Origin of the sequence: Chryseobacterium sp. KBW03 (assembly GCF_003852415.1) — a bacterium.
GTDB classification, from domain to species: domain Bacteria; phylum Bacteroidota; class Bacteroidia; order Flavobacteriales; family Weeksellaceae; genus Chryseobacterium; species Chryseobacterium viscerum.
On sequence record NZ_QAJO01000014.1, the window covers coordinates 56,264 to 171,606 of the forward strand.

Annotated in this window: 94 protein-coding genes, 1 tRNA gene and 1 CRISPR repeat array (1 of these 96 cut by a window edge); of the genes, 45 read left to right on the forward strand and 50 right to left on the reverse strand. The window is 36.0% G+C overall.

Going from position 1 to position 115,343, the window contains the following annotated elements:
- Positions 1 to 17: 17 nt before the first annotated feature.
- A complete protein-coding gene (locus tag DBR39_RS24500) occupies positions 18 to 632 on the reverse strand; it encodes a DUF4377 domain-containing protein (RefSeq protein ID WP_228447898.1) in 615 nt (204 codons plus the stop codon).
- Positions 633 to 779: 147 nt separating this feature from the next.
- Between DBR39_RS24500 and DBR39_RS22240 the strand changes: the two genes are divergently transcribed.
- On the forward strand, positions 780 to 2,801 hold the full coding sequence (locus DBR39_RS22240; RefSeq protein WP_124536793.1) for a hypothetical protein: 2,022 nt from the start codon (positions 780 to 782) through the stop codon (positions 2,799 to 2,801).
- 290 nt (positions 2,802 to 3,091) lie between these two features.
- Here the strand turns inward: DBR39_RS22240 and DBR39_RS22245 are convergent, their stop codons facing one another.
- From DBR39_RS22245 to DBR39_RS22255, 3 genes are all read right to left on the reverse strand, one after another.
- The gene (locus tag DBR39_RS22245) at positions 3,092 to 3,430 is read right to left on the reverse strand and encodes a DUF962 domain-containing protein (RefSeq protein WP_124536795.1); all 339 of its coding nucleotides are present in this window, start codon (positions 3,428 to 3,430) and stop codon (positions 3,092 to 3,094) included.
- Positions 3,431 to 3,586: 156 nt separating this feature from the next.
- Positions 3,587 to 5,269, reverse strand: a complete 1,683-nt coding sequence (locus tag DBR39_RS22250; RefSeq protein WP_124536797.1) for an APC family permease — start codon at positions 5,267 to 5,269, stop codon at positions 3,587 to 3,589.
- Positions 5,270 to 5,373: 104 nt separating this feature from the next.
- Positions 5,374 to 7,614 (reverse strand): CocE/NonD family hydrolase, encoded by a 2,241-nt coding sequence (locus DBR39_RS22255; RefSeq protein ID WP_124536799.1) that lies wholly within the window; start codon positions 7,612 to 7,614, stop codon positions 5,374 to 5,376.
- Positions 7,615 to 7,872: 258 nt separating this feature from the next.
- Here DBR39_RS22255 and DBR39_RS22260 point away from each other — a divergent pair, with 258 nt between their 5' ends.
- The 7 genes from DBR39_RS22260 to DBR39_RS22290 all read left to right on the forward strand — a co-directional run bounded on the left by DBR39_RS22260 (position 7,873) and on the right by DBR39_RS22290 (position 17,088).
- Positions 7,873 to 10,836 (forward strand): tetratricopeptide repeat protein, encoded by a 2,964-nt coding sequence (locus DBR39_RS22260; RefSeq protein WP_124536801.1) that lies wholly within the window; start codon positions 7,873 to 7,875, stop codon positions 10,834 to 10,836.
- Positions 10,837 to 10,839: 3 nt separating this feature from the next.
- Positions 10,840 to 11,331 carry a hypothetical protein gene (locus tag DBR39_RS22265; RefSeq protein ID WP_124536803.1) on the forward strand — a complete coding sequence of 164 codons (492 nt, stop codon included), beginning with the start codon at positions 10,840 to 10,842 and terminating at the stop codon, positions 11,329 to 11,331.
- A gap of 35 nt (positions 11,332 to 11,366) precedes the next feature.
- Positions 11,367 to 13,130, forward strand: a complete 1,764-nt coding sequence (locus tag DBR39_RS22270; RefSeq protein ID WP_124536805.1) for a TonB-dependent receptor — start codon at positions 11,367 to 11,369, stop codon at positions 13,128 to 13,130.
- Between the two features lie 73 nt (positions 13,131 to 13,203).
- A tRNA-Arg gene (locus DBR39_RS22275) sits at positions 13,204 to 13,275 on the forward strand.
- A 263-nt stretch (positions 13,276 to 13,538) separates the two neighbouring features.
- Positions 13,539 to 14,258, forward strand: coding sequence for a hypothetical protein (locus DBR39_RS22280; RefSeq protein WP_124536807.1), 720 nt, complete (start codon positions 13,539 to 13,541; stop codon positions 14,256 to 14,258).
- Positions 14,259 to 14,830: 572 nt separating this feature from the next.
- On the forward strand, positions 14,831 to 15,859 hold the full coding sequence (locus DBR39_RS22285; RefSeq protein WP_124536809.1) for a helix-turn-helix domain-containing protein: 1,029 nt from the start codon (positions 14,831 to 14,833) through the stop codon (positions 15,857 to 15,859).
- A gap of 113 nt (positions 15,860 to 15,972) precedes the next feature.
- On the forward strand, positions 15,973 to 17,088 hold the full coding sequence (locus DBR39_RS22290; RefSeq protein ID WP_124536811.1) for a nuclear transport factor 2 family protein: 1,116 nt from the start codon (positions 15,973 to 15,975) through the stop codon (positions 17,086 to 17,088).
- Positions 17,089 to 17,421: 333 nt separating this feature from the next.
- On the opposite strand, the gene DBR39_RS22295 is transcribed toward DBR39_RS22290, so the two are convergent.
- Positions 17,422 to 18,738: a sensor histidine kinase gene (locus tag DBR39_RS22295; protein WP_124536813.1), complete on the reverse strand. Its 1,317-nt coding sequence runs from the start codon at positions 18,736 to 18,738 to the stop codon at positions 17,422 to 17,424.
- Positions 18,739 to 20,082: a sigma-54-dependent transcriptional regulator gene (locus DBR39_RS22300; protein ID WP_124536815.1), complete on the reverse strand. Its 1,344-nt coding sequence runs from the start codon at positions 20,080 to 20,082 to the stop codon at positions 18,739 to 18,741.
- A 249-nt stretch (positions 20,083 to 20,331) separates the two neighbouring features.
- Between DBR39_RS22300 and DBR39_RS22305 the strand changes: the two genes are divergently transcribed.
- The 5 genes from DBR39_RS22305 to DBR39_RS22325 all read left to right on the forward strand — a co-directional run bounded on the left by DBR39_RS22305 (position 20,332) and on the right by DBR39_RS22325 (position 27,602).
- The gene (locus DBR39_RS22305) at positions 20,332 to 21,573 is read left to right on the forward strand and encodes an efflux RND transporter periplasmic adaptor subunit (protein ID WP_124536817.1); all 1,242 of its coding nucleotides are present in this window, start codon (positions 20,332 to 20,334) and stop codon (positions 21,571 to 21,573) included.
- Positions 21,574 to 21,662: 89 nt separating this feature from the next.
- Positions 21,663 to 22,385, forward strand: coding sequence for an ABC transporter ATP-binding protein (locus tag DBR39_RS22310; protein WP_124536819.1), 723 nt, complete (start codon positions 21,663 to 21,665; stop codon positions 22,383 to 22,385).
- 105 nt (positions 22,386 to 22,490) lie between these two features.
- A complete protein-coding gene (locus DBR39_RS22315; protein WP_124536821.1) occupies positions 22,491 to 24,905 on the forward strand; it encodes an ABC transporter permease in 2,415 nt (804 codons plus the stop codon).
- A 58-nt stretch (positions 24,906 to 24,963) separates the two neighbouring features.
- Entirely contained in the window at positions 24,964 to 26,250 is a 1,287-nt protein-coding gene (locus tag DBR39_RS22320; RefSeq protein WP_124536823.1) for a TolC family protein, read from the forward strand.
- A 221-nt stretch (positions 26,251 to 26,471) separates the two neighbouring features.
- The gene (locus tag DBR39_RS22325) at positions 26,472 to 27,602 is read left to right on the forward strand and encodes an alpha/beta hydrolase-fold protein (RefSeq protein WP_124536825.1); all 1,131 of its coding nucleotides are present in this window, start codon (positions 26,472 to 26,474) and stop codon (positions 27,600 to 27,602) included.
- A gap of 226 nt (positions 27,603 to 27,828) precedes the next feature.
- On the opposite strand, the gene DBR39_RS22330 is transcribed toward DBR39_RS22325, so the two are convergent.
- Positions 27,829 to 28,383, reverse strand: coding sequence for a ferritin-like domain-containing protein (locus DBR39_RS22330; protein WP_124536827.1), 555 nt, complete (start codon positions 28,381 to 28,383; stop codon positions 27,829 to 27,831).
- Positions 28,384 to 28,595: 212 nt separating this feature from the next.
- On the opposite strand from DBR39_RS22330, the gene DBR39_RS22335 reads away from it, so the two are divergent.
- The 4 genes from DBR39_RS22335 to DBR39_RS22350 all read left to right on the forward strand — a co-directional run bounded on the left by DBR39_RS22335 (position 28,596) and on the right by DBR39_RS22350 (position 32,571).
- Positions 28,596 to 29,015 (forward strand): low affinity iron permease family protein, encoded by a 420-nt coding sequence (locus DBR39_RS22335; protein ID WP_124536829.1) that lies wholly within the window; start codon positions 28,596 to 28,598, stop codon positions 29,013 to 29,015.
- A 117-nt stretch (positions 29,016 to 29,132) separates the two neighbouring features.
- The gene (locus tag DBR39_RS22340; RefSeq protein WP_124536831.1) at positions 29,133 to 31,268 is read left to right on the forward strand and encodes a catalase; all 2,136 of its coding nucleotides are present in this window, start codon (positions 29,133 to 29,135) and stop codon (positions 31,266 to 31,268) included.
- A 481-nt stretch (positions 31,269 to 31,749) separates the two neighbouring features.
- Positions 31,750 to 32,019 carry a heme oxygenase gene (locus DBR39_RS22345; protein ID WP_124536833.1) on the forward strand — a complete coding sequence of 90 codons (270 nt, stop codon included), beginning with the start codon at positions 31,750 to 31,752 and terminating at the stop codon, positions 32,017 to 32,019.
- A gap of 57 nt (positions 32,020 to 32,076) precedes the next feature.
- A complete protein-coding gene (locus tag DBR39_RS22350; RefSeq protein WP_124536835.1) occupies positions 32,077 to 32,571 on the forward strand; it encodes a CinA family protein in 495 nt (164 codons plus the stop codon).
- 155 nt (positions 32,572 to 32,726) lie between these two features.
- Here DBR39_RS22350 and DBR39_RS22355 read toward each other — a convergent pair whose 3' ends face one another.
- The 5 genes from DBR39_RS22355 to DBR39_RS22375 all read right to left on the reverse strand — a co-directional run bounded on the left by DBR39_RS22355 (position 32,727) and on the right by DBR39_RS22375 (position 35,473).
- Positions 32,727 to 33,419, reverse strand: coding sequence for a DUF1003 domain-containing protein (locus DBR39_RS22355; RefSeq protein WP_124536837.1), 693 nt, complete (start codon positions 33,417 to 33,419; stop codon positions 32,727 to 32,729).
- Between the two features lie 27 nt (positions 33,420 to 33,446).
- Positions 33,447 to 33,731 carry a heme oxygenase gene (locus tag DBR39_RS22360; RefSeq protein WP_124536839.1) on the reverse strand — a complete coding sequence of 95 codons (285 nt, stop codon included), beginning with the start codon at positions 33,729 to 33,731 and terminating at the stop codon, positions 33,447 to 33,449.
- Positions 33,732 to 33,769: 38 nt separating this feature from the next.
- Positions 33,770 to 34,576 (reverse strand): hypothetical protein, encoded by an 807-nt coding sequence (locus DBR39_RS22365; protein ID WP_124536841.1) that lies wholly within the window; start codon positions 34,574 to 34,576, stop codon positions 33,770 to 33,772.
- A gap of 216 nt (positions 34,577 to 34,792) precedes the next feature.
- Positions 34,793 to 35,131 (reverse strand): cupin domain-containing protein, encoded by a 339-nt coding sequence (locus DBR39_RS22370; protein ID WP_124536843.1) that lies wholly within the window; start codon positions 35,129 to 35,131, stop codon positions 34,793 to 34,795.
- 123 nt (positions 35,132 to 35,254) lie between these two features.
- Positions 35,255 to 35,473, reverse strand: coding sequence for a hypothetical protein (locus tag DBR39_RS22375; RefSeq protein WP_124536845.1), 219 nt, complete (start codon positions 35,471 to 35,473; stop codon positions 35,255 to 35,257).
- Between the two features lie 408 nt (positions 35,474 to 35,881).
- Here DBR39_RS22375 and DBR39_RS22380 point away from each other — a divergent pair, with 408 nt between their 5' ends.
- Positions 35,882 to 36,979, forward strand: coding sequence for a calcium:proton antiporter (locus tag DBR39_RS22380; protein WP_124536847.1), 1,098 nt, complete (start codon positions 35,882 to 35,884; stop codon positions 36,977 to 36,979).
- Between the two features lie 12 nt (positions 36,980 to 36,991).
- Here the strand turns inward: DBR39_RS22380 and DBR39_RS22385 are convergent, their stop codons facing one another.
- Genes DBR39_RS22385 through DBR39_RS24535 form a run of 3 tightly spaced genes read right to left on the reverse strand, consistent with a single transcriptional unit; the run spans position 36,992 to position 40,460 of the window.
- Positions 36,992 to 39,259 (reverse strand): glycosyltransferase, encoded by a 2,268-nt coding sequence (locus DBR39_RS22385; protein ID WP_228447899.1) that lies wholly within the window; start codon positions 39,257 to 39,259, stop codon positions 36,992 to 36,994.
- Positions 39,260 to 39,296: 37 nt separating this feature from the next.
- A complete protein-coding gene (locus DBR39_RS22390; RefSeq protein WP_124536849.1) occupies positions 39,297 to 40,328 on the reverse strand; it encodes a pesticidal protein Cry7Aa in 1,032 nt (343 codons plus the stop codon).
- Positions 40,329 to 40,460, reverse strand: a complete 132-nt coding sequence (locus tag DBR39_RS24535) for a hypothetical protein (protein ID WP_262509918.1) — start codon at positions 40,458 to 40,460, stop codon at positions 40,329 to 40,331.
- A 151-nt stretch (positions 40,461 to 40,611) separates the two neighbouring features.
- Between DBR39_RS24535 and DBR39_RS22395 the strand changes: the two genes are divergently transcribed.
- Together DBR39_RS22395 and DBR39_RS22400 are read left to right on the forward strand one after the other, a co-directional pair.
- A complete protein-coding gene (locus DBR39_RS22395; RefSeq protein ID WP_228447900.1) occupies positions 40,612 to 41,172 on the forward strand; it encodes a helix-turn-helix domain-containing protein in 561 nt (186 codons plus the stop codon).
- A 124-nt stretch (positions 41,173 to 41,296) separates the two neighbouring features.
- Complete coding sequence (locus tag DBR39_RS22400; protein WP_124536851.1) at positions 41,297 to 42,007, forward strand: hypothetical protein; 711 nt, start codon at positions 41,297 to 41,299, stop codon at positions 42,005 to 42,007.
- Positions 42,008 to 42,037: 30 nt separating this feature from the next.
- On the opposite strand, the gene DBR39_RS22405 is transcribed toward DBR39_RS22400, so the two are convergent.
- From DBR39_RS22405 to DBR39_RS22430, 6 genes are all read right to left on the reverse strand, one after another.
- Positions 42,038 to 42,301, reverse strand: a complete 264-nt coding sequence (locus DBR39_RS22405) for a histidine kinase (protein ID WP_124536853.1) — start codon at positions 42,299 to 42,301, stop codon at positions 42,038 to 42,040.
- Positions 42,302 to 42,637: 336 nt separating this feature from the next.
- Positions 42,638 to 43,300 carry a hypothetical protein gene (locus tag DBR39_RS22410; RefSeq protein WP_124536855.1) on the reverse strand — a complete coding sequence of 221 codons (663 nt, stop codon included), beginning with the start codon at positions 43,298 to 43,300 and terminating at the stop codon, positions 42,638 to 42,640.
- A gap of 6 nt (positions 43,301 to 43,306) precedes the next feature.
- A complete protein-coding gene (locus DBR39_RS22415; RefSeq protein WP_124536857.1) occupies positions 43,307 to 43,942 on the reverse strand; it encodes a hypothetical protein in 636 nt (211 codons plus the stop codon).
- Positions 43,943 to 43,952: 10 nt separating this feature from the next.
- The gene (locus tag DBR39_RS22420; protein ID WP_124536859.1) at positions 43,953 to 44,585 is read right to left on the reverse strand and encodes a hypothetical protein; all 633 of its coding nucleotides are present in this window, start codon (positions 44,583 to 44,585) and stop codon (positions 43,953 to 43,955) included.
- Between the two features lie 53 nt (positions 44,586 to 44,638).
- A complete protein-coding gene (locus DBR39_RS22425) occupies positions 44,639 to 44,974 on the reverse strand; it encodes a helix-turn-helix domain-containing protein (protein WP_124536861.1) in 336 nt (111 codons plus the stop codon).
- Positions 44,950 to 45,258 (reverse strand): helix-turn-helix domain-containing protein, encoded by a 309-nt coding sequence (locus DBR39_RS22430; protein ID WP_317127297.1) that lies wholly within the window; start codon positions 45,256 to 45,258, stop codon positions 44,950 to 44,952. Before DBR39_RS22430 ends, DBR39_RS22425 begins: the two co-directional genes overlap by 25 nt.
- Positions 45,259 to 45,928: 670 nt before the next feature.
- Between DBR39_RS22430 and DBR39_RS22435 the strand changes: the two genes are divergently transcribed.
- Complete coding sequence (locus DBR39_RS22435; protein ID WP_124536865.1) at positions 45,929 to 47,002, forward strand: helix-turn-helix domain-containing protein; 1,074 nt, start codon at positions 45,929 to 45,931, stop codon at positions 47,000 to 47,002.
- Between the two features lie 109 nt (positions 47,003 to 47,111).
- Here DBR39_RS22435 and DBR39_RS22440 read toward each other — a convergent pair whose 3' ends face one another.
- The 5 genes from DBR39_RS22440 to DBR39_RS22460 form a co-directional block, all read right to left on the reverse strand.
- Positions 47,112 to 47,612 (reverse strand): hypothetical protein, encoded by a 501-nt coding sequence (locus tag DBR39_RS22440; protein WP_124536867.1) that lies wholly within the window; start codon positions 47,610 to 47,612, stop codon positions 47,112 to 47,114.
- A 19-nt stretch (positions 47,613 to 47,631) separates the two neighbouring features.
- Entirely contained in the window at positions 47,632 to 51,924 is a 4,293-nt protein-coding gene (locus DBR39_RS22445; protein WP_124536869.1) for a DUF11 domain-containing protein, read from the reverse strand.
- Positions 51,925 to 51,986: 62 nt separating this feature from the next.
- Complete coding sequence (locus tag DBR39_RS22450; protein ID WP_124536871.1) at positions 51,987 to 52,586, reverse strand: hypothetical protein; 600 nt, start codon at positions 52,584 to 52,586, stop codon at positions 51,987 to 51,989.
- A gap of 929 nt (positions 52,587 to 53,515) precedes the next feature.
- Positions 53,516 to 53,974 carry an organic hydroperoxide resistance protein gene (locus tag DBR39_RS22455; RefSeq protein ID WP_124536873.1) on the reverse strand — a complete coding sequence of 153 codons (459 nt, stop codon included), beginning with the start codon at positions 53,972 to 53,974 and terminating at the stop codon, positions 53,516 to 53,518.
- Between the two features lie 36 nt (positions 53,975 to 54,010).
- Positions 54,011 to 55,309, reverse strand: a complete 1,299-nt coding sequence (locus DBR39_RS22460) for an epoxide hydrolase family protein (protein WP_124536875.1) — start codon at positions 55,307 to 55,309, stop codon at positions 54,011 to 54,013.
- A 257-nt stretch (positions 55,310 to 55,566) separates the two neighbouring features.
- Between DBR39_RS22460 and DBR39_RS22465 the strand changes: the two genes are divergently transcribed.
- On the forward strand, positions 55,567 to 56,424 hold the full coding sequence (locus DBR39_RS22465; RefSeq protein WP_124536877.1) for a DUF4240 domain-containing protein: 858 nt from the start codon (positions 55,567 to 55,569) through the stop codon (positions 56,422 to 56,424).
- Between the two features lie 82 nt (positions 56,425 to 56,506).
- Here DBR39_RS22465 and DBR39_RS22470 read toward each other — a convergent pair whose 3' ends face one another.
- Both DBR39_RS22470 and DBR39_RS22475 read right to left on the reverse strand, forming a co-directional pair.
- Positions 56,507 to 57,313 (reverse strand): SDR family NAD(P)-dependent oxidoreductase, encoded by an 807-nt coding sequence (locus tag DBR39_RS22470; protein WP_124536879.1) that lies wholly within the window; start codon positions 57,311 to 57,313, stop codon positions 56,507 to 56,509.
- Between the two features lie 96 nt (positions 57,314 to 57,409).
- The gene (locus tag DBR39_RS22475) at positions 57,410 to 57,997 is read right to left on the reverse strand and encodes a TetR/AcrR family transcriptional regulator (RefSeq protein WP_124536881.1); all 588 of its coding nucleotides are present in this window, start codon (positions 57,995 to 57,997) and stop codon (positions 57,410 to 57,412) included.
- A 374-nt stretch (positions 57,998 to 58,371) separates the two neighbouring features.
- Between DBR39_RS22475 and DBR39_RS22480 the strand changes: the two genes are divergently transcribed.
- The 6 genes from DBR39_RS22480 to DBR39_RS22505 all read left to right on the forward strand — a co-directional run bounded on the left by DBR39_RS22480 (position 58,372) and on the right by DBR39_RS22505 (position 62,635).
- A complete protein-coding gene (locus DBR39_RS22480; protein WP_124536883.1) occupies positions 58,372 to 59,304 on the forward strand; it encodes a helix-turn-helix domain-containing protein in 933 nt (310 codons plus the stop codon).
- Between the two features lie 96 nt (positions 59,305 to 59,400).
- Positions 59,401 to 60,141: an SDR family oxidoreductase gene (locus tag DBR39_RS22485; RefSeq protein WP_124536885.1), complete on the forward strand. Its 741-nt coding sequence runs from the start codon at positions 59,401 to 59,403 to the stop codon at positions 60,139 to 60,141.
- A 22-nt stretch (positions 60,142 to 60,163) separates the two neighbouring features.
- Positions 60,164 to 60,649, forward strand: coding sequence for a DUF1097 domain-containing protein (locus tag DBR39_RS22490; protein WP_124536887.1), 486 nt, complete (start codon positions 60,164 to 60,166; stop codon positions 60,647 to 60,649).
- Positions 60,650 to 60,692: 43 nt separating this feature from the next.
- Positions 60,693 to 61,445 carry an SDR family oxidoreductase gene (locus tag DBR39_RS22495; protein ID WP_124536889.1) on the forward strand — a complete coding sequence of 251 codons (753 nt, stop codon included), beginning with the start codon at positions 60,693 to 60,695 and terminating at the stop codon, positions 61,443 to 61,445.
- Between the two features lie 18 nt (positions 61,446 to 61,463).
- On the forward strand, positions 61,464 to 61,877 hold the full coding sequence (locus DBR39_RS22500) for a hypothetical protein (protein WP_228447901.1): 414 nt from the start codon (positions 61,464 to 61,466) through the stop codon (positions 61,875 to 61,877).
- Positions 61,878 to 62,095: 218 nt separating this feature from the next.
- On the forward strand, positions 62,096 to 62,635 hold the full coding sequence (locus DBR39_RS22505; RefSeq protein WP_124536891.1) for a carboxymuconolactone decarboxylase family protein: 540 nt from the start codon (positions 62,096 to 62,098) through the stop codon (positions 62,633 to 62,635).
- Positions 62,636 to 62,831: 196 nt separating this feature from the next.
- Here the strand turns inward: DBR39_RS22505 and DBR39_RS22510 are convergent, their stop codons facing one another.
- From DBR39_RS22510 to DBR39_RS22520, 3 genes are read right to left on the reverse strand one after another with little or no spacing between them, the layout of a single operon-like run.
- Positions 62,832 to 63,269: a hypothetical protein gene (locus DBR39_RS22510; protein ID WP_124536893.1), complete on the reverse strand. Its 438-nt coding sequence runs from the start codon at positions 63,267 to 63,269 to the stop codon at positions 62,832 to 62,834.
- 48 nt (positions 63,270 to 63,317) lie between these two features.
- On the reverse strand, positions 63,318 to 66,140 hold the full coding sequence (locus DBR39_RS22515) for a T9SS type B sorting domain-containing protein (RefSeq protein ID WP_124536895.1): 2,823 nt from the start codon (positions 66,138 to 66,140) through the stop codon (positions 63,318 to 63,320).
- 49 nt (positions 66,141 to 66,189) lie between these two features.
- Positions 66,190 to 70,701 (reverse strand): fibronectin type III domain-containing protein, encoded by a 4,512-nt coding sequence (locus DBR39_RS22520; RefSeq protein ID WP_124536897.1) that lies wholly within the window; start codon positions 70,699 to 70,701, stop codon positions 66,190 to 66,192.
- A gap of 791 nt (positions 70,702 to 71,492) precedes the next feature.
- On the opposite strand from DBR39_RS22520, the gene DBR39_RS22525 reads away from it, so the two are divergent.
- The gene (locus tag DBR39_RS22525) at positions 71,493 to 72,251 is read left to right on the forward strand and encodes a response regulator transcription factor (RefSeq protein WP_124536899.1); all 759 of its coding nucleotides are present in this window, start codon (positions 71,493 to 71,495) and stop codon (positions 72,249 to 72,251) included.
- A gap of 168 nt (positions 72,252 to 72,419) precedes the next feature.
- On the opposite strand, the gene DBR39_RS22530 is transcribed toward DBR39_RS22525, so the two are convergent.
- A complete protein-coding gene (locus tag DBR39_RS22530) occupies positions 72,420 to 72,779 on the reverse strand; it encodes a prevent-host-death protein (protein ID WP_124536901.1) in 360 nt (119 codons plus the stop codon).
- 250 nt (positions 72,780 to 73,029) lie between these two features.
- Between DBR39_RS22530 and gndA the strand changes: the two genes are divergently transcribed.
- Genes gndA through pgl form a run of 3 tightly spaced genes read left to right on the forward strand, consistent with a single transcriptional unit; the run spans position 73,030 to position 76,676 of the window.
- The gene (gndA, locus tag DBR39_RS22535; RefSeq protein WP_124536903.1) at positions 73,030 to 74,448 is read left to right on the forward strand and encodes an NADP-dependent phosphogluconate dehydrogenase; all 1,419 of its coding nucleotides are present in this window, start codon (positions 73,030 to 73,032) and stop codon (positions 74,446 to 74,448) included.
- 12 nt (positions 74,449 to 74,460) lie between these two features.
- Positions 74,461 to 75,942, forward strand: coding sequence for a glucose-6-phosphate dehydrogenase (gene zwf, locus DBR39_RS22540; RefSeq protein WP_124536905.1), 1,482 nt, complete (start codon positions 74,461 to 74,463; stop codon positions 75,940 to 75,942).
- Between the two features lie 23 nt (positions 75,943 to 75,965).
- Positions 75,966 to 76,676, forward strand: a complete 711-nt coding sequence (gene pgl, locus DBR39_RS22545) for a 6-phosphogluconolactonase (protein ID WP_124536907.1) — start codon at positions 75,966 to 75,968, stop codon at positions 76,674 to 76,676.
- 64 nt (positions 76,677 to 76,740) lie between these two features.
- Here pgl and DBR39_RS22550 read toward each other — a convergent pair whose 3' ends face one another.
- The gene (locus DBR39_RS22550; RefSeq protein WP_124536909.1) at positions 76,741 to 77,718 is read right to left on the reverse strand and encodes a S41 family peptidase; all 978 of its coding nucleotides are present in this window, start codon (positions 77,716 to 77,718) and stop codon (positions 76,741 to 76,743) included.
- A gap of 191 nt (positions 77,719 to 77,909) precedes the next feature.
- A complete protein-coding gene (locus DBR39_RS22555; RefSeq protein ID WP_124536911.1) occupies positions 77,910 to 78,578 on the reverse strand; it encodes a hypothetical protein in 669 nt (222 codons plus the stop codon).
- Between the two features lie 635 nt (positions 78,579 to 79,213).
- Between DBR39_RS22555 and DBR39_RS22560 the strand changes: the two genes are divergently transcribed.
- Entirely contained in the window at positions 79,214 to 79,852 is a 639-nt protein-coding gene (locus tag DBR39_RS22560; protein ID WP_124536913.1) for a TetR/AcrR family transcriptional regulator, read from the forward strand.
- A 729-nt stretch (positions 79,853 to 80,581) separates the two neighbouring features.
- Positions 80,582 to 81,220: a TetR/AcrR family transcriptional regulator gene (locus tag DBR39_RS22565; protein ID WP_124536915.1), complete on the forward strand. Its 639-nt coding sequence runs from the start codon at positions 80,582 to 80,584 to the stop codon at positions 81,218 to 81,220.
- Positions 81,221 to 81,339: 119 nt separating this feature from the next.
- Here DBR39_RS22565 and DBR39_RS22570 read toward each other — a convergent pair whose 3' ends face one another.
- From DBR39_RS22570 to DBR39_RS22595, 6 genes are all read right to left on the reverse strand, one after another.
- Positions 81,340 to 82,395: a serine hydrolase domain-containing protein gene (locus DBR39_RS22570; protein WP_124536917.1), complete on the reverse strand. Its 1,056-nt coding sequence runs from the start codon at positions 82,393 to 82,395 to the stop codon at positions 81,340 to 81,342.
- Between the two features lie 138 nt (positions 82,396 to 82,533).
- Positions 82,534 to 83,688, reverse strand: coding sequence for a helix-turn-helix domain-containing protein (locus DBR39_RS22575; RefSeq protein WP_124536919.1), 1,155 nt, complete (start codon positions 83,686 to 83,688; stop codon positions 82,534 to 82,536).
- A gap of 353 nt (positions 83,689 to 84,041) precedes the next feature.
- Complete coding sequence (locus DBR39_RS22580; protein ID WP_124536921.1) at positions 84,042 to 85,571, reverse strand: peroxidase, FMP-type; 1,530 nt, start codon at positions 85,569 to 85,571, stop codon at positions 84,042 to 84,044.
- 21 nt (positions 85,572 to 85,592) lie between these two features.
- A complete protein-coding gene (locus DBR39_RS22585) occupies positions 85,593 to 87,047 on the reverse strand; it encodes a ferritin-like domain-containing protein (protein WP_124536923.1) in 1,455 nt (484 codons plus the stop codon).
- A 4-nt stretch (positions 87,048 to 87,051) separates the two neighbouring features.
- Positions 87,052 to 89,127: a GMC oxidoreductase gene (locus DBR39_RS22590; protein WP_124536925.1), complete on the reverse strand. Its 2,076-nt coding sequence runs from the start codon at positions 89,125 to 89,127 to the stop codon at positions 87,052 to 87,054.
- Entirely contained in the window at positions 89,124 to 89,570 is a 447-nt protein-coding gene (locus tag DBR39_RS22595; protein WP_124536926.1) for a hypothetical protein, read from the reverse strand. The genes DBR39_RS22590 and DBR39_RS22595 overlap by 4 nt, the downstream gene beginning before the upstream one ends.
- 494 nt (positions 89,571 to 90,064) lie before the next feature.
- Between DBR39_RS22595 and DBR39_RS22600 the strand changes: the two genes are divergently transcribed.
- On the forward strand, positions 90,065 to 91,381 hold the full coding sequence (locus DBR39_RS22600) for a M20 family metallopeptidase (RefSeq protein ID WP_124536928.1): 1,317 nt from the start codon (positions 90,065 to 90,067) through the stop codon (positions 91,379 to 91,381).
- A 102-nt stretch (positions 91,382 to 91,483) separates the two neighbouring features.
- On the opposite strand, the gene DBR39_RS22605 is transcribed toward DBR39_RS22600, so the two are convergent.
- Positions 91,484 to 92,086, reverse strand: coding sequence for an FMN-dependent NADH-azoreductase (locus DBR39_RS22605; RefSeq protein ID WP_124536930.1), 603 nt, complete (start codon positions 92,084 to 92,086; stop codon positions 91,484 to 91,486).
- 133 nt (positions 92,087 to 92,219) lie between these two features.
- On the opposite strand from DBR39_RS22605, the gene DBR39_RS22610 reads away from it, so the two are divergent.
- Together DBR39_RS22610 and DBR39_RS22615 are read left to right on the forward strand one after the other, a co-directional pair.
- Positions 92,220 to 92,558 carry a winged helix-turn-helix transcriptional regulator gene (locus tag DBR39_RS22610; RefSeq protein ID WP_228447902.1) on the forward strand — a complete coding sequence of 113 codons (339 nt, stop codon included), beginning with the start codon at positions 92,220 to 92,222 and terminating at the stop codon, positions 92,556 to 92,558.
- Positions 92,559 to 92,669: 111 nt separating this feature from the next.
- Entirely contained in the window at positions 92,670 to 93,266 is a 597-nt protein-coding gene (locus DBR39_RS22615; RefSeq protein ID WP_124536933.1) for a Crp/Fnr family transcriptional regulator, read from the forward strand.
- Positions 93,267 to 93,277: 11 nt separating this feature from the next.
- Here the strand turns inward: DBR39_RS22615 and DBR39_RS22620 are convergent, their stop codons facing one another.
- From DBR39_RS22620 to DBR39_RS22645, 5 genes are all read right to left on the reverse strand, one after another.
- Positions 93,278 to 94,120 carry a universal stress protein gene (locus DBR39_RS22620; protein WP_124536935.1) on the reverse strand — a complete coding sequence of 281 codons (843 nt, stop codon included), beginning with the start codon at positions 94,118 to 94,120 and terminating at the stop codon, positions 93,278 to 93,280.
- Complete coding sequence (locus tag DBR39_RS22625; RefSeq protein WP_124536937.1) at positions 94,117 to 94,593, reverse strand: MarR family winged helix-turn-helix transcriptional regulator; 477 nt, start codon at positions 94,591 to 94,593, stop codon at positions 94,117 to 94,119. The genes DBR39_RS22620 and DBR39_RS22625 overlap by 4 nt, the downstream gene beginning before the upstream one ends.
- 293 nt (positions 94,594 to 94,886) lie before the next feature.
- Positions 94,887 to 96,092, reverse strand: a complete 1,206-nt coding sequence (locus DBR39_RS22635) for an MFS transporter (RefSeq protein WP_124536939.1) — start codon at positions 96,090 to 96,092, stop codon at positions 94,887 to 94,889.
- An 88-nt stretch (positions 96,093 to 96,180) separates the two neighbouring features.
- A complete protein-coding gene (locus DBR39_RS22640; protein ID WP_124536941.1) occupies positions 96,181 to 97,095 on the reverse strand; it encodes a helix-turn-helix domain-containing protein in 915 nt (304 codons plus the stop codon).
- 180 nt (positions 97,096 to 97,275) lie between these two features.
- Positions 97,276 to 97,791 (reverse strand): hypothetical protein, encoded by a 516-nt coding sequence (locus DBR39_RS22645; protein ID WP_124536943.1) that lies wholly within the window; start codon positions 97,789 to 97,791, stop codon positions 97,276 to 97,278.
- Between the two features lie 118 nt (positions 97,792 to 97,909).
- On the opposite strand from DBR39_RS22645, the gene DBR39_RS22650 reads away from it, so the two are divergent.
- The 3 genes from DBR39_RS22650 (at position 97,910) to DBR39_RS22660 (ending at position 101,742) form a co-directional block, all read left to right on the forward strand.
- The gene (locus tag DBR39_RS22650; RefSeq protein ID WP_124536945.1) at positions 97,910 to 99,325 is read left to right on the forward strand and encodes a PLP-dependent aminotransferase family protein; all 1,416 of its coding nucleotides are present in this window, start codon (positions 97,910 to 97,912) and stop codon (positions 99,323 to 99,325) included.
- A 301-nt stretch (positions 99,326 to 99,626) separates the two neighbouring features.
- Positions 99,627 to 99,803 (forward strand): histone H1, encoded by a 177-nt coding sequence (locus DBR39_RS22655; protein WP_047377485.1) that lies wholly within the window; start codon positions 99,627 to 99,629, stop codon positions 99,801 to 99,803.
- 367 nt (positions 99,804 to 100,170) lie between these two features.
- On the forward strand, positions 100,171 to 101,742 hold the full coding sequence (locus tag DBR39_RS22660) for a M20/M25/M40 family metallo-hydrolase (protein ID WP_124536947.1): 1,572 nt from the start codon (positions 100,171 to 100,173) through the stop codon (positions 101,740 to 101,742).
- 42 nt (positions 101,743 to 101,784) lie between these two features.
- Here the strand turns inward: DBR39_RS22660 and DBR39_RS22665 are convergent, their stop codons facing one another.
- From DBR39_RS22665 to DBR39_RS22675, 3 genes are read right to left on the reverse strand one after another with little or no spacing between them, the layout of a single operon-like run.
- Positions 101,785 to 102,351, reverse strand: a complete 567-nt coding sequence (locus tag DBR39_RS22665; RefSeq protein WP_124536949.1) for an RDD family protein — start codon at positions 102,349 to 102,351, stop codon at positions 101,785 to 101,787.
- A 2-nt stretch (positions 102,352 to 102,353) separates the two neighbouring features.
- Entirely contained in the window at positions 102,354 to 103,001 is a 648-nt protein-coding gene (locus DBR39_RS22670) for an HAD family hydrolase (RefSeq protein ID WP_185147244.1), read from the reverse strand.
- A gap of 43 nt (positions 103,002 to 103,044) precedes the next feature.
- Positions 103,045 to 105,168: a Tex family protein gene (locus DBR39_RS22675; protein WP_124536953.1), complete on the reverse strand. Its 2,124-nt coding sequence runs from the start codon at positions 105,166 to 105,168 to the stop codon at positions 103,045 to 103,047.
- Positions 105,169 to 105,386: 218 nt separating this feature from the next.
- Between DBR39_RS22675 and cas9 the strand changes: the two genes are divergently transcribed.
- Genes cas9 through cas2 form a run of 3 tightly spaced genes read left to right on the forward strand, consistent with a single transcriptional unit; the run spans position 105,387 to position 110,427 of the window.
- Positions 105,387 to 109,193 carry a type II CRISPR RNA-guided endonuclease Cas9 gene (gene cas9, locus DBR39_RS22680; RefSeq protein WP_185147245.1) on the forward strand — a complete coding sequence of 1,269 codons (3,807 nt, stop codon included), beginning with the start codon at positions 105,387 to 105,389 and terminating at the stop codon, positions 109,191 to 109,193.
- 5 nt (positions 109,194 to 109,198) lie between these two features.
- On the forward strand, positions 109,199 to 110,092 hold the full coding sequence (gene cas1, locus DBR39_RS22685; RefSeq protein ID WP_124536957.1) for a type II CRISPR-associated endonuclease Cas1: 894 nt from the start codon (positions 109,199 to 109,201) through the stop codon (positions 110,090 to 110,092).
- Positions 110,089 to 110,427 carry a CRISPR-associated endonuclease Cas2 gene (gene cas2, locus DBR39_RS22690; RefSeq protein WP_034678328.1) on the forward strand — a complete coding sequence of 113 codons (339 nt, stop codon included), beginning with the start codon at positions 110,089 to 110,091 and terminating at the stop codon, positions 110,425 to 110,427. The genes cas1 and cas2 overlap by 4 nt, the downstream gene beginning before the upstream one ends.
- A 57-nt stretch (positions 110,428 to 110,484) precedes the next feature.
- Positions 110,485 to 111,608: a CRISPR direct-repeat array (repeat unit 47 nt; unit sequence GCTGTGACTAATCACGAAGATAATAATTTTTGAAAGCAATTCACAAC).
- 162 nt (positions 111,609 to 111,770) lie between these two features.
- Here cas2 and DBR39_RS22695 read toward each other — a convergent pair.
- Positions 111,771 to 114,161, reverse strand: coding sequence for a hypothetical protein (locus DBR39_RS22695; protein WP_124536959.1), 2,391 nt, complete (start codon positions 114,159 to 114,161; stop codon positions 111,771 to 111,773).
- 288 nt (positions 114,162 to 114,449) lie between these two features.
- Between DBR39_RS22695 and DBR39_RS22700 the strand changes: the two genes are divergently transcribed.
- Positions 114,450 to 114,761 carry a hypothetical protein gene (locus tag DBR39_RS22700; protein ID WP_124536960.1) on the forward strand — a complete coding sequence of 104 codons (312 nt, stop codon included), beginning with the start codon at positions 114,450 to 114,452 and terminating at the stop codon, positions 114,759 to 114,761.
- A gap of 109 nt (positions 114,762 to 114,870) precedes the next feature.
- Positions 114,871 to 115,343: the 5' portion of a YceI family protein gene (locus DBR39_RS22705; RefSeq protein WP_124536961.1), read on the forward strand. It continues 205 nt past the right edge of the window; the window shows 473 of its 678 coding nt (coding positions 1–473); it begins with the start codon at positions 114,871 to 114,873; its stop codon lies off the right edge, out of view.

Genomic DNA, 115,343 nt, shown 5'->3' on the forward strand with positions numbered 1-115,343 from the left:
TTCGGGAGATTTTTTTATTATTTCTTCGTTTTAGAAACCTGTTCTATCAATGTATATTTGATGGAAGAAGCATCTGCCGGAGGATTATCGATTTTTTCTGTTTTTACTTTTAAAACATATTCGTAACCCGGCTCATACGTGAATCCTTCGATATTGCTGTAGAAATTAGTCCAGCTTTCAGAAGCATTTTCCTTTACCTGCATACATTTCATACGTCCTGCTCCTGCGGAACAATCTACTGTCTGTGGTCCTACAATAAGTGTTTTTTCGTTGGCTGCCATTGCTGCTTTTTTCGTTTTAGAAACCTGCTTTACCAAGGTGTATTTTATAGAAGATCCGTCAGCTGGAGGATTGGCAATTTTTTCTGTTTTTACTTTTAAAACATATTCATAACCCGGCTCATACGTAAATCCTTCAATATTGCTGTAAAAATTGGTCCAGTTTCCAGCAGCATTTTCCTTTACCTGCAGACATTTCATAGGAGCTACTCCTGTACAATTTGCTGTTTGTGGTCCTACGATGAACGTTTTTTCATCGCCAGCGGATGCACCGGCAGTTGTTGTACATTGCGTCATTGCAAATAATGCTAATGCGGGTGCTGCCCCTTTTAGAATTGTTGCTATACTTTTCATAAACTTGATTTTCCCCATACCTCGCAATTACTATGCCGAAATTGGCTTTCCTGAATTTGTAGTACTTCTGCTATTGCTTTTTATTTTTTTAATCATTTAATTTGAATTTATTAACACGCTAGCCAAAAAACAAATACTAAAATACATATGAATAATCAAATGCAAGTTGAAAATTACAGGATTCAAAAACCTGAAATGTGGGCAGGAAATATCGGAGATCAGGAAATAATAGACCTGATCAAAGAATCCGAGTTCGCCAAAAGACAAATTGATGAAGGCCGCGATTACTGCTACTTTTTAGATAAAAAATACTATACAAGCAATACGGAAAACAGTGAGTATGTCTGCATGGCATATACCCTGAATGAACCGGGGAATCTGGAGAGAGCTTCTGCTTCCGATGTGATTGTAGAAGAAAATGAAGTCTATCAGATTCATAGGATCAGTGTTTTGAGAGAGGGTGTACTGATCGACAAAATCCCGGATACAAATATTAAAGTTCTTGACAGCGAAAATCAGAGCAGCGGAGGGGTTCTGAGCAGTAATAAAAAGATCAATATTACCATTAAGGATCTCAGACTGTATGATGTATTGATTTTAGAAGATTCAAGGATTAAAGAATTTACGGATCGCGATTTTCTCAGAAAAGAATTCTCAAAATATGTATGGGTAAGTCCCGATAATTACTGGGCATATGGCAGTTTTAAGTTTACTTTTATCAATGACCGTGAGCAGAATATTGCATACAAAAAAACATTTTTCAGAGATGAGCAGGGCAATGTTCTGGAACCGGAAACTAATCTTTTGAAAAAAGGGGAGAGGTTTGTGATTGAAGAGCAGAATTATATCAATCCTGTAGATTCCGGACGTGAGATTTTCCCTTATATAGATTTTGCTACAGATAGCAACTGGAAAGATCTGTCTAATTATATTGTTCCTATTTATGACGAGATTTTTAATGCATCTTCTTTAAAGGATTTTGCTCCGAACCTGATTGAAAAATTAGATGCTATTGCTGATCAGGATGAGAAACTTCAGTTTGCAATAGAATATGTTCAGAATCATATTTATTATACCTTCAATGCTGATGAAATGAATGGGCATAAGCCGCAGGAACCTTCAGTAACCTATGAAAACAAGCAGGGAGATTGTAAAGCGAAATCAGTTTTGTTAAAAGTAATTCTTGATTATATAGGAGTAGAGGCGTCTGTAGTACTGGTGAATTTCAATACAGATTATTATATCAAATATTATCTGCCTTCTCTTTTAAACTTCAATCATGTTGTTGTAAAAGTAAATTACAAAGGACAGGAATATTTTATTGATGCAACGATTCGTGATGAATTCGGATTGATAGAAAACAGAGGGTTCATGTTTTTTATGCATTATCTTGAAGTGAAAAAAGATCAGGAGCTACAGGTGAGAAAACCTTATAAATTTCCCTACTTCTGTATTAATGAAAAAATAGATTTCAATGTACAGGGGACTGCAGGAAAATTTATGCTGTCAACTACTTATAAAGGAAACAGGGCCAATGCGATGAGAAGGTATTTTAAAAGTACCAATAAAAGAGAGATTATAGACAGCTGGAACAGCTTTCTTTTCTATGCACTTAATTATTCAAGTGACAGAAACGGAACAGATGTACGAAACGTATTCAAAGATGCAGCCATTGACGTGGTAAGGGATGACAAAAGGCTGAACGAGGTTAAGATTCAATATACCGCTATCGTTGATAACCCTTATTATGTAGACCCACAGAAAAACCGTTTCCTGATGTATTTTGACCGGAATGTAGTGAAGTCTAGTGCAAGGGATTTTATGCACGAAGATTTACCGTTCTGGCATAATTTCGACAGTGAGAGATATGAAATTAACCTGCATACGGATCAGAAAATTGATACAGAAGAAAAATATACTGTTCAGGAAAGTACTATTGCAAATCCGTATTTTGACTATAAAAGCCGTAAAAAGGTGAGCAGGAACGGAGCAAGCGTATCTATTGAACACCATCCTCTGATCAATACTGAAATTCCGAAAAGTGAGTTTGAGAAGTTCAGAACCGACCATCATACCGTTGCAGACAGTAATTTCGGACTGGGAATTGACATTATAGAACCCGGTTTGATGAATAGGCTTAAATTCAGTTTTAAGAAAAAATTTAAATAAAATTCAACTTAATGTTTAATGTTTAGTGATTCAGCGGGCGGCGAAGCCGCCCGCTGAAACTCTTTATTCTAATTATTATATTCGATTAATCCCCAAAAGACCCGAAATCATTTTCCCTCCTTTCATCAATGCACAGAAATTAACCAAAGAAAATAATAACGTATCATTTGCTGAAAATCTTAGATTTTCTTACACCTCAAAATATACTCAAAGGATGAAGTTCCTGCGCCTTTGCGTTTCCCAACACCCAATATTTTTTATATAAAAGACACAAGAAAAAAACTTTAAGGCTATTCCTGATTTTGAGGTTGATTATTGGATGTAAAGAATTTCTGTTTACCGATTAATAATTCGAAAAACAATCTGAAATCTGAAATTAAAGACCATAAAGGATATTTAAAAGTAGCCGGTTTGTTTCTTTCAATCACAGCATGACTGAACCAGGCAAAGCCGTAGCCTACAATCGGAATATACCATAGAAACCTTTCCTTTCCGGAGCTGATGACATACCATATAACGAAAAATACGAGAAAAGTTCCGATAAAATGGAATATACGGGTTCCTGTTTTACTGTGTTCTGTAAGATAAAACTGATAAAACTCTCTGTAGGTTTTGATTCTTTCAGCCATGGTAGTCTAGTTTATTGATTATATTGTAGTTAAAGCAATAATTCTGCCGGTTTTGTAATAAGAGATAAAAAAGAAAAAGGCAAAATAGCAAATCAGTCTCTCCATTGGGTTTGATCTTTTTGCCATTTTGCCTTTCGCAGTTGTGCTAATTATTCCTTAGCTATTCCTTAATTCTTTTCCAAGTTTACTGTTTTTGTACCCATAGCAGAAGTAAATGACCATACCAATGAGGAACCACATTCCGAACCAGAACCAGTTTTCATGGCTCATTCCGGTAAGAAGATACAGACATGAGCTTAATCCAACCAATGGAATTAATGATAAGTTCTTGATAAAAGCAACGACACATAAGACCAGGTTGATGATGATAAAGAAGAAAATAGAAGCCCTGAATTCTCCTTCTTTAGGATCTGACCAGTTCATCAGATTGTCAAAAAATTCTGGCTGCCATTTATAAAATGCAAGTAGTCCACCAATGAAAACAATAGGGAAAATGATTTTACCGTTCACATAAGGAAGGTGAAATCTGCCCTTTATTTTTTCTTTAGCAGGAAGAAGAAGTACCCCTGCACATACCAATACGAATGCGAAAATAGTTCCGATACTCGTAAAATCAAGGATAAATGTTTTATCGGTAAATAAGATCGGGATTCCTACTACAATTCCTGTAACAACAGTTGCATACGACGGTGTTTTATATTTAGGGTGTACCTTTTGAAATCTTGCAGGCATCAATCCGTCACGGCTCATTGCGTACCAGATTCTAGGCTGTCCCATCTGGAAAACCAATAATACGGTAGTAATAGCAACAATGGCAACGAAGGAAACTACAAGCTCCATCCAGGCTACATTAGCATTTGTTTTCTCAAATATGAATGAAAGCGGATCTCCTACACCATCAAATTTCTTATAATCTACCATTCCCGTTAATACAAGCGTCAATGCAATGTAAATCACAGTACACAGTACAAGAGAGATAATCATTCCCTTTGGAAGGGTTTTCTGCGGATCTTTGGTCTCTTCAGAAAGTACACTTAAGGCATCAAATCCGATATAAGCGAAGAACACTCCGGATACTGCGCTCATTACTCCGGCAAAGCCATTTGGCATGAAGGAAGGCGTTCCGGTTGTAGGGCTTACTGGTGTCCAGTTTTCAGTGTTGACATAAGCACAACCTACAAGAATTACCAGTATGATCACCGCCAGCTTTAAAATAACCAGAGAGTTATTGAAGTTTTTACTTTCTTTTACTCCTACATAACAAAGCCATGTAATCAAACCGTTGATAACCAATGCCGGAACGTCTACGATAAATTTCAGACTTCCGATCAATGGAGCGGTATTCCATGCACTTAATAATTCTTTATTTTCTGAGCCATATTGAAAAGCTTTTCTAGCTTCCGTATAGCTGCAGGTCAGGTAATCAGGAATATGCATTCCGATACGTCCCAGGAAACTGGTGAAATAATCTGACCAGGAAAAGGCTACATAAATATTTCCGAAAGAATATTCCATAATCAGGGCCCAGCCGATTATCCAGGCGATCAGCTCTCCAAAACTGGCATAAGCATAGGTATAGGCAGAACCTGCGGTTGGAATTCTGCTGGCAAATTCAGCATAGCATAAAGCTGTAAATCCACAGGCAAAACCACAAATCAAATATAGAAGGATAACACCCGGGCCACCTCTGAAAACGGCTTCTCCCAAACTGCTGAAACTCCCAGCTCCAATAATAGCCGCAATACCAAAAAATACGATGTCCCATACGCCCAAGACTCTTAAAAGTCCCGTTGAAGTATCTGTATCTGAATAGATTTTTCTTCTAAAAAGTTGACTCATTCAATAACTATATTTGATTTGAAAAAAAGCAAATGTAATGATTTTTTATTTTGATGTTAACAGTCGTTAAGAACATTTAGTTAAAAATGCTTAAACAAAGGTCTTTAGTCATTATAAACAGGGATTTCTACATAGCTGTCATTGTACCATTTTATTTCCAGAGGTTCCCCGGAATCCTTTATGGTTTCATCACTTACATCTTTACCGGAACCATAATTGATCTGCCAGTTAGGACTTTTATTAACACCTACCAATAAGAGAAGCTTACTTCCTTTTTCTATCTTTTTACTCATGAAATAGGAATTATTGATGGGGATCTGCTCCATTTTATTAGGTTCAAGGAGCTGGCGTTTTTCATTATTCTTCGCATAGCTGGCTCTTACAATATGGGTAGATAATAAAAATGATTTCCCATCCGGCTGAATTTGGTACAGATAAGTATCCGTATCAAAATCTTTTTTGTTGATGGAAATATTAAAGATTCCGGACAGATTTCCACTGATGATCATATCTTTATCAAGAGCTTCACTTTCAAAAGCAACAGAATTGGTCGTTTTTATACTGTCTTTTTTGCTGACTTTGTAGTACGTGTCTTTCTGGTCTCTGTTTTTAAAATCAACAATTTGAGTTGTGAAGCTTTTAGTCTCAGGTTTATTAAACACTGATGATGTATTTTTTTTGTCCTGAAGGTAGAACTTCACGGAAGAAGTATGCATTTTGTCAAGATTGGAAACATGCTTCCAGGTATTGGTATTCATCACCTGAAAATTGATTTTGTCTTTTAAAATTTCCGGTTTTTTACCTCCTTTAAGAATATAATCAAACCATGAAAAAGCAAGATCATCGATACTTATTCTGGCTGCCGGATCAATAGTATTGCCATTCACATAAGTAAATCCGAAACTTTGTGCCCCTCCATGATTGTAAGGACCTATGACCAGATAATGATTTGCATTTTTGTTGTATTGGTGATGTTGCTTAAAATAATACAGTGCACCAATCTGATCATCATCATAATATCCTGTCGTGGTCAGGATCGGAATATTGATTTTGGAAAAATCCTCTTTGTAAGGAACCATTTTCTGCCAGTACTGATCATATCCCGGATGATCCAGCCATCGTTGGAATATTTTGCTGGGTTTTCCGCTTATCGTATCTAAAGATCTAAATGCTTTCCCGCTTTTGTACCATTTTGTATAAATAGAATCCCATTTTACAGCATTGGCGAAATCAGCTTCATCCGTAAATTTATTATTGGTCACATATTGTATCCACTGCAGCATATAGCTCATGAAGATATTATTCTGAGCAGGATAATCAATTCCGATTCCTACTGCAACCTGCGGCACGATAGTTTTTAATGCCGGATGCAGTTTTTTTACTGCCGCCCACTGGCTGAAACCCAGATAACTTCCGCCGATCATTCCCACCTTTCCGTCACACCATGGCTGTTTGCTTACCCAGTCTATCACCTCATAGATGTCTTCTGACTCATGCTCAAAAGGATTGTTCACATTATTACTGTTCCTTTTGCCGCGGGTATTCACAATTGCTCCTACATAATTATAAATAGCAGCTCTTTTTCCAAAGAGTTCATCAAACGAACCTGCATAGATATTATTGGTAAGAATAACGGGAAGGGGGGAAGTATTTCCCTTTTTTCTAACAATGGTAATCGTTAAGGTATTTCCGTTTTTTATCTTAAGATCTTTGGTTTCAATGATGAATCTCTCTTTGTCTTTTGATTCCAGTAATTGTAAAACCTGAGGTTTGATGCTGGTATACGTCTTATAATTAATATAAGATTTGCATAATGCAAGGGCCGTTTTGTAATCAATACTGTCTTTGTCTTTTTGCTTATCCAGTACTTTTCTCAGCTGTTTTCTGAATTCTGCCACGTCCCCATCAAGAACAAGTTTAAGTCTGGGAGTCAGCTTTTCCGGAAGGCTTTCATACTTTTGAGTAAAGACTTTCTGAAGAGCATTGGAAAAGGAAATATTGTTTTCTTTTTGTGCTATTTTAGCCATACTGTACAATTCAAGTCCCACCAATCTGTAGCCAGCCATATTGTGATCGGCAAACAGATTTCGGTTTTCGGAAAGAGAGACAATTGATTTTTTATAATCTTGCGTGGCCATCTGCAAACGGAAAAGGTTGTCCGTAAGGTCAATATTATTTTCCGGTTTGTACTTTGCAGATTGAAGGAGCGGAATCACTTGCTGAGCGAGTCCCGGAATCTGTTTTTCCAATGTAACAGAGTCTGTTACAGCGGTCTTTGGAAAGTAAAACTTTTGTGCCTGTATCAGGTTTACAAAAATTAATGCTAAAAGTATCTTAAATTTCATGGAATGGTGTGTTTATGGTATGTTTTTAGCTGTTGTTGAGAAAGTATCAAATTTAAATATGTTTTTGATAACTATTTATTAAAATTGTTTACATTTTATCAGACGAAAGTAGTAAATTTTATCATTTAACAGTGAGAAAATTTTTCATTGTTGTAGAATCACTATTTATAACCATTAAGTTTGCTAAAACTTGCTTAAACAATAAGTTTTTAATATTTTCGTTAACTTATTTAGACTAATATTCTTATATCAAGAAGAATGAAATCAAAAAAAATACTCTTAGCGGCTGCAGTAATTTATTTCGGAATCTCCGATGCTCAACAGTCCCAATATTTTACCCAGAAAGAAAACTACAGGTTCAATCTAGCCGAAAATCTTTATCAGACCAAAATATACAATGCTTCTCAATACGAATATGCAAGACAATACTTCTACAATCAGAATTTGTCCCGTTCGAAAAAGGAAGCTGCGCAGTTTTTTGATAATGTGATTGGTGTGATTCTTCAGAAAAATCATGCTGAAGAAGGGTTAACAGCTTTCATGAAAGAATACCCGAATTCTGCTTATTTTGCACAGGCTAATCTTCCTTTGGCAGATTACTACTTAGCGAAAAAAGATTTTGAAAAAGCGCTGGAGACTTTGAAAAAAGTAAACCAGTACCAACTTTCGAAAGAGGAAAATACACAGTATATTCTGAAGCTTGGATATGCAAAATTCATGATGGGTGACTCTAAAGGAGCAACAGATGCACTGGAAGAAGCCTATAAAACAGCAGATCAGTCCCAAAAGGGAGATATCGCTTATATGCTGGGGCATTTATATTACAGTAACAGACAAAATGATAAAGCTTTCCAGTATTTTGATTCTATAAAGGATCAGGATAAGTTCTCTAAGCTTGTACGTCCTTATTATGTACAGATGTACTATAATGATAAGAACTACGATCAGGCGATTACGGAAGGAACAGCTTTATTGAAAGAAAATATTTCTGACTCTTATAAAGCGGAAGTTCACAAGATTATCGGAGAGAGTTATTTTATGAAAAATGACTATACTTCTGCTTATCCACATTTGAAAGATTATCTGAGCGTACAGCAAAATCCATCTGAAAACGATTTGTATGAGATGGGATTTGTGGCTGCCCAGTTAAAAAAATATGACGAAGCGGTTTCTTATTACAACCAGCTTCTTAACAGTAGTTCAGCTTTGGCACAGAACGCTTATTATCAGTTAGGAAATGCATACCTGGCAGTAGATAAAAAGCAGGAGGCGCTTTCCGCATTCCGTTCCTCTTACCAGATGGATTATGATGCGAAAGTGAAAAAACTGGCTCATGAGCAGTATGCTAAGTTAAGTTACGATATCGGTAACCCGTTTGAAAGTCCTTCTGCGGTGATCCAAAGTTATATCAACGATAACCAGAACGGAGCCAATGCTTCAGAAATGAGATCGCTACTGGTGAAATCATATCTGTACTCCGGAAATTATAAAGAAACTCTGAACGCAATTGATAAATTGCAGAGTTCTACTCCTGACATCAATAAGGTGGACCAGGAGGTTTCTTATTTATTAGGGACTGAAGAATTCAACAAAGGAAATTATGATGAGGCTGAGAAATATTTCTTAAGAAGCCTTGGTTTCAATATCAATAAAGAATTCAACAGCAGGGCTTTATATTGGCTGGCTCAGGTATATTACCAGAAAGGAAATTATCCGTCTGCCATTGTTCGATATGAAAAACTTCTTACTGAAAGCTTCCCTGAAAAACAACAGCTGCCTTATGATTTAGGGTATGCTTACTTTAAATCTAAGAAATTTGATCAGGCAGCCACCTACTTCAAACAGTATCTTACCAATCCGAAACCTGAATTTAAAAATGATGCAGAGCTTCGTTTGGCAGATATCCATTATGCAAATAATGACCTGAATGAAGCTATTGCTATCTATGATAAAAATGAAGATGCAACGGATTATACTGTCTATCAAAAAGCAATGGCTTTAGGATTTAAAGGAGATACACAGGCGAAGATCACTAACCTTAAAAACCTTTTATCGAAATATCCGGATTCCGAATATTACGATGATGCTCAATATGAAATAGGAACAGCGTATGCTGCTCAGGATGATTTTGCCAATTCGAATGATTATTTCGGAAAAGTGATTAAATCATCATCAGACAAAGATCTGATCGCTAATGCTTCTATTTACAGAGCACAAAACTATATCGATCAGAACCAGAATGACAAAGCGCTTTCTGAACTGAAATCTCTGGGTGAGCAGTATAAAAATACAGCGTATGCTCAGAAGATCGTTCAGGCAGCAAAACCTATCTTCACGAAAAACGGAGATGTTTCCGGATATGAAGCTTTTGCTAGAAATATCGGTGTGAATGTGGATGCTGCTGAAATTGATGAGATCAACTTATCTACCGGAAAACAATACTTCTCGAAGAAAGATTATAAGAACGCTATTTCTTACTACGAAAAGTACCTGACCCAAAACCCAACAGGGGAAGGATTGTACCAGGCGAAGTATGAATTGGGAGAAAGTTATTATCAGACTAATAATTCAACTAAAGCTTTACTTGTGCTTCAGGAAGTGGCTGGAATTCAGAATGATTACCAGGATGATGCACAAACTCGTTTAGCTCAAATATTTATTGCACAAGGGAATACTGCGGAAGCGAAAAAGTATCTTGAAGGTATTAAAAACTCTTCCGATATCAGCATTAAAAACTATGCGAATGTGGAGCTGATGAAACTGTATGCTGAAGAAAAGAACTTCTCTGAAGCTGAAAAACTAGCCAATGCAGTGATCGCTAATTCTAAAAATTCAGCAGCAGTAATTGAAACGGCGAAAGTCATCAAAGCAAGAAGTTTGATGAACTCTGGAAAAGATAAAGACGCACAGTCTGCTTATGTTTCTCTTGAAAAATCGTCCAACACTTCAGTAGCTGCAGAAGCTTTGTATGCGAAAGCATATTATCAGAATAAAGGAAAAGCGTTCAAATCTTCTAATGAGACGATCTTTAAGCTTGCCAATAACTATGCTTCGGAAGAATTCTGGGGAGCAAAAGCCTTGGTATTGATGGCGAAAAACTATATTGGCCTGAAGGATAACTACCAGGCAAGTTATACATGCGACCAGATCATTGCCAACTATAAGGATTTCCCTGAAATCGTTGCAGAAGCAAAAGAAGTTAAAAAACAAATTAAGAAATAATACATGAAGGTTTTTAAAATTGCTATCTATTCTTTTTTAATTTCTGCTTCTCTTTGGAGCTGCATTCCTTCGTACAGTGCATATCCTAAAGAGTATAATCATGTGAAAGCTGAGTTTCCAAAACAAAAGGCTTTTGTAGTGAATAAAGAGCTTAAGAAAGAATTTGAGATTTTAAAACATTCTGATATTTATGAAATCGTAGATGACAGTACCCATGCAGCTAAAATAACCCTGCATCCGATGTTGACGCGTACTCCTCCATGCGGAAATCCTATGATTGGAAGTATGCTTACAGTCGGATTACTGCCTTCGGGATTTCCGTACGACATTGCTTACAGTTATGATGTAGCTGAGAACAGTACAACGAAAAATTATCAATACAAATTACAAGTTTATCAAAGCCTTTGGCTGTTTAATATATTCAGACTAGGGAGAACTTTTTCAAAACAGTCAGGGAAAGCTTTATTAGGCAGTTATATTGCTTCCAATAAATAAAAACCCGGTATATATTTTTTTCAAATAAAGAAAATATGAACAAGAAAATTCAAATATTATCCATATTATTTTTAGGGGTTTCGTCGGTGGCGTTTTCCCAGATCAAGGAGGAAAAACTGGTTCTTAACAAAAAAAGAGAGCCGGAAGTGAAGAAGATCGAGAAGAAGAAGACTTCTGTGGAAACCATTAAAAATTATCCACCGGAAGAGAAATCGCAGACTCCCGTGAAATATACGATCACGGATGTGCCTGCCGTTTCTGACTTCAAAACTTCAACGATTCAGGGAGAGGATGTTGCTCCGAAATTTGACGGAACCGCTCAAAACAATTACTTCCAGATTGGAATGGGTAATTATGGGAAAGTCTTAGTAGATGGAAACATATCCAAGACCCTTGAAAATAAATTTGAAGTAGGAGCGGATGTTCATGTACTTTCTACGAATGGTCTTAAAAAAGAGTATGACTGGAAATCCGGGCAGACTTCGGCGACTATCGGAGCTTTCTTAAACTCTTACGGAGAAAAAGGAAAATTCAATATCAATACTGAATATGGTTTAGACAACTATAATTATTATGGGATTTATGCCATGCAGCCTACCGGTGAACTTGATCTTAAGCAAAAGGTGAATCAGTTTAAAGTAAATGGGTACTATGATTTTTATTCCAATGAAATCTTAAATGATGTAAGGGTAAAATCATCATTCCTGAAAGATCATTTTGATGCTTCGGAAAATCAGGTTTCCATTTTGGCTAACTTCTCCAAACATGCTGTTGAATTAGGAAAATCAGGAATCAACCTGAATGCGGACCTTGGAGTAGGATTGGACGCTGTGAAGACTGATTTTGCGATCAGAGATAAAAACTCTTCCAATTTCTTCAATACGAACCTGACTCCAAAAGTGACGTTCAGAAAAGGAGACTCTTATTTGATGTTAGGTTCTTCATTCTCTTTCCTGAATGCTAAAAATTCTAACGATCAGCTGGAACAGCAAAAAAATAATAAAGCGTATTGGTTTCCTCAGGCAGAATTCCAGTTTGCGGCTGCTAAAGAATTCAAATTCTATGGTGGGGTAGACGGAGGTCTGAAACTGAATACGTATGGAGATATGCTGCAGGCGAATCCATTCATCCTTTCTGACCAGTTTTTAAAGCCTACAGAGACGAAATATCATTTTTATGTAGGATTGAGAGGAGACATCGATGAAACGCTGAAATATGACTTCTCTGCAGGGTATGGAAAGATGAGAGATATTATGTTCTTTAAGGCTAACGGTCTTTTCGATAATAATTCTGTTAGCCGTTCTGCATACAACTTTGCCAATACATTCTCTGCTGTATATGATGACGGAAATGTAAGCGATATCAAAGGAAGTGTACAGTATTTCCCATTAGAAAACCTGATTTTAGACGGAGAATTAAGATTTACAAAATACGATCTTAAGAATTACGACAATATTTATAACGTTCCGTTGTTCAATGCAAGCATCGGGGCAAAATATACAATGCTTGACAAGAAGCTATTGTTAGGGTTCAAAGGAATCTTTGCAAGTGACAGAACGACAAACTCTTATGCAATCGAAGGAATGGGAGCTCCGAATGTGATCTTCCAGTCTACGGAGAATACAAACGATAAAGTTGGTGGTTACGCTGATTTAAATCTTTCCGCAGAGTATAAAATTCACAAAAATTTCAGTATTTTCGCACTCGGAAATAATCTTCTGAGCTCAAAATACCAGACGTACAAAGGATATAAAGTCCTGGGTGCACAGATTCTGGGAGGTGTGAAAATTACTTTCTAAAGGTAGAAATAGGATAGAAGTAAAAAGGCTCAGCGCCCTGCTACCTAAGCCCTATGATCTGCTACCTGGAATAGGCTGCATAGTTTAATGGATAGAACTTTGGATTTCGGCTCCAACAGTGAGGGTTCGAATCCTTCTGCGGTCACAAATTGCCCCTTTTTAGGGGCTTTTTTTATGGATTATCATAAACAACGATGGTGCATTCTATCGTGTTTTTACAGAAATAGGTGGAAATCAGCCGTTATTCAGCCAGAAAGCAACTATGGAGAAAGCAGAATAAAGGACGTGAATAAGATGCAAGCAGAAATTAAAAAAGAAATGCCGGTTCCAGCAAACCTGCACTTCCCCAATAATACACAAGCCTTCTTTTTAAGAGGGCTTTTTGTTATATTTGTGGAAAACTAAAACATGGAATCCATTATAAACTTTGATACAATATTATTAGCGAGAAAGCATTTTATAAAAGAAGCGGCTGAACATTATAAAAGAGTACTTGAAAGCAAAAATATTGATACTGAAACATTATCCAAATTATCTATTGGAGAATTAAGAATAAAAATAGATGAAATAAATAGTCTTATTAATGATGAACAATTTAATGCAAAGGAAACGTTAAATTATAACAATAAGGTTCATTTCACAGTTACTGAATTTCCTGATAGTTTTTCCGGATTTAGATTTTATATTAGACAGCACCTTTATTCATTATTAGAATATGCTAAAAACCGATTAAATCAACTAGAAGAAATTGAAAAAGTAGAATCGGTAAAAAATACAGCACTTACTCTTCCAGAGAATGAGAATAGAGAAAAATTATTAGGACAGCTTGAAGAATTAAGGGAGAAATTACAAGTAAATATTAATGAAAAAGAAGGTAATCCCCCAAATTTGTTAGACGAAATCATAATCAAGGAACGTAATTTGAAGCTTCTAGAAATGAAATCAGAAATCATTCTAAAGTTTATCAAAAGAGAATCAATTGCATCAATATTTGGAGCTTTCTTATTATTGATAATAGGTATTTGCTTGTTAGGTATGATGTTTATTGGACGTGAACCGTTAAAAATTGTTGAGAGTGCATTTCTTCTAATTCTAGGATACTTCTTTGGTCATAGTAAAAGCGAATAATAAAAATAGCCCTTTAATTGGGGCTTTATTTATGTCTTTATTTCAAAGTTAACTCTTTTCCTTTAAGTGCGAAGAAAAGGTTTTGGAATTCGTGAACGTATCTTATTTTTAGTTCGTCATCATAATCTCCCAGCTTTATGATCCAGCCATTGGATGGTCGGCAAGTAAAATCCCGGTGAGAAATTCCAATGTCTAAAATGTATACAAATTGGTTCGCAAATTCATCATTTGGATCATATGTTTGACCTTCAAAGCCAATGCTAGACTCAAAGCCAAACTCAAGCAACCATTTCTCAGTTAAAGGAATAGGTATACAAGCATCTGGACGAAGGTCATTAATGAGTACTATGTCCCCGCGCTACGCAAAGTCTCCAGATTTTGAGTTTATAGAAACTCTCCTGTTGTAAGAACAAAGATTTTATCTCAAGAGTGTTAAAGTGTTTCGTAAAAAAGTTTTTGCTACATTTGGCATATCGGCTTTGTAAAGAAATTTTGTGGTAAGAATCTAACCATATCATGAAGCCCGAAACGATAACAGCTAATAACTCCAAAATGAAACAGATTTTAAAATAATGGAAATCGACAATCAAGTATTATTTTTTTTAAGTGCTATAGGCGTCTTTAATAGTATTGTTTTGGGGTTTTATTTCTTATTATTCAAGAAAAACAAAGCAATATCCGATGTATTTTTAGGGCTTTTATTATTATCTTTAAGTACAAGAATCGGAAAATCTGTATTTTATAATTTTAATCCGCAGTTGTCTAAAACGTATTTGCAAATAGGTTTGTCGGCTTGTTTTTTTATTGGTCCTCTATTGTATTTTTTCGTTAAATCAATACTTCAAAATCTTAATGATTCTTTTGCAAAATATAGTCTCATTTTTATAATGATTGCTATAAGTATTTTGGGTTTTCTTTTTCCATACAAGGAAAATCCTGAGATTTGGAGGGGAATCATTTATTATTCTATAAATATTCAATGGTTTGTTTTTATAGTATTATCCATTTATGAGGCAAGACCTATTTTTAGGAAGTTGGTCAAGAATCGCAAGCAGATTAGCTATCAGGAAACCTGGATATTGTCAGTTATCTGTGGTGTTTTTGCCATCTGGCTTTCCTATTCTTTATCCAGATATACTTCATATATTTCCGGGGCTTTGACTTTTTCTTTCAGCTTTTACATTTCTTTCCTTCTGATTTATTATGCAAAAAACAAAACGTTAATTTCTGTTTCTAATAAAGAAAAATACATCAACAAAATAGATGAAAAGCTCGTAAAAGAAATTCAGGAAAAAATTAATATACTTTTTGAAACAAAGAAAATCTATACTAATCCTGATCTCACTTTATCTATTTTAGCAAAGGAATTAAATGTTCGCCCTCAATTACTATCCCAATTTATTAATGATAATTTGAATAAAAGCTTTACACAATTCATCAATGAATATAGAATAGATGAAGCAAAGCGACTGTTAAAAGAAAGTACTCAGTTGAAAATAGATGCGGTGGGTTTTGAATCTGGGTTTAATTCGAGCAGTACATTTTATAGTTCATTTAAAAAAATAACAGGAACTACGCCTTCAAATTACCAAAAAACATGATTTTTCACTCCTAAAATATACATTCGGACTTCGTTATGATAAACTTGGAATGATTTAAAAACTAAGCAATATACTTTTGCGGAACATTTTTAAATCATTAAAATCCAACGTTTATGAGAGAAATCTTTTTCGCAATTTTATTTGTACTCCTGTCAAATAATTGTTTTGCACAATCTGAACAGTCTCACATTGAGAATTGTATTCAAAACTATATCAACGGGACATCTTATAATAAGCCCGACAGTATTAGCGAGGCTTTTTATGCTGAAGCCAATCTTTTTCTAAGCCACAAAGAAAAACCTTTATGGATTGTTCCGGTTTCTGAATATGTCAGCTGGTTTCAAAAAGGAAATAGAGGAGAATTTAACGGTCGTATAGGGAGAATCATCTCTATAGAATATTTTAATGATATTGCTATTGCAAAAGCCGAAATTCTTATTCCAGAAAGAAAACAAGAATTTATGGATATGTTTTTGTTGAAAAAAATTCAGGGTCAATGGAAAATAATCAGCAAATCGGCAAGTAGCAAATCCAGCAATAAAACTGGGAAAAAAGTATTATTCATTGTTTCCAATGCTCATTATTACGGAAAATCAACTATTTCAACGGGAAATAGCTTTGCCGAAATCGTAAACGCTTATGATACTTTTGTCAATTCCGGGTATACGGTTGATTTTGTGAGTCCGAAAGGCGGTGATATTCCTTTAGCCTATATCAATACCTCTGACAGCCTGCAAAAGCAATATTTATATACTCCAGACTTTATGTATGCCATAGGACATACTTTGAACCCTAAACAAATTGATTATAAAAATTACAAAGCAGTTCATTATATTGGCGGTGGAAGTGCTATGTATGAGGTTCCTGAGAACTCAGACATTCAACGCATTGCGATGCAGGTATATGAAGATAACAACGGCATTATTTCTTCGGTGTGTCACGGAACAGCGGGTATTGTTAACTTAAGAACTAAAAATGGTAAATTCCTAGTTCAGGGAAAGACGATAAGTGGATATCCCGACTCTTTTGAAAAACAGGACGGTGAATATTTTAAACACTTTCCATTCTTAATCCAGAAGACCATTGAAGAAAGAGGAGGAACTTTTAAATTTTCAAAGGGAAATGTATCTCACGTTGAACAAGACGGCCGAATTATTACAGGACAAAATTTTCAATCGTCCAATGGTGTTGCTCTGAAAATTATTGAATTGATTGAGAAAAATAATTAGGATAAAGTTCGCATTTTAAAATTGTTATACTCTATTAAGACCGGCAAGTTTACTCGAATCATCTTCAAAAATGTTCGGAAAATGTACCACTGAGGTCACTGCAAAATAAGCAACCTGCTGTTTTATAGTGGGTTGTTTTGCTTTTTATTGTTTTGTAAGTGCTCAAGTTTTTGGTCAAGGTAAATGTTGAATTGAAATAATTTTAGAGACTTCAATTGATTTTTATAATAGCAAGCGATAAATAATTTACCAATTCATTCTGTAATCACTATCACGATATAAATAAGTACCAAACATTACACAGCTTTCATTTTTATGTTTAATGGCAAGTTATTATTCCAGAAACCACATTTCAAATAAGCTTCCTTTTTCCAGGGGTCTGTAATTTAAATATCCTTTGTGTGCTTCGATAATGCTTTTGCTGAGCGTTAAACCTATTCCGGAGCCGCTGACCCTGGTTGTAAAAAACGGAAGGAAAATTTTATCTTTTATTTCGTTTGAAACTCCGATTCCATTGTCTTCAACGCTTAAAACGATTCTTTTATTAAGAATTTTAATCTCTGTTTTGATGATCTTTTCAGAATTGTCTGCAACGGCATAGATGGCGTTTATATAAAGATTTATTAAGCACCTTTCGATCATTTTTTGATCTGCCGAAATCATTTGATCTTCTAATGAATTGATGAGCTTAATATTGTTTTTTTCAAATTCAGGTTTTAGAAAATTAAGCGCAGATTTTACAATTTGAGTTAAAGAAATGGTTTTAAAAACGGGTTTTGGTAATTCGGCAACTTGTCGGTAATCGTCTACAAAATTCAGTAATTGTTTTGATTTTGAACTAATGATCGTTAAGCTTTCCTTCATTTCCTGTTGATCTTCTTTTTCAACAACATCTTGATTGGCAATGTATTCCAGATTCTGAATTAAACTGTTGACTGGCGTCAGCGTATTCAGAAGTTCATGAGAAATTACCTTCATCAGATTGTTCCATGCGTGCTTTTCTTTATGTTCAATAATTTTTTGAACAGATTCCAGACTGATGATACAGAAACGATTTTTAACATTCTGTACTTTTTTTGTTCTCAGAGAATACGACTGCTTCACATTTTCATTGATTGAAATATCAAAGAACTCCTGAGAGTTTTCATAATTCGCGTGTTCAATGATCTTATAAAAATTGGGCGTTTTAGATTCATATAATTCCCATGAATTGTATTTCGGAATTTGTAGGATTTCCAAAAAAACGGGATTTACATAAAACACTTCCCATTTATTATTTTTTTCGGAAAGAATCATCAGTCCAATTTCCAATTGACTCAAAATTTCTTCATACAGAAGTTTATAGGAAGAGTGTGAAAGGTGTTCTTCTTTGCTTTGGTAATAAAGTTTTACAGCATTGTCAAACAAACTGTTTTCCTCTGTTTTTGGGAAAAGAGAAAAGTCTTTTTTCTGAATTGCCAGCAATATTTTTTCAGTTTTCTGAATAAATGATAAGGCTGAAAGTTGGGCTAAAATAATACACGCAATAGCAATGATCGTAAATAAACCGAAATTAATCCACTTATTTTGTGAATAAAAATCAAATGCAAAAATCCCGCTAACGACTGCCAGCAAGATGAAAACTAACCAGATAAGTTGCTGTTTTTTCATTTACAGTTCAAATTTTTCCATTCTTCGGTAAAGTGCAGCTCTGGACAATCCGAGATCTTCGGCGGCGAGAGAAATATTTCCTCTGTGCTTTTGCAACGCTTTTTTGATGAGAATTTCTTCCATTTTCTCGATATTCAGGTCGATTATTGGATTGTCAGTTTCTTCGTCCTGTGGCATTAGTAATTTAAGGTTTTTATCGTTAGAAAGAATTAAGCTTCTTTCAATGCAATGATCCAATTCACGGATATTTCCCGGCCAGGAATAACTGACCAATTCCTCAAGTAATGTTTCGTTAAGGGAAAGCTCTGTTTTATGATATTTCTGCTTGTATTTTTCCAAGAAATAGTTTCCCAGGGTTGGAATATCTTCCAATCTATCTCTAAGATTTGGGATCTGCAATTCTACAGTGTTGATTCTGTAATAAAGATCTTTCCTAAAACGGTTTTCGGACACCGCTTTTTTGAGATTCTCGTTAGTCGCAAAAATAAATCTTATGTCTAATAATCGTTCTTTATTTTCACCAAGTCTTGATAATTTTCGATTTTGGATAAGACTTAATAACTTGGTCTGAAGGTGGGACGGAAGATTTCCTATTTCATCCAGAAATACGGTTCCGTTTTGGGCATTTTCGATCTTTCCGGAGTAATCTTGATTGGCATCGGTAAAAGCTCCTTTTTTGTAACCGAATAATTCCGCTTCAAAAAGATTTTCCGAAAGACTTCCCAAATCAATGTGTACAAAAGGTTGATTTTTTCTTTCTGACAATTCGTGAATATGTTCCGCCAAAACATACTTTCCGGTTCCATTTTCTCCTAAAAGCAGAACATTAGCATCAGTGGCAGCAACTTTTGTAATTTGATCCATCACGGCCTGCATTGCAGCAGATTTTGTATCCAACTGATATTGATTGGTTTTGATGCTTACATTTTCCCACTGATTCAGTTTTTTATTCTTTCGTGAAATATCAACTGCCAGATTGACGGAGGCGTATAATTTTTCATTATTCCAGGGTTTCAAAATAAAATCTGATGCACCATTTTTAAGAGCTTCAACAGCCAATTCTACTTCACCATATGCTGTCATGAGAATGATAGGGAGTTGAGGTTCTAAAGTTCTGATTTCCTGCATCCAATACAGTCCATCTCGTCCGTTTTCAAATCCTTTTCGGAAATTCATATCCAAAAGAACGGCATCGATTTGCTGTTCGGCCAAAAACTTCAGAATATTCTTCGGCTGGCTGAGACAGCTGACTTCCGTGAAAAATTTCTTGAGCCAGACTCTTGCCGAAAATAAAATATCCTCGTCATCATCAACAATTAAAATATGAGCTTCTTTTTTTCGCATTTTTGAATGTAAATTAAGGCTTTGATTAGGATCACTCTGACAATTTTATCAGTTAACTAATAACTATTTATCAATTATAATTTATTATTTATAATTATCGTGTCCGTTTTCGCACAAAAAGTGTCCGATAATGAACAGTTCTGAAATGAATAAAATTATTTTTGTTCACGTTTTCAGACTCTTACGAGATTATAAATCTCTGGTATTTGATTTGTCTAATATATTGTAAGTAAATTAGTTATCTCAAATATGGATACGAAAATAGTAAAAAAGAAGTCTAAATTAAAATTAATATTAATCATCGTTGCTTCTGCGCTGGCAGTTTCAGTTTTTGGTTGGTATTTTCTGAATCAGAAAAAAACGTATAATGTGAAGTCAGAAGATATTCAAGTGGACGAAGTTACAGTAGGAAGATTTGAAGATATGTTGATGGTAACTGCACAGACCCAATCTTTAAATTCATCATTAGTCAACGTTTTGGAAGGCGGTGCCGTGAAAGAAATCTTTGCAGAAGACGGACAGATGGTAACCAAAGGCCAGCCGCTCGCACGAGTTTACAATCCGAATACAGAATTCAATTATCTGAATCAGGAGACGGGAATTATGCAACAGATCAGCCAGATGAGAAGTACGCTTTTGGAACTTAAAAACCAGGAATTCAATCAGGATAAGGAGTTGCTTCAATCTCAGAACGATTACAATACGGCATTGCAAGCTTTCAATCTTCAGAAAAGACTGTATGACGCGGAAATCGGAAAGAAAACAGATTATGATATTAGTCTTCAGAATTTAAACTATCAGAAACAGAGAAAAGGAATTGTGGAAAAAGGGGCTTCCAGTGAAAAAGCTTCCAGAAATTCTCAATTCTCAGCGATCAATAATTCTATTAATCAAATGGAGAAAAGTTTAAATATTCTTCGTTCCAACAAAAACAATTTCCTTATTATGTCGCCTGTTTCAGGAAGATTGTCATCGTTCAATATTACGCTTGGGCAGAATCTGACAAGTGGCGAAAGCATAGGAAAAGTAGATTTAATGGGTGGGTACAAACTCATTGCAAAAGTGGATGAATATTACATCAATAAACTCCAAAACGGAATTAAAGGAAGTCTGGAAAGCAATGCAAAACAGTTTGAAGTTATTATTACAAAAATTCTTCCGGAAGTGAAAGAAGGACAGTTTTCTGTAGAACTAACTTTCATTGATGTAAAACCTGAAAACCTGAAAATAGGAATGACCTTCGGAGTAAAATTAAAATTATCTGCTGATACCCAAAGTATGATGATCCCGAAAGGAAATTTTCACAAAGACACCAACGGAAAATGGATTTTTGTTCTGAAAGGTAACAAAGCTGAAAAACGAAACATCAGTCTGGGAAGAGAAAATCCTCTTTATTATGAAGTTGTTTCCGGATTGAAACAAGGCGAAAAAGTGATAAGCTCTGATTATGCTGAGATTAAAAAATATGAAATACTTGACATTCAAAAATAAAATGGAAGGTTTCATTGAAAAAATCCTGACGAATAAAAAAATACCAGACACGAGAAATCAAAAAAACAACATTTAAAAAAATTAATAAAATGATAAATATTCAAAACATTTCTAAAGTTTATAAAACCGAAGATGTTCAAACCAATGCATTAAACAATGTAAGTTTGAGCATAAAAGAAGGTGAATTTGTAGCAATAATGGGACCTTCAGGCTGTGGGAAATCAACTTTTCTTAATATTTTGGGATTGCTGGACAGTGCTTCATCAGGTTCTTATAAGTTTGGTGAAACTGAAACTATTAATTTAAATGAAAGAAAAAAATCTGACATCAGAAAGAAAAATATTGGTTTCATTTTTCAGAATTTTAATTTGATCGATGAACTTACAGTCTACGAAAATATTGAACTTCCATTAATATACAACGGGGTTTCGGCTTCTGAAAGAAAAAGACAAGTGGAGGAGATTATGGACAAGATCAACATCGCTCACAGAGCAAAACATTATCCACAGCAGCTTTCAGGAGGTCAGCAACAAAGAGCTGCCGTTGCAAGAGCACTGGTAACGAAGCCAAAACTGATTCTCGCCGATGAACCCACAGGAAATCTTGACAGCTCTAACGGAAACGAAGTCATGAATCTGTTGGCAGAACTGCATAGAGAGGGCTCTACCATCGCAATGGTAACGCACTCTTCTTACGATGCCGGTTATGCTTCGAAAATTGTGAATATGAAAGATGGCGAGATTTTTTCAGAAGAGCATTCTTCCCAGAGAAAAGATGTTTTCGAAAAAGCAGATGCTAAGAATTTTGCATAATAAAATTCTGTAAAAAATACATTCATTCATCCTTATTTTTCAAAAATTACAGAGAGCAGTTTAGCGCTGTTTCTCTGTAATTTATCACCATTTATTACCTCAATTATGATAAACAATTGGCTCAAAATTGCCTTCGTCAATTATAAAAAGAATTGGCTCTCAACTCTCATCAATTTGTTTGGATTGACGATCGGGCTAACCGGATTTATGCTCATCCTGATGCATTGGAATGACGAAGAATCCTTCGAAAAATGGAATCCTAAGAAAGACCAGATCTACTATTTCCAAACGTATCATAAGTCGGAAAATTCTTATGGAAATAATATTTCTATTCCGATGGCCAGACGTGCGAAAGAAGTAATTCCGGGTGTTGAAGATTACGTTCTATTCAATGGTTCCGGAATTGGTGTGAAGATGACCACAAAGGTTAAAACCGTTTTCCAGAAAGATGGAATGACGAGTACAGAAAGTTTTTTCAAATTCTTTCCTTTCAAATTGGTTGCCGGAAGTTATAAAGATGCCTTGAAAGGCGAAAGTGTAATTGCGCTTTCCACAGATGCTGCCAAAAACCTATTTGGAAAAATAAATGCTGCAGGAGAAAGTGTAAAATTTGATAATAAAAATTATGTAGTGACTGCAGTTTATGAGTTACCGAAAGATAATAGCCAGATTAAGCCCGAATTTATCATTAATCCTGTAGAACAGATCAAAAGTGATGAAAAGAATTGGGGAAACTTCAATTACGGATCGTTTTTTATGCTAAAAAAAGGAACAGATCCTAAAGTTGTACAGCAAAAATTTATAAAAGATATTTTTGAATATCGTGCGAGCCTGGATAAAGATGCTGCAGGAATGACCATTCAGCAATATCTTGATTTGTACGGACCTACGGATAGCCTATTGACTCGATTGGATGAAATAAAACTTCATACAAAGACATCTTGGTTCGGAAATCCGGATTTTAAAACCTTAATGATTCTTTTCACACTTTCCGTTTTGATTGTTGTGTTATCAGCTATTAATTTCATCAATCTAAAAACGGCGCAAGCTTCTCAAAGAGCAAAAGAAATCGGGGTTAGAAAAGCAATTGGAAGTACAAGATCAAACCTTGTTCTGCAGTTTTTGATGGAGACATTTGTGATCTGCATCGCGTCATATTTGCTTTCGTTGGCTTTAACGGAGCTTCTTTTACCAAGCTTCAACAAGTTTTACGACAAAGAAATGAAGATGAACGATTGGCATATTTACTTTTATTCATTTGTAATGGTCATTATGGTGACGCTGATCTCAGGATTGATACCGGCAACCTACCTGGCCAACTTCAAAGCCATAGAAACCTTAAAAGGAAATTTTGCAAGAAGCAAGCATGGTGTTTGGCTGAGAAATGGAATCCTGACCTTACAATTGGTCATCTCTTCATTTTTTATTATTGGCGGATTGATCGTTAATCAACAGGTGAAATACATGATGAATAAAGATTTGGGTTACAGCGGAAAACAGATCGTCATGATCAACTTTAATGAAAGCAATCCAAAACCCTGGCTGAAATATGAAAGACTTAAAACAGAGATGAGAAAAATCCAGGGCGTGACCGATGTTTCTTATGGAGAAGCAATTCCGGGAAGTGGCAGATCAAGCAGTTCCAATGTGGATTTTATGGATAAAAGTATTCAGGGACAGCATGGATCTATGGATTATAATTATCTGAAATTTCTTAATGTTAAACTAAAAAAAGGCCGCTGGCTGGATCCTAATCTTTCATCGGATACGTTAAATAATGTGTTGGTTAATGAAGCTTTTGTAAGAAAATTCGGCTGGAAAGATGAAGATGCTTTAAAGAATAAAATTAAACCGGGATTTGATAACAAAAAGTATAAGATCGTAGGTGTTGTAAAGGATTTCAACATCAGAAGTTTAAGAACGGAAGTAGAACCGATCATATTTTTCCATTACAGAGAAACGGAATGGAAGCGGTTTAATGTCTATAATATTCAGTTGAAAATAGATCAAAATGATATTGATGGTACTGTAAAAAGATTGAAGACCTATTGGCAGAGTAATGTGGAGCCGGGCTATCCTTTCGATTACTATTTTCTGGATAAGAAATTTGCTGAAACATTCGAAAAGTATCAAAAACAGCAGACGCTTTTCACCATCTTGAATGCAATGGTTTTAATAGTTGCATTGTTAGGTTTATTCGCTTTGTCATCATTAATGATTGAGCAGAAACTGAAGGATGTTGCCATCAGAAAAACACTTGGAGCATCAGACGGAACATTGATTCTTGGGTTAACGAAACAGTTCCTTTGGATCACATTTACTGCCGTTGTTATCAGTATCCCGATCAGTTATTATTTGATTAATGAATGGCTGAAAGACTTCGCTTACAGAATAGATATGCCGGTTTGGCCATTTATTTTCAGCCTTGTTATTTTGCTTTTACTTACGTTTTCTGTGGTAAGCATCAAAGCTTACCAGGCTACAAAAGTGAATCTTGTAAAATATCTGAAATACGAGTAAGCTGTAAATCACAAGCTTTTCTATCAACTATTAATTATCAACTGTCAGTCAATTTATTATGAGAAAATTATTCTTCATATTCATCATCAATCTTTTTCCGGCTCAGCAGGTTTGGACGCTCGACCAATGTCTGGATTATGCAGCCACAAATCATCCGTTGATAAAGCAGGCTACCGTTACAATTCAGAAAAATGAGCATCAGATTTCTGCTGCAAAAGGAATGTTGCTGCCGTCAGCTGAAGCGGGAGTTAATCATAATTACAATTTCGGATTAGGGATCAATCAGAATAACAACCAAAGAGAAGCGATAAATACGCAATACGACAAAGTGTACGTACAAGCCAATTGGGAACTGATGAACTGGCGAAATTATCTCAATATTTCTTTATCAAAAATTAATAAAGAGAGTTCAACTTACAAAATGAAACAGGCTCAAAATGAAGTAAAACTGAATGTTATCCAAATGTTTTTCAAATATCAGAACAGCAAAAGCTGGCTGGATGTTCTGGAAACCCAAATCTCAGGAATCGAAGATCAGATCAAGCGTACCGAGAAAGAAGTTGAAATTGGAAACCGACCAAAAAGCGATGTGTACGACATTAAAGCAAACCTCGGAACTTTGCAGGAACAGTGGGTTTCTGCAAAAAATGCCCGGGATCTTTCTAAAATAAATTTATTGAATGCACTGGCTATCACAAACGATTCTTTAGATTTTAAAATGACTGAAGAAAACCTGTCCGATTTTAACTTTAATGATCCCGAATTTCTGAAAACTCTTTTGGAGAAAAACCCTGCTTATAAAACGGTGATCACAGAAATAAATGCTGCCGAAAAGAATATCAGCATTGCAAGATCTGCCTATCTGCCGACGCTTAACGGTTCTTATAACTGGTCGAGTTTTTACAGTAAGGTTTTGGGGGAATCTGCTGAACCTTTTTCAGAACAATTCAAACGAAATAAAAGTCAGGAGGTTTCATTTGGACTTTCGATTCCGATATTTAATAAACTGCAAGTGAAAAACAGTGTTGAAATAGCAAAACTGAATGTTATTCATTATAATTACGAGAAAGAAATTGTCGTTAATAATCTTACACAAAGTATCAATTCCATCAAAACACAATTCCAGAATTCTGAGGAAAAATACACTTTGCTGAAATCGAATTTTGAAAATCAGAAATTATCTTTCCAAAAATCAGAAGAAAAATACAAAGAAGGATTGATGGATGCGTATACGTTTTTTGTGGTGAGAAATAACTGGCTTCAGGCAAATTATAATCTGATCAACAGTAAAAACGAAGTTATGCAGCAAACGGAATTATTAAAAGTACTTCAGTTTGATTATTGATTGGTCAAAATTTATTTTCTAATTTAGTAATAATTGAAAATTGAGACATTAGGAAATAATCATTTCATTTATTGAATATTAAAAAGGATATTAATCACTGCCTCAGAAAGCCAGATGCTTTTTGGGGCAGTTTATTTTTAAGATGAATGGCTCTATTTATTCTCTTTTTTAAGTATAAATCCATAAATTACACAACTTTCTACGATTCTAAAACGAAATAAATGCAAAATTTAAAGTTAATAACTTTCATTCTTGGACTATGTTCAGCCATGATGTTTTCCCAGAATTATAAAACTTCCTCAACAGCATTGGAAGGGAAAGAATTTCCGAAAGTTAACGCAGAAAGGCAAGCTCAGTTTAAAGTTTATTTTCCGGATGCAAAATCTGTTGTTTTAGAGGGGGGAGATGGGATGCAAAATTTAAAATCAGTTACCGCTAAAGATGAAGAGGGCTTTTGGAATATCTCTACTCCTCCAATGGAAATTGGATTTCATTATTATTGGTTCAATGTGGATGGCAAGCGCACAAATGATCCCAATACAGAACTTTATTTCGGTTATGGCCAGCCTACAAGCGGAATTGAAATTCCTTCAGGTGAAGATTTTTTCTTCAGAAAAAATGTAAAGCACGGAAAAATTGTTGATGACAGTTTATATTCAGAAATAACCAAAGGAAAAAGAAATTTCAAAGTATATCTTCCTCCCAGTTACGGAACTGAAAAATTTCCGGTTTTATACCTTTATCACGGAACTGGTGAAGATATTACAGGTTGGGAAAAACAAGGATATATCAAAAACATTCTTGACAATCTTTTTGCTGAAAAAAAGGCGAAAGAAATGATTGTGCTGATGGATTACGGGGTTGCCTTGAACCCTGAAGAAGAAAAAACACTGGATAATTATCCAAGAACTGTTCTTTCAACTAAAAATCTTGAAAAGATCGTCATTAAGGAATTGATTCCCTACATCGAAAAAAAATATAAAACTAATGGCAAAAGGGCAATTGCAGGCCTTTCTCGCGGGAGTTATCAGGCAATGTTGATCGGCGCAAACAATCCGGAGCTATTTTCAGCAATCGGATCTTTCAGTCCTGTTATTTATGAAGGAACAGACATTGAGCCTTTTAAAGAACTTCCTATCAGTAATTTATTAAAATCACAACAAAAACCTTTTTTCTTCATCGGAATTGGTGAAAAAGAGGACGCTAGATTTCTTGAGTATAATCAAGTGATTATCAATTATTTTAATCAAAATGGATACCTGTATTCTCAATACAAATCTCCCCAAACATACCATGAATGGCTGACTTGGAGAAGGTGCCTTTATCAGTTTGTGCAAAAGATCTTTAGATAATTTGAGCGGAGTTGTAAGAATACTTTAAGGATATCATTGCCAAATCTATATGACCTATTGTCATTCTATATTTAGGATCTATAAGATAATGCGGATTAGAAAAGATAATTTTTGACCTTCACTAAACATCTATTTTCAATTATATTTTTAGCTAATAAGATAAAATAATACTAAAAATCTCACATAAAACAGATCGTTTATTGATCTTTTTTATGTGAGATTTTATTTATACAGCCTTCATATTAAGTCTTGTATCAGCAACTTTTGTTAAAAGAGCATCACATTTTTTTTCTTCATCCAGTGTGGCCAGGAAATTTTTAAGACAGAAATTTTCTTTTAAAACTTTGGCATATGCTGCTAATGTCCCATAAGTGGCGATTTCATAATGTTCTACTTTCTGAGCTGCTGCTATAATACCTGCATCCCTTACAGGCCCTGCTTCTGTTTCTTCCATGATACTCTTGCCTTCATCCAGCAGTCCTTGCATAGCATCACATTTCTTGGCTTGCGGTTTTCTTTTGAGGGATTTAAAACATTCCTCCAGTCTTTTTACATGAATTTCAGTTTCCATTAAATGACCTTCTATCGCAGTTTTAAGCTTTTTATCTGTAGCATTTTTTTGCATTTTAGGTAATGCTTTCACAAGAGCTTTTTCAGCCCAGTAAATGTCTTTTAGTGAATCCTCAAACAAGTCTTTCAGTTCCTTAGCTGCATTTTTTTTAGCTGGTGTTTTCGTTGATTTTCCCGCGCTTGTTTTTTTTGTGGTGGTTCTGGTTGCCATAATAATAGATTTAGTGGTTAAAGCTAAGATGTACAATTTTAAGGCCGTTTTGATGTGTACATTATCTTAGAGCTTTTTCATTATTATGATCTGGCTCATAAAGAAATAGCCTTGTTTTGCATACATTAGAGAAATCATTACCAGACAACATTGCATTTCTTTTTACAGTTTCAGTTTTGAAATATTGTTTTGTACAAAATCCCCCTTTAATTATGAAAAAGAACCTTTTTGACCAGTTTTCGGACTGGGCTGTATGTTTTACAGGAAGTGCAGGTGCATTTGTTGGAGCAAGTTTGATGGTGGCTGTCTGGGCAGCTACTGGTCCTATATTTAGATTTTCAGAAGTTTGGCAGATGGTCATTAATACTGGAACTACTATTATTACCTTTCTTATGGTATTTCTAATTCAGAAAGCACAGAATAAAGACTCAAAGGCTATTCAGATCAAGCTCAATGAGCTTATTGCAAGCCATGAGAGCGCAAGTAATCAGCTAGTTGATATAGAAGATCTGACCGAAGATGAACTTGACCAGCTTCATAAGTTTTACGAAAAATTAGGAAAATTTCCTGGCGGTAAAAAAAAATCAGATCGGAAAAGTGATGATCAACCCAGAACAAATCGTTATAAATAATGGGATTCATAGAAATGAATCTCATAATAAAAGAGGCAAATCTAGAATATCAAGGATAATAGTATTCAGATCATTCCTAATTATCCATTAATTTCTACCACAACAAAAAGTATTGATATGAAAAGTAAAAAAAATCAAAATGAAAAGCTTAATCAGTTGGAGTCATTAAGTACATCCAATGATGATGAGAAGCTGACCACCAATCAGGGCCTGAAAATTAACAATAATCAGGATTCTCTGAAATCAGAAGAAAGGGGGCCCACATTACTGGAAGACTTTATTCTCAGAGAAAAGATTACCCATTTTGACCATGAAAGAATTCCTGAGAGAATTGTTCATGCACGGGGATCAGGAGCTCATGGTATTTTCAAGCTTCATAAAAGCATAGAAAAATATACAAAGGCTGGATTTTTAACAGAAATTGGAAAAGAAACCCCCGTTTTTGTAAGATTCTCAACCGTTGCGGGAAGTAAGGGAAGTACAGATCTTGCAAGAGATGTCAGAGGATTTGCCGTTAAATTCTATACCGATGAAGGAAATTATGATCTGGTAGGTAATAATATTCCAGTATTTTTTATTCAGGATGCCATGAAGTTTCCGGATTTGGTTCATGCTGTAAAACCTGAGCCCGATAACGAGATTCCACAGGCAGCTTCTGCCCACGATACATTCTGGGATTTTATATCATTAATGCCCGAAAGTATGCATATGATTATGTGGACAATGAGTGATCGTGCTATTCCACGGAGTCTTAGGATGATGGAAGGTTTTGGCGTTCACTCATTCAAATTTATTAATAATGAAGGAGCCGTTCATTTTGTAAAATTCCATTTTAAGCCTAAGCTTGGAATTCATTCCGTAGCATGGGAGGAAGCACAGAAAATATCGGGTATTGATCCTGATTTTCACAAAAGAGACCTTTGGGAAGCCATTGAAAACGGGAACTTTCCTGAGTGGGATTTCGGAGTACAGATTATTCCTGAGGAAGATGAAAATAATTTTGACTTTGATCTGCTGGACCCTACCAAGCTTGTTCCGGAGGAATTGGTTCCTGTAGAAATCATAGGAACGATGACCCTGACTAAAAACCCTGAGAATTTCTTTGCAGAAACGGAACAGGTTGCCTTTCATCCGGGACATCTTGTTCCGGGTATTGATTTCAGTAATGACCCTTTACTTCAAGGGAGGTTGTTTTCCTACACAGACACGCAATTGTCCAGATTGGGATCACCTAATTTTCATGAGATTCCTATTAATCGCTCTGTCAATACCATTCATAACAATCAGCGCGACGGTCATATGAGACAGCAGATTGTCAAGGGAAAGGTAAGCTATGAACCCAATTCTATTGGCGGAGGCTGTCCTTACCAAGCCATGATGAAAGAGGGTGGTTTTGCGTCACACCAGGAAAGGATTTCCGGAACTAAAGTAAGAGCCAGGAGTAAAAGTTTTGTAGATCATTATTCACAGGCCAAATTATTTTACAACAGCCAGTCAGAGCCTGAAAAGAAGCATATTCAGAAAGCTTTGATTTTTGAACTCTCCAAGGTCACTATTCCTGAAATTAGAGAAAGGGTAGTAGAACAGCTGGGATATATCAATATGGATCTTGCTGGAAAAGTTGCTGATAAACTGGGGGTGAAAGTGAAAAAATTGGATCAGCCTAATCAAAGTATTCCGGCAGATGTAAACCCTGACACCTTACAGAGTAAAGTCCATGAGCCCAAACCAGATGTATCGGAAGCTCTCAGCATGCAAAACACCGTTAAAGACACCATAAAAAGTAGGGTAATTGGATTTATTGTAGCCAATGGATTTGATGCAGCCCCTGTAGATGCTTTAAAAAATAAATTGGAAAGTCTTAATGCGAGGGTGGACTTTATTGCGCCAAGTCTGGCCCCTGTGAAGCCTAAAAACGGAAATCCGATCAGTCCTAAACATACATTGACAAATACGGGAAGTGTATGTTTTGACGCATTGTACATTTGTCCTGGAGAGAATTCTGTGGAAGAACTTTTAAACTCTGAAAATAAGCAATTGGTGTTAAATTTTATCAATGAAGCTTACAGACACTGTAAAGCCATCTATTTTGGAGATGAAACTGATGAAGTTTATAAAGCCAGCAATATCATTAATAAGAAGCACGATGACCCTGCAGTGATTGCCAATGCTGATGAGAACGGGGATGAAAAATTTATAAAAGCAGTAGCTGGGCACAGGGTATGGGAATTTGAAAAAGAACGAAACAGGTAAAGTATTTTCAAATGTATTTCGCTTATCAACAGAAGGAAGGTGTGATATATGTAAAAACATTATAGATAGATGTAGCATATTGTATTCTAAAGCACCCATCTTTGTATACTGGTATTCAGTCAATCAGGGATATTAAGAGAAAGTTTTTACGACAATTATTGCATAACCTGACTGTACAGCTATACTTCATAGAATAAGTACAAACCGTGAAAAATACGTGAAATTCGTAGTCATATTCAATTAAATAATGAGCTTATTAAAATCAAGAACAGTAGAACTGTTTTCCAGTATTTTAATTAATAAGGGGATAAGAGGCTACGGCCTCTGTTCCTTTATCTATAAGCCATTCACAGGGATGTAATCGATATGCCATAGCTACCCGATAAAAACCGAATGTCACCTTATAAAAGGAAATAACAGGCAGTTAAACTGTCCCCAGAGGTACAAGGACTTGTGCCCACTAATAATATATAATCAAGGCATGAAAACAATCCATCTTTTTCAGTTTAAAAATTCCATTTCCCGTAAAATTCCGTTTTTTAAGGATGAATGCAGGTTGGATAATCTGAATGATTTAATGACTTATGATTTAATGAATACTGAAAAGGTCACCGAATTTATTATCGATGTTCCAGAAGATTTCATTTTTGAAGATACTCCAAGGAAAGATATTATAATGATGTGCAAAAATGCCAATGAAATGATTGAGCATTATTTTGCTACAACAGTGGATGATTACGATGTTATTTAATAGCAATGGCAGCGTAAAATGATTTGTAAAGCGGATAAATAGTAAATAATTTATATCATGAAATTCCAGCAAAACTTACTCGACTATATCAGTACTTCACTGGTTACGATAGGAGAGACCGTATCTATAGCAGAAAGTGTAACTTCAGGATTATTGCAGTTGGCTTTTTCGCAGATGCCTAATTCAAGCTTGTTTTATAAAGGGGGCATAACCACCTTTACATTACCTGAAAAGCGCAGATTTCTGGACAGCAACTGTATTGAGGAACAGGAAAATGATTTTGAGACCCAGCGTATGGCCGATATCATGGCTGTAAAGGTGGCTTCGTCATTTGGAACAGACTGGGGAATTTCATCTACAGGCTATGCAAAGTCTGCAAGGAATTCGGGATTTCATGTTTTTTCGTTCTGTTCGTTCAGCTATAAAGGCGATATCATTCTTTCCAAACGAATAGATCTTCATGATAAATATAAGGCTCTGGATGCTCAGCTGTATTACACCGAGTTCATTCTGGGATGTTTTAAAGGTGCTTTGAATCAAATACTGATCTAAGAAAATTAAATGAAGAAAGCCGATCATTAATTAAAATATTATAACATAAAGACTTCAATGGCGCAGCTCTACAAGATGATCTTGATGCCTTACCTATCTTAGAAAAGTAGGATAGTATTGAAATGCCGATAAAGTTTTCATGAATGAGAAACGGTTCATTTCGTCTTAAGAATATTGGTCAGATCTTCCAGATAATCAGTTTGTACTTCCTGTATTTCAAGCAGTTTTTTGTTTTGACTCACAAGAAGATGGTCTATTTTTTCACTCAAAAGCTGTATTTCCAGTTCGGCTTTTAGATTAATCTTATAATCGTGTTCAGCTCTTATCCTGTCTTTTTGTTCCAGCCGGTTTTGGCTCATCATTATAATGGGAGCCTGAATAGCTGCCAGACAGGAAAGAATCAGATTAAGCAGTATAAATGGATAGGGATCAAATGATTTTACTGTTAAAAGCCAGATGTTTGCTGCGATCCAGACGAGTATAAATGAAAAAAAAGCAAGGATAAATGTCCAGCTTCCTCCAAAAGAAGCTACATTATCGGCTAGTTTTTGAGAAAAACTAATCTTGGCTTCTATTTCATCTTGTATATTTTCCGAGAGGATAGAGTTGTTTTTGATTGCATTGATGACATCAAGATCTATACTTTCAAGTTCTCCTTTTTCTTCAACAATTAAGGAGGTGAGATACAGCCTTCTGTAATGGTTAAGCTCTGTAATGGATATATAGTCATCTTGGCTTAAATCCGGGAAATTCTGCTGTATAAGCATAAATATTCCTTCTCTAATGTCTTCACCTTTTATTTGTTCTCCCTCCGGAATCTTTTGCTGGCTAATATGACTCGTTTTCATTGTTAAATGTGTTAACTGGATGACTATTTAATCTCTGAATACATGATTTCTAATATTGCCATAATCATTTAATCCGGTGACGAAATAATGTTCTATTATTTTTTGAGCTTTTTTGCATGCCTGTAAAAGATCATCTTTGGATGTTTTTTCAAAAATAAAATCATCATGAATCTTAACAACATACTCCGTTACTATTTCAATATTGATCAGTCCAAATTCTGTCAGATCATTTTTCAACCTATGCTCTTCCTTAAAAAACGGAATTTTATGGAAGATGGAATTTTTAAACTGAAAAAGGTGTATTATTTTCATCGTACAAATATTTAATAGCTATAGAGGTAAGCGAAGGTTTATTTAGAAAATTTTTCTTTCATTTTTCCGTTAATCCATCTTTTAAGCATAACACGCTCTGACGGTAACTGGTACATACCTCCTGAAAGTATATGTAATAAACTTTCCCAAAGGTTACTCTTTTTACTGAATTCATGACTATAATCTGTCAATATTTTCAAATATTCCTGTTCGTACTCCCTTGCTTCTTTTAAAGTGTAATCTTTCGGGATATCTTTAATAATATCCACTGTAATTTTGTTGAATATTTTAGGGTTATATTTTTCAATAAAGTCGAATTCAAGTTTGCATATGCTTGTAAGCGGAGCGAGTAAAGATAAAATTTCATCGTAAAAATTACATATAGCCCCTTTCCAGGATAACCTTTCTTCTTCTGGCAGAAGCTGATTAGCCATCTGAATAAGTTTTTCATGATTACCTTCCAGGCCGTTCATATAGATTTTGTTTTGCTGCCAGAATAGAGGAGAATTGATTTTATTTTTTTGTATAATATTCGCCAGTATATATTCAAACTGGAATCTGATATATTGTATATTATCATGGAGATCAACGAGTACAGACTGCCACAGATTATGCTTGCTGAGACCGCAATGCGTACTGAATACCAATCTGGATTTGTTATTAAGGTTCTGTAATTCTCTTAACATTCTGAGAATTTCCTTTGCATCTCTTTCCAAAGTGATATTGGTATTTCTGATATAGAATAAGGAGACAAACTGAGAATAATAGGCCTTTCGCGAAGTATTCTTTTTACTTCTAAGTCCAAATCTGTTTTTGGGTTTAGGATGTTTATTTAATTTTTTCATTAGAAAATCATTTTTTATATCCTTTTTTCGAAAGATTTTTGTTGCATACTAAGTGAAATAAGATATTGTCTTAAGTCCTTGATCGTGATATCTTTCTCTGTAAAAGAAAAGAATAGTGGTGTTTCATCTAGCAGCTCATACAGTTCAGGAAATTTTTTCTGAATTTCAAGCGTTTTTTTAAATATCCTTTTTGTTAAAATGGATACAGTGTGTACTTTATTCATAGCCGCTTTTTATTATGGTTAATATCATTTTAAAGCGTTTATTTCCTTTTATGGAATGAGGTTGATGGGCCGGAATGACAATGCATTCACCTTCTTCCATAAAATAAGAGGCTCCATCTATGATAATCTCAGCCTTACCTTCAATAATCTGTATAGCAGTATCAAAAGGAGATATTTTCTCTGGAAACCCTTGCTCATCATCAAAAGACAGGATATTGATAGCACCTGTTAATTTTCCCAGTATCGTTCTGCTGACCACAGAATTTGAAATATATTCTACAATCTGGCGGATAACATATACTTTGGATTTCTCAATTTCTTTATGATTCATCACAGTTGGTTTAAGAGTAAAATGTCATTGTATGGTAAATAAAAAGGATGGAACTGCCTGACTTTCCATCCCTTTTTCAGTTAGAACCTTTTTTAATCGATTTTCACTGCATTCGCAAAAAGTTTATGAAAGATTAATTTCTTTTAAGATAATAAGAACCTCTTCACGGTTTTTTCTTAGTCTGTTTCCAATTCTTTCAAGCATTTCCTTTTCTTTACCCTCTTCAAGCTTCAGATCGTAATCTGTCAATGTTGAAAATTTTTCTTTTAGATGTTTTGACTGCACATTCCAGTCTCCCGGAATTTTGAAAAATTTATCACCTTTGTTGTGGTTTGTGTCCATAATGTGAAGTTTAGTGTAACTTAATTGCTACTATACAAAGTTGGTTGTTTTATAATCTATTGTATTACAGATTGCTTTTTTAATGTTGTACATATCACACCTTTGTCAATTTTTCAGATTTGTATTGCTGCTGAAACAAAGTGGCTCTATAAAAAGAGAAAAATGTTCCTATTATAAGGATAATAAATGATTGATAATTTGTATCTTAGTGCATTATTACGTTGAACTTTCAATTTGGAGGATTTAAGTTCCTGCCTATTACTTTTTTTTCAGTAGTTAAAATTTCTGATATAGTATCTCTGAAGCACTTCTGACCGTTCATATATCCTGTTTTTAAAATAGAAATATAAACCTGTTGATTTTCTCAAAAGCTACGGTTCATCCTTATAAAAAATAATTACTGTTTATATGAATACAAAAAAATATTTATGGATGTGGACATTCTTAGTGCCCATTCTGGCATGGGTTTTTTATTTCGGGAACCCTGTTTTTGCTTCCGTTTATTATTCTGTACTTCTTACTTTATTTCTAATGGGAAGTGTTCTTGCAGCAGTGTATCACTCTGAAGTTATTGCCCATCGTCTTGGTGAGCCTTTCGGAACTTTACTTCTGGCATTTGCCATTACGGTAATAGAAGTTGGGTTAATTATTTCCATCATGCTGGGAGCTAAAGGTGTAGAAACGATCACCCTTGCCAGAGATACGGTCTTTGCAGCAGTGATGATCATCCTTACAGGAATCATCGGAGGTTGTATTGTGATAGGCTCTCTAAGATATAGAGAACAGAGCTTTACATTGCAGGGAGTAAGTACTGCACTGATTACTCTTACCTCTGTTATTATTTTTGTGCTAATCCTGCCCAATTATACGATAAGTCATCAGGGAGGCGAATATACCTGGTTTCAGCTTCTTTTTATAGCCTTGATTTCTTTAGGGCTTTACCTTGGCTTTACCATGATCCAGACGCTTAGGCACCGAAGCTTTTTCATTTCTCCGCAAAACAAGCTATCCGGAAACCAATCGGTACAGAATAGTCACGAAATGATTTCCCGAAAACAATTGTATATCAGTTGTATATTGTTAATCTTATGCCTGGGAATAGTGGTTTTATTGGCAAAGCTCCTTTCGAAAGATGTTGAACATATTGTGATTTCAGCGGGTGCTCCAAAGTCTCTGGTGGGTATCATTATTGCCGGTATTGTTCTTCTTCCGGAAGGGATGGCAGCATTCAGAGCGGCAAAAAGTGATGAGATCCAAACCTCATTAAACCTTGCTTTTGGTTCTGCTTTGGCAAGTATCGGACTCAGCATTCCTGCCATTGCCATTATATCCGTAATGACTGGAATACGGATGACATTAGGAATAGATATTAAATCAACGATACTTTTGGGGCTGACGCTTTTTATTATTACCGTTTCGCTGGCAACAGGCAGAACCAATATCATGCAGGGAATTGTACTGATCGCTATATTTTTAATCTACCTTTTCATTACGATTGTGCCATAAATTATTAAGTTCTTATTTATGAAAACAAAGCCTTGCCATGAGATAACTAACTGTTGATTCTGCTCCCTGATTGAGATTAACATTCTTCTCTTCAAGACCGTCATAACATCCACCCGTTACAGGATTGTAAATGATCTGATGTAAATGATTCTTTCCTAAAAACCAATTAAAAGCACTCCTCATCATCTGTAAGTATTTTTCATCTTTAAAAACCCTATAAAATGTAGATAAGGCCAGTATGGTATAGGCAACATCAATGGGCTGCTCACCGCCAACTGATTCAGGATCTTTAACGATCTCTTTCTGCAGCCATCCTTTGTTGGAAATTACTTTGATCTCTCCCTTAATAAATATTTTAGAAAGAAGAAATTGGAAAGATTCATGGGCAATCTGCTTATACACTTCGTCTTTGGTCGTAATCCATGCACACAATAAAGCCTCAGGGAGTAAACTGTTTCCATAGGTCAGATAGCTTTCAAACCAATGCCAGTCTCTGTGTTTTTCATGCTGATACATTTTTACCAATCGATTGGCCAGCTTTTTCAATAATGGAATATTGTTTTCAGAGTTTTGATAATGTAGTCCCTTGATGATAAAGCCCATCGCTCGGGTAGAATGGATTTTCTCAAGCACCGGAAGACTTTTTTCAATCACAGATTCTGCTTCATCAGAAAACTGTTGAGGTAAGATTTCCTTTATTGAAAGAAGATATCCCAGTGCCCAGATGGCTCTTCCGTTGGAGTCTTCGAGATTGGTCTCCTCATTCTGAGGTGTAAATTCCTTGTGTTGATTTATATAATTGAGGAAATTTCCGTCAGTCTGCTGGCAAAACTTGATGACATTCAGATAAGTTGAAATCAGTTCAAGGTCAGATTCATCTCTGCTCATTTTATAATGTCTGCAGGCTGCAATCATAGCACGGGCATTATCGTCCAAAGTATACCCGGAATCTATATCAGGCTTGTTGATCTTAGAAAACTGGATCATTCCAAAATCTGTTGTCATATTTTTGATATGGCTAAGATTGATGATGGGGAATGTATAATGTAAGGCCATTTTATCTTTGCTATATTGCTGAAATAACAGGGCGTGTGAAATAGAAGAATTTTCCCAGGCTGTCGGAGCCATTTTTTCTAAGCTTTTTGATCGTAATCTTTCCTGTACAGCTTCGTTTTTCAATAAAGTATTCACGGCAGCAGCGAGTTGTTGCGGAGCTTCAAAATCAATAATAATTCCCAGGTCTTCATTCAATACTTCTAAAGCATGTGGAATTGGGGTGGAAACAATGGGACATCCACAGCTGATGGCATAGGAAAAAGTGCCGCTTACTGCCTGATTTCTGTCTTTTGAAGTGAAAAGATAGATATTGGTAAGCTGAAGATAATCTAACAGCTCTTCCAGAGGAAGATATTGGTTGATAAAGTGTGTATGTTTTTCTAAATGGAGTCTCTTGATCGTTTTCTGCAAAGAATCACGATATTCTTCGCCTTCATGCTTAATGATGCTTGGATGCGTTTTTCCGATAATCAGAAACATTACATCCGGGTTTTGGGTGATGATTTCAGGCAGTGCTTCTAAAGAGGTTTCAATATTTTTCCCGGAACCCAATAAACCAAATGTTGAAAGTATCTTTTTATCTTTAAATCCATATTTCGCTTTCAGTGAAGCTTTGTCGATAAATGGTAATAAATGGGTACCATGCGGTATCACTTTAATTTTATCAGATGGAATATCATAATCATTAGAAAGGATATTTGCAGAAATACCGGTCATCACAATAATATATTTAGAAAAACGACTTATGTCTTGTACCTTTTCTTTTAACTTGTAATCTGGTTTTGGCAGAATGGTATGAAAAGTAACGATGATGTCCTTTTCTAAATTTTGGAGAAAAAGCAGTAATCCGTTTTGCGTTTCGTTGAAAAATCCAAATTCATGCTGCAGCATGACCAGTTGGATATTGTCATTTTTATTGATTTTATCAGCCAGCTCCAAATAAGAAATGGCATCGGATGTATTCAGGCGATATTCAGTATTTTCGTCATAATGATAGTTTTCATCCTCCGTTTCCATTGGGCAGATGATTATTTTGAACGATTCTCTGAATTTTATCTGAAGAGATTTTATCAAATCCTGACAATACGTTGCAATACCGCACACCTTAGGAGGAAAAGTACTTATGAAGATAATTTCAGGTTTATAATTAATTGTGTTTTTTTTACTTTGGACTGATCTTCTTTTTGTCTTTTCCTCCACGTTTGGGTTTATATTTTTATTCATGTTGATGTCTATTTTAAAGTCTGATATTCCGTACAATCTATTGTATTCTGTACTGTAGTAATTCTTTCAATAATTCCGTGATATTTAAAGAAACAACAGCAATTCTTTCATCCGCAGCTCCGTAATAAATACGGAGTGTATCTCCTTCTACGATAGCTCCGGTCGGAAAGCAGACATTATTGACTTCTCCTTTCTTTTCCCATTGCTGTTCGGGTTTGAATAGAGGGTAGGGAAGTCTTGAGATTTCTTTCTCGGGGTTATCAAGATCCAATAAAGCAGCACAAGCGTTGTAAACATATCCGTCAATGGTATTATGTACCCCATGATAGATCAAAAGCCATCCATGCTCAGTTTCTATGGGAGGACATCCTCCTCCGATATAGCTTATCTCATGCTCATGCTGAGGTGATAATAGGATATGATCTTCAAAGTGAAGAAAATAATCTTTCCAGAAATTAGGATTTAAATCTTCAATATTCTCTATACCTGCAATTTGAATATCAGGTCTTATGCGATGAAGAAAATAAAGCTTGCCTTTGATTCTTCTTGGGAAAAATATCACGTTTTTATCCCATATGAAGAGATCCTTATTCTTTTCCTGGATAGGAGAGAATGTATTGGCGTTTTCGTATTTTCCTGCTATTGCCCCTTGGGATTCTGTTAAAAGTTTAAACTTTTTGTAGGGAATCTTTGGAACAATAATTCCCAGTTTCTGCCAAGATGTAAAATCCTTGGATATTGCAAGTGCTCCCAATGCATTGATTCCGTCATAACCGGTATAGGTAAGATAAAATAAATGATCTATTTTTACAATTCTTGGATCTTCAACACCATGTTTCTCGTATTCAAACTCAGGAATGATAACCGGATTGCTCAAACGAGTTTCTATAGTCTTATAATCTGACAATATACAGTATCCGATACTGGAGAAATTATTCTTTGCAACAGCCCTGTAAAATAAATGTATTTTTCCGTTTTCCTGAATAACTGCGGGATTTAAAACACCTTCACTTTCAAAAGCTAATTCGGTTTTTCTAAGTATAATACCTTCTTTTTTCAGAGCTACCATTTAGTTACCGGTATTTCGGGCTTCATTTTCCCTGTCTTTTCGTTTGTTCATCTTATCTTCTCGTTTCTCTTTCAGGGATTTTACAGCTGGAGTTTTGTCTGATTTCTTTTTTCCGTCTTTTTCTTTTGACATTATGAAATATTTTTGTTATCTGTAAATTTCAACCATTAAAAAAGGAAAGCGTTGTAATAGTCTTTGAATTTGTTATATAAATCATAGATATTCCCGATTTAATAGACTAACTTTGAGTAAATTACTGTTAATGAAGTAATTGGTGAGGATAATGAAGTTGTACATAAAATATATGGTAAGCTTACGCTGCAAAATGGTTGTCCATCAGGAACTGGAAAGACTGGGCATTAAAAATGCTGTTGTCGATTTGGGAACTGTAGTCCTATTGGAGGATATTAGCCCCAAACAAAGACAAATACTGAAAGAAAACCTGCTTAAAACAGGACTTGAGGTATTAGACGATAAAAAAAGTATCCTGATAGAAAAGATAAAAAATGTTGTCATAGAAATGATACATTACTCAGATGCACTTCCAAAAGAAAATTTCTCAGATTACATAAGTGAAAAACTAGGATACGATTATACCTATCTGGCAAATACCTTTTCCGAAGTGAAAGGAATGACGCTGCAGCATTTTATCATTATTAATAAAGTAGAAAAGGTAAAAGAATTGCTGCTATATGATGAGCTCAATCTTACAGAAATCTCTTATAAACTAAACTACAGCAGTGTTGCCCACCTCTCCAATCAGTTTAAAAAAATTACGGGCCTTTCACCCTCATTTTATAAGCAATTGAAACAGAAACGCTTGGGGAATCTGGAAGACTTGTAGAGAGGTGGAGAAGATGTAGGAGGAGATTAAGAAAGAAATACCAGTACAATCAAAGCTTGCAGATCAGTAAAAAGTTTGTGGGATATATTTGGTTGTACTATTTTTGGAGGAAAAGATATAAAATATGAGTAAGAAAAATTTACCACTTTCAGTTTTAAAAGCTTTAGAGCCTTTCGTTGGCTTACAAGGAAAATTATTTACTATAGAGGATCCAGGCAATAATTTAGTGAATGCAAAAGACAAAGATCCTTCATCAAAATTCTATTATGTAATTGAGAAATATGAAATCGCAAGTGATGGTAGGGAGATTTATTCTGTAAACTACTCTCCAAAGGATGAAAAAGAAGTAAAGGCAACTTATATAAGGATTTTACGAGATGATTTAACGACGAATTTTAACAATTGGGTTCTTTCGCTGGAGAATTATGGGAAAGTAAAGTCTTTCTATGATGATCCGATACTTGAATCATATGAAGAAGAATTCTTTTCAAACTTTGAATTTGTAGATGAAGATGCTGATATACGCCCTTTTAAAACAACTCAAATTTTACAGCTAGATTACCTTTTAGAACAAGTGAGTTCAAGGCTAATTGAGATGGTTGATGATAATAATAGGCAAGAGATTCAATCTATTATTACAGAAATTTCCGAAGTTAGGGAAAATTTACCAACTCGATCACAAAAATGGATTGTTGAACATGTTTCAAAGATTTATGCGAAAATTGCAAAACAAGGTATGAAATTTATGAAAGAATTTTGGGCTGAGGGAAAGAAAGAAATAATTAAAAATATTGTAAAGGGTATAATAGAACATGGCCCCGATATTTTAAACTAATAAATAGCCCCTTAATTGGGGCTTTGATTTTTACTTTTGTTCAATTGTATTAATTAGATCTTTTACAGAGTCTGTAATTGTTATACTTGAAGGAGACGTATAACCTAATGCAATTGATACGGCCTCTAAAGCAGAGGGTTTGCTATTATCTGTAGTTACAACAAGACCATTCTCTAAAATTTGATTTCTCTGTATTTGTATAGCAAGAGATAACCTTTCGTATTCTGTCATCTTTGGAAAGTCTAATTGCAGGTTTTTTTCAATTTGAAAATAGGTTTGGATTTCTGTCCTCATTTTATCTGTTTTATGGTTAATCCTTCAAAGTTAACTCTTTTCCCTTTAAGTACGAAGAAAGCATTCTGAAATTAGTATACATATTTTATTTTTAATTCATCATAATCTCCTAATTTGATTATCCATCCTTTAGAAGATTTGCAAGTAAAATCCCGATGAGAAATCCTACTATCTAAGATATATCATCATTTGAATCAACTTTATGCTATTTTTGACTGAAGTTATGCATCACTCAAAAAACCTTCTGCAGCCCTTATTTCACCTAAATATAGGGCTGGCAGTCAGTTTTTTAGGAATGATAAATTCCTGGGATGAAATTAAAAAAGGGAAATTATGTTAAAAACCAGAAGGTTTATTTAATGTTTGTGCATTACCAGTGGTACCCCCCAGATCTTTAGTATCATCATTAATATTTTGTTTTGTAATCAGGTATTTATAAGCCATTAAATACAAACTCACTTTAAAATTATTATAAGTGCCATCCGGGTTTGAATACTTCTGTAATGTACTGTTTATAAAGTTGGCTTTGATATGCCAGGTTCCGTTGCTTCTAAAAGTATTGACATTAGGGGAGCCCTGCTTATTATCATTGATACCGTTGGCACCGTAATCAAGAGCAACTTGTGTAGAGCCATTATTAAGCTGGAATGAATAGTTATGAACCACAACCAAAAATTTGGAAGCATCTATTTTGGTATCATAATCTATGACTCCTGTTGAAGGAACTCCTGAAAGGGTAAGCTTGATATAATTGAACAAGCCGCTGCTTTCAAGAGTTGGATCATAGAGGTCCAGTGTGTTTTGGGAAGTGGCAAGAAAATGCCCTCCTGTTTTGTCCGGTTCACCGGGATTCCTTAGGTATAAAGAATGGGTATAGCTTGAACCGTTTACATCCAGTGTTTCCGTAGGGGTGGATGTATTAATTCCTATTTTTGTATTTTGAGCATTGATGAATAATCCTAAAAAGAAGATGATCATGCTGTAAATTTTTCTTTTCATAATCGGTTATTGAAGTCCTATTGGGGTATTTGTTGAAACTCCTGTAAATGAGCTATTTACAGTTCCGGTATACGTTCCCCAGTCTTTAACTAATGCTTTTTCATACACACAAAGAGTAAGTGACCAGCTTCCGTTCTGGGCTGAGGTTGTACCTGCGCCCTTAAAACTCAGATTAATGGCATTATACACTTTTCCCGCGCTTGTTACAGAAGTTACTTCTGTAGAATAGGCACCAAATGATTTGATACTGGTTGTTGTATTGACTGCCGGTACAGCATCTGTAAAGACCGCACCCGTGACCGCAACGATATATTTATCCTTTTCCAGTCCAGTGTTCAAATTGACAACATCAGTCTGGCTGACATTTTTGAGAATAATATTATAGGTGTTAACAGGGGCTACATTTCGAAGCGCTATATCAAGAAGTTTTACCTTTCCTATTGGTGTGGTGTCCTTTGAACGCGTAAGAAGATAATAGTTACCTGCTGCATATGAATTCACAGTATCAATTACATAGGATTCTATCAGCGTTCCTCCCGTAACATCAAGAGTCCCTTGCGGGTTTTTTGTGTTTATTCCAACCTGTGCGTTGAGGCTGAAATAAGTAGATACTGCAAATAAAAGGGTGGTTATTTTTTTCATATGATTTTAATTATTGGATTAAAGGGGCAGAGGCAGCACCCGTTCCGGAAGTGTTCACGGTTTGTGCAGAAGTGATTTCCTTAGTGTATGCTCTGTCAAAAACCAGTAAATTGAGTGTCCAGATGCCATTGGGAAGAGCATCATCCGTTGAGAAACCTACATAATCTGCCCTAAGTTTCCATGTACCATTGGAGTTGTAAGCAAAAATTTCAGGGATAGGAGTAATCCAGTTTGAATAATAGGTAAATACGGGCTGTGTAAACCCATGAGAGGCAATGACAACCAAAAACTTATTTGAATTAATTTTGGTATCATATTCATCTACCCAATCCTTGTCTTCGCTGTTACAGGTAATTTTATACTGAATTAGGTTAATCGGCGCAGGAGTAGTGGGTACAAAAGAATCGTTATAAGAAGTAATTTTATTCTGTGGAGCCGGAGATTTGATTAAAAAAGAATAATTTTCATCTGCTCCCAGTTTTTCAATAGGATCTTTTAATGTCATCCCTGACGTTTTCATGGTTCCGTTTACTGTCAATTCCTTTTCAGGAGTAGCTGTATTGATCCCAACATTTCCAGTGCTTTGCGCACACATAGAAATACTAGCACTGATGAACAGTACTGTTGAAATAATTTTAGTCATTAATTTTGTGTTTAAATATTTTTTATCCTTAGTGTGAAATGAGGTTTCAGAATTTAAACCTCATAATTGTTTTTCCATTTTGTGATGGTATTTCTGCTCAGCTTAAAATGCAGAGACAGCTGGGTATTGTTGAGGTTATGCTTTTTCTGATATTCTAATATCTTTACAATAGAGTAGTCGTCATAGGAACGAAGCTTTTGATTGTATGAAGAGATCTCATGACACCCAAAAATCTTTTGATTAAGCTGAATAATATCCAAAACATTAAGCTCTCCTTTAGATAATATTGATTGGCAGTCATCGATCTTCTCTGGAAATTTTCTGAGAAGAATATCCGAATAGATCTTTTTATAATAGGGCTGACTTATTTTTTGTTTTTCTCTATCCATTTGTACAAAGTGGTTTTGGGAATATTATATTCAGTAATGATCTGGCTTTTCGTTTTTTCTCCTTTTTCAAGTAATTCCAGCATAAAGTTGATCACCTCTTTAGTGTAAATGTTTTTACGGAATTGAGGCATTTGAGAGCTTTCGTTATCTTTTTTGATTTTCGTTTCTGCTGATACAGGAGAGTATAAAATCAAATACTGAGAATAAAACCGGAAAAAATCATATTCCAGAATTTTGCTCCATTTTAAAAGAATTCCAGAATCAAGACTTTTGGAATTATACATCTTTAAGATATCATTTTCATGACAATTGAAAAACTTACAGAGTCGAGCCGTTTCTATTTTACATTCCAAAGCCCGCTTGTGGACCATAAAGCCTATGTTTATATCTTTAAAATTCATGGGTTTACATTATATTAGGAATTGAAAGGGCTATACAGAGTCATACTAATGTATCATCAATACATTCATAAGCGTTTTGTAGAAAATCAAATCGGGAAATAGAAAAACATTCTGTATAGCCGCTATGCTAAAAAATCATCATTCGTGTTTAGCAGATTACTTATTCTGTTCTATTTTGAATAGAATGTCATGTGCTCTTATATTTTTATCAAAATTTGTGTTTTTAAGTATATTTGAAAATCAATTTCATTTTTTTTCTTTTTCATTAAATGTTTTTTTTCGGTTATAGTTATGTTTTTATTGTATTAGTAGTAGATTTTGTACTGTTTTTCCTTATATAAAGTATTATATATTGAAAAATTGTAAATTAATTAAAAGTTCCCATTGCTTTGAATGTAATCATATATTGTTAAATTTGTAACTTACTTTAGCAAAATTAAAGAATATAAACAATCAAAAATTTTGAACTTCAATGTAATTTTGAATTTCATTGGTGTAATTTAAATTTTTGATATTCAGTATTTTGCATAAGCTTTTTTTGAAAAACATTAAGATGATAACTGATAGAGAATTTATTGATGGATCTGTAGATGCACTAAAAAGGAAATTAATCTCCCAATATGTGTATTTGATGTCTGGAATACTGCTGGGATATTCTTTGGTATTTTATTTTGTTATTAAAGATTCATTTTTCGGAATATGTACATTTATATATGCCATTTTTCTGTTTTATACTTTTATGATTATTCGTAAGGCGTATAACATAAAACTTATCGTTCATCTTTACATGACTTACGCTCCTATTTTTGCCGGTTTTGTCATGCTGGATTTTTGGAAATATTCTGCTGCTACGGCAATGTGGCTCTTACCCGTCCCTCTTGGAGCGCATATTTTTCTTGGAAAAAAATACATCTACATCTATTCAATATACACCTTTCTCATCATCATTGCAGTGAGTATTTTGACCAAGCTATATGATTTTAATTACTTTAAGCTCGCCAATGTTAAAATAATTGTGATCTCGGATACGTTTGTAGGATTGGTGAATCTTGCTGTGATCAGTATTTTAATTTATTATAATGAGAAAATAAGAAAAGCCGAAATAGAAGAACATATTTTCAATCAGGTAAAGATTTCCCGGGAAAATAAATTGAATGATGAAAGAGATAATCCACTTGAAGATACAGGCTTTATTTCATCTGTAGAACCTATTGAAAAAGACAGAACCATTTTGTCTGAAAATGAAAATATAGAAAAATATTTGGCCCTTTTTAATGATGTAAAAATGATTGTAGAAGAAAAAGGGTATTTTAAAAATGTGGATTTTACGATTTCGGAATTATCTAATATATTGAAGTCTAATAATTTATATATTTCTAGATCGATTAAGGTAAACGGCTTTTCAAACTTTAATCACTACCTGAATATCTGCAGAATTGATAATGTAAAGAAGCTGCTTTATGAAAATGATATCAGTAAAGTTACCTTGATGTATATTTATACAGAATCCGGGTTTTCAAATCAATCGACTTTTAACAGGGTTTTTAAACAAATTGAGGGGATCACTCCTTCTGAATATATCACGACTATCAAAAACGAGAGAAACAATAATCTGGCCCATCAATAATTGTGTTCCAGCATTCAATTCATTCATTTAATAATTTGATATTTAAAATATAAAAAGGCCGGCACCTAAGCGCCGACCTTACTGTTAAATATTAAATGTTAATATGTCTTTATTTCCAGAAACTCCATTTTAAGCCATCAAATACAGCCATGGTTTTACTTACCGTATCATAGCATAGAGTACCTGCTACAGGACTTTTTGTATTAGCTACGGGATTATTTACTTTTGGTAATACCAAAGCTTTATTCGTTGATTCCAGGACAAGAACTCCTTGTGCAGGAGAACTGGCTGCCCCTATAATGACTCCGCCTCCGGCTTCTGCAGAAGCATTGGGCATTGTTCCTGTAAGGGTTCCTGCATCAGACAGAGGAACCCAAAGATCATTTTCACGCATTTTCACTGTAATATCAGTTTTATCCAGAAGAAATGTTCCGTTGGAAGCTGCCGAACCAGTTGGAAGAACTTCCACGATAGGAAGGATAATTCCAGTGTTGGATAAAGGAAAATCAAGTATAGCATCTCCATCTACAGAAGCTTTGCCCATACCAACCTGTGCCTTTATGACAGAGAAACTGAAAAGAGCGGCTGTTGTTATGATTATTTTTTTCATTTTGATTGGTTTTGTATTATTATTCATTACAGCTTCTTACCACACAATGCCAGGAAGTTCCGTTGTAAAGCTTCATACACTTGTCTGCTGTATCATAAATCAGCATACCTTCTACCGGATTTACAATAGCTGAGCTTTGAGTACGAGTGATCACAAATCCTTTGGTTTTTGATTCCAGTGCAACTGCGCCATTAGGAATATTTTCCGGCCATCCGTTCTGTTTGGTCTGGATCGTAATCCCAATTTTTGTAATTGTATCGGCAGGAGAGGTATTAGGGTCTTTCGTACAAGAAGTACATGCAAGGATTTTTAACAGGTTGGAGCCTACAGAATTGGCTGCCCCGCACTGAGACTGAGGATCTACAGAAACAGTAGCCTGATTGTTGAGGTATTTGCTTCCGTTGGTATCTGTATAAGCCATTGCAGCAGAGTTATTGGTGTTGACCTTAAATTTAACCACCGCGGTTTGTCCCGGTGCTATATTCATTCCTGAAATATAAAGGAGTCCCCCTGTGAAGCTCGCTGTTCCATTAGCTGTAAAATTATTCTGAACCAAAGATCCGGCTACATAAGATTGAGCAGCATCAAGGTTATCCATGAATTCAACACTGGTAATCGGGTTTGCATCATTATTAGTGATATTAACAGTGTATTCCAGCTCCGTTGAAGATGTTCCGAAACATCTGTTGACAGATTTTGTTACCGTTGGTTTTGTAATGACAGTGCTTGCTGTAAAAGTAATGCTGGTATCCTGATATCCTGAAGCACCACTGTCATCATCACTTCTGTAAGGAGTAGGACTGTTGATTCCTCCGTTTACCGTATAATTGAAATAAGTAGCATACGTTCCCGCACCGGAAGGTTTTACTTTGATATAAATGTAGGAGTTTCCTGAAGGTACTGTAAGATTATTCAATGAGAAATTCTGTCCTGAATAAGCAGGTGTTTCCGTTCCAAGTCCTACATAGCTGTCTGCAACATACTGTAATCCTGATGGTAAAACATTGCTGATGTTAATAGCTTTGGAGATACAATTGTTATTTTTAATATTGAGCTTTAACGTTGCCTCCTCACAGGTTGGCAACTGGCTTTCAATATAAGATGCAATAACATTTACATTATCAGGATTGGGCTCAATAGGGTTGACACATACAAATGACATATCACTGATATAAAGGAAGTCTACCTTACTGAATACCTGATCTCTGTTGATCGTCCATTCTATCACAATTTTTTCAACCGGTTTTTCAAAATCCACATTCACCGTTGCATAATCGAGAAAATCTAAAAATGGTTCCGTTCCGATCGCTGTACCCGTTGAATTGTCAATGGTATATCTTCTCAGTAAAGCGTTAAGCTCAGGGGTAGAATTATAGGCATAATTAAGTTTTGGAGTCACCTGAGTGGCTCCGCAGTAACCAATTATTTTTACCATAGCAGCTTGTCCGGCAAGTTTAGTGATACCAGCAACCTGGAAGCTTGTTTTAGCAGCTTTACTACCGTTGATATCTTTTAGATTGACAGTATAAGATACCTTACCTGCAGCCCCATTCAGATCATCATATCTTGACAGCTGAGTCCATGTACCAAACATTCTAGGGAAAAAAGTAGGGATCCATTCCACACCTGACGGATAAGTAACGCTGATGTCCGCAGATAATGCACCGCTGGCTGGCGCTGTTCCAGTCAGGGGAACGTTGCTTAACGTATTATTATTCATTCCCGTTGTACCCCCGTTAAACCACGCCTGAGCATTCTGCAACGTCTGCTTTCCTCCATTACAGGTCTGGCAGGCGATAGGACCTACTTTACCCACGACAGTAAAATACTGTCCGTTTTTGAAATTGTAATAAAATACTGCTTTCCCTCCGCTTACACTTACAGCAGGCATAAAAGCGGTGTTGGTTGTAAATCCGCTGTCATCAGCAACATATAAAGCGATTTCACTGTTGATATTGTAAGAAGATAAATCAACCTGAAAATAAGCAGCATCTACAGTGCCGGTTTCCTGTACCAGCCAGGTTTTGTTGATTCTTTCAGTGCCGCTTTCCAAAGCCGGGCAGCTTACCGCGGAAGTTCCCGTATTAATATTGTTATCACCAAACATCATGTATCCTTTGTCAGCCAATGAAGTTCTGGTGACTGTAGAGTTGGGTGAGGTGAAATCATTCACCGTTGATACAGTAAGGATGCTGTTATCATTAATACTGTGGGAAATTTTCTGATCCAGAGTACCGTTAACATCCCTTGCAATACCAAAAATATTGTTATTAAATACTGTATTGGCTGAAGAATTCCAGACAATGTTACCATCAGAATTAAGATAATTCAAAGGCTGTACTAAGGTAATACCGTATTTTATCGCAAAATAGGAATCTACCTTATCTCTGTTTAGTGTTGACAAACTAGCGTTATAATAGGCAACTTCTGGTATTCTTCCTGCAAAGCCAAAAATACTTCCACCAATTTGAAGATTGGGATAAAGGCTGCCATCACTGATTGCATCTGAAAATGTTGAAAATTTACCATTATAACCCACTTGTTTATTATTACCACTAACCACTGAGCTTGCCTGTGCCCCTAGTAAAACCATTTTATTTAAGACTGGAGAGGTGGTGGTATTTTGTGCATTAATTAATGTTCCGCTGTCAATATAATGGAGCGTTGTATAATCCCCGAATGGTGCTCCGGTATTATCGATACCCAATCCAAAACTATGTGCAGCTCCGCTTGATGCAGTATTGGCAAATCTGAAAATATGATTATAAGTAGGATGGGTATTTCCTGATTTAGCCCCTACAGCAAAAGTGGTCTGCAGCCTGCCTAGAACCGTCTGATCTACTATTCCTGTAAAATGCGCGTAATCTGTTGCTGAGAATGTGTAAAATGGGTTATAATTACTATTGGCATCTCCATTGGATAATAGAATAGCTCCTGTCCCGTTTTTACTGATGGTAAATCCGCTTGTTTTGTCTGTCCAATTGGTTAAAGTTGCTGTAATACCCGCATCATACCAATATTTCAACCCTGAAATAACTCCTCCTGGAGCTTGTACAAAAGCTGCCAAAGTAAAAAACTGTCCGTTGGCGAGTGAAACATCAGCATAATTATATACAACTCCGTTGATGGTTTGTGTGTTGGCTGACATATCAGTCACGGTATTCCCGGTTGCAAAAGTAGGATCTAAGTTATTCTGAACCAATTTTAAATTACTTAATCCTTGTGGCCACATCACTCGTACTGTTCCTACAGAACCTGTGTTCTGAACCTTCCAGACAGAGCTAAAAAGATAATTAACTCCTGAAATGCTTGAGATTGGAATTGTTGGCGCTTTTGCTAATCCGTTATCTCCAATGACAAGAGATTGCAGGTTGGTTAATGTACCGGTGTTGCTGGTATTGGTATTGGCCATACCCGTTAATCCAATTAAAATCTGCTGTCCCGCATTGCTGTTCATGGATTGTTTTTGATACAATACAGAACTATCATCTCTTGCAATACCAGTTATATTGTTGTTATACCCGCTATTGGTAGATACATTCCAATACACTGTTCCGTTAGAAGCAACATAATCACCGAATTTTGTAATTCCGTATTTCAATGCAAGATAACTTTCTATTTGAGGACGTTCCGTTGCTTTGGTTGTATTATAAACTACAATTTCCGCAATATCAGCGTTGGCAAAATTGTTAGTTCCCTGAGCACCTACCCAGAAATTTTGTGTGCTGGGACTAGCAACAGCCGTACTATTGTTATTTCCAAATATAGAATTCTTAGGTTGTCCGTTAAGATATACAATCGCTGCATTGGAGGTTCCGTCCATTGATTGTAGACGGACTTCATTTGTAGTTGGAGCGGATGTTATCATGCTTCGGTTAGTGATAAGCATACCTCCGTCAGAATTTCCTCCAACATTCCACGTTCCACCAAAACCGTTAGAGTGGGAATACAGGGGTAGGAAAGTAGTCCCTAATTTTCTATACACAATGTATTGTGATGTCTCATAAGGGGCAGCTGCAGTAGTTGTTGCTGTTAATGGAACATTAGGAGCTGCCAGGCGGTCATTTGTACCATCAAATCTTACTGATGGATTGAAATTAATCTGGCTTGTGTTGTAGGCTGGCGTAGTACCTGCTGCTCCCTGCTGGGCAAGATTATAGGTTGTTGAAGGAACGCTATTGTTCCATTGAGTTACAGTTCCTGCGGAAGAAGTTATTCCTGCATCGGCTTTATACCATAGCTGAGGTATAATTCCGCCGGGACTTTGGGCTTTTGTGAGCATGAATACATTCGCTATCAGAAATATACTCATTAATATATTATGTTTTTTCACCTTGATTTTTTTTAAAATTTAAATAATAATACATTCTTCTTTTAAATGCATTCAAAAGGTGGGGGACGGGTTGTATATTGGAATAAATAATAGTCTTTAAAAAAGATAAAACTATTGTTGATGATCTTATCATCAGTATGTAGATATTCGTGAGGAAGTTTAAGTGTTCTATTTTCAATTGAATATTTCAGATAGCTATGAACGGTAACAGATGCTGAAATGGCATTTCCTTTTTGATAGGTAGAAAAGAAATTGTCGGGGGTAGAGGTTACAAATTGGGAGGTTACAACTTTACGCTCAATTTGTATATTTTCTTTGCAATGCTTTATTATTGCTTCCCTTTTTATTTTTTTGGAAAGGAATTTGTTTTTTTTGCTATTAAATGAAAGGCCCTTCACCCCATTCAAAACTTGTTTTTTAACTACAGGATTCCCTTCAAAATTCCTTAATCTGTTCTGATGCACTACTCCTGAATCGGTAATATATAATGTTGCATTTTCAAGTACTGTAATTTGGGTACCTTCTTTATAATAAAAACTTTGGGCGTTGAGCTTGGGAATCATTAAAAAAACAAACAACAGCATCCAAGCCCCTTTATAAAAGGGTAAAATGGATTTAAGCTGTTGTTGTAGGGATTTCATTAATGTGCGTGTTTGTTTAAAAGACAAAATTTGTCTCCATAATTTCTGATTCAAAATAGTTTTGAGTCAGAGTTAAAAATGAGGGATTAAGGTTTTTCTTACCTATAGATGTATAATCATACACCTTATTTTATAATAATAGTAGGTTTTGCTATTCAAGGCTCAGTTTAAAAAAGCTTAATGGAATATTAGTTTTAAAGAAAATAGAAAATAAGAATAAAGTATTTTAAAGTTTTTAGTTAATAAAATAATTTTCTAAATTTTATTTAATATGTGTCATACATGTGTTGGGAATTTATTCTAAAATATGTTCAATATTGTGTTTTATTTTCTTTTGTAAAATTAACATATTCTCTATTGACAAAATAGATTTTACCAATAGCTTTAAGTCATTTTATTAATTTCATTTATAATATGTATCATGCTTATTATTAATTATTTATATAAGTTAAAATGAAAAATTTGTATAATGATTGATATAGTTTGTGGGTTTTGAAAAAATGTAAGCGTTAAATGTTGAAATTATGCTTTATAATATTTCAGTTTTATCTTTTTTATCGATAATCGGCTTAGAAGGTTTAGGTTAAAAATATTTAGAGAAATGCGGGAAACTCATTAATAAGTTTTACATTGCAAAAGAGAGAGTATTCATTAAAAAAGGTGACTGTATACAATTTTATATTATTGTCATTGACTACGTCGAATCTTCGATTTCTGACGAAGGAAGAATCTCATATATGGCATAGATTCTTCATTTCACTTCGTTGCATTCAGAATGACAGAGTCATAATAATTAAATATCATGATTAGTGTAAAGTCGTATATAATTACCAAAAAAAATACTGTTCTATCATAAAATAAAAGTCTTCCTTGTCGAAACAAGAAAGACTTATTAACCAGAAAATCATCTAAGACTATTTCCGGTACTACTACAACACAACATCTATCTTTATATTGATATTACCACGGGTAGCTTTTGAATAGGGGCATGTTGCATGGGCTGTTTCCACAACCTTTCTGGCTTCATCCATTGGCAGTCCCGGTAGATGAATCTGTAAATGGGCCTGCAGGAAAAATCCTTCGTCATTGGTAGCCAGATCTATGGAAGTGTTGACCGCCAGATCTGGAGGAAGAATAACGCCGGTTTTGGATGCTCCTAAATGCATCGCTCCAATAAAACATGCCGACCATCCCGCTGCCAATAACTGCTCCGGATTGGTGCCGTTTCCTTTTGTGCCGGGGGATGTCAGTTCTATGTTGAGTTTACCATCATTGCTTTTTGCTTCCCCATTTCGTCCTCCGGTTACGACAACATTCCCAGAATATACTACTTTGCTAATGTTTATTAAGGTTGTATTTTCTACTTCCTGAATTCTGTTTGATTCCATATTTTTATTATTAAGTTAGATTGAACAAGATGACTGTTAAAGCTTTTTTCTTAGATCTTTGAATGCTGCTCTAAGCTCTTCTGTAAAGATCTGTGGCTGTTCCCATGCAGCAAAGTGTCCTCCTTTTGATGCCTTATGATAATAGTATAATGTAGGGTAGGCACTTTTTGACCAGCTTTCCGGAGCTTGGTAGATCTCATGGGGAAATACTGAAATGGCTACAGGAACCTTTATATCTTTTGTTTTTTGTGCTTCAGAGCTGAAGTTATTCTTATTATTTTCCCAATAGAAACGTGAAGAGGATGCACCGGTATTGGTAAGCCAATACAGCGTAATATCATCCAGAATCTTATCACGGCCTATTACATTCTCAGGGTGAAGGTTGCTTTCACTCCATTCGGCGATCTTTTCGTAAAGAAATGCTGCTAAAGCACCTGGTGAATCAGAAAGTAAATAGCCCGTAGTCTGTGGGCGTGTTACCATCATTCCTCCATACGCTGCATTTCGTCCAAAGAAAACACTCATTGCGTTATAAGCCTGCAGTTCCGAAGCAGAAAGTCCGGCTGGCGCTGGATCACCGGCATTGATAGGTTTTACCAGATCGGAGGGAATAGTGGCCGGCATAGTAAGATGGATGCCGAGGAGACCTGAAGGAGCCTGTTTTGCCAATGCATCAGATATTACAGAGCCGTGGTCACCACCTTCGGAAACGTATTTTTTGTAGCCAAGTCTTTTCATCAGCACATCCCAGGCTTTGGCAACGCGATCAGGATTCCAGCCCAATTCTGTAGGGATTTCTGAAAAACCATACCCCGGAATAGCAGGTATGATGACATCAAACGCATCACTTGCTTTACCTCCATACTTTACGGGATCAGTCAGCGGACCGATAGCATCGATGAACTCTAGCGGAGAACCTGGCCAGCCATGGGTAAGGATGACAGGCATTGCGTTGGATTCTTTTGAACGCACGTGGATAAACTGAATATCAATACCGTCAATCTTTGTTACAAATTGTGGAAGAGCATTGAGTTTATTTTCCACTTTTCGCCAATCATATCCATTGCCCCAATAAGTAATCAGTTCTTTTAACTGTGCGAGTTGAATTCCCTGGGAAGCATCTTTCACGGTTTCTTTATCCGGGAATCTGGTTTCAGAGATCCGTTTTTTCAGTTCGTCCAGCTGAGATTGCGGGATGTTGATGTGAAAAGTCCGGATACTGGAATCTGATTTTGATGATAAGGAAGTCTCCTTATTATTTTGCGCTTTGGAAATGGCAGGAGTACTTAGAGTAAAAGTAGCTGCTAACAGGATGGTAGAAATTGTTGTTTTCATTGTTTTTGTTGTATTAGATTTAGATTTGTTTTTCTTTTTTGATGAGACAAAATTATGCTCCGAGAAGCGCCTGGGAAACGGGTAATTTGTTCAAGTAGTCATATTTTGTATCGAAATAGACATTCCAGATGGTGAACAGGAAAATGATAGGGGATATCAAAGATGAATCTGGTGAAAAAGAAATACTAAGGAAGGCCGTTCATTTCTCATTTTTTTTGTAGTTTCGTTGTTCTGCCTATCACATTATATAAGCCTTTATGAAACGAAATTTTATCAATCAGGAAGAACTTTCTGATAAATTCTGGAATATTGAATATTCAGGAACTACACAAAAAATAGCATTCGGGAAAACCGGAACCAAAGGACGTGAAACTGTTAAGGAATTTGCCGACGAAAAAGAATGCATTCGGGAATCTGAAAAACTCATCAGCCAAAAGATAAAAAAAGGATACACCGAGATTCAGGAGAACGAAGAAGTCCCACAGAAAAAAGAGCTTTCAGAAAATGAAAAAGCAGATATTTATTTCTGGGAAGCGATCGAAAAATCCAATACCTATAAAAAAGCCCATTGGAGTGAATATGATTTGGATGAACACCTGGAAAATCTAACGGCCTATCTTGCTAAATTTGGAAAAGAAAGACTCATTCTTTTTGAAAAGACGCTTCAGGAAAAATTGAACGAACTGTATACTGCCGAAATTGCTGAGCTTTCCTTTATCCTTGAAGGGGATTTCAGGTCAGAAAACGGAACGTATGTCTTTGATGGCTTCCTTTCTGATGACGGATTTATTTATTTCCGCTGCTGGCTGCTCCTTAAAGGAAAAGAATTTTTTGAAGATATTACAAAAGATATCCAGTCATTTGTAAGTGGAAAATACAGCTTTAATATCGGTGATTGCTGGGGGGAAGGACTTCTGTATGTCTCCGATGAAGCTTACTCCGAAAATCATGACAACGATGATGAGTCAGAAATAAGAGATGCGGTGCATGAGCGGTATCCGGATAATCATTATGACAGTATGGACCGCCAGATGAACAGAGAGCCAAAAGAGGGGGCTGATCTCCAGAAGATGTATCCGAAATTGGTAAAAGAGATCTGTGAATTGAGAAAATAAAAGACTTCTTAAAAAAAGATAAAATAAGCTCCGTTTTACACAAAAAACGGAGCTTATTTTATGATCGTATTTCTTTGAAAGACTATCCGTGAGCTTCTACAGATACATCATTCCATTCTTCCCAAAGTTTTAATCGCTGTTCATAATTGTGCTTTACAAATGGAAGAGCTACTTTTCCAAGCAATAAACGCAATGGAGGATTTTCTGTTTCTACCAATTTTATAAGGGCCGGTGCTGTAGCATCTACACTTCCAAAAGAGGTTTCAGATTCTGCAAAGGCTTTTTTAACGCCGTCATATGCCGGATTGCTTTGGGTGTTAATTCCTGTATGCCAGATATTGGAGGCATAGCCGTTAGGTTCTACCAAAGTCACATGAATTCCAAATTCTTTCACTTCCGTAGCTAAAGTTTCACTTAATCCTTCAAGAGCAAACTTAGAAGCATTATAAAGTCCCATAGTGGGTAATGTTGCCAATCCTAAAATGGAAGAAACCTGAATGATATGGCCACTTTTCTGATCTCTCATGATAGGAAGAACAGCCTGTGTAAGCCATAGTGTTCCAAAGAAATTGGTTTCAAACTGAGCTCTGGCTTCCTGCTCATTCGTTTCCTCCACAGCTCCCGTTAATGCATATCCTGCATTGTTGATTAAGATATCAATGCTGCCAAAGTGCTGAAGTACTTTCTGAACCACAGTTAAAGATTCTTCCCGTTTGTCTACATCTAATGTTAAAGCCAATACAGAATCTCCATATTTATCTTTTAAATCATTAATGGTTTCTACATTTCTGGCAGTTGCTGCTACGTTGTATCCTTTTGCTAAAAAGGCTTCTGCCCAGGCTTTTCCAAAACCTTTTGATGCTCCTGTAATTAAAACTGTTTTTGACATTGTTTTGTTTTTTTATTAATTGTTATGAGTATACTTTTTTATAAAGTTTAATTTTGTTATTATATGACCGATCGGTCATTTTTGAGGTAAAAAAAATTACCTGCTATTTTCTTCAATCATTTTTTTTAGACTGTTGCCAACAACCTCCATTCGCTCATTATTGCCAGACACTCTGGACATTAAATGACCTCCTTCAAGCATCGCAAAAAGAATGGTAGCAAAATCTGCCGGATTCCAGTCTGCTTTGAACTCTTTATTGGCAATTCCCTTTTCAATAATACCGGAAAGCAGGTCCTGGCCCTGTTTAATGGCACGATTCACTTTTTCCTTAACGATAGGATTGGTATCGTCAGCCTCTGTTCCAAAATTTAATAAAGGACAACCTCCAACAACCGGTGGATGATTGGGATCACTGAAGAAATCGATATAAGCCAATAATTGGCCTTTGGAGGTTTTATGTCCGCTCAAAGTCCTTTGAAGTTTATCGCTTAAGATTTTCATATTATGCTCAACGGCTGCGCAGGCAAGAACTTCCTTATTTTCAAAATGAACATACATGCTGCCTTTAGACAATTTGGTTGCCTCCATAATATCACTCATAGAAGTAGCTGCAATCCCTTTTGTATTAAAAATTGGAGCGGCTTGTTCTATAATGAACTGTCTGGTTTCTTCCCCTTTTGCCATGATGAATCTTAATTAGGGTACAAATATATGACCGATTGGTCATAAAAACAAAATATTTTTTACTTTTTTTAATGTTAACATTGTAAATGATGCATGATCAATAAGTTAAGTTTGTCTGAGCGATTTGATTAAACCTAATGGAATATCACTCCGTAGGAAGACATTTAGGAATTTCACCTACGCTATCTATTGTAAACCCTTCTTCAAAAAGCTTTCTTTTATGATTGATTCCCCAATCTTTAAGGGCAAATATAATAGGATTTAAAGTTGCGGATTCGGCTTCAGGCCGATAAATAGTTTTAACAGGATAACAATAGGTACCGAAAAGATAGGAGGCCTCAATTAAATTTTTAAATTTACCTAAAATTAATGCAATGGCAAACGATAAACTGAATGTTCGGACACTCCGCGAGCTCTATCAGCAGCTGGATCTTCCTATTGATTATCTGGAGAAGGAATCTGGCTTTACCATTCATTATTTGGAAGAAACGTTTAAAGATTTACCCTTCCGTTCAGAACCTTTCCGTCCGAATTACTTCAGCTTTTTGTTTATAAAAAACGCATTTGGACATTATACGATTGATGACCAGCGGTTTGAGGTGACCTCAGATACCGTATATTTTACTAACCCCGGAAATTACCGGATTTTCGAATGGGAAAAACTGGAGCATACGTGCCTTATAACTTTTGGAGAAGGTTTTTTGAAAGAATATGTACATGATGATGTCTATCGGGATTTCTCTTTCCTTCTGTCCGAAGTTGTATCTCCACGTGTTTTGACGCAGCAGCAATTCAGCCAGATTGAAGAATTATATACATTGATACACAAAGAGTATAAAGGACATTCTTTATATAAAAATAAGATTATAGGAGCTCTTGTGATTGCCCTGCTGTTAAAGATTAAAGAATACTTTTTCCAGGATTATGATCCTATTTATGAAGGGAATCGCAGTTCACAGATCGTTAAAACTTTCAAACTGAATGTTGAAAAACATTTCAGAGATCTGATCAGTGGAAAAACCAATGTTCAGTTAAGAGTTCAGGACTATGCTGATCTGCAGACCTTGCATGTCAATTATCTGTCAAGTGTTATCAGCAGTAAAACAGGGAAAACAATCAGTTCATGGATTGCTGGCAAAGCGACTACTGAAGCCAAAGTAATGCTTCAGGATGAAAAGCTTAGCATCAAAGAGATTGCAGCCCGTTTAGGCTTTCTCGAAACCCCTCATTTCAGCAATTACTTCAAAAAGCACGCTTCAATAAGCCCAGCTGAATACAGAAAACAGTATTTTGGCAACCGATCTTAGATATTTGCAACACCTGCTATCATTCTTGTACGTTCTCAGGGGGCGTAATGTACCAACTTTGTCCTATCAAAATTAACATTGATACAACAAAGTAATATGAGCACATTAAACAACAAAGTGATCCTTGTGACCGGAGCGTCAAGAGGAATCGGAGCTGAAATAGCACAGCAACTTGCTTCAGCGGGAGCAAAAATCATCGTCAACTATGCAGGCGGAAAAGACTCTGCAGAAAACGTTGTAGCTTCAATAAAAGCCAATGGAGGAGAGGCCATTGCCTTACAGGCGGATGTAAGCAATCCGGAGGCTGTACAACAATTATTTGATCAGGCGATCAGCCATTATGGGAAACTGGATGTTCTCGTAAACAATGCCGGTATTATGATTACCAAGCTGATCAAAGATACTACTGATGAAGACTTTTCACGTCAATTCGACATTAATGTAAAAGGAACATTCAACACCTTAAGAGAGGCGGCTACCAAGCTGGCCGACAATGGAAGTATCATTAATTTTTCATCTTCTACGACAAGACTGATGATGCCTTCTTATGGCACTTATGTCGCAACCAAAGCAGCTGTAGAACAATTGACCCGCGTATTTGCAAAAGAAGTGGGGGGAAGAGGAATCAACGTTAATGCGATCCTTCCCGGACCTACCAATACAGAACTTTTTACAACCGGTAAATCACAGGAGGTGATTGACAGGCTGGCTTCCTTAAATGCGTTTAACCGTTTGGGAGAGCCTGCTGATATTGCTAAAATCGTAGTTTTCCTTGCCGGAGATGATGCGAAATGGATCAGCGGACAAGCTATTGGAGTAAACGGTGCTATGGCGTAATACATCATTAATAGTATATATTATGAAAACTTTACCAATTGCCGCAGCGTTCGGTCTTTTCGGAGCCATTGCTGTCACCGTTTCTTTTTCACAGCAGTGGCCCACCTGGGTGATGTTCATAGCCTGGGTAAGTTTCTATATTTTCGGTAAAAAGTGGCAAAGTTCTCTTTGGGCCTTCTTACAGATTGTACTGGGAATGGGGATGGCCGTACTGATACAAGTGACCGCCGGATTTTTGGAACAATTTATCGGAGCATTGGGATTTCCGGTGTCTGTATTCTTTTACATAGGATCATTAGCTTACTTCGCAGAAACTAAAAAGCTGAATAACATACCCGCATGGTTTTTAGGGTTAATTATTTTATTCGGAGTTCATCCGCCACTGGAGCCGCTCCCTATAGTAAAATTATTGATCCCCATCATTTCAGGGTTTTTATTTGCCTGGCTGAATAACAAGGCCGTTGAAAAGATCCATGAAAGACAACTATCGGAATCATCCGCTCAGTAACATCTATTTATATCATTATTATTTAATTTAAAAATCAAAAACAATGAATTCATTACAAAATAAAGTAGCCATTATTACAGGCTCAGGAAGAGGTTTAGGAAAAGCTATTGCAGAACGTTATGCCGCTTTGGGCGCAGATATCGTGTTAAATTATTCACGGGATAAAGCTTCTGCCGATGAGGTGGAAAGTAACATCAAAGCGATGGGAGGTAATGTGATTTCGGTTCAGGCAGATGTAAGCAAAGTAGCTGAGATAAGATATCTTTTTGATGAAGCCAGAAAAGCATTCGGGAAAATAGACATCGTCGTTGCCAATGCCGGTATTGAAATGGTAGAAACTCCTGTAACAGAGTTCACGGAAGAACAGTTTGACAGGTTGTTTTCAATCAATACCAAAGGTGCTTATTTCACGATGCAGCAGGCCGCTCTTAATGTAGAAGATAACGGACGTATTATCTATGTGGCATCAAGTACTACGGCTTTTCCCGTTCAGGGTATGGCGGTATATGGCGGAAGTAAAACGACACCGAGATATCTGGTGGATGTGCTGTCAAAAGAAATAGGACACCGTGGAGTAACTGTGAATACTATTATCCCTTTCGCTGTAGATCATTCAGGAATCTTTGCAGAAGAAGGAGGCTATCCCGAATTAAGAAAATCATTGATTGATAGCTGTCCGATGGGCAGGCTGGCAGAAGTAGAAGATGTTGCCAATATTGCGGAATTTTTTGCGAGTGATCTTTCTTCGTTTGTGAACGGACAGCATTTACTGGTGAACGGAGGCGCTAATCAATAAAGTATAATGATGAATACGATGAAACTATTCAGTATGGTACTGATTATGTTCTGCAGCCTGCATGCCTGCGGACAGCAAAACCAGCATCATCACAGAAAAATAAAGAATATGGACACTTCAAAAATTAAAAATACCACGGTAAAAGAAGCTGTTGAAGCTTTTCAAGCAAGTGATATAGAAAAATGGACTTCTCTTTTTGCTAAAGATGCCCTATTACTGGACGATGGGAATCCACGAAATCTGAAAGAATTTTCTACCCATGCCATTACTATTGAAAACTTTGTAAGCATAGATAAGGTAGAGGATAATGGAAATTCTGTATATGGAGCATTCCACAGTGATGAATATGGAGATTTTAAAGCATATTTTAAATTTCATTTTAATAAAGAAGGAAAAATAAGCAAGCTTGAAATTGGACAGACAGAGTATTAAAAGCTTAATGATAAGCAGAAACTCTCAATGGTTGGGAGTTTCTGTTGTTTTTACGGGTTCCAGATTGTACAGTCCAAGAGTACACGATGATCAATTTGTCCATGTAATATCCCTTTCTGTGCATGTTTTGGCGGTCTCTCACGCGATAACTTTGCAGTAGTAAAATAATTAAAAGGAGGTTTATCATATACCACCCATCACCATTAAATCATCATACTATGAACATTATTAACGTTCCATCGAGAGAAGAAGTAGGTCAGGATTCACAGGCAATTTTTGATCAGATAAAAAAAGCAATAGGTAAAGTTCCTAATCTTTATGCAGCCATCGGCTATTCATCACATGCATTAAAAGGATTGTTGGGATTGGAAGAAGAACTGAACAAAGGAGTATTTACAGCAAAAGAGAAAGAGGCTGTCAATCTGGTGGTATCTGAAGTCAATCATTGTGACTATTGTCTGGCTGCCCATACCATGATGGCCGGAATGAAAGGGATTTCAAAAGAAGATATCCTGAGTTTCAGAAAAGGGTCAATAGATGATCCGAGATTAAATGCAATTCTTGAACTGGCAAAATCAATTTCGGAACAAAAAGGAGATGTAGATCCTGCCAAACTGGAGAATTTCTTAGCCGTAGGATTTGACAATTCAGCGGTGATGGAACTGATTGGGCTAGTGATTCTAAGAACATTCACAAATTATGTATTTGCCGTCACAAAAATACCTGTTGATTTTCCTTTAGCAGACAAACTTGATTAATTATTAAAATATTGATAAATAATATATTAATAAGTGTTTAAAGCCTCTGATACAGAGGCTTTTTTATTTAAGAGAATCAAAATATCCACCTCAAAAAATCAATGTAAAGACTAAGGATATTCATCAAAAACAAAAGAGCCTATTTCAATTTGAAATAGGCTCTGCTTTTAAATTAATTACCAGTGAAAACCGATCATTAATTGCTTATGGTAGAAATATGGATGGATTTTTGACCATTAAGATCTATAATTTCAATGTTGCCAATCATTTCATTATAAATTCGGGTAGCTGTATCATTACACTGATACCCTTCAATGAAAACAGGTCTGTCTTTGGGAAGATTGTTCTGTTCATTGAGCATTTCAAGCGATAGACTATCAGGATAACCTGCATTCTTTTTAAACTTGATTTCTATCAAACCGTTGTCAGCCAGATAATCAAACTTCTTTAAGTTGGAAGGGAGATGGGCTTTAGGTTTAAAAACATTTACCTTTTCAATACTGCTTTTGTAAAGGTTAAACATGCTGGCAGTTCCAATCGCGTCATTATAAACGGCAAATTTTACAGAGGTGCTTTTTTGTGCTGACAGCATTGCTGAAGATAAAATAAGGAATATATATAATAGCTTTTTCATAGTAAACATAGATCGTTAAATGTTAAATAAAAGATTAATGGCAGCAGGTTAATTCCTGTTTTTTACCATAATCCAGCCTGTATATTGTATAGGAGTCTGTTTTTTGTTGGTTTCATTCCAGCCCATATCAAACCAGTAGTTTCCTGTAGATACTTTTTTGCCGCCAATGGTACCATCCCATTTGTATCCGTTTAATTTACTTCCCTCGTGGATTTTACTTCCATACCTGTCATAGATGCTGAATGTGAAATTGGGTTTCCCGGATAAAGCAGAATAATCCAGGACATCATTGATTCCGTCACCATTAGGAGTGATAATGTTGATCAGATTGGGAACTGTAATTTCTACTTCCAGAGGGGTACAATTGTAAGCATCTTTTACATAGAAAGCAGTAGTTCCGCGGGGTACATTGGTAAATACATTTTCATTCTGCCAGTTGATGTTATCCATCGAATATTGATAAGGTGCGGTTCCTGCAATGACGGTTAAGGTAACCGTATTATTACTGATATTAATATCCGAAATGACAGGATGCTCGGAAGGATACACCTTTACAGTCTGTCTGGTCGTACATTCTCTTGTTTTGAGATCTACCCAATAAGTTCCCACTCCCACATTGCTGATAGACTGTGTTGTAGCTCCGGTACTCCATTGATAAGAGGTAAACCCGGGCCCTGCATCTAAAGTGGTGGTGTTTTCCATACAGATAATTTTATCCTTTAATACATCTGAGTAAGTAGGAGGGATCACAGTGAGCGTCACTTCTGCAATTCTGTAACATCCGTTGGCGTTGCTTACCTTAACGTAGACCACTCCGTCAGGAGCAATATAATTGGCTGGTGTCAGAATTTCGTTTGTTCCGTTCTCGGCATCAGTAGGAGAAGGATAATATTGTTTAATAATTCCTGGTTGTATACTGACTCCTGCATTTGTTAAATTAAATAACCCAAGCACCGGATTAGAAGGATCAAAGCATGATCTTAAGGCAGCGTCTTTGACGATTGGGCTTTCAGAAACCGTTAAAGTTAATGATACCTGCTCACAATCTGTAAAGTCCGGATTGTTTCCACAAAACTTATAAACAATAGTATCTGTTCCCATATACCCGAAATTTGGGACATAAGTAATCACTCCCGCTGGATCAATGGTTGCTGTACCATTTGCCGGAGGGGTTAGAATTGTTACCGTACTCGGAACATAGCTTTGAGTAGAATTGGTAAACTGAGGAACTATCGACTGATATCCTTCGCAAACGGTCATTGTTTTGGTAGACTCCTCAAGACACGTATACACCTTATAAACAGGGGTGACGGCCGGAGTACATGTGCCTACTGCAATTTTCACCGTATAATTCCCAGAAACCAATGGAGTATAAGAATTGCCATTGGCTCCTGTAATAGGGTTTCCGTTCAGGTACCATTGATAGGTATCATAGCTGTCATCCACTTCCAGTACAATACCGGGAATACATTCTCCGGTCTGTTTGGCGATCAGCGGAATAGAAGAAAACCCCGCAAAATATCCTCCATATCCGGATGTACTGTATCCTCCGTTAATACCTGCAGTTACAGCTTTATCAGAGATAACCGTTACATTTCCGGTAATAGATGGGATGGCATAAGTTACCCAGTTGGAATTTCCTGTTAATGCAAAAGGACCTTCCGCTGGAGCGGGAGGGAAACCATTTACGGTTACGTTAGCTCCAGCTTCCGTTAAAATATTCAATTTTACGATAGTTCCGCTTGGGACAGTACTTGTTGTTCCCACTCCCGTTGGCATTTCATTGATTTTCCCGATTTCGTCAATCTTTCGGGGTAAAAAACAGTTTAATGGCGGAATATAGTTGAAACCACACGTTGCACTGCTGTTATTCACTGAAACCAATTGATATAAATAAATATTTTTTGAAGTCGTAATAAACATATTAAAATGCCCGGAAGTTCCCTGCTGAACATAATTGCTCCCGGAGATCCTGTAAAAATCACCACTGTTGATAGTCGCAATAGGAGTGTTCGAACCGTTGATGAATATTTGGGTATGGTCTTCCGTTGCAACGACGATGCCGCCTTCCAGATCAGCATCAGTAGATCTGGTTCTTACCATGGCGAAAGTACTTCCAAGCCTTTCGGTAGGTACAGATTGATCAAGAATAGCATCAGATCCTGAACTGGTAATATTTCCAAAATTTCCGTTGACATTTCCGTTGGTAAGGGTAATCGGTTTATCAGAAACAATTTTGGCCCCGATAAAAGCCGATTGATTCTGACCGCCTGTTCCCGGACCTCCTGCAAAAATAAAAGACTGTCCTTTATTCAGAGTAACAGTTTGCGTGTTGGTGGCTGGTGCTGCTCCAAAGAAAGTTATATTTCCACTCCATGTAGTGGTTACAACTGTATTATTTTCTGTTGCCAATATTCCTGCCGTAAAGTTATAGCCGGTAAGCGATGAGGTTGTAGGCGTTCCGGCTACATAAAATTCTTTACCAATTCCTGCTTTTCCTTTGCTTGTTATAATTTCAGCATGCGTAGTACCGCTTACGATTCTTAATGAACAGTAGAATGGCTTTGTCCCCTGCACGTGCAGCCCTTTATTGATAACACTGTAAGCATCTGATGTAACATTAGCTGCTATATTAGCGATAGGAACAACAAAAATCTGAGGCGCTCCTTTACTGATGGTTACGTTACCAATCGGAGTGTTATTACTGTTAACAGTAACAACAAAAGGCGTTGTTGAATCGGTAGAAAGATATAACGCCTGCGTATAACTTGTTGAGGCATAATAGGGGGCAAACCAATGGTCCGTGTCCCGCTGGGCAGAAATAGGAATGCTTAATATGATGAATAATAAACTGAATATAATATTTTTCATGAATTACAGAATTTTGATTCTAAAAATTGATTTTTATTGATAAAAGAGACTATGGTTCTTTTATCAATTTCTTCTGAACGGTTATACTTCCATCTTCTATCTCTATCATGTACATTCCGCTGATTAGATTGCTTACATCGATGGCATTGTTCAGGATTACCCCGGTTGATATGAGTCTTCCAATGGCACTGTAAATTTTATACTGCGCTTTTAAGCTAATATTTTTCACATACAACACAGAGCTTACCGGATTAGGGTAAATATGAATATCCGCTTGGTTAAGAGAATTAGGAACTGCTTTTTTAGAGATTCTGACTGTATAATCTTCCACCTCACCATTTTTGAAGTGGGTACAGTTCACAGGAATACCATCTTTCTGTAAAGCAACTCTCATGACTACATACTTGTAATCTGTTAAGCTGATAAAGGCGTTGTCTGGAACAGAGAATGTAGAACTTACAGTTGTATTTCCATTAGGTCCATCTGCCAGAATTCTTTCATTAATATCAAACTCTCCGTTTCTGTTGAAGTCAATCCAGACTGCAATTCCCACATTGGTCCCTGAGCTTAAAGTCTTATCAATGGTAATTTGGTTACCCTTTGATCCCTGAATCAATTCTATAAACTTTAAAGGATTTCCTGTAAAATCTGAATAGGTAGACGCAAGAGATTCATTGATCATTTCTTTATTGCCATTAGGTTTTACAGTGACTTTTGAAATAAATTCTGTGGTAGAATTAGCCGCTGACATCGGACAGTAGATTACTGTAGGAGTGGTGAAATAATACAGTTTGGTGAAATTTCCAGGTACTCCGTTACAGATATTGGCAATCTGCATTTCATATTTGGTAAGCTCCAGTAGACCGGTGATGGTATAAGTATTCGTTGTAGCCGTAACATCTGTCCAGCTCGGAATACCTACTTTCCTGTATTTTAATAGATACGTTGCTCCCGGAAACGGATCCCATGTAACCTCTGCGGTTGTTGGTGTAATTTGGCTAATAGTTAGTCCTGGCGGAGGTATTTCACAAACCCTTTCCGTTGTAAATATTTTTGGATTAGACCAAGGATTGGCAGCTGTTTCTCCGTTACAGATATTCGCGACCTGTACTTCATAAGTTTTAAATGAATCAAGATTTTGAATCATATATGAATTTGCCGGTGGCTGAGGAACCGTTGGAACATTCCACGGAATACTGCCTACTTCTCTCCATCTTAAAATATAGGAAGCACTTGGAACAATCGGGTTCCAGGTGATAACCGCTGAATTAGATGTTACATTGCTTATGGTCACAAAAGGTGGAGTAGGATCGCATCTCGTTGTAAACACTGTAACAGGGGTATACACTCCAATTCCTGTTCCTCCACACACTGCTGCAAGTCTTACTTCATAAGTCGTAGCAGGAGTTAAAGTACTGATTGTTACTGGTGGATTTCCTCCTAAAAGAGACAGGTTTAAAGTTGTCCATGCAGAAGCAGGGGTTGTAACAGGTTTGTATTCTAAGATAAAAGCATTAGTGCTGGCTGCGGAAGTCCAGTTGATATTGACAGAATTGTGTGTGATATTGGTGAATACCGGATTTCCTGGTGTAGCATTACTGCAGGGTCTTAATTGTATGGCATAATCTTCTACTTCACCATTTGCTGCATCAGCACACATGACTGGAGCACTGGTTCGTTTCAGGACAACTCTCATGGTCGTTGTTAATGGACCTGTATAAATTCCTGTTGAAGGAACATCAAAATTTATTGTTACAGGAGTTGTTGTGCTTGCAGCAGAAGACATTATTTTTTCAGAATCAGTAAAAATTCCGTCCCTGTCCCAGTCAATCCATGCATTCACAGCATCCGCATATTGAGTTCCTGCCCAGGCTTTAGAAACCGATAGCTGATTTCCCTGAGAACCTATTTCCAGGTTAATAAGAGTGGCTGGTGCTGTATAGCTAATGTAGTTTGTTTGAACAGAAGTATTATCCATTACCGGGAAATTAACAGGCGTAACTTTCACATTAGAAATATAATCGTTCGTACCTGTTCCGGTCATGCTGCAGTAGGTTAACGGCGGGGTTGTAAAGCTTATACTTGGTGAGAATGCACCCTGGTTCCCGCCACAGATTGTTGCGATCTGTACCTGATACACTGTTTGTTCAGCAAGACCTGTAATCGTATGAAAGCTTTGCCCTGCAGGGAGTGTAAGACCTGCAGCATTTGGAAGCCACGCTCCTGTAGTTCCCTGTCTCCATCTGATAATATAAGTGGCATTAGCAGTAGGCAGCCATGACACATAAGCAGAGTTGTGGGTAAGGTTATTAACAGCGATATTGGTCGGTGAAGCAGTAGTACAAGGTTGAAGATCAATAAATTTCACATAATAATCCTCAACTTCCCCGTTTCCGGGTAAAGGTCCACAGGCATTAGCCGGTGTTGAAGAATACACAATAACGCGCATCTTTACCTTACTTGTTCCTAAGTAAGCATTAGCTGGAACTGCAAAAGCCGCCGTAACAGGAGTGGTGCTGGTATAACCAAGATTCATAATCCTTTCACCACCAGGAGTCGTGGATGGATTATTGTCAAAAATACCATCTCCGTTAAAATCTATCCACGCATTGGTAGAATAAGTTCCTGATATAATAGATCTTCCAACAGATAATGTATTATTCGTTGAATTTCTCAGGAGCGTAATTGTTTTTGTAGGATCTAAAGAATAATCCGTATAAGTTGTTGGTCCAGAGTTGTTGTTCGTCAAAGGAACATTGGATCCAATCATAGTCACATTGTTGATATAACCATTCGTAACCGTTGCTGTCACCGAATTACAATACGTTAATGCAGGGGTTGTGAAACCAATAGGGGGAGAAAATGTACCTTGTATTCCGCAGATGGTTGCAATCTCTACTTCATACTGAGTCTGCTCAGTTAAGGAGGTAAGCGTTACACTATTGGTAAAAGGAGTTGTTACATTGATGGTTTGCCACGTAAGAGAAGGAGGTATCCTATATCTTACCACATAAGTGGCGTTGGCTGTTGCAGTCCATGTAATATTTGCTGAGGTTGCAGTAACGTTATTCACGGCAATATTGGCAGGGGGTGTATTGGTGCAGCTTGGCAATACTGTACCTGTTAGCTGTACTCTTGGAAGGACGGCATACCGGCTTATGGCAGCAGGAGGATTCGCCGGGTCCGGATTTGTTGTTGCATTATAATAAATCATACCACGGTTATTCCCTGCAGAATAGCTGCCCCAGTTGGCTGTACATGAAGTCCCTGTAGAATTTTCATCGACACCGATCACTACGTTGCTCACACCATCCCATAAAAAAGGGGTATTTAAAGGAATTTCAACCCATGTACCGGCTGTCATTGTTGGTAAAGTACCGGAATACACTTGTGTTAAAGAAGAAGAAGGGATCCAGCTTGTAGTGGTTGCAAAATCTGTTTGTACAGTATTTCCCATATAGATCACCCACTGATTATAATTGGCCTGGGCCACTGCAGTGGTGGAAACAAAAAATCGTATTGCTGTTATATAATTATTCGTTCCGACTGCAGCTCCGATTTCTGAAGCTAAATAAATCTGCTGAGAATAATTAAAGGCTGAGCAGGAATAAACGGGTAAAAAAGCATGCGTAGCGGTACCGCCTCCAATCTGTCCCGGCGTAAAAGCATTACCTCCCACCCACGGTGATTTGTCTGCCGCTGAACACACAGACCTTACCCACCAGTAATATGTCGCTCCGGAAGTAAGTGAACTGATGTTGGCGCTTGTTCCCGGATTTGCAGTCCCTGCTGTTGCTGCGGTGGGCGGTGTGCTGCTGGTACTGTAATAATATTCATATCCATTGGCTGGTGCCGGTGCCGGAGCAAGTGGAACAGTCCAGTTAAGTGTAGCTGAAGTAGGTGCAATATTGGTTGCAGGTAAAGTAGCAGGCTCAAAACACGTAGGAGCCTGAATGACCTGAACTTCATCCAATAACACGTCATCATAAAAATTTCCATTTCCTGCCACATCTTTATCTACGGTAAATCTTAATTGGATGGTAGCTCCCACATAGCTTGCTGCCAGAGCTATACCGGCAGTTCTCCATTCAGGAGAATTAGTATCATTGGACCAGATCTCTACCCATCCGGAACCATTATTTACGGCAAGTTTTAGTTGATTGTGATCGGCTGAAGGTACAGTGCCGTTAAGTGCGGTCAAATGATCTTTAAACCACTCAAATTTGATATAAGGATTCGATAATCCTGCCAAATTGATCTGCGGACTTATCAGTTCCACAGTGTGTTCGCCGGTGTAAGGCGTAGAGGCATCAACCCATGCAAAAGTTCCGGCAGGTTTTCCACCGTTTCCGGTAGCTCCGTACCCGGCTGATCCTGTGAATTTCCACTTGACGTTAGCATTCGTAGACGTTGAGGTGGGGTTCTGGCTGGTCCAGCATAGAGGAAGTGCACCGGTACTGAATGACTGTAAAAAAGGAGCCGGAACAGGCGCGCAGGTCTGCCCGGGGGCATGTGATGTAAAAATCAATAAAAATAAGATAATGGGTAAAATTTTTCTCATGTAGTTTCATTTTTTAGTTAGAATCTATTCTTCAATTAGCTTCTAGTCTCTTTTAGAAGATATGCAGAGTTTTTCTATAGATTTTTTGGAAATCCATAGAGAGATTGTTCTGTTTTAAATCACAGAGTCGATAAGCTGTTAAACTGTATCACTGTATTTCCATCACATCTTAATAAAGATTGATGAATGAATAAACAGCGACAATACTAGAAGTAGTAGGGGGTAGGTGATTGGTAATAGATTTACCTGCAGGTTGGTGACATTTTGATGTTTTTTAGATAAAAATCATTCACGTTACTGCTTTTAAGTTGCGGATAGCTTTTTGCTCTTTAGGTTTCTTTCATTAGGTATAGATTTTTTAGATTAATTTTTGCTATTATGATTTGGGTAAAAATAATTTAATAAAAATTTAATAATACTATACTTTCGTATAGTTTTAAATCAAAAGGTGATGAATTAAGTTAAAGTCAACCTCGCAGAAATGCTTTTAGGAAGGAGAATAGCTGAGTTTTATTCTAAGAATACAGATTTTTTCCAATATCTGTTTTTAATTTTACACCTGTTTATTGCGCTTATGGGCCTGTATAGCCCGGAAAAATGTTTTTGTGGATATGGGAAATTCAATAAAATAACAAATTGTAGATTTTTTTGTTATTAAAACAAATACTTTGTAGTTTTAAATTTAATTATAATTAAGTTTTAATAGATTTTTTATTTAGCTTAATTATGAATATGTTTGCAAAAAGTAGTCTAATAAAATAGTTTTGTACCCCTATTATCATGTCAAAAATATGAGTGATAAAATAAATTCGTTGTATCGTAGGAATACGTTGGAATTACCCATTTCTGAAGAAAAAAATGCGTTGAAAAAGTACTTTAATGTGCTTAAAGCAGTATCGGAAACAAGTTTGGGCTGTGTTTATATTGCTGATCTTAAAACAAGAAAATTGGAGTTCATTTCGGAAAATCCCTTTCTTTTTTCAGGCCTTAGTTCTGCTGAGGTGGAAAAAATGGGATATAATTTTTTTCGGAAATACGCCAAAAGAGAAGATCTGGAAATCTTAAAAAAAGTAGGCACTTATGGGTTAAAGTTTTTCGAATGCCTCTCGCCGGAAGAAAAGAAAGTACATAGCATTACCTATGATTTTCACCTTAAATATACCAACAGTGTAGATGTTCTTGTCAATCATAAGATTACACCTGTAGAACTTTGTGATGAGGGTGAGATTTCTAAAATCGTCTGTGTAGTATCCTATTCCCTTAACCGGACCGCAGGAAACATCCGGATTTTATCCAATACATCGGAAACTTTCTGGAAATATAATCTCTTTACGGGAAAATGGTCTGAAGAATGTAAAATTACCTTAAAAATAAGAGAAATTGAAATTATAAGACTCTATCTTCAGGGATTAAAAATAGAAGAAATTGCAGAACAATTGTTTGTGTCACCTAGTACAGTGAAGTTTCACAGGAGTAAATTGTTTGAAAGAATTGGGGTGAAAAATATAATAGAAGCAATATCCTACGTAATTACAAATAATTTGATTTAAACTTTACTTTGTAAACATTTTTCAGTCGGCAAATGCTGAAAAATAAAATATTCTTCCCCGGTTTACTCTCAGTTTTTAAGATATTGAAAACTGTATGTTTTTAACGCAATACCATTTTTGAGAATTGCCCCTCTACAAAATTATAGAGGGATAATAATTCAGAACAGCTTAATTAAGCTGATAATTGGCGATCACTAAACTCAGGATAAAGTGAACATAGTTTTCTTCTACGTCTTTTCTGTTGATCAATCTGTTTTTGTACTCGTAAGAGTTCAGGTCTCTGGATAATCTCTGATACGTTTCAAAATCATCACCTTTTATCTTTACTCTTACATTACCATCTCTTCTGTTGACAATTACGTTATCTAAAGTTCTGACTTTAAATAAAACTTCACATAATGTTGGACGAGCCCTCATTGACCCGATATATCTTTCAACTATATTAATCTTGAACGAATCAAATATGATGGTATTAAAAACAATTTTAGAATTTGGCTCCTGAGTGTTGAGTTCAAGTTTATAGTGCATTACTTTTAAATTTTCGCAAATATAAGTTTAATTATGCCAAAAAACAGACAGTTTTAATAGATCATTCCCATAATAATGATTGAATTTTATTCTTCTGAAGGAAAAGTATATGAAAATGTGAATATTAGTAGCTTATAAATGAGGGTGAAACAGAGTTAGAATAAATTTTTTCTTTTCTTTTATTTTTTTCCTTATTCGCATTTACGTAATTTTATTGTCTGTATAACAAAATACATATAATACCAATATAATGGATAGATATAGTTATGGAATGGTTGGCCTTGGAGTAATGGGGCGGAATCTTCTTTATAATATCGCTGATAACGGGTTCTCAATCGCAGGATTCGACCTAGATCAGGAGAAAGTTAAAGAATTAGAAGAGGGAGCTGCTTCTGAAATGAAAGTAAAAGGTACAGGCTCTTTAGAAGATTTTGTATCAGCATTAGAGACCCCAAGGAAAATTATTCTTATGGTTCCTGCAGGAAAGCCTGTAGATGCAGTCCTGGAAAATATTACCCCGCTTTTGGATGAAGGTGATATCGTGATTGACGCAGGAAATTCTTATTTCGAAGATACCAACAGACGTGTTGCCGATCTGGCATCAAAAAAGCTGCACTTTATGGGAATGGGAGTATCCGGAGGTGAAAAAGGAGCCAGAACAGGTCCCAGTATCATGCCTGGAGGAGATCTGGAAGCTTTCAAACTACTGAAACCAATGCTTGAAGCTATTGCCGCAAAAGTAGACAACGAAGCATGTACAGCCTATATGGGCAAAGGATCTGCAGGGAACTATGTGAAAATGGTACACAACGGGATTGAATATGCCATCATGCAGCTTATCAGTGAAGCTTATGATCTTCTTAAAAGAGGAGCGGGCTTAAATAACGATCAGCTCTATCAGGTTTTCAAAGAATGGAATAACGGTGAAATGAACTCTTTCCTGATTGAGATCACCAGAGATATTTTTACACAGAAAGATACATTTACAGATCAATATCTTGTTGACCAGATTTTAGATAAAGCAGGAGCAAAAGGAACCGGAAAATGGACTTCTGAGCAGGCTATGGAAATCGGAGTTTCTATTCCTACGATTGATATTGCGGTAACTTCAAGAATTTTATCAGCATATAAAGAAGAGAGAGTTCAGGCTTCCAAAATATACGCTGAAAAAGAAATAACAAAACCGGAAGATATACAATTGTTTATTAAGGAAGTGGGCGATGCTCTTTTCCTTTCTACATTGATCAGCTATGCACAAGGATTATCTTTATTGGTAAAAGCATCTGATGAATACGGTTTTGAAATTCCATTGAAAGATGTTGTGAAAATCTGGAGAGGAGGATGTATTATCCGTTCGGTATTATTGGAAAAATTCTATTCCGCCTATACACAAAACCCTAATCTATCTAATATTCTTCTTGATCACGATATTTCTGAACTTGTAAAATCAAAAATTAAAGCCCTGAGAAAAACAGCAGGTTATGCTGCAGCCAACGGAATTTCAAGCTTAGGAATTCAAACGACTTTGGGATATTTTGATGCTTATACTACAGAATCTTTGCCGGTGAATCTGATCCAGGCTCAGCGTGATTATTTCGGAGCTCATACTTATCAGCGTATTGATAGAGAAGGAGTTTTCCATACATCTTGGCAAACTGCAAACCAATAAAATTCGGAGAAAATGAATCAAAATAGAGTCTTGCAGCCAACAAATATTGTTATTTTTGGTGCTACAGGAGATCTGGCAAAAAGAAAACTTTTTCCGGCATTTTATAACTTATATATCGACGGGAGAATGCCCAAAGGCTTCAATATTGTTGCATTGGGAAGGGCAGAAAATACCGATGAGAATTTTAGAAATTACGTCAAAGAAAATCTTGAGAGTTTCTCCAGAAAGAAAGTGACTTCTGAAGATTGGGCTGGTTTTCAGGCTCACATTACTTACTTTCAGCATCAATTGGATGAGGAAAATTCTTATAAAAGTCTTCAGCAGAAGTTACAGGATTTTGATGCCGTTTACGGAACAAGAGCCAATAGATTGTTTTACCTATCAATCGGGCCTAATTTCATTTCAACGATTTCCAACCATATCAAAAGTACATCATTAGCTTCTGATCCGAAAAGAGACCGTATTATTATCGAGAAACCTTTTGGTCATAATAAACAGTCGGCGATTGAGCTTAACAGTCTTCTGGCAAAAACATTTGAAGAAGAACAGATCTATCGTATCGATCATTATTTAGGAAAAGAAACGGTACAGAATATCTTGGCTTTTAGATTCGGGAACTCTATTTTTGAACCATTATGGGATCATAAATACATAGAATCTGTACAGATTACTGTGGCGGAAGAAGTAGGGGTTGAGACAAGAGGAGCTTTCTACGAACAGACGGGAGCTTTGAGGGATATGATTCAGAATCACCTGTTGCAGATCCTGTGTATGGTGGCTATGGAACCACCGGCATCATTGCAGTCGGGTGAGATCAGGGATCGTAAAGTTGATGTTCTGAAATGTATTCGCAGAATCTCTTCCGATCAGGTTGATCATTATGCGGTACGAGGCCAGTATGCGAAAAGTATCGTAAACGGAGCGGAAGTAAAAGGATACCGCCAGGAAACCGGAATTGCAGAAGATTCCAATACAGAAACTTTTGCGGCTATAAAATTCTATCTGGATAATGAAAGATGGCAGGATGTTCCTTTCTATGTTCGTACCGGAAAGAAAATGAAAGAAAAGCACTCTTATATTACCATTCAGTTTAAACCACTTCCTCATTCAACATTTTCGGATAGCCCGCACCATTTGTCAGCTAACAGGTTGATTATTAATATTCAGCCGGCAATGGATATCAGATTGCAGTTCATGACAAAAAAACCGGGCTTGACATTAGATCTGAAGCCTGCAGAAATGATTTTTGATAATTTTGCCTGCCAGGAAGATACTCCGGAAGCTTATGAAACCCTTTTACAGGACGCTCTTTTAGGAGATCTTACTCTATTTATGCGTTCTGATCAGGTAGAAGAGGCGTGGGATGTTGTCACAACAATACAGGAAGCCTGGGAAAACAATAAAGATTTATCCTTTCCCAATTATAAAGCGGGAAGCTGGGGCCCTGAAGACAGTAATGCTTTGGTGGAAAGACAAGGACACAGCTGGGTATAATATAAAACTTAAACAGAAAAAAAATGAATATTACAGTATTTGACGATTTGGAAAAACTGTACACAAAGGCAGCAGATACTTTTGTTGACCTTTCAAAAAAATCTATTCAGAAAAATGACCGTTTTGTGGTGGCACTAAGTGGAGGTTCTTCTCCCAAAGCCATTTTCAAGCTATTGGCGACCCAAAAATATGCCGAACAGATTGAATGGAATAAAGTCTACTTCTTTTGGGTTGATGAGCGATGGGTTCCTTTAAATGATGATAAAAGCAACTTCCGTATGACGGATGAGGCGCTTCTCAGTCTGGTTCCTGTTGATAAAGCTCATGTTTTTCCTATGTATGCTGAAGGAATAACTCCTGAGGATTATGCAAATTCATATGAACAGCAGATAAGAAATGTTCTTGGTGATGAAGGCGTTTTTGACTTTATCCTTTTAGGAATGGGGGATGATGGTCATACAGCATCTTTATTCCCTGGTGAAGCCGTTTTGGAGGAAAAAGAAAAATGGGTATCTGCCTATTATCTGAAACCTCAGGAAATGTTCAGAATCACTTTGACTGCACCGTTGATCAATAAAGCGGAAAATATTCTGGTTATTGCATTTGGTGAATCCAAAAAACATGCATTGAATGAAGTGTTAAACGGTGAATACAATCCCGCATTATATCCACTGCAGCTTATTGAGAGAAAGCAAGGATTTGAGTTTTTCACAGACGAAAAAGCAAAAGGGTAATAGCCTTTACTCTTTAAAAATAGAACCCTTACAGATTTGTAAGGGTTTTTTATATAAGATGATATTACTTTTTAGATACTATTTTGTCGGCCATTTCCATATATCCGGTATCTGAGGTATCCTCAAGAATGATCTGGGGTTTCAGGCCTTCTCCTACTTTATCATATTCTTTTTTATCCCGGTCAATCGTATTGCCTATAGTCAGTGCGATAAAAGCCCCGTCCGAAAGTTTGTATTCCTGATTTCCAGATGTCAATCCCTGGGTTTTCTCTCCAATGATTGTTGTATTTTTCTGTCCTACAAAAGCAATTGCACAGAATTCTCCGGAGCTTGCCGTTTTTTTATTGACCATTATAACAATAGGCTGGGTGATTGGCTTAGGTGTTTTTTTGACAGTAAACTGGTGGGTAACTGTTTTTCCTTCCGAAAATTTTCCATCTTTATAATTGAAAAAAAAGCGGCTTCCTGTAGCATCTACAGTTCCTATTACATTGCTCTGATTCAGCATAGGAGCTATGGATGCGAGCATAGGGTAAAGCATTCCGCCATAGTTGTCTCTGAGATCCAGGATCCAGCCTTTAGGATTTTGAAGGGCCAGCTCTTCAATTTTCGTATAAAATGTATTTACAAATTCGTCCCATTCTTTGAAATTATAACAGGCGATAGGGGGAACTTTAATGTAGGCAATCTTTCCGCTCGTCATTTTTGATTCAATAACAGGGAACTCCTGACCGGTGGCTCTGTATCCAAGAACATAAGCCTTGACCAATTCCGGAGGATAGAAATTGGAATGAGCGTCTTTCAGGGCACTTAGTGCATCTTTGATGATGGGATAGGTAGACTTGATATCCTTCAGATCCTTTGCTTTACGGCGGCTGTCGGTATATAAAGAATCCCATTTAACACGGTTTTTATTCACAGATTTAGCCTTCATAATATCAAGAGCTTTCACTACATAGTTCTGGATACTGTCTGTTTGTGCATGAAGGGCTTGTCCGATTGAAATAAGAAAAATTACAATTATAAAACACAATTTGTTCATTGTTGTCAATTAAGTGGGGTAAAAGTAATATTTTTTCCGGTGTAATGATGTATTAATCTTAAAGTTATCAGAATATGGCTGAATAGGCAAACAGTAGTTTGAGGATGCATAAATAAAAATTCCACAACGTCCCAATATCAGGACCTCATGGAATTTCTAAATTCTTGGTAATGTGTAAAAGAATATCTCAGTTATTCCAACACGGAACCATCAGTATATACAACTTTCTGTACGTCAAAATCAAAAATTAAATCTTCAAATTTTGCAGACGCTATTTTTTTATCATCATTGGAGAATTGGTTATAATCGAAAGCAGCATCGCCTTTAAAAGTAGTATTTGCTGCAATTCGGTCATCCGTAAAATCCATGCTGTAAGAATCTCCGATCTGTTCCCCCAAAGCATTAAAAATCTTAAAACTGATCTTGGCTGCTTTTATCTCTTTAGATGATTTGTTCTGGAGAGCATATTTGAATAGATTGTAATCCTCCAGTCTTCCGGCATCAAAGTTACTTGGGACATATTCTTTGGCAAAAATAGTGACGGTAACAGCATTTTTCATTTTCTGTTTTCTTTCCTCAGCTTCTTTTTTTGCTTTTTCTGCTAAAGCATCCTCTTCGGCTTTGAATTTTTTGGCTTCATCCAGAATATTCTGATACGTCTTATTTTCCAATGATTCGCCTTTTAATTTAGCTCTTATCAGCCATCCTGCAAATAATCCCGCATCCTTCTCATTCCATTTTTTGCTTTCTCCGATCTCTTTAAGATCCTCAGTTATTGTCGCTTCATTATATTTTTTACTGGTAGGGTTTGAGCAGGCAGTTAAAAATATCAAACCGGCTACTATTACAATTTTTTTCATGATTTTCTTCTCTGATTATTAGGTTTTACAATATTAGGGACCTCTGTAATTTAAAAACAGCATCATTAGAGATCTAATGATACTGCCACATTTAATGTTTTTACCTTAGTTGCTTGTGTTCGAAATTTTCATTTTTTCCAACTCAAATAGTGCTTCTATATAAAATGGTTATTAGTTTGAAGCAAATATACAAATTAAGACACTATGTAGTGTCTAAAAATGAAAAAAATTTAAAAAAAATTTCAATTAGTGTTTCGATCCATCGATAAAAGTCAATGTTAGAAGGTGTTTAAAGCATATTTTAGAATCAAAAAAAATTAGATTTAATTCAAAAAATTGAAATGTAAGAGGTATTCATTGAGTATAAAAATCCAAAAAATGCTTTTTAAAAATAAAAACAGCACCATTACCTTGATAATGATGCTGCTTGAGTAATGTTTTACCTCAGTCATTGAATGTTGAAACATTTTGAACTGAGGGAACTAACGATACAATTTGAACTCTCTTGATCATGCAACTTCAATCGTTACTTTAAATAAAAATGGTTATTAGTTTTTGCAAATATATAAATTTAGACACTAATAAGTGTCTAAAATGAAAAAAATTTCATAAACTTGTAGAATTGAAAGTTTACCATGGAAAGAAAATCAGTAGCAGGAAGTATCCGGAACAAAGAACGCAGTATAAAAAAATTTTTAGATGCCGTGGGAAAGATACTTCGAACAAAAGGGTATACTGGATTAAAGGTGAATGATATTGCTGCTACAGCCGGGGTAGATAAGAAAATGATCTATACTTATTTTGGAGGGATGGATGGTCTGATAGATGAATACATCCGATCACAGGACTATTGGAGTAAAATAACTACAGAAGAAGTTGAAAAAATAAAACCCAAATTAGATGATGGAGGTAAATCATTCATGGAAAACATGCTGCTTTCCCAGTTTGATTATGTGTACGAAAACAAAGAAGCACAAAAATTACTTCTATGGCGCTTATCTGAGCCCCGAAAATCACTGAAAAAACTGACCGATACACAGGAAGAAAACGGTGAATATATTTTTAAACTCCTGATGGATTCCCACTTCAAAGAAAATGCAGACGATGTGCGTTCTATTATGGCTATCATGGTTTCAGGGCTTTATTATCTGAATATGTATGCTGCTATGAATGGTAGTATTTTCTGTGGAATAGATGTCAACAGCTCTAAAGGAAGGGATAAAATCAAAAAAGCGATTTCTTTTTTATTAGACCATACTTATGAGAACCTGTAATGTTCAGGTAGGAATGGGGATTGTAAAGAAGGAAAGTTTTCAGCATAAAAAAACAAACCATTAGAAATCTAATGGCTTGTTATGGGTTGTGTTTCTACCTTAGTTGTTTCGTGTTCGAAATTGTCTTAAAGTAAGGGAACATAATAATACAATTTAAATTGTTTATTTTTTCAACCTGAATAGTGTTTTAATATATAGATGGTCTTAGTTTCTACAAATATATACAAATAAGACACTATAAAGTGTGCAAAATGATATTTTTTTTAAATTTATAGTTAATTCATTGATTTCCAGTGTAAATATTTTTAATATTGATAATAAAAACCTCTTTTATCGGGTAATAATTCCCCATTTACATCCCCAAAAACAAATTAATCAGGTCTTTTCAAGCCTTGAAATATAAATTTCAGTCAAAGAAAAGCACATATTGCTTACCATATCATTTTAAAAGATTTATTTACTTTCTTCAAAAAATAAAAAAACGGCATCAATATAGAAAATGATGCCGTTTGGTTGTGTTGTTGCCTCAGTCGTTTATGTTCGAAATATTTTAAACTGAGGGAACTAACGATACAATCTGAACTCTCTTGATCATGCAACTTCAATCATCACTTTATATAAAATGGTTATTAGTTTTTACAAATATATACAATTAGATGTAATTAGACACTGCTTGGTGTCTAAAATGATAAAAAAAATTCTTAAACTTGTATGATAGAATCTTGAATTATGGAAAGAAAGTCAGCATCGGGGAGTATTAGGAACAAAGAACGCAGTAAAAAGAAGTTTTTGGATGCCGTTGGGAAAATTCTGAAGACGAAAGGATATGCCGGTTTGAAAATCAATGATATTGCTGCGACAGCTGGGGTCGATAAAAAGATGATTTACACGTATTTTGGCGGGATGGATGGCCTCATGGACGAATATCTCCGCACACAAGATTTTTGGGTGAAAGCAACAAGTGAAGAAGTCGAAAAAATGAAGCCGAACCTTGAAGATGGAGGAAGACAGTTCATTGAACATATGCTGCTGTCACAATTTGACTATGTATACACCAACAAAGAAGCTCAGAAATTATTGTTGTGGACGATATCCGAACCCCGAAAATCATTAAAAAAACTGATCGATACTCAGGAAGAAAACGGCGAATATATTTTTAAATTATTGATGGAATCCCGTTTCAAAGAAAATATGGAAGTGTATCGTTCTGTTATGGCCATTATGGTTTCAGGGCTTTATTATCTGAATATGTTTGCTTCTCTGAATGGCAGTGTTTTTTGCGGAATAGACGTCAACACGCCAGAAGGTCGTGCCAATATTAAAAAAGCAATATCTTTTATGGTAGATCAAACATATGAAGGGTTGTAATATTTGAAAAGGTATAATGCTGTAAGAAAATAAAAAGAGGCAGTAATCTGCCCCTTAGTTTGTATGATTGATGAGTAATTGGCCAGCAATTGTTGAAGAATAGTCACTCACTTCATTTATTATTTTAATAAGATATCATTAATTTTAGCCAATAGGTTTTGTCTCATTTTTGAATTTCTTTGATTGAGAAGAATGATGAAACCCCAGTTTTTAGCTCTGTTGTAGCATATAATTGAAGATTGTCCCATAGAATCTCCTGATTTTAAATAAAGGGTGTCACCGTTATCTGTAGAAATACTTACCCCTAGTCCCATTTCTCTTTTTTCATCTTTATAGAAGATCTTTTCTGTAAGGATTGCTGCTTTACCGATGGCTGTTTCCTTATTGAGAACCCCTTTTAAATAGAGAAGCATATCAGAAGCATTTGATTTTACCAATCCGGCAGGAGCTGTAATGTTCCATTTGAAAAATTCCTGAATACCGCCCTCAGGATTATGCCCCACAGTTCTGTTTTTTACATCAAAATCTTTAGTGAAAGTGTTATTCATCTGTAAAGGTTTTATTATTTTCATTCTGATAATTTCGTCGTAGCTCTTGCCATATATTTTTTCTACTATTTGTCCCAGCAGGGTATATCCAATAGTAGAGTAGCGGTATTTACCATAATCGGTCAGCTCGCTGCAATTATTGATAATATCGGCTAATGTTTTCTGAGTTACACTACTGACAGGTTGTTGTGGATTAAGCTCTACGAGTTTTCCGAAATCAACATCAGGTAAGCCGGACTGGTGAGAAGCCAGATCTGAAATTTTTATTTTATTTCTAAGGTTTTTATGGAGAACATAGTCTTTGGGAAGATAACTGTCTATATAATCATCCAATTTTATTTTATGGTCAAGAGCAGCTTGTGCAATTAAATTAGACGTTAAAATTTTAGTAATGGATGCAATTTCGAATAAGGAATTTTTATCAATTTTAACAGACGTTTCTGCATTCAGATTACCATAAGCGGTAAAGTATTTCTCATTATTTTTGATCATACCAACGCTGATTCCTACGTGAGGATTTTTTTGAAAATTATCCTTTATTAATGAATCTATCTTTTGGTTTATATTCTGTCCAAAAGTAAAAGTGCTTAATAATAGCACGGCTAAAAAGTTGAATGAAGTTTTCATTGTATCGTTATTGATTGTTAAACATTATTATGATACAAATGTGAGAAAGAAGCCTATCCTATGCGACCGAGTACATGTAATCGGGCGGATTTGATCAGAAAAATGAGTGCGGATACTTTGAAAAAAAAGTACGAGTAATTACAACGTATTGTTTTGTAGTGTTTTACGGTAGGTGGTCGGGGTGTTTCCAGTATGTTTTTTAAAGGCAGTATTAAAAGAAGATTTTGAATTAAAACCCACTTCATACAAGATTTCAAGAATCGTTACCTTAGTTTTTGTAGCATCTTTTAAAATATCCATAGCATATTCTATACGATAGGTATTCACGAAATCATAAAAATGCTGTCCTAGCTTATGATTGATCAAAACAGACAATTCACGGGTAGGAATTCCAATATGATCAGAAATATTCTGGATTGTGATAGAAGGATCCAGAAACGGTTTTTCTGCGGCCATATAATTCTTTAATTTAGACAGCTCTTCATTGTATTCTTTTTCCTGTACCGCTTCAGGCTCTCTCTTTTCTTCCTCTAAAACAATATCGGAGACAAGCTTTAATTTTGAATTAATGCTTCTGAATAAACCGGGATTGTTGAGTGCTTTGAATAAATACCAGCAAACAATAAACAGCTGGGCAACCTGAATGCCGATTTTTATCAAGTCAGAGAGGTATGGGTAATCTGAAAATTTTAAAATATTTTTTAAAAGCACCGTTAAATAAATAACAGCCAGCACACTGGTAAACTGGAACAGCCAGTTGTAGGAATTGATGCTTGTACCGGAGTAATTTTCGAGATATAGTTTTTTTGCCTTTCTCAAAAGTATAAAAACGGCAGTAAAATAGGTAAATGCCTGTATATGAAAAAGAATATGATTGAACTGGAGTTCTATCATATGTTGACGATTCATAATGAAATCAATTTTAGAAGCTGTATCCACTGAATAAAAACGGGGGATCAAAGCGATGTTTGCTGCTAAAAAAGGAAGCAGGTGTAAGAGATATTTAGGCTTAAATTTAAAATCAGAATAACAAACTGATACGACATACAGGTAAAAAACGGGAATCTGTAAAAAAGCAAGCGTATTTCTGAACATTCCAAGATTGGAAGGAACATCACTTATTAAACTCAATAAAGGTTCGCTGGTGTCTATTGCAGTGATGATGAGAAAAAACGCCAAAAGATAATTGCTCGTTTTATGCTTTGTTTTGACTGTAATGAGAAAAAAGGCAAGAAAAAATGAAACAAACAGAGAGATTACTGTTACAATAATTAATAAATTACTCTTATCCATTTTTTATTTTTTTGTTCATAGTTGGGTAGTCTTTTTTTGTTTGCATCTGAACTTTCCGTGGCTAAAATGAGCCTTGAAATCCAAAACCAAACTCTGCAAATATAAAAATTAGATTGAAGTAATCTGTTTTTTTTTACGGCCCGTTCAAATCGTTGTGGTAACGCTATAAACGATCTGAAATCAACAGGCAGTAAATCATAGTTTTATGTTGTTTTTTGATATGGGGAAAATGGTATTTGTAAAGATAAATGGTCCTATACGAAGAGGCTTTTCACAGAAATAGGAGACCACAAAGGCCTCCTATTTTTTATTCCAAATATTGATGCAGTTAGATACCGCCTATTTTTTCAATATTACCCTTTATGATAAGGACATCCCGAAGCGGCATGAGAAGTTCCGGCAGGAGCAAAGAACTGCTCTTCGATTACTTTTCTCTGGTCTTCAGGAATATCTTCCAGCTTACGAAGCGTATTTACCTGGATATGCGGCCAGCTTGTCGTACCTCCGTCATTTCCGAAATCAAATTCGAAAAATACAATTTGTTCGTATTGAAGCTGAAGAATCTCTTTTCCGTCTTCAATTACCGTTTCAATCCACATATCCATATCCACTTCAACAGTAGGAACAAAACGATTCACAAAAGGAACATTTAAAACGCCTCCCTGCGCTCCGGTTTTCATTTTGGATGACATCTTAACGTGAACGTAATTGCTTACTTCCTGACCTCTTAAAGTATCTCTAAGCCTTAGATCAGGTCTTACGGAATAAGGATATAAATCGTCTGCCAATATTCTCTGGGTATAAATTTTGTTTGAACCCGGATCATTTTTATCATTTAAAGTCTCATGTACCCAGTCCGGTGCAGGCTTATCAAGATCAATAATATTGTCAGGTGTTACTCCTGCATTACCCATCGTCCGTGAAATGGAGAGATGATTAGTGTCCCATGCTTCTTTACCGTATGGGAATTTAGGGGAACCGTCAATTAAATAAATGGTGTCACCATCAGAATTACTTTGAGCAGCAATATCTCCCAGTAAAGTAATGGTACTTCCATGAGGAATGACGCCACTTCGCGAAATAGAGTAGTCCGGAATAAAATAAGGACCGTCAACTCCTGCTCCCGGCTTTATTTCCTGTGCCGGAATAATCTCATAATAAGGCTGTCCCGGCTCCAGCTGGCTCAGAAGGATATACTTTTTTTCTTCCCCGTCTGGTGTTACCCTTACCAAAGGTTCATCTCTGTATTCTCCCGTATATCCATACTTTTCAGCATCTTCTGTAGAAATAGCATGAATACCACGGTCTCTTTTAATAGATTCCTTCGTTGCCGCATGATTGTAGACATCACTCAGCCATAGATACATCCCGTTTTCTTCATGAATAGGGGTGTATTTTAAAGCGTCCTGTCCTTCTACAGTATTCACACTTTTAATACTTTGCTCGTATTTAACAGCTCCGCAGAAAAGTTCACTTGCGCCACCACGGTTACGAACTCCTCCGGGAACGATAGAAAATGTTAGCTTCTCAATATATTCTTCACTGTCAAAAGCAAATTTACCGGGAATGGTACCGGAATTGGTACCAGGAGAAGGCATAATGGTAGTATGCACTCCGCTCGCTAATGAAGGTTTGGTAATGTCTTTATTGTAATTCACATTATAACTTACCCAAGTTCCGTCAAGCGCTTCAAGAATTCCATAGTCTACACTATCTTCTATTGCCTGCAGATTTTCTTCTCTAAAAGGTCTTACCGGATCATCGATAAGAAGTTTTGAATATCCGTCCATTAATTCTGCCAAAGATTCCTGGTTCTGACCTGGCATTTTACGGAATAACTGTTCACCTCCCGCTTCGGGACTTTCTTTTTTTCTTTTAAGCATGATGTATCGTTTTTTTTAGGGTTATAAATTGATGTATTCGAAAGTAGGGCCTGCATTAGTCTGAGAGTCCAATGGTTGTTTCATCAGACCTACTGCCTGCTCTTTCAGGGCATACATGTACATAATGGATTTTTCCAGTTCTCTTTGATTTCCTTCCACGGCACTTTGGATGGCATCTAACAGACGCTTATAGGTTTTATTAAATTCAACGCCCTGGGCATATAGTACTTTATTCTCTTTATAGTCTTCAAGCTTAGGATTGGGTTTCATCGGGTATGCCTGGTTCCAGTCTACAGGTAAATCTTTTCCTGTAGGTGGCGTAGTGACAGGCATCATTCCGTTTTCATCCATAAAAGGTTCGTAGTTTCCTCCAAGATAAAAATGCTCATGGAAAACTTCTTTAAATCTGAAATAATGAGCCAGTTCCACTCCTTCTTCAAACTGTGACGGATCCACATCGAAAATAGAATCGTCAGCCCCTTCACCTTGTCCTTTGATTTCCTGGAAAACGGCAATTACCCCAGCCAAAGCTTCTACAAAGTGTAGCTTCCCGCCACTTCCGTAATATTGCTCAGGACGGATCTGTTTTGCAGGGTTTCCTGTGAAAATGCCTCCGGTATTGAGTTCCTCGAAATTCTTGGGAAGGCTTCCATGTTCTTTGTAATACGCCATGATTTGGAAAACAACAATATAGAAGAATAAAGCATCGTAATATTCACCGATGGTATGTACGTTTTCCATAATGAAGCCTTTCATGTTTTCAAGAGTCCAGAAGTTGTTTTCCTGTACAGCAGCTCTTTGAGAATATAAGGCTGAAGAATCAGTTTCATGATCATATTTAGGAGCTTTTACCAAAGGATTTCCCGGGCTTTCAATAGCGATAAATGTTGCAATGCTGTTTGAGGAGAAGGTTTCCAGACCAACATAGAAATCAACATTCATGGGTAATTTCATAGGATAGGTAGGGTAGTTCTCCTGCTGGTTGACAGAAGGTTGAATATCGATGGCGTTCAGGACATTACAAACCATAATCAGGTGAAGCATTTCTTCCACGGCAACACTTCTGATAATCTGGGAAGCCAGAGCATTGGTTCCATCCTTTATTGAATACAAAGCAGTAAGATAGGGAGGGATGGTAGAGTGTTCGATAAGAATAGCTGTCTGTAAAAGATCCTGTAAAACCGGACGGTAATCCACATCAGCTAAACCCTTTTTTACTTCTGAAATTTCTGAACCTGATTGAGATTCCAGATAAGCATTAAATTCTTTAATCTGATCATTAAGCAAAAGGCTCGTCACCATTTTGCTGTGATGTTTTACTCCTTCAATCCAATCTTCTTTGCTGAGCGTTGAATCAAACAATAAAGAAGGTAGTGAAACGGCTTCTGCAACGACAGCACTTCTGCCTGCCATATTGGATCCTTTTAATAATGTTTCCTGTGGTTGTTCTGTTTTATTGATAAGTCTTTGTCTCATGTTTTTATTTTTTAAGTTGAATTTCAAGATCAGCAAGGATAGATTCTACCGAACGGATGGTGAATGCTGATAATGTTAAAGTAGGATTTGAAGTTCCCAGCGTTGTCATATTTCCTGCTCCTACGATGTATAAATTGGAATGATCCCAGGCTTTGCAATAGCTGTTGGTTACAGAATCTTCTGCTGTAGAACCCATTCTGTGAGTTCCTACAATATGTCCCGCTCCATTATAAGAATACCTTACACCGTTGTAGATCACAGAGTTCTTATCCGCAGCAGTGTATTTTGTAAAATCCTCAATGCCTAATCTTTTGAACATTTGGTCCGAAGCACTTTTTGCCTGTTCCATAGATCTCTTCTCGTAGTCAGTCAGCTCATAATGAATAACAGGACGAGGAATACCCATAACATCCAGATATTGATCATTAATAGTTACCCTGTTGTTTGGATTGGGAAGCTGTTCAATTTCAAAATGAAATAATACCTGCTTTGAAAGCCTGTTGGTAAGCTTTTCTCTTAATTCTGCCCCAAAACGTTTTTCTTTGATAAAGTAAGCCACATCAGAACCTGGAGAAAATGCAGGCCATCCCCATCCCCAGTTGTCAAGAGGAGAAATCCATGCAGAAAATTCACCTCTGAAATTTCCGTCACGGAAAGACGAAATATTGGTGGTGGAACCAGGACCTCTGTACGGATATACCGGTTCCGGGAAAAGCCCCCAGGTAAGCATTACCATATGGTCCATTAAGTTTCTTCCAACCTGGTCACTGCTGTTGGCAACTGTTTTTACAACGTTGTTAACGGTATATTTGGAGTTCAATAAAATCTTTGGATTTTCAAAAGCATTGGCTGCCAGAATTACAATAGAGTCTGAAGTGTCAATAGCTTCTTCAACAAAATCTGTTTTCTCCCTTGAAGTATATCTTCTCAGATGAATTTTGGAAATTTTATCTGTATTATTCTGATCCACACTTAATTTATAGACCACACTCTGAGCCTGAATCTGCATGTATGGATTACGCTTAAGGTTTTCATTTTCATTAACTTTATATAAAGCTTTTTTCAATGTTTTTAAAGCATTGTATTTTGCCTGAACCGGACAGATCGGAACACAGGATGCATTTCCTTCGCAGCGCTCTCCCATATAAGGGTTCCATACAGAACCAAGAGCTTTGTATTCTTCCTTTTCTGAGCTGTCTAAAACAAGTTTGTATCCCGTTTCTTTAGGTTCAGCTTTGATGATCTTTGTTTTTCCGTATTTTGGGTTCGGAATAGAATTTCTTCCCTGTGGAGAAGGTACCATCAGTAAAGGAATTTCTCCTGAGCTTAGCGCTACACTTGTGCCTTTAAGCCCCTCAATGATCTTATGATCCATATAACTCTGAGGAATTTCTTCCATCGGGAACACATAATCCCCATAATATTCTTCCATATTCTCAGAAATAGGATATTCCTGTCTTGAGACATCTCCGGAAACCCCTATTTCAAACTCTGCCATTTCATAATAAGGCCTTAGTTCTTCATAGTCTATAGGCCAGTTGATAGGTGTTTTTTCTTTCGAATCCGGCTTATCTATTGTAATCCCGTACTTCTCTGTAAGTTTGAAATCGTTCGGAAGCATCCTTGGAGTAGTTCCCAGCCAGTGAAGGGTAGTCCCTCCGCCCACTCTGATGGCATCACTCGCAAACGGCATTGGCCCAAACTGAACCAGATATCCTTTCTTATCAGGAAATGGTGGGATAATATGCTCCATATCGAGTACATTCGGAGAAGGAGCCTGCTTTAAATTCGGATAAGGGGAATTGGGAACTTTAGCCTCTTCCATATAAAAAGTACGCATATACTCATTATAGGTGGTCATTGAAGACACAGAATCCAGCTCCAGACCGGCTTCTAATCCGGCTTCGTACATCAGTATTGATATTTCACGAATATTATCAGATTTTCCGGCATCTGCACGGTGGATCATTTTTCCTTTTGTTACATCAAATACATGGTCGGTCAGCAGTTTTGCAATAAGAGATCCTGCGATCCCCGTTCCTACGATGATGACATCTTTTTTATGGTGGGTCTGATTCATGAGTTGCTGTTTACAGGTTTAATATTCCATGATTTGTAGCCAGGCTGTTTTGCCCCGGGTGGATGAGAATGCATCAGGTTCCAGACAAGCCCCTCTTTGTAAGAAAGATCATTGACATAGGCTCCTTCCCAGGTTCCCAGATACCACATTGTAATGATCTTCCCTGCAATATCATTCATTCCTGGTTTTGCTATGATTTCGGATTGAATGGCTTTTTTTAACTGATCTTCATCGGAAGAGCTTTCAAGAATATTTTTAGAAACAGTAAGAAATTCCACAAAAGTAGCTGCATCTAAGCTTTTGAGAATGTAAGTGTAATAGGTTTCTGCCAAGCCAGTAGACTGTAATTCGTTGACCGTAAATCCGGCAAGCGCTTCCGAGATAGACATAAACACGTCGAAATAGTAATCGTCGACGTTGAGGATTTTGTTAATAATGTTCATTTCGTTAAAAATTTGGGTTAGATATCTTCAACTCCTTTTAACAGGAGATGATCATGCCGATTGATCTATAGCTGCCGGATTTTTCAGATACCATCTCTTTTCTCAGAAATGAATGCATGTCTTTCAAGCGATCCATAGTTATCAATTTTTGTTAAATCGAAATTAATCAGATCCTGTTAGATAAGATTCAGTATTTCTACGTAATTTATAGTAGTTATTGTTTGTGATTTTGTACGTAATCCTTTATACATAATGGTTTTTGGAAGTTTTGTTTTCACCTAGTTTAGAATTAATTTAAATAATGTGGTAGGATATTTTGTATTTAAAATAGGTATAGGTGGTACTGATATTTGAAAATAAAACACTGAAATTATGTAAGATGAAAATGATTTTTAAATCTAAAGAGGAATAGTCTTACCTTAGGCGTCAAAGAAATAAAATACTGCAGTTGTTTCTATAATTATAATCCGAATACAATCAATTGTTTCAAAACCATGAAAAAACTTACTTTAACCATACTATGTCTGATCTCTTTTGCTTTATCAGCGCAACAACTGAAGGATAAAAAAGAAACCGCTTCTCATTTGTCCAAAAACCTAAAACAGTCAATACATCAATCCGTTCAGCTCGAAACAGACAGGATATTTAATAAGTTGGTTACTATCAGAAGAGATTTTCATGAAAATCCGGAACTGGCAGGCAAGGAAGTGCAAACTCAGGAAAAAATTAAACAGTATCTGCTTGATTTAGGATTGGAAGTTCAAACGGATATTTACGGATATGGTGTTGTAGGAATCCTGAAAGGGGATAAGAAAGGAAAAAAAATAGCCTGGAGATCGGATATGGATGCATTACCCAATGATTATCCGGATCCGGAGACTTTCAAATCGAAAGTAAAAGGTGTTCAGCATGGTTGTGGTCACGATATTCATATGGCGGTTGGATTAGGAATTGCTGAAGTTCTCGCCAAAAATAAAAAGTCATTAAAAGGAACCGTTTACTTCATATTTCAAGCTGAAGAGGAAACTTTCAAAGGTGCAAAAGAAATGCTGAATAACGGGTTGCTTTCCAGAATACATCCTGAAGAAATTTATGGATTGCATGTAACTGCAATACCAGCTGGACAGATCATGGTGAAACCCAATGAAATGTTTGCCTATCAAAAGAAAATAAGGATTCAGTTGAAAAATGGATTGTCAGAAGAACAGACCAAAGAATTAACAAAAAAGATCAGCAATTATTTATTTCGTGCTTCTTCCGGAAGTAAACCATGGGAAATACATTCTATGGTTGACCCTAAAATCGGGCTGACAAATCCGAATACTATTTTCAAAGATTATCTGTTCATAGACGGAAATTTTGCCGCCTATTCTAAAAATAATGAATCTTTTCTTGAAGCATATGTATATGAGACGAATGTCTCTAATGTAGATAAGATAATTCCAGAAGTTCAAAAGATTATCGAGGATAATGGTTACAAAGACCAACTTCTTTCTGTTTCATTCACGCAGGGAAATCCAACTGTTATCAATAATGAAAAATTAACCCATTCAGTGACAGAAATCCTTCAGAATATGTATGGGAAAAATACCGTTGCCATAGCTTATGGGCAGGTTCCGTTTTTTAATGATGACTTTGCTTATTTTCAACAAAAAATACCGGGAGTTTACTTCTTTCTTGGTGGTTCTAATTTTGAAAAAGGAGTGATTGCAATGAATCATTCTCCTAATTTTCAGGTGGATGAGGAAAGTATCAGAACCGGAGTGAAATGCTTTTCATCGTTAATTATAGAACGTCTTAATAGCAACTAACCTTTTATTGTAATACGATCTATTTCAAACAAAACTTCTGATAAAGAAGTGTATTCTATATAAAAGATGCTGTCCTTAAAAAAGAACAGCATTTTTAATTTTTTACTCTACAACAATACTTTCAATGCCTTTTTGCAATGCTGTGTCCTGAATAACCGGAACAGAAAGTCCTTCTGCACGGACAACAGAAATATCCGTCATTCCCATAAATCCTAAAGTTTGTTTTAAATAAGGAACTACAAAATCATAAGCCTGCCTTTCACCTTCAGAATAAATACCGCCACTTGAAAAAGCAAGATATACTTTCTTGTTTTTCACCAGACCTTCAGGACCGTTTTCACTGTAACTGAAAGTTTTTCCTGCCCTTGCAATATGATCAAGCCATGATTTCAGCGTAGAAGTGATACTGAAATTATAAAGCGGAGCTTCAATAATGATAATGTCAGCCTCATGAAGCTCAGCAATCACCGTATCAGAGAGTTTTACAGTTTCCAATTGCTCAGAAGTACGGTTTTCTGCAGGAGTGAAGAATGCATTGATATGGGCTTCTTCCAAGTGAGGAAAAAGAGGATTGGTCAAATCACGTTTTTTGAAAATACTGTCAGGATATTTTGCAGTAATTTTTTCTACAACAGCATTACCCAGTTTTTTGCTGACTGATGATTCGCTTCTTGGGCTTGAGATAATATGAAGTACTTGTTTCATTTTTTTATTTTTTAAAATTGATGTTTCAAAATTATCTATATTTACTAATAAAAAGATAGTAGTTACCAAAAGGTTAGTAATAACATTTAGGTTAGTAACAATAGAAAAAAATAGAATGGAAGAAGAAAAAATAGTGTATTCACGGCCACAATGCAGCACTCATCTGTCTGCAACTGAGGATGCTTTATACGTTCTTGGCGGGAGATGGACCATCCGGGTCATGATTGCTATTCTTGGCGGACATACACGGTTCAATGAATTACAGCGGACCATCAATGGAATTTCGGCACGCGTGTTATCCAGCGAATTAAAAAAACTGGAGGTCAATCATTTGGTGGAAAGAACGGTTCTCATCGATCACAAGCCCGTTTTGGTAGAATATGTTCCTACAGAATACAGTGAATCACTGAAAGATGTAATTGCTGCCCTGGCTGATTGGGGGGTAAAACATAAAAAGAAAATTACAGCCTGATAACCCAAAAAAAGAGTAGGTTGGTACCGTGAAATACTGCATTTTTTTGTATTTTATGAGTTGCACCATTCATTATACTTTACATACTTTTACTCAATTAATAATGACAAGATGATCATATGCGAAGACTTATTATTTTCCTGGGGGGCCAGTCTGGAAAAATATGAAGCTGGAGATGCTATTTTTCAGGAAGGAACTGCGGCAAAATATTATTTTCAGATCAAGTATGGCACTGCGAAACTGAATACTTTTTTAGAAGACGGAAAAGAATTTGTTCATGGGCTTCCCTTTGATGGTCATTGCATCGGTGAGAGTTACTTATTTACAGACCATCATTACGCAGTCAATGCGATTGCAGTTACCAGCTGTGAAGTGATTAAGATTTCTAAAACCAAATTCCTGCAAATATTATTGGAAACCCCTGAATTAATGCTGGAGATTAATAAATATACAGCCGACAGGATGCATTTCCGGTATTTAGTTTCCAGTTTTCTGGCCATTTCGGATCCTATTATAAAACTTAGGAAGCTTTTTGATCATATTAAAAGCTATTTCGGTTTTGAAGAAGCTTACTCATTCCTGATTCCCTATACCAGACAGCAAATAGCTACTCTTACCGGCCTTCGGGTAGAAACGGTGATCAGATATGTCAAAAAAATGCAGGAACAGAAGCTTGTTAAAATTGAAAGCTCTAAAATTTACTATTAATGTTCAGTGATTTACTTTAAGATTAATACGGGCTGATGGGTATTTTGGTAAATTCCTTCAGAAATACTTCTGCTTGCCAGATAATACAAAAAGCTGTGCTCACCGGGTAATGCAATAATAAGATCAGCTGCATGGGAGGTTGCGAAAGTCAGAATACCATTAATAACATCTTTATCATAAGAATAATGAATACTGCTCGGAATTTCCGTTAAATGTTCGCGGATATAGTCTTCCAGCTCGCGTTTTTTATCCTCATCCTCTTTTTCACTGGTTTTGATGTTTAAAAACAACAACCGGACATCTTGTTTATGAATAACAGATTTGTGATGAAATAATCTCTGTAATCTTTTGATTCCCTTTATATCGCAAGGAATAAATATATTTTTAATAGGAGTGTAGTGATAGCTGTTGGGAACAATTAAGGTCTTTACAGGGCTGGTTCTTGCAATGCTTATAATATTATCAGAAACAAAGCTTTCGTTGGTAGAGGTTGAATCGTCACTGCCCAGAATAATCAGTTCTACAGACGGTTCATTCTTTAAAAGCTCGTTGATGCTTCTGGTAAGAGCCCAGTCACTTAGTACTCTGGAAACCTTGAGGTCAGGGTGTTTTTCTGTAATGATACTGCTTAACTGGTCAAATAATAGTTCTGTCCTTTGAAGCAGATTATTGAGGCTTTCTTCATTCACAAAGGAATGCCCTTCTGCAATATGCAGATAATCAAACTCAGATTCTCCCGCAGTTTTTAGTAAGATGATGTTTTGATATTCATAGGTTTTTGCCCAGTCTGTGGCAACTCTTACTGCATTTTCCGTAGTTGATGTAAAATCAATGGGTACAAGGATTGTTCTCATAATATATCATTTTTTGATCCTGATTCTTCCAGATTTGCTGTCATTTTTTTTACTAATAGAAGAGCTTTGCTGATCTCTTCTTCATCAATGTCTCCAGCCGCTTTTTTATAAAGATCCAATGCCCATGGATAAACAGTTTCCACAATCTGTTTCCCTTTCACAGTTAAAAAGATCTGCTTATTCCTCCGGTCGTTTTTATACGCTATCCGTTCAACCAGATCCCGCTTTACAAGGCTGTTGATCAGATAAGTGATGCTTGATTTGTCTTTGCTTACTTTATTTCCTATTTCCTGCTGGTTGATGCCATTATTGCGTGAAAGTAATCCCAGAATCTCAATCAGTTCAAAAGAAAGATCCGGATCATATTCATTAATGATGGTCTGAATCTTCTGTCGAAGGCGGCTTTTCATTTCACTCATAGCCAGACCTAGCTCCAGAGCCAGTTCCGAAATATTATTCTGTTGTACAGGCATACTTTTACAATATATTAGAGCAGGATAAGATGCATGTCGAAAAGATTTTATCGCATAACTTATCCTAACAAATATACGTAAAATTAGTTTTAATTAAAACTAATTAGGTGTAAAATAGTATATGTCAGGTTATAAATGAATTGAAAAATAACCTTACACAAACAAATTTTGCTGTTTGATTACTATAAGATCCGGAAAAGATCACATTGTTATATGCCGCTAGAGACGAGGAGCTCTGCCATTCGATTATTCTGAAAAAGTACCTTAGAAATATCAAATAAAAAAAGCAGAGACTAATTCTCTGCTTTTTCTTTTTTAACGGCTTGATTCATAATAAGGATAATTCCCAATAGGAAACAGGCGATAATCAGATAACGCCAGGAAAGGTCTTTTTGATCGCTTACCGTTCCGCTCACTGAAATGATAAAACTTGTTATTGAAGTAATCACATACACCAATCCACCCATCAGTCCGCCGGCAGTTCCTGCATTTTTAGGAAAGTAAAGCATACTTGTCGTAAAAAATGAGGTAAATAGAATTCCGGAACAGATATGAATGAAAAAGGCAAAAGGAATCATAATGAAAAGACTTTGTGCATAGTAACTGGTGATGATCAAGCCTGCAATCAGGATCAGCTGCAGAAGAATAGGCTGTAAGATTCTTGGCTTAAAATCAAGAGTCAGTCTGCGTTTTCCGATAAATCCGCCGATCATCCATGAAAAACCTAAAATCAGGGTACAATATCCAATGACTACCGGGGTAAAATGAAAGGTATTTTCAATAATAAAAGGTCCGGTAATATTAAATAACATCACAATAGAGTAGCTTAATCCCAAAATGAAAATTCCAAGCATGAAAATCCTGTTCTTAAGCATCATTTTGTAAAGACTGATATTCTCTGACAGATCCAGTTTCTTTTTCTGAGGAAGACTTTCACCACTGAAGAACCATTCAAACAAGAACAGAAGTCCGGCGTACGCGGCAAGAAAATAAAAATTAGCATGCCAGTTAAAAAGTTTTTCAAGATAGCCCCCTAAGAAAGGCGCCAGAATGGGTCCGCACGACCATACAATCGTAAAATAACTCAGATAATGTTTCACTTTCTCCGAATCATAAAGATCTACAAAAATAGCACGGGTTGCCACTACAAGAACGGAAACAGCCGCTCCCTGAAGAATACGAAGCAGACAGATCAGTAAAATACTGTTTGTCATGGTAATTAAAATACTGGTCAGAATCAATAGGAACAGCGCTATCAATTTGGGACGATAACGGCCGATACTGTCCAGAATTCCTCCTACAAATAACTGTGAAATTCCGTAACTCAGAAGATATGAAGTTAAAGTGATCTGGATATCTTTTTCTGAAACCATCATTTCTTTAGCCATAGAAGGGAATGATGGTAAATAAATGTCTGTGACAAACCCGGAAAGCGGGATTGACACGAAAGCCATAATAGTAATTAATCTGATTCTTTTTTCAGATGCATCTTTCAACATATTCAGTCATTTTTTACCATGCAAAAATAGCTCAAGAAATATAAATATGGGTTTTAAAAGACAAAGTAAAAATTACAAAAATCAAATATTAAGATAAATTCTTAAATTTTAAGGGTGAAGTCTGGGCATGCTTTTTAAAGAAATTATTAAAATGTGCCGGCTGATCAAAGCCTAAAGTATAGCCTATCTGAGCAATATCCCAATTCGTATACTTCAGCAGGTTTTTAGACTCTTCAAACATCTTTTCCTTAATGATCTGTGTTGTAGTAAGATTGGTAACAGATTTTACGGAAGAATTCAAATGATTGACATGCACATTGAGATGATCGGCGAAATCAGAAGGACTTTTTAGCGCAAGTGGATAGGCAGGAGAATCCAAAGGAAACTGTTTATTGAGCAATTCGTCAAATAACTTGTACAGCCGTACATTGCCGGGAAGCTCATTTGGATTGATGTCTTCTAAACGGTTTTCCTGTGCCAGATGCATAACAGATGCCAGATTACTTTTGATACTGCTGCATCGGAAAGGGTAGGAAGAATTATTCATCCTATAGATTTGATCAAAATAAAGAGTAGCCAGCTCGGTCTGTTCGTCCGTCAGAAAAACAACCGGTTTGCTCCATTCCTTAAACATCGAAGTTTTTTTAAATAGGTTGAATTCTGAATTTCCATTAAAAAACTCCTGATTGAAAAGGCAGAAATATCCTTCCTGAAAATCACTCTCACATTCCCAGGAATAAGGGATACTTGGAGAAGGGAAAAATAAAGCCGGACGGTCAATATACAACTGATGCGTACCATAATGAATGGTGCCTTTTCCTATGATAAAACTTATTTTATAGTAATCACGGCGGTTATAGGGACTCTTGAAGCTGCAGTATCTCCGCATCGAAATATTGAAATGGGATTTTCCTGTTTCAAACTCCTCCGAATCAAACATTTTGACCTCGTTTTTACGGATGCGTTTGTAATAGTCTTCTATAGTTTCCAGTTGATCACTCATAGGTAAAAATTATAAAAATCAAAGATAGGTAAACTAATACCTACTTACATTAATTTTAAGTGAAATAATAAAAATGAGAATTATAGCTTGCTTCAATAATATCAGTATTAAAAATCGGCTTACTTATTATAAAATATACAGACACATCCGTCTAAACTTGAGAAATCTGTAGTTGAAAATCTAATTTTTATTAATCTCCAATTCTAAAATATGCGACGGAAGCTGAAAAGGACCCGCCTTTGAACTGACTGTAGATATAAAACCGGATTCTTTTAAAAACTCCTGAAGCGGATCGTGATCCAGCATATTGATCCAGATAATATCTGTAAAACTCACAGCCGATCTGCATTTTTTCCAAAGTGACTGTCTTACCTCCGCTGAATCAAATTCTGAAGGAATGACAAAACTGATTTCTGTAGCCCTCTTTCCATCGGGTATTCCGGGATGTAGTGAACCACTTTTTATAATACTGTACCCGATGGGTTTCTGATCAGCATACGTCATAATAAGCTGGTTAGAAAGATTGTTCAGTTCATTGATCATCTTTCTTGGGTCTATTTCATGGTGAATGTATTTTTTAATGTCCTCTTCACTTACAAACTCCTTGTGCAATGTATAAATTGAAGAATCCATAATGGTTATAAGATCAGAAATTCCCTCTTCAGAACCTACCTTAAATTTTGAAATGATATCCATGGGGCTTTTTTTTATTCAAAATTATAAGTTTAATCCTTTCAAAAGGGATACAGTTCGTTAAAATATAACCAGTACAGAAAGGTATTTTTGTAAATTTGTTCAGTACAGTTGTTGTGTTATGATGAAACCTTATAAATATGAAGTTTTTACGAAAGTAATAGAGGAGCAGATCCGCAACGGAATCCTGCAGAAAAATGAAAGACTTCCTTCTGTTCGGGAGATTAAAGAAAAATACAGACTGAGTACAAGCTCAGTACAAAATGGATTTGAATATCTCCTGATCAAAGGGTTAATCAGGAGCAATCCTCGGTCCGGTTACTTTGTTGCAGAAACTCAGGAAGAAAATATTCCGGAGGCAAAGACAACGCTGCCTGCGGTTGTGAGGGATGAGGTATTTATGAAAAACATGATGCTGACTTCCAAAAGAACTTCGGAATTCAGTTCTTTCAATACAGCGGTTCCGGGAGATTTGCTCATTCCACAGAAGCTTATCCTGAGAACAATGCAGGAAGTGATTCGTGAAAAAGGAGCAGCCTTGCTCAGATATTATCCTTCCAACGGACTGGAAGCATTAAGGAAACATATTGCAAAACAAATGGGAATTTATGGCGGTACCATCAATCCTGATGAAATTATTATTACGGATGGCGCTTTGCAGGCACTTACAATCGCTTTAAAGTCGGTCACCAAAGCTGGGGATGTGGTGGCTGTTGACAGTCCGTGTGTGTTTTCTGTGCTGGAGGTCATTGCCCATCTGGATCTGAAAGTGATTGAAATTCCTGTGCATTACAGAAGTGGTTTTGATACGGAATACTTATGGAAAGTCTGTGAAGAAAATGATATCCGGGCTCTTGTCACGACTCCGAACTTTCATAATCCTACAGGAATGATGATGAGTGATGAAATGAAAAAAGAAATCATTCGTATTGCAGAATTCCATCAGCTATGTGTCATTGAAAATGATATGTATTCTGATCTTTATTTTGGGGAACAGAGACCACGCAGTATAAAAAGCTTTGATAAAAATGGGGTGGTAATGACCTATTCATCATTTTCAAAAACATTAGCGCCTGGAATTCGTTTAGGATGGCTGTATGCAGGACATTTTTATGCAAAATCAGAAAGAACAAGATTTGCTTTGGGACGGTCTGTTTCTCCCATTTATCAAGAGCTTGTTCTGAAACTCCTGCAGGGGAGCAGCTACGAAAGGCACCTGCGGTCATTCCGGAAAAAGCTAAACCAGCAGGCAGCTCAGGTATTGGAGGCTTTAAGAAATTCTTTTCCTGAAGATTCCTATTTTCACAGACCTCAGGGTGGATACAGCATTTGGGGACAACTTCCGGAGAATACAGATAGGGAAAAATTCTATCAGTATTGTGAAAAGCATCAGATTTTATTTACTCCCGGAGATACCTTTTCTTTTACGGATAAATATCACTATCATTTCCGGATTGTTTTTGCAGAGCGAATTACTTCTGAAAGCATTGTTTTACTGGAAAATGCGGGACGAAAAGCAAAGGAATTATTGTTGTAAATCCATAGGAATAATGCAATTAGTAAGAAAGGGTAAGAAATCAGACGTATTTTAAATGAGAGATTGATTTAATTTTCTTCAATTCTTACAGGTTTTTAATTGATTATTAATGCTTTAAAATTGATTCTGTTTTCAGATTGAAATTGATGCCTGATTTCCTGCCATTATTTGATTTTATTTTAAAAATTAAATTGATTTGAAGAAAGACTCAAAAAAAATAATCAAAACCACTATTTTTTTTCAACACAATTAGGCTGGAATCACCATAAAACCTATATTTGCAGCCTAAATTTTTAAATAAATGAAAGAACTAATTGAAAAAATTAACGCAGAATTTGAGGCGTTCACAACTGAGGCAAACCAACAAGCGGAAAAAGGAAACAAAGCAGCTGGTACAAGAGCTCGTAAAGCAGCTTTAGAACTAAGCAAATTGTTCAAAGATTTCAGAAAAGTTTCTGTAGAAGAAGCTAAGAAATAATTTACCTTTAGCCGGCTTTTGAAGCCGGTTTTTTTTATCCCCTGTTGAATTTAAAACAGAGTTAAATTTTTTAAATTGTACTTTTTAAAATCAGTATCTGGGATAATGTACCTGTAAAAAGAGGAACAACATTGCTTTCCGAATAAGAACAGATATTTCTTAATGGAAAATAAGAACTCGACTTCAGAGAAATACATAAAGACTGTCTTATTTGATGGTCTTTTTTTATGAATTATAGTTATTCATTAATTTTTGTTCTTTAATAAAGATGAAAAAGTTAAGAATATCTATGAAAAGGCTCTTTTTTAGGCTCAATCTTTTACCATCTCCTTAATTTCTTTTATCTTTAAACCAATCAATATATATTATGAGGATAAATAGATTTTTTGCAGTGCCTGCCGTAGTGCTGGCTGCTCAGTTTTCCTGGGCTCAGGTAAAGGTTGACCCCAAAGAAAGGTTAAACCCTATCGTAAAAAGTTTTGTAGATGAAGTAAATAATAATTCCCAGTTGGAAAATCTTGCCTACGAGTTATTGGACGGTATTGGCCCCCGTCTTGTAGGAACTCCTGAAATGCTTGCCGCAAACGAATGGAGTGCAGGTAAGCTTCGTTCATGGGGAGTAGATGCCAATCTTCAGCAATTCGGAACATGGAAGGGATGGCAGAGAGGTACTACTCATGTTGATATGACTTATCCACGGATGAAATCTCTATCTGCAACGCAGCTTGCATGGAGCCCGGCTACTAAAAAAGCGATTGAAGCAGAAGTGATTATTCTTCCTAAAGTATCTTCAAAAGCTGAGTTTGATCAATGGCTTCCTTCTGTAAAAGGAAAAATAGTGCTGATGGCACAATATCAGAAAATCGGACGTTCTGATGAGCAGATCAAAGAATTTGCTACTCCGGAATTGTATGAAAAGCTTAAAGCAGAAAAAGATCAGGCTGCCAAGGATTTCACAGCTTATGTAAAGAACATCGGATATGATAACAACAGCCTTCCGGATGCTCTGGAAAAAGCAGGAGCGGCAGGAATTGCTATTTCAAACTGGACTGGAATCATGGGAGCAAACAGAATATTCGGAGCAAAAACAACCAAAATTCCTATGGTTGATATTGATGTAGAAGATTATGGAATGCTTTACAGAATGGCAGAAAAAGGAGCTCAGCCTAAAATCAAAATTGATGCTCAGTCAAAAATACTTCCTGAAGCTAAAAGTTTTAATACAATCGGGATGATTAAAGGGAAAGAAAAACCTGATGAATATGTCATTCTATCCGCTCACCTGGATTCGTGGGATGGAGCTCAGGGAGCTACAGATAATGGAACCGGTACAATTACCATGCTGGAAACGATGAGGATTCTTAAAAAATATTATCCTAATAACAAGAGAACTATCGTGATCGGACTTTGGGGAAGTGAAGAGCAGGGATTGAATGGTTCCAGAGGCTTTGTTGCAGATAATCCTCAGATTATAAAAGGAGTACAGGCTGCTTTTAACCAGGATAACGGGACCGGACGTGTTGTGAATATCAGCGGTCAAGGATTTGTAAAAGCGTATGATTATATCGGGAAATGGCTTGATGGCGTTCCAAAAGCGGTAAAAAGCCATATTAAAACTGATTTCCCAGGAATGCCGGGTGGCGGTGGTTCTGACCACGCTTCATTTGTGGCAGCAGGAGTACCCGGAATTTCTTTAGGTTCCCTGAACTGGGGGTATTTCGGATATACATGGCATACGACAAAAGATACCTATGACAAAATCGTTTTCGATGAGGTGAAAAATAATGTGATTCTAACGGCTGCATTAGCATATATGGCGTCCGAAGATCCTGAATTTAGCAACAGAGAAAAAAGAGTAATGCCTCAGGATGAGAAAGGAGATACGGTAAAATGGCCGGAACTAAAAGAGCCTAGAAGGAGTTCTAAGGATTATAAATAAAATTCTATTCTAAGAGTAGGATTAAGAAAATAAAAGGCTGCCTTAGAGGGCAGCCTTTTTGTATTCCTGACGAAGCAGTTCTCTTATTTCTTTTATCTTATTTTCTTTCACAATATGAGTTTTGCAGATCTTGTTATTCAAATGCATGCTGAAGTTCATTTGAGTGCCTTGTGTTTCCCAGGTATGACTAGGCGGAGGCGTGTAATCTGTTAAAATCGGGCAAAAATTGGCCAGGCACAAAATATTTCTTAACAATGATTTTATAAGACCTGGCTGATTACCATAATCATCAAGGATTTTAAGCTTAAAAATTTTCTTACCTAAAGTGGTTCCAAAATACCATTCACAAAATGTTCCCGATATAATCACACAAGGAATCGAAAGGACGACACCGAAAAAGACAGGCAGATGGAATATCAATACGAATATGATGAAAAACGGAATCATATCAATCACTTTGGAAAAAAGGCGTTCCGTTTCATTTCCTTTATGAGTAGGAACATAAGGCAACTCATATTCGAATTCGTTATAGATCCTGTTTCCCAATTCATCAAAATGTCGGGTAGGTCTATGAATAATTCTCTTTTCTTTAAGCTCAGATATCTTCATTATTATATACTATCAGAAACAAAGATTTTTAAGTCTGAAAATGTAAGAACGGATGGTTCGTAAAGAGAATTGTTTAGCTTACCAAAACCATATTTACAGAAAATAAACGGTAATCTGTTAGAGCCTGCTGAATCATAATCAGTCTGGGTATCTCCAATATATACAGAATCTTCTGTGGATAATTGGTTTCTTTCCATGAGAAGCTGTATGTTTTCAGATTTTGGCTTTTTGGTTCGTCCGTGAGATTCAAAATCTACAAACAGGTTGCTGAACTGATAATACTCTAAAAATGATTCAATATAACCATCCTGACAATTGCTTACGATAAAAAGTGAATGCGTATTGGCAAGGCTTTTCAAGGTTTCTTCTACCTCTTCATATAAAATTCCGCCCTGTATGCGAAGGACTTTATTCTCTTCGGCTACAATTTCAGAAAGAAGTTCCTGGGCCTGCAGATCAGAAATGCCGGGAATCATATCTTTCAGAATATCATGAGCCAATAATCCCATGTATTGATCCATATCTTCAGGCTTCAGTTCTCTTTGGATCAACTGATGTCCGGCCAATACCTTATTCCATATTTTGATGATGGTTGCTCTGGGGTCCCATAATGTCCCATCCAGATCAAAAATTAAGTTCTTTGTACTCAAAACTGATATTTTGTGGTTTATACTTTACGATACAGTCATTAAATTACAAAATCATACTCAGCTGTACTCTTTTTCTGGCTTCGTCTACTTCTGTTACCTTTACGCGGACATGCTGGTGAAGTTTTACCACTTCATTGACGTCAGAGACAAATCCATCTTTCAGCTGGGAAATATGAACCAGTCCGCTTTCTTTTATCCCAAGATCTACAAAACATCCGAAAGCTGTAATATTATTGATAATTCCCGGAAGAATCATGCCTGCCTTTAAGTCTTTAATGCTTTTAACATTAGGATCAAATTCAAATACTTTGGCTGCTTTTCTTGGATCCAGACCCGGCTTTTCAAGCTCCTTTAAAATATCTTTAATTCCTAAGATCCCGATTTCACCGGTGATATAGCTTTCCGGTTTTACCAGAGCTATTTTTTCTTTGTTGGCGATCAGTTCATCCGTTTTGATTCCTAAATCTTTGGCTATTTTTTCTACGATTCCATATGCTTCAGGGTGTACAGCAGAATTATCCAACGGATTTTTAGCATTCGTAATTCTTACAAAAGCGGCTGCCTGCTGGAATGCTTTTTCACCGAGCCTTGGAACTTTTTTAAGCTGTTTTCTGTCTTCAAATGCTCCGTTTTCAGCACGATAATTGACAATATTTTCAGCCATTTTCTCTCCGATTCCTGAAACATAGCTTAAAAGAGACTTACTTGCGGTATTTAGATTAATTCCCACAGAGTTTACACATTTCATCACCGTAGAATCCAGTTCATTTTTCAGTTGAGTCTGATCTACATCATGCTGATACTGTCCAACACCAATAGATTTCGGATCAATTTTCACCAATTCTGCCAATGGATCAGAAAGTCTTCTTCCGATGGAAACAGCACCACGTACTGTGACATCATAGGTAGGAAACTCATCTCTTGCAATCTTACTTGCGGAATAAACCGAGGCTCCTGCTTCTGAAACTACAAAAACCTGCAAAGGCTTATCAAAAGCAATCTTTTTAATGAAAAATTCAGTTTCACGGCTAGCCGTTCCGTTACCAATAGAAATGGCTTCAATATTATAAGCATTGACCATAGAACGGATCTTTTTCATAGCCATTCCACTTTCATTCTGCGGAGCGTGAGGGTAGAGGGTTTCATTGTGCAATAAGTCTCCTTTTTCATCCAGACATACCACTTTACATCCGCTTCTATATCCGGGATCAATAGCCAGGATTCTTTTCTGTCCTAACGGAGGAGCCAGAAGGAGCTGGCTTAAATTTCCGGAAAATATCTCAATGGCCTTTTGATCTGCTTTTTCTTTGGCTTCCTGTAGTGCTTCGTTCGAAATTGCCGGTTCTAAAAGTCTTTTATAGCTGTCTTTTATAGCGAGTGCTATCTGGTCCGAACTTTCATTATTAGATTTGATAATAGCCTTTTCAATAAAATCAATGGCTTCTTCCTTATCTATTCCTATGTTCGTTTTTACAAATCCTTCCGTTTCAGCTCTTAACATGGCGAGAAGTCTGTGAGAAGGTGTTCTGCTAAGGCTTTCTTCCCATTCAAAATATTGGGAGAATTTTTGGGCATCTTCTTCATCTTTTTTAGTTTTTACTACTTTGGATGTAACAACTGCCTTACGCTGAAAGAGTCTGCGGAGATTCTTACGGACATACATATTTTCATTGATCCACTCTGCCATGATGTCTCTGGCACCCTGAAGCGCTTCTTCTTCGGAGGCTACCTCATTGTTCAGATACTTTGAAGCCAGAAACTGAATGTCATTATTTTTCTGACTCATAATGATCCTGGCTAAAGGTTCCAGTCCTTTTTCTTTGGCAGCATCAGCTTTGGTCTTCTTCCGTTTTTTGAAAGGCAGATATAAGTCTTCCAGCTCCTGAATATCAAAGCTGTCTTCAATTCTTTGCTGAAGCTCAGGAGTTAAAGCATTCTGTTCTTCTATAGATTTTAAAATAGATTCTTTCCTTTTGACAATGTCTTCAAACTGCTTGCTGATTTTTGAGATCTGTTCGATCTGTACTTCATCAAGATTTCCGGTTTTATCTTTTCGGTAACGGGAAATAAAAGGAATAGTGCAGTCTTCTGCTAATAATTGTAAAGTATTGTTGATGCTCTTTTCAGAAATATTGAGCTGTTTTTGTATAAATTCTACGGTCGTCATTGTTCTGTTTTCGGATAGCTAAAATAGGGTTTTTAAAAAGAAAAAAGGCGAGTTGCCCCGCCTTGAATGTTTTCACAACGGAATAATCCTTATTGTGAATTGCTTTTCAAAATTATTATTACAAATATAGAAGAAAAAATCTTTGCCATAATTATGGAAATCCGTAATTCGGATATTTTTTTTATTTCTATTTTTATGTAGTATCAAAAATTAGAATGATGATTAAAAATATACTTGGATTAGACTTGGGAACGAACTCTATTGGGTGGGCTTTAATAGAAGTTGATGAAAATAATATCCCTATCCGAATTATTTCTATGGGTTCCAGAATAATTCCTTTATCAACAAGTGATAAGGAAGAATTTCAAAGAGGTTTGTCAATTACCAAAAATCAAAGTAGAACGGTAAGCCGTACTCAGAGAAAAGGCTATGATAGAAAACAATTAAAGAAAAGTGATTTAAAGAAAATTCTGAATAAGTACAATATTTTCCCAACAGAAGAATTGTTAAAGCTTCCAATGCTTGATTTATGGAAACTAAGAAGTGACTCTGCTAATCCCAATGAAAATATTTCTGCACAACAATTAGGACGCATTTTCTATATGCTTAATCAGAAAAGAGGGTATAAGTCTGCCAGAAATGAAGCTAATTCCGATAAAAAAGATACAGATTATGTTCAGGCGGTAAAAGGACGTTACGCTCAGTTGAAAGACAGAGAGCAGACTATTGGACAGTATTTTTATGAGGGGCTTTCTACCGCTTTTTCAGACAAAAATAATCAACAGTATTTTAGAATCAAAGAAGAAGTTTATCCAAGAGAAGCTTACATAGAAGAGTTTGATACTATAATTAATGCTCAAAAAGATAAGCATGATTTTCTCACAGATAAAGTGGTCCATCAATTAAGAAATGAAATCATTTATTTTCAAAGGAAACTGAAATCTCAGAAAGGATTAGTGAGTATTTGTGAACTTGAAGGTTTTGAGAAAACTGTTTTTGATAAGGAAAAAAACAAAAATAAAGTGGTGTTTATTGGGCCTAAAGTAGCTCCTAAAACGTCTCCATTGTTTCAGCTTTGCCGGATCTGGGAAGTTGTCAATACGATTACTTTAAAAATAAAAAATCCAGAAGGAACCCAATATAAATGGGGTGAAAAGATTCCGGATTTAAAGGAGAAAGAAATTTTAGCAGATTATTTATTTAAAAATGAAAGTTTAAGCTTTAATAAACTTCTCGAAATTTTAGAATTAAAAAAAGAAAATGTATATGTGAATAAACAAATCCTGAAAGGTATTAAAGGAAATGATACGTATGCAATGCTTCATAGTGTTTTAGGCGATAATGAATTTTTGAATTTTGATGTATCTATCATTACTTCAAATCATACTGCGATATTGGTGGATAAGAAAACAGGCGAAATTCTTGAAGAAAGAGCTGGTCTTGAACTTGACGCGTCTTTGGAAAAAGAACCGTTATATCAACTATGGCATACCATTTATTCCCTGAAAGATTTAGATGAGTGTAAAAATGCATTAATTAAAAGATTTGGCTTCGATAAAGACATTGCTGAAAAATTATCTCGTATCGATTTTAACAAACAGGCTTTCGGTAATAAATCGAATAAATCGATGAGAAAAATTCTTCCTTTTCTGATGGAAGGCTATGATTATTCTCAATCCTGCAGTTTGGCAGGTTATAACCATTCTAATTCTTTGACGAAAGATGAAAGAGAACAGCAAATTACCTTAGACCGATTAGAACTTCTTCCTAAAAATAGTTTGAGACAGCCTATTGTCGAGAAAATTCTGAATCAGATGATTAATGTAGTTAATGCAATTCTTGAGCAATACGGAAAACCATCTGAAATTAGAGTTGAACTTGCCCGTCAACTTAAACAAAGTAAAGACGAGCGAAATGAAACTGATTTGCAAAACTCTAAAAATAAAAAGCTCAATGAGGAAATTGGAAAACGATTAGCGGAATTAGGGCTCCCAGTAACCAAGCGTTATATTCAAAAATATAAATTCATTTTTCCATCACTTAGTAAAAACCTGAAAGATGCTCACGTCAATAATCAATGTATTTATTGTGGAGAAACTTTCAATTTAACAGAAGCTTTGAGTGGAGATGCTTATGATGTTGACCATATTGTACCGAAAGCTTTATTATTTGATGACTCACAGACCAACAAAGTTTTGGTTCATCGAAAATGTAACTCTACAAAAACTAATCAAACTGCGTATGATTATATTGCTACAAAAGGTGATGAACAGGTTAGGGTATATTCAGAAAGGGTAGATGATTGGTTCAAGAGAGGAATTATCTCTTACAGTAAAATGCAAAGGTTGAAAGTTTCACACAAAGAGTACTTGGAAAGGAAAAAACTTGGAAAAGAAACAGAAACGGATAAGAAGCTTTGGGAAAATTTCATAGACAGGCAATTGAGAGATACTCAGTATATTTCTCGTAAATCAAAAGAAATTTTGCAAAAAGTATGCAATAGTGTAACAACAACAGAAGGTGGAGTGACTGCAAAACTTCGTAATTTATGGGGTTGGGATGATGTTTTAATGAATCTACAAATGCCTAAATACAGAGAATTAGGGCAAACCATCATCAAAGAGTGGACAAGCGAACACGGGAAAAGAAAACATCAAAAAGAAGAAATCGAAAACTGGACAAAAAGAGACGATCATCGTCATCATGCCATTGATGCTTTAGTAATTGCATGTACAAAACAAGGTTTTATTCAACGGATAAATACTTTGAATTCGAGTGAGACAAAAGATTTGATGATAAAAGAAGTTGGGGAAGCTAAAATAGAATTTAACGAAAAGACTACACTTTTAGAAAAATATCTAAAAACTCAGAAGCCTTTTAGTACACAGGAAGTAATGAAAGAAGCTGATAAAGTTTTAATTTCTTTTAAAGCAGGTAAAAAGGTTGCAACGATAACTAAATTTAAGGCAACAGGAAAAAATACAGAGACAGGTGTAATCGTTCCAAGAGGGGCTTTACACGAACAATCTGTTTATGGTAAGATAAAAGTAATCGAGAATGATAAACCTTTAAAATACCTGTTTGAAAACTCAGATAAAATTGTAAATCCAAAAGTTAGAAATCTTGTTGAAACAAGGCTCTCAGAAAATGAGAATAATTTTAAAAAGGCTTTATCAACAGTAAAGAAAAATCCGATCTTTTTCAATAAAGAAAAAAACGAGATCTTAGAAAAAGCATCCTGCTACAATGATGCCACTGTTTTGAAATATAAGTTACAAAATATAAAAGCAATTCAGGCTGATGATATTGTTGACGAAAGAGTGAAATCTTTAGTAAAAGAAAGGCTTGTTCAATTTGGAAATAAAGAAAAAGAAGCTTTCAAGGATACATTATGGTTTAACGAAGAAAAACAAATTCCGATTATAACTGTTCGTTTGTTTGCACGTCCAGATGCTAACAATTTACAGACAATTAAGAGAGATGAAAATGGTAAAGATATTGGTTTTGTTTTGACAGGAAATAATCATCATATCGCAATTTATGAAGATAAAGACAATAAACTTGTTCAGCATAGTTGTACATTTTGGCATGCAGTAGAACGAAAAAAATACAATATTCCTGCTGTTATTGGAAATTCATCCGATGTTTGGAACCAATTATTAGACAAAGAACTTCCAGGATCAGTTTTGGACAAATTACCTGCGGATAAACTCAATTTAAAATTTAGTATGCAGCAAAATGAAATGTTTATTCTTGGTTTATCACAAGATGAATTTGATGAAACAATAAAAATTAATGATAAATCTCTATTGAGTAAACATTTGTACTTAGTTTGGAGTATTTCTGAAAATAATTATTGGTTCAGGCATCATTTAGAAACTAAAAATTCTGATTTAAAGAAAACCGATGGTGTTAAAGAAAGTAAAAGACTTTATAATATTAGAAGTTTGGGCTCTTTGTTTTCTTTAAATCCAATAAAAGTCAGATTGAATCATTTAGGAGAAATTACTAAAATAGGAGAATAATAATTATGATCACTCGTTCCATCTACATTGGCAATCCTGCTTATCTTAAACTTAAAGATGAGCAAATGTATATTTTGGAACCTTCTACTCAAGAAATGAAAGGTAAAGTTCCAGTGGAAGATTTGGGGTTGCTGATGTTGGATCATTTCCAGATTACCATCTCACATCAGTTAATTCAGAAAATGATGGGGAACAATGTGGTAGTGGTCAGTTGTGATAGCCATCATTTACCACACGGAATTATGCTTCCGTTGTATGGGCATACTGAGCATTCCGATCGGATCAAAGACCAATTAGAAGCCAGTGAACCACTCAAAAAACAACTTTGGAAACAAACTGTCGAATGTAAAATTGAAAATCAAAAAGAAGTTTTAAAACGGTTAGGAAATTATTATGAACCAATGATTGATTATCAGAATAACGTGAAAAGCGGTGATATGACCAATATGGAAGGCATTGCTGCACAACATTATTGGAAGTATCTCATCAGTCTGGATTTTTTGAGACAACGTTTTGGAGATTCACCCAATCAGTTTTTCAATTTTGGATATTCGGTTCTAAGAAGCATTGTTGCAAGAGCGATTGTAGAGACCGGATTGCTTCCTGTTCTAGGAATTTTCCATAAAAATAAATATAATCCTTACTGTCTTGCCGATGACCTGATGGAACCTTATCGCCCTTTTATCGATTTACTAGTAATGCAATGGCTTGCAGTCAATTCAGAAACTGAAGAATTAACTAAAGAATTTAAAGCTTTCATCTTACAGATTGCAACCAAAGATGTGAAAATAGATGATAAAATCAGACCATTATTAGTTGCGGTAAAAACAACAGCCACATCACTGTATAAATGCTATACGGGAGAAAAACGTTTGATCTCTTATCCTGAATTAATATGAATGCCGAAAGGTTTAATGCTTACCGAATTATGTGGGTTTTAGTATTATATGATTTACCGACAGAAACTAAAGCCAATATGAAAGATGCCAATCGCTTTCGTAAATCTTTGCTTGATGATGGTTTCACATTATTTCAGTTTTCAATGTATGTAAGACATTGTCCAAGTCGCGAAAATGCTGAGGTTCATATTAAAAGAGTGAAGTTTATGCTTCCAAAAGCAGGTAAAGTTGCCATTATGTGTATCACTGATAAACAGTTTGGAGATATTGAAATATTCTTTGCCAGAAATAAAGAAGAACCGCCTCCAACCTTTCAACAGCTTGAATTATTCTAAATTTTAAATCCTAAGAACAAAAACAATCTGCTGATTTTCAGTAGATTGTTTTTTGAGGCTGTGACTAATCACGAAGATAATAATTTTTGAAAGCAATTCACAACTTTGACCCTTCCAACAATAAAGACTCTTCAGCTGTGACTAATCACGAAGATAATAATTTTTGAAAGCAATTCACAACACTAATAGCGTCCAGGAATATATTAAACTCGCTGTGACTAATCACGAAGATAATAATTTTTGAAAGCAATTCACAACGCTCAAGCCAAGATGATCCTGAATCGTTAGGCTGTGACTAATCACGAAGATAATAATTTTTGAAAGCAATTCACAACCCAGGACCGATATATTCCAAGTGGATGAACGCTGTGACTAATCACGAAGATAATAATTTTTGAAAGCAATTCACAACACAACACTGGAGCTGTTAGAATCACCGACAGCTGTGACTAATCACGAAGATAATAATTTTTGAAAGCAATTCACAACCCATCATTGTCCCAATCCTTTGCGGTGTCCGCTGTGACTAATCACGAAGATAATAATTTTTGAAAGCAATTCACAACCAGTAACAGTTAGGGTTGTAGAAGAAATAGGCTGTGACTAATCACGAAGATAATAATTTTTGAAAGCAATTCACAACAATGGGAGCAGTTCTACTCTAGAAGTGAAGGCTGTGACTAATCACGAAGATAATAATTTTTGAAAGCAATTCACAACCAAATGCTGATTCAAATCTAAAAAATGAAAGCTGTGACTAATCACGAAGATAATAATTTTTGAAAGCAATTCACAACAGCGACACCATTAAGTATATACTCAAGTATGCTGTGACTAATCACGAAGATAATAATTTTTGAAAGCAATTCACAACCCGTTTACTATAATACCGCTCTTTAACACAGCTGTGACTAATCACGAAGATAATAATTTTTGAAAGCAATTCACAACCTACCAGAAAAGCATATAATATGTCTTTAGCTGTGACTAATCACGAAGATAATAATTTTTGAAAGCAATTCACAACTCCTGCCACTCCCCAATCACCTCAGCGGTTGCTGTGACTAATCACGAAGATAATAATTTTTGAAAGCAATTCACAACCATAGGGATAATACTCCCACGAATCGCCGTGCTGTGACTAATCACGAAGATAATAATTTTTGAAAGCAATTCACAACTGCCATCTTAGGGTAGCACTTTAAAAAAAAACTGTGACCAATCACGAAGATAGTAATTTATTCTTTACCAAAATTATACTATTATTTTTGCAATGCTTAATAAATAAAAAAAGCCTGATTACAACAAAATGCAATCAGGCTGTATAATAAACTTGAAATTAATTAAGGCAGTACTTCATTATAATAAAGCGGAGTATCATTGTTTTTATCATATCCTATTATAATAACTTTATACTTCTTCGCATCATCATTGTTGTAAAACTGTACTTTTGATGGCTCTTCAGGCAGCGCTTCAAGAAAGGAATTCCAGTAAAGAACACTTCGGGTATCCTGTGCAACTCCTTTAAATTTTTCATTTTCATAAGAAGGAGCCTCAAATGGTGCTTCTTTATCATATCCGGTTAATGTAATCTGTCTTAACTTCGATGATACAATTTTCTCGGAAGAAGCTCCTCGACGGCTATAAATGGCGATTGCTCCATTACCACCACCACCGAAACCGCCTGCAAAAAAACCTTTTATAACTTTTACCATGGCGATGTCGGAAGTAGATATATTGTCTACCTGGCTGGGATCAACAAGCATTTCGTCAAGATAGATACCCACTTGTGCTCCTCTTAGGGATGCGGTGTAGCTTCCGCGCTGCATTTGAATCGTTAAGCCAGCAACTCTTCCCTGCAGCCACTTCAGAATATTGTTTGAAGTCATCATGGAGGTTTCATTTACAAAATCAAAAACCTGTTCATTAACACTTTTGAATTGGGGACTGCTTAATTCATCATTTAATTTTTTAGTCTTATTCTTTACTTCTCCCTTCAATTTTATTTCTTCAATATTGGTGATATTCTCACTGATGACTTTTTGGGCATTGAGTGCTGTAAGCGATCGGCTGACTTCATCAGAAGGTTTATCATCTGCAGGACGTTGAACCAATTTATAAGAGGTTGATGGCAGATTCTTTTTATAAGGGATAAAACTGAACGTTGGCTGGAAGTAAACAGAATAATTATTATTAATATCCTTTGGCTCAGAATTTAATTGATAAAAGAATTTCATGGAGTCCTCAAAAACCAGATTGTTCAAGGTCAGAAAACCATTGTTATCAGACTTTATCTGAGACATTCTGGATCCGGGTTCCGAACCGAAAATTAAATTTACTTCAGTATTAGGAGCCGGTTTTCCCTGAATATTTACTTTTCCTTTGTAAGAAAGATAACTTTCCGGCTGATATTTGATCATTGGGTAGTTTCCTGTCATAATGGATTTCCATTCGAAGCGCTTCCATTTTTCTGAAATCAGCAATGCATCCAGTGCATCTGTATTACGGGTTTTCGTAAAGTATTGGGCAGGATTGGTAATGGATGAGGTAATATCTCCGGTTAGCCATAAGGAACTCAATAAACTCTGATCCTCTTCGCTACTCTTTGTATTGGCATCAAGCACCAAAACAGTATAATTGGAAAAATTGGCATCTTTGGGAATGTTAAATGAGTTTTTTTCACGAGGTGCATCCCGTAATGAAAGAGATTGCAATGTTGGTTGTTTGAACTGCAATAACTGAGGTTGAACAAAAGAAAGCCTGTTGGAAACAACATTCTCCTTATCATCAAAAACAGTAAGCTGTAAAATTCCACTGACAAGTTGGTTGTTGGAAATTGAATATTGAGTCTCGTTATTGATTTTGCTGATCTTCGCCTTATAAACAAGTTGATTATTAATTGTTCCAAGAACAGTATAATACTGAGATTCCTGAGATGGATTTTTGGACTTTAAAGTATACTTTACATGGTCTTTATCACTTATCACCTGTAGATTTATACCTGATGAAGAGACTTCAGGCAGCATGATATTTTGCTTTTGTCCGTTTTTATCCTGGACAATCAATTGGTATTTCTTTCCGCTTTTTGGAGTGATATTGAATAGTCCGATATTCTGGTCAAACCCTTTAAATGTTATGATTTTTGTATCCGGATTATCAGAATCTACGACATATCCTTCCCAGTCAGAAGGTGCTGTTCCGTTGGATTGTAGTCGTACTGCTATTTTTGTATTGATTCCGTCTATAAAACTTCCGCTTTCCGGATACGCGGATACGGTCCATGGAGTAGGATTGGCTATTAATTTTTCCGGTGATGAAGGATTATAAACAGCAATAGGTTTTATAAGTTGAAAATCTTCATTGAAATTAGCCATCCATCCAGTATAAGCTCTGATATAATAAACGTCTTCTTTCAAAGAAGCGGGAAGAGCAATGTTTCCACTTCCTTCTCCATTAATTAATGGGACTAATTTTTTACTGATCTGATTTTTGTTGCTGTCATACAATTCTACAAATAAGGTAGTAGAAATAGCAGATGTAGTGTAACCATCAAATACAAAAGACTTGAACCACAGATTTTCCCCCGCGATATAATTACTTTTGTCCAGCAGTATATGTATTTTTTCCTGAGGATATTTCTGTTCAAATGTTTTAAGAGCTTCTTCAGCCTTGGTTTGCGCATTAAGACAATAGATCGTACTTACTGCTAATAGTGTTATTAGTTTTTTTGTCATATTCCATTAAAATTTGCGTTTTTCTTAAGAATCGCCAAAAATACATTTTTATTGTGATGTGCAATAATGAAAATATAAAACAATGAAGATTATATAAAGATTTGAGTTTAGACAAATCGTAGGAGTACATTTTATGGACTTCTGTATTAAATAAATTAAAAATCCATTCTCGGTCTTTATGAATGTAATCTTAAGTGATTGAAAATTAATTTTTAAATTTCTATTTACTATGGTTTTGTATTTAAATATTTTACTTATTTATGTTTTCATAATATCAAAACTAATAACATGAGAAAAATATTTACATTATTCATTTGCTGTTCTTTTTTAGCATCTTGTTATCAAGGAGAGCATGAAGAACCTAAAAAATGCAAATGTAAGGTACAGGAGTATGAGCGGGTTGTTCTATTTAAAAATGAACATGATGGCAGTTATACAGATTATTCCGACACCGGATGGATTGCTAAAGGTGATCTTCAGGAAGATAATGCAGCTGATTGCTTTAGAGATCAAACGGTGAAGAACCAGGAATTCTCCAGCAGTTATGACTCACAGTATAGAAGAGAGGAGTCTCGTAAATGGGTTTACAACTGCAAATAATATAGAATTTTGTATTTCTTGATGTATGATAAGGTTCCTCCAAATAGGTTTTTCTATTTTTGTTCCCGAAAACAACAAAATTTCAAACAAACTTTTTAAACAGTTCAATATGAAAAAAATTAGCGTAATTGCATTAGTAGGAGTAGGATTGCTTTTAGCATCATGTGATAAACAAAAATCTGCAGATTCAGCAGCTACGGCTCAGGAGCAAACAGTAGCTGAGAGCAAAGGTGAAGTATTGGCAGTAGATGCAGCAGCTTCAGTAGTAAACTGGAAAGCATTTCACAAAGGAGGTATGGCTCCACGTTGGGGAACACTTACTGTAAAATCAGGAGATATCAGTGTTGAAGGAGGTCAGGTGTCTGCTGGAAACTTTGTGATTGATATGAACTCTATCAAAGTAGATCCGGCTTCAGTAACAGAAAAAGATAAAAAACCTGCAGATCTTGAAGCTCACCTGAAAAATCCTGATTTCTTTGATGTAGCGAAAAACCCTACTTCAGATTTCAAAATCACAAGTGTTTCAGATTTGAAAGAAGCACCAAAAGATGCAGTAGCAGGAGCTAATAAAACAGTAAGCGG

Excerpts from the sequence above, each read along its gene's own strand:
- DBR39_RS24500 (WP_228447898.1), bottom strand. The coding sequence starts at position 632 with ATGAAAAGTATAGCAACAATTCTAAAAGGGGCAGCACCCGCATTAGCA.
- DBR39_RS22240 (WP_124536793.1), top strand. The coding sequence starts at position 780 with ATGAATAATCAAATGCAAGTTGAAAATTACAGGATTCAAAAACCTGAA.
- DBR39_RS22245 (WP_124536795.1), bottom strand. The coding sequence starts at position 3,430 with ATGGCTGAAAGAATCAAAACCTACAGAGAGTTTTATCAGTTTTATCTT.
- DBR39_RS22250 (WP_124536797.1), bottom strand. The coding sequence starts at position 5,269 with ATGAGTCAACTTTTTAGAAGAAAAATCTATTCAGATACAGATACTTCA.
- DBR39_RS22255 (WP_124536799.1), bottom strand. The coding sequence starts at position 7,614 with ATGAAATTTAAGATACTTTTAGCATTAATTTTTGTAAACCTGATACAG.
- DBR39_RS22260 (WP_124536801.1), top strand. The coding sequence starts at position 7,873 with ATGAAATCAAAAAAAATACTCTTAGCGGCTGCAGTAATTTATTTCGGA.
- DBR39_RS22265 (WP_124536803.1), top strand. The coding sequence starts at position 10,840 with ATGAAGGTTTTTAAAATTGCTATCTATTCTTTTTTAATTTCTGCTTCT.
- DBR39_RS22270 (WP_124536805.1), top strand. The coding sequence starts at position 11,367 with ATGAACAAGAAAATTCAAATATTATCCATATTATTTTTAGGGGTTTCG.
- DBR39_RS22280 (WP_124536807.1), top strand. The coding sequence starts at position 13,539 with ATGGAATCCATTATAAACTTTGATACAATATTATTAGCGAGAAAGCAT.
- DBR39_RS22285 (WP_124536809.1), top strand. The coding sequence starts at position 14,831 with ATGGAAATCGACAATCAAGTATTATTTTTTTTAAGTGCTATAGGCGTC.
- DBR39_RS22290 (WP_124536811.1), top strand. The coding sequence starts at position 15,973 with ATGAGAGAAATCTTTTTCGCAATTTTATTTGTACTCCTGTCAAATAAT.
- DBR39_RS22295 (WP_124536813.1), bottom strand. The coding sequence starts at position 18,738 with ATGAAAAAACAGCAACTTATCTGGTTAGTTTTCATCTTGCTGGCAGTC.
- DBR39_RS22300 (WP_124536815.1), bottom strand. The coding sequence starts at position 20,082 with ATGCGAAAAAAAGAAGCTCATATTTTAATTGTTGATGATGACGAGGAT.
- DBR39_RS22305 (WP_124536817.1), top strand. The coding sequence starts at position 20,332 with ATGGATACGAAAATAGTAAAAAAGAAGTCTAAATTAAAATTAATATTA.
- DBR39_RS22310 (WP_124536819.1), top strand. The coding sequence starts at position 21,663 with ATGATAAATATTCAAAACATTTCTAAAGTTTATAAAACCGAAGATGTT.
- DBR39_RS22315 (WP_124536821.1), top strand. The coding sequence starts at position 22,491 with ATGATAAACAATTGGCTCAAAATTGCCTTCGTCAATTATAAAAAGAAT.
- DBR39_RS22320 (WP_124536823.1), top strand. The coding sequence starts at position 24,964 with ATGAGAAAATTATTCTTCATATTCATCATCAATCTTTTTCCGGCTCAG.
- DBR39_RS22325 (WP_124536825.1), top strand. The coding sequence starts at position 26,472 with ATGCAAAATTTAAAGTTAATAACTTTCATTCTTGGACTATGTTCAGCC.
- DBR39_RS22330 (WP_124536827.1), bottom strand. The coding sequence starts at position 28,383 with ATGGCAACCAGAACCACCACAAAAAAAACAAGCGCGGGAAAATCAACG.
- DBR39_RS22335 (WP_124536829.1), top strand. The coding sequence starts at position 28,596 with ATGAAAAAGAACCTTTTTGACCAGTTTTCGGACTGGGCTGTATGTTTT.
- DBR39_RS22340 (WP_124536831.1), top strand. The coding sequence starts at position 29,133 with ATGAAAAGTAAAAAAAATCAAAATGAAAAGCTTAATCAGTTGGAGTCA.
- DBR39_RS22345 (WP_124536833.1), top strand. The coding sequence starts at position 31,750 with ATGAAAACAATCCATCTTTTTCAGTTTAAAAATTCCATTTCCCGTAAA.
- DBR39_RS22350 (WP_124536835.1), top strand. The coding sequence starts at position 32,077 with ATGAAATTCCAGCAAAACTTACTCGACTATATCAGTACTTCACTGGTT.
- DBR39_RS22355 (WP_124536837.1), bottom strand. The coding sequence starts at position 33,419 with ATGAAAACGAGTCATATTAGCCAGCAAAAGATTCCGGAGGGAGAACAA.
- DBR39_RS22360 (WP_124536839.1), bottom strand. The coding sequence starts at position 33,731 with ATGAAAATAATACACCTTTTTCAGTTTAAAAATTCCATCTTCCATAAA.
- DBR39_RS22365 (WP_124536841.1), bottom strand. The coding sequence starts at position 34,576 with ATGAAAAAATTAAATAAACATCCTAAACCCAAAAACAGATTTGGACTT.
- DBR39_RS22370 (WP_124536843.1), bottom strand. The coding sequence starts at position 35,131 with ATGAATCATAAAGAAATTGAGAAATCCAAAGTATATGTTATCCGCCAG.
- DBR39_RS22375 (WP_124536845.1), bottom strand. The coding sequence starts at position 35,473 with ATGGACACAAACCACAACAAAGGTGATAAATTTTTCAAAATTCCGGGA.
- DBR39_RS22380 (WP_124536847.1), top strand. The coding sequence starts at position 35,882 with ATGAATACAAAAAAATATTTATGGATGTGGACATTCTTAGTGCCCATT.
- DBR39_RS22385 (WP_228447899.1), bottom strand. The coding sequence starts at position 39,259 with ATGAATAAAAATATAAACCCAAACGTGGAGGAAAAGACAAAAAGAAGA.
- DBR39_RS22390 (WP_124536849.1), bottom strand. The coding sequence starts at position 40,328 with ATGGTAGCTCTGAAAAAAGAAGGTATTATACTTAGAAAAACCGAATTA.
- DBR39_RS24535 (WP_262509918.1), bottom strand. The coding sequence starts at position 40,460 with ATGTCAAAAGAAAAAGACGGAAAAAAGAAATCAGACAAAACTCCAGCT.
- DBR39_RS22395 (WP_228447900.1), top strand. The coding sequence starts at position 40,612 with ATGAAGTTGTACATAAAATATATGGTAAGCTTACGCTGCAAAATGGTT.
- DBR39_RS22400 (WP_124536851.1), top strand. The coding sequence starts at position 41,297 with ATGAGTAAGAAAAATTTACCACTTTCAGTTTTAAAAGCTTTAGAGCCT.
- DBR39_RS22405 (WP_124536853.1), bottom strand. The coding sequence starts at position 42,301 with ATGAGGACAGAAATCCAAACCTATTTTCAAATTGAAAAAAACCTGCAA.
- DBR39_RS22410 (WP_124536855.1), bottom strand. The coding sequence starts at position 43,300 with ATGAAAAGAAAAATTTACAGCATGATCATCTTCTTTTTAGGATTATTC.
- DBR39_RS22415 (WP_124536857.1), bottom strand. The coding sequence starts at position 43,942 with ATGAAAAAAATAACCACCCTTTTATTTGCAGTATCTACTTATTTCAGC.
- DBR39_RS22420 (WP_124536859.1), bottom strand. The coding sequence starts at position 44,585 with ATGACTAAAATTATTTCAACAGTACTGTTCATCAGTGCTAGTATTTCT.
- DBR39_RS22425 (WP_124536861.1), bottom strand. The coding sequence starts at position 44,974 with ATGGATAGAGAAAAACAAAAAATAAGTCAGCCCTATTATAAAAAGATC.
- DBR39_RS22430 (WP_317127297.1), bottom strand. The coding sequence starts at position 45,258 with ATGTATAATTCCAAAAGTCTTGATTCTGGAATTCTTTTAAAATGGAGC.
- DBR39_RS22435 (WP_124536865.1), top strand. The coding sequence starts at position 45,929 with ATGATAACTGATAGAGAATTTATTGATGGATCTGTAGATGCACTAAAA.
- DBR39_RS22440 (WP_124536867.1), bottom strand. The coding sequence starts at position 47,612 with ATGAAAAAAATAATCATAACAACAGCCGCTCTTTTCAGTTTCTCTGTC.
- DBR39_RS22445 (WP_124536869.1), bottom strand. The coding sequence starts at position 51,924 with ATGAGTATATTTCTGATAGCGAATGTATTCATGCTCACAAAAGCCCAA.
- DBR39_RS22450 (WP_124536871.1), bottom strand. The coding sequence starts at position 52,586 with ATGAAATCCCTACAACAACAGCTTAAATCCATTTTACCCTTTTATAAA.
- DBR39_RS22455 (WP_124536873.1), bottom strand. The coding sequence starts at position 53,974 with ATGGAATCAAACAGAATTCAGGAAGTAGAAAATACAACCTTAATAAAC.
- DBR39_RS22460 (WP_124536875.1), bottom strand. The coding sequence starts at position 55,309 with ATGAAAACAACAATTTCTACCATCCTGTTAGCAGCTACTTTTACTCTA.
- DBR39_RS22465 (WP_124536877.1), top strand. The coding sequence starts at position 55,567 with ATGAAACGAAATTTTATCAATCAGGAAGAACTTTCTGATAAATTCTGG.
- DBR39_RS22470 (WP_124536879.1), bottom strand. The coding sequence starts at position 57,313 with ATGTCAAAAACAGTTTTAATTACAGGAGCATCAAAAGGTTTTGGAAAA.
- DBR39_RS22475 (WP_124536881.1), bottom strand. The coding sequence starts at position 57,997 with ATGGCAAAAGGGGAAGAAACCAGACAGTTCATTATAGAACAAGCCGCT.
- DBR39_RS22480 (WP_124536883.1), top strand. The coding sequence starts at position 58,372 with ATGGCAAACGATAAACTGAATGTTCGGACACTCCGCGAGCTCTATCAG.
- DBR39_RS22485 (WP_124536885.1), top strand. The coding sequence starts at position 59,401 with ATGAGCACATTAAACAACAAAGTGATCCTTGTGACCGGAGCGTCAAGA.
- DBR39_RS22490 (WP_124536887.1), top strand. The coding sequence starts at position 60,164 with ATGAAAACTTTACCAATTGCCGCAGCGTTCGGTCTTTTCGGAGCCATT.
- DBR39_RS22495 (WP_124536889.1), top strand. The coding sequence starts at position 60,693 with ATGAATTCATTACAAAATAAAGTAGCCATTATTACAGGCTCAGGAAGA.
- DBR39_RS22500 (WP_228447901.1), top strand. The coding sequence starts at position 61,464 with ATGAAACTATTCAGTATGGTACTGATTATGTTCTGCAGCCTGCATGCC.
- DBR39_RS22505 (WP_124536891.1), top strand. The coding sequence starts at position 62,096 with ATGAACATTATTAACGTTCCATCGAGAGAAGAAGTAGGTCAGGATTCA.
- DBR39_RS22510 (WP_124536893.1), bottom strand. The coding sequence starts at position 63,269 with ATGAAAAAGCTATTATATATATTCCTTATTTTATCTTCAGCAATGCTG.
- DBR39_RS22515 (WP_124536895.1), bottom strand. The coding sequence starts at position 66,140 with ATGAAAAATATTATATTCAGTTTATTATTCATCATATTAAGCATTCCT.
- DBR39_RS22520 (WP_124536897.1), bottom strand. The coding sequence starts at position 70,701 with ATGAGAAAAATTTTACCCATTATCTTATTTTTATTGATTTTTACATCA.
- DBR39_RS22525 (WP_124536899.1), top strand. The coding sequence starts at position 71,493 with ATGAGTGATAAAATAAATTCGTTGTATCGTAGGAATACGTTGGAATTA.
- DBR39_RS22530 (WP_124536901.1), bottom strand. The coding sequence starts at position 72,779 with ATGCACTATAAACTTGAACTCAACACTCAGGAGCCAAATTCTAAAATT.
- gndA (WP_124536903.1), top strand. The coding sequence starts at position 73,030 with ATGGATAGATATAGTTATGGAATGGTTGGCCTTGGAGTAATGGGGCGG.
- zwf (WP_124536905.1), top strand. The coding sequence starts at position 74,461 with ATGAATCAAAATAGAGTCTTGCAGCCAACAAATATTGTTATTTTTGGT.
- pgl (WP_124536907.1), top strand. The coding sequence starts at position 75,966 with ATGAATATTACAGTATTTGACGATTTGGAAAAACTGTACACAAAGGCA.
- DBR39_RS22550 (WP_124536909.1), bottom strand. The coding sequence starts at position 77,718 with ATGAACAAATTGTGTTTTATAATTGTAATTTTTCTTATTTCAATCGGA.
- DBR39_RS22555 (WP_124536911.1), bottom strand. The coding sequence starts at position 78,578 with ATGAAAAAAATTGTAATAGTAGCCGGTTTGATATTTTTAACTGCCTGC.
- DBR39_RS22560 (WP_124536913.1), top strand. The coding sequence starts at position 79,214 with ATGGAAAGAAAATCAGTAGCAGGAAGTATCCGGAACAAAGAACGCAGT.
- DBR39_RS22565 (WP_124536915.1), top strand. The coding sequence starts at position 80,582 with ATGGAAAGAAAGTCAGCATCGGGGAGTATTAGGAACAAAGAACGCAGT.
- DBR39_RS22570 (WP_124536917.1), bottom strand. The coding sequence starts at position 82,395 with ATGAAAACTTCATTCAACTTTTTAGCCGTGCTATTATTAAGCACTTTT.
- DBR39_RS22575 (WP_124536919.1), bottom strand. The coding sequence starts at position 83,688 with ATGGATAAGAGTAATTTATTAATTATTGTAACAGTAATCTCTCTGTTT.
- DBR39_RS22580 (WP_124536921.1), bottom strand. The coding sequence starts at position 85,571 with ATGCTTAAAAGAAAAAAAGAAAGTCCCGAAGCGGGAGGTGAACAGTTA.
- DBR39_RS22585 (WP_124536923.1), bottom strand. The coding sequence starts at position 87,047 with ATGAGACAAAGACTTATCAATAAAACAGAACAACCACAGGAAACATTA.
- DBR39_RS22590 (WP_124536925.1), bottom strand. The coding sequence starts at position 89,127 with ATGAATCAGACCCACCATAAAAAAGATGTCATCATCGTAGGAACGGGG.
- DBR39_RS22595 (WP_124536926.1), bottom strand. The coding sequence starts at position 89,570 with ATGAACATTATTAACAAAATCCTCAACGTCGACGATTACTATTTCGAC.
- DBR39_RS22600 (WP_124536928.1), top strand. The coding sequence starts at position 90,065 with ATGAAAAAACTTACTTTAACCATACTATGTCTGATCTCTTTTGCTTTA.
- DBR39_RS22605 (WP_124536930.1), bottom strand. The coding sequence starts at position 92,086 with ATGAAACAAGTACTTCATATTATCTCAAGCCCAAGAAGCGAATCATCA.
- DBR39_RS22615 (WP_124536933.1), top strand. The coding sequence starts at position 92,670 with ATGATCATATGCGAAGACTTATTATTTTCCTGGGGGGCCAGTCTGGAA.
- DBR39_RS22620 (WP_124536935.1), bottom strand. The coding sequence starts at position 94,120 with ATGAGAACAATCCTTGTACCCATTGATTTTACATCAACTACGGAAAAT.
- DBR39_RS22625 (WP_124536937.1), bottom strand. The coding sequence starts at position 94,593 with ATGCCTGTACAACAGAATAATATTTCGGAACTGGCTCTGGAGCTAGGT.
- DBR39_RS22635 (WP_124536939.1), bottom strand. The coding sequence starts at position 96,092 with ATGTTGAAAGATGCATCTGAAAAAAGAATCAGATTAATTACTATTATG.
- DBR39_RS22640 (WP_124536941.1), bottom strand. The coding sequence starts at position 97,095 with ATGAGTGATCAACTGGAAACTATAGAAGACTATTACAAACGCATCCGT.
- DBR39_RS22645 (WP_124536943.1), bottom strand. The coding sequence starts at position 97,791 with ATGGATATCATTTCAAAATTTAAGGTAGGTTCTGAAGAGGGAATTTCT.
- DBR39_RS22650 (WP_124536945.1), top strand. The coding sequence starts at position 97,910 with ATGATGAAACCTTATAAATATGAAGTTTTTACGAAAGTAATAGAGGAG.
- DBR39_RS22655 (WP_047377485.1), top strand. The coding sequence starts at position 99,627 with ATGAAAGAACTAATTGAAAAAATTAACGCAGAATTTGAGGCGTTCACA.
- DBR39_RS22660 (WP_124536947.1), top strand. The coding sequence starts at position 100,171 with ATGAGGATAAATAGATTTTTTGCAGTGCCTGCCGTAGTGCTGGCTGCT.
- DBR39_RS22665 (WP_124536949.1), bottom strand. The coding sequence starts at position 102,351 with ATGAAGATATCTGAGCTTAAAGAAAAGAGAATTATTCATAGACCTACC.
- DBR39_RS22675 (WP_124536953.1), bottom strand. The coding sequence starts at position 105,168 with ATGACGACCGTAGAATTTATACAAAAACAGCTCAATATTTCTGAAAAG.
- cas9 (WP_185147245.1), top strand. The coding sequence starts at position 105,387 with ATGATTAAAAATATACTTGGATTAGACTTGGGAACGAACTCTATTGGG.
- cas1 (WP_124536957.1), top strand. The coding sequence starts at position 109,199 with ATGATCACTCGTTCCATCTACATTGGCAATCCTGCTTATCTTAAACTT.
- cas2 (WP_034678328.1), top strand. The coding sequence starts at position 110,089 with ATGAATGCCGAAAGGTTTAATGCTTACCGAATTATGTGGGTTTTAGTA.
- DBR39_RS22695 (WP_124536959.1), bottom strand. The coding sequence starts at position 114,161 with ATGACAAAAAAACTAATAACACTATTAGCAGTAAGTACGATCTATTGT.
- DBR39_RS22700 (WP_124536960.1), top strand. The coding sequence starts at position 114,450 with ATGAGAAAAATATTTACATTATTCATTTGCTGTTCTTTTTTAGCATCT.